Origin of the sequence: Pontibacter amylolyticus, from assembly GCF_014638845.1 — a bacterium.
In the GTDB taxonomy this organism is placed as follows: Bacteria; Bacteroidota; Bacteroidia; order Cytophagales; family Hymenobacteraceae; genus Pontibacter; species Pontibacter amylolyticus.
In genome coordinates this window covers 770,909-886,251 of the sequence record NZ_BMFP01000001.1, presented here as the reverse complement: position 1 = coordinate 886,251, position 115,343 = coordinate 770,909, and the positions used below count along the sequence as shown (strand labels likewise).

General features: G+C 53.3%; 95 protein-coding genes (1 of these 95 cut by a window edge). 46 read left to right on the top strand and 49 right to left on the bottom strand.

Going from position 1 to position 115,343, the window contains the following annotated elements; translation table 11 throughout:
• Positions 1-344: 344 nt before the first annotated feature.
• Positions 345-1,709: an NAD-dependent succinate-semialdehyde dehydrogenase gene (locus tag IEV97_RS03885; RefSeq protein WP_188500168.1), complete on the bottom strand. Its 1,365-nt coding sequence runs from the start codon at positions 1,707-1,709 to the stop codon at positions 345-347.
• Between the two features lie 249 nt (positions 1,710-1,958).
• On the opposite strand from IEV97_RS03885, the gene IEV97_RS03880 reads away from it, so the two are divergent.
• From IEV97_RS03880 to IEV97_RS03860, 5 genes are read left to right on the top strand one after another with little or no spacing between them, the layout of a single operon-like run.
• Positions 1,959-2,579, top strand: coding sequence for a TIGR04282 family arsenosugar biosynthesis glycosyltransferase (locus IEV97_RS03880; RefSeq protein ID WP_188500167.1), 621 nt, complete (start codon positions 1,959-1,961; stop codon positions 2,577-2,579).
• A 59-nt stretch (positions 2,580-2,638) separates the two neighbouring features.
• The gene (locus IEV97_RS03875) at positions 2,639-2,974 is read left to right on the top strand and encodes an arsenosugar biosynthesis-associated peroxidase-like protein (protein ID WP_188500166.1); all 336 of its coding nucleotides are present in this window, start codon (positions 2,639-2,641) and stop codon (positions 2,972-2,974) included.
• A 3-nt stretch (positions 2,975-2,977) separates the two neighbouring features.
• The gene (gene arsS / locus IEV97_RS03870; protein WP_188500165.1) at positions 2,978-4,042 is read left to right on the top strand and encodes an arsenosugar biosynthesis radical SAM (seleno)protein ArsS; all 1,065 of its coding nucleotides are present in this window, start codon (positions 2,978-2,980) and stop codon (positions 4,040-4,042) included.
• A gap of 7 nt (positions 4,043-4,049) precedes the next feature.
• Positions 4,050-4,568, top strand: a complete 519-nt coding sequence (locus IEV97_RS03865; protein WP_229733783.1) for a rhodanese-like domain-containing protein — start codon at positions 4,050-4,052, stop codon at positions 4,566-4,568.
• Positions 4,561-5,166: a TIGR04282 family arsenosugar biosynthesis glycosyltransferase gene (locus tag IEV97_RS03860; RefSeq protein ID WP_188500164.1), complete on the top strand. Its 606-nt coding sequence runs from the start codon at positions 4,561-4,563 to the stop codon at positions 5,164-5,166. The genes IEV97_RS03865 and IEV97_RS03860 overlap by 8 nt, the downstream gene beginning before the upstream one ends.
• 11 nt (positions 5,167-5,177) lie before the next feature.
• Here IEV97_RS03860 and IEV97_RS03855 read toward each other — a convergent pair whose 3' ends face one another.
• Entirely contained in the window at positions 5,178-6,335 is a 1,158-nt protein-coding gene (locus IEV97_RS03855; protein WP_188500163.1) for a L,D-transpeptidase family protein, read from the bottom strand.
• A gap of 202 nt (positions 6,336-6,537) precedes the next feature.
• On the opposite strand from IEV97_RS03855, the gene IEV97_RS03850 reads away from it, so the two are divergent.
• Entirely contained in the window at positions 6,538-7,221 is a 684-nt protein-coding gene (locus tag IEV97_RS03850) for a DUF2461 domain-containing protein (RefSeq protein ID WP_188500162.1), read from the top strand.
• 77 nt (positions 7,222-7,298) lie between these two features.
• On the opposite strand, the gene IEV97_RS03845 is transcribed toward IEV97_RS03850, so the two are convergent.
• From IEV97_RS03845 to IEV97_RS03825, 5 genes are all read right to left on the bottom strand, one after another.
• Positions 7,299-7,709, bottom strand: coding sequence for a PH domain-containing protein (locus tag IEV97_RS03845; protein WP_188500161.1), 411 nt, complete (start codon positions 7,707-7,709; stop codon positions 7,299-7,301).
• A gap of 63 nt (positions 7,710-7,772) precedes the next feature.
• Positions 7,773-8,417, bottom strand: a complete 645-nt coding sequence (gene bla, locus IEV97_RS03840; protein ID WP_229733782.1) for a subclass B1 metallo-beta-lactamase — start codon at positions 8,415-8,417, stop codon at positions 7,773-7,775.
• Positions 8,418-8,666: 249 nt separating this feature from the next.
• Positions 8,667-10,019, bottom strand: coding sequence for an MptA/MptB family glycosyltransferase (locus IEV97_RS03835; protein WP_188500160.1), 1,353 nt, complete (start codon positions 10,017-10,019; stop codon positions 8,667-8,669).
• Positions 10,016-11,491 carry a cellulose synthase family protein gene (locus tag IEV97_RS03830; RefSeq protein WP_188500159.1) on the bottom strand — a complete coding sequence of 492 codons (1,476 nt, stop codon included), beginning with the start codon at positions 11,489-11,491 and terminating at the stop codon, positions 10,016-10,018. The genes IEV97_RS03835 and IEV97_RS03830 overlap by 4 nt, the downstream gene beginning before the upstream one ends.
• Before the next feature lie 19 nt (positions 11,492-11,510).
• Positions 11,511-12,203, bottom strand: coding sequence for a glycosyltransferase family 2 protein (locus tag IEV97_RS03825; RefSeq protein ID WP_188500158.1), 693 nt, complete (start codon positions 12,201-12,203; stop codon positions 11,511-11,513).
• 137 nt (positions 12,204-12,340) lie between these two features.
• Here IEV97_RS03825 and IEV97_RS03820 point away from each other — a divergent pair, with 137 nt between their 5' ends.
• Positions 12,341-12,829, top strand: coding sequence for a peroxiredoxin (locus IEV97_RS03820; protein WP_188500157.1), 489 nt, complete (start codon positions 12,341-12,343; stop codon positions 12,827-12,829).
• A gap of 73 nt (positions 12,830-12,902) precedes the next feature.
• On the opposite strand, the gene IEV97_RS03815 is transcribed toward IEV97_RS03820, so the two are convergent.
• From IEV97_RS03815 to IEV97_RS03795, 5 genes are all read right to left on the bottom strand, one after another.
• Positions 12,903-13,484 (bottom strand): hypothetical protein, encoded by a 582-nt coding sequence (locus IEV97_RS03815; protein ID WP_229733781.1) that lies wholly within the window; start codon positions 13,482-13,484, stop codon positions 12,903-12,905.
• A gap of 129 nt (positions 13,485-13,613) precedes the next feature.
• Positions 13,614-14,210 (bottom strand): hypothetical protein, encoded by a 597-nt coding sequence (locus IEV97_RS03810; protein ID WP_229733780.1) that lies wholly within the window; start codon positions 14,208-14,210, stop codon positions 13,614-13,616.
• A gap of 145 nt (positions 14,211-14,355) precedes the next feature.
• Entirely contained in the window at positions 14,356-14,547 is a 192-nt protein-coding gene (locus IEV97_RS03805) for a hypothetical protein (protein ID WP_229733779.1), read from the bottom strand.
• Positions 14,548-14,806: 259 nt separating this feature from the next.
• Complete coding sequence (locus IEV97_RS03800; protein WP_188500155.1) at positions 14,807-18,433, bottom strand: T9SS-dependent M36 family metallopeptidase; 3,627 nt, start codon at positions 18,431-18,433, stop codon at positions 14,807-14,809.
• Between the two features lie 516 nt (positions 18,434-18,949).
• Positions 18,950-20,308, bottom strand: coding sequence for a neutral/alkaline non-lysosomal ceramidase N-terminal domain-containing protein (locus tag IEV97_RS03795; protein WP_188500154.1), 1,359 nt, complete (start codon positions 20,306-20,308; stop codon positions 18,950-18,952).
• Between the two features lie 237 nt (positions 20,309-20,545).
• Here IEV97_RS03795 and IEV97_RS03790 point away from each other — a divergent pair, with 237 nt between their 5' ends.
• The 11 genes from IEV97_RS03790 to IEV97_RS03740 all read left to right on the top strand — a co-directional run bounded on the left by IEV97_RS03790 (position 20,546) and on the right by IEV97_RS03740 (position 31,059).
• Positions 20,546-22,798 (top strand): Tex family protein, encoded by a 2,253-nt coding sequence (locus IEV97_RS03790; RefSeq protein ID WP_188500153.1) that lies wholly within the window; start codon positions 20,546-20,548, stop codon positions 22,796-22,798.
• A gap of 162 nt (positions 22,799-22,960) precedes the next feature.
• Positions 22,961-23,710: a YgaP-like transmembrane domain gene (locus IEV97_RS03785; RefSeq protein WP_188500152.1), complete on the top strand. Its 750-nt coding sequence runs from the start codon at positions 22,961-22,963 to the stop codon at positions 23,708-23,710.
• Positions 23,711-23,855: 145 nt separating this feature from the next.
• On the top strand, positions 23,856-24,467 hold the full coding sequence (locus IEV97_RS03780) for a hypothetical protein (protein ID WP_229733778.1): 612 nt from the start codon (positions 23,856-23,858) through the stop codon (positions 24,465-24,467).
• A 134-nt stretch (positions 24,468-24,601) separates the two neighbouring features.
• Positions 24,602-25,513, top strand: a complete 912-nt coding sequence (locus IEV97_RS03775) for a membrane-binding protein (RefSeq protein WP_229733777.1) — start codon at positions 24,602-24,604, stop codon at positions 25,511-25,513.
• Between the two features lie 103 nt (positions 25,514-25,616).
• Positions 25,617-26,336, top strand: a complete 720-nt coding sequence (locus IEV97_RS03770; protein ID WP_188500151.1) for a head GIN domain-containing protein — start codon at positions 25,617-25,619, stop codon at positions 26,334-26,336.
• A gap of 14 nt (positions 26,337-26,350) precedes the next feature.
• Entirely contained in the window at positions 26,351-26,944 is a 594-nt protein-coding gene (locus IEV97_RS03765; RefSeq protein ID WP_188500150.1) for a hypothetical protein, read from the top strand.
• A gap of 221 nt (positions 26,945-27,165) precedes the next feature.
• On the top strand, positions 27,166-27,375 hold the full coding sequence (locus IEV97_RS03760) for a DUF1737 domain-containing protein (protein WP_188500149.1): 210 nt from the start codon (positions 27,166-27,168) through the stop codon (positions 27,373-27,375).
• A 55-nt stretch (positions 27,376-27,430) separates the two neighbouring features.
• On the top strand, positions 27,431-28,366 hold the full coding sequence (locus IEV97_RS03755; RefSeq protein WP_188500148.1) for a M28 family peptidase: 936 nt from the start codon (positions 27,431-27,433) through the stop codon (positions 28,364-28,366).
• Positions 28,367-28,569: 203 nt separating this feature from the next.
• A complete protein-coding gene (locus tag IEV97_RS03750; RefSeq protein WP_229733776.1) occupies positions 28,570-29,343 on the top strand; it encodes a putative outer membrane beta-barrel protein in 774 nt (257 codons plus the stop codon).
• A 121-nt stretch (positions 29,344-29,464) separates the two neighbouring features.
• Complete coding sequence (locus tag IEV97_RS03745) at positions 29,465-30,484, top strand: SDR family NAD(P)-dependent oxidoreductase (RefSeq protein ID WP_188500147.1); 1,020 nt, start codon at positions 29,465-29,467, stop codon at positions 30,482-30,484.
• Positions 30,485-30,540: 56 nt separating this feature from the next.
• Positions 30,541-31,059, top strand: a complete 519-nt coding sequence (locus IEV97_RS03740) for an NUDIX domain-containing protein (RefSeq protein WP_188500146.1) — start codon at positions 30,541-30,543, stop codon at positions 31,057-31,059.
• 68 nt (positions 31,060-31,127) lie between these two features.
• Here IEV97_RS03740 and msrA read toward each other — a convergent pair whose 3' ends face one another.
• The 3 genes from msrA to IEV97_RS03725 form a co-directional block, all read right to left on the bottom strand.
• On the bottom strand, positions 31,128-31,670 hold the full coding sequence (msrA, locus tag IEV97_RS03735; RefSeq protein ID WP_188500145.1) for a peptide-methionine (S)-S-oxide reductase MsrA: 543 nt from the start codon (positions 31,668-31,670) through the stop codon (positions 31,128-31,130).
• Positions 31,671-31,768: 98 nt separating this feature from the next.
• On the bottom strand, positions 31,769-32,419 hold the full coding sequence (locus tag IEV97_RS03730) for a DUF6565 domain-containing protein (RefSeq protein ID WP_229733775.1): 651 nt from the start codon (positions 32,417-32,419) through the stop codon (positions 31,769-31,771).
• 133 nt (positions 32,420-32,552) lie between these two features.
• On the bottom strand, positions 32,553-34,409 hold the full coding sequence (locus IEV97_RS03725) for a glycoside hydrolase family 3 protein (RefSeq protein WP_188500143.1): 1,857 nt from the start codon (positions 34,407-34,409) through the stop codon (positions 32,553-32,555).
• Positions 34,410-34,674: 265 nt separating this feature from the next.
• On the opposite strand from IEV97_RS03725, the gene IEV97_RS03720 reads away from it, so the two are divergent.
• The 4 genes from IEV97_RS03720 (at position 34,675) to IEV97_RS03705 (ending at position 37,765) form a co-directional block, all read left to right on the top strand.
• Complete coding sequence (locus tag IEV97_RS03720) at positions 34,675-35,460, top strand: rhomboid family intramembrane serine protease (protein WP_188500142.1); 786 nt, start codon at positions 34,675-34,677, stop codon at positions 35,458-35,460.
• A 43-nt stretch (positions 35,461-35,503) separates the two neighbouring features.
• On the top strand, positions 35,504-36,226 hold the full coding sequence (locus IEV97_RS03715; protein WP_188500141.1) for a TVP38/TMEM64 family protein: 723 nt from the start codon (positions 35,504-35,506) through the stop codon (positions 36,224-36,226).
• Positions 36,227-36,624: 398 nt separating this feature from the next.
• Positions 36,625-37,137, top strand: a complete 513-nt coding sequence (locus tag IEV97_RS03710; protein WP_188500140.1) for an RlpA-like double-psi beta-barrel domain-containing protein — start codon at positions 36,625-36,627, stop codon at positions 37,135-37,137.
• Between the two features lie 64 nt (positions 37,138-37,201).
• The gene (locus IEV97_RS03705) at positions 37,202-37,765 is read left to right on the top strand and encodes an HD domain-containing protein (protein WP_188500139.1); all 564 of its coding nucleotides are present in this window, start codon (positions 37,202-37,204) and stop codon (positions 37,763-37,765) included.
• A 60-nt stretch (positions 37,766-37,825) separates the two neighbouring features.
• On the opposite strand, the gene IEV97_RS03700 is transcribed toward IEV97_RS03705, so the two are convergent.
• Complete coding sequence (locus IEV97_RS03700) at positions 37,826-38,017, bottom strand: hypothetical protein (RefSeq protein ID WP_188500138.1); 192 nt, start codon at positions 38,015-38,017, stop codon at positions 37,826-37,828.
• Between the two features lie 197 nt (positions 38,018-38,214).
• On the opposite strand from IEV97_RS03700, the gene IEV97_RS03695 reads away from it, so the two are divergent.
• A complete protein-coding gene (locus IEV97_RS03695; protein ID WP_188500137.1) occupies positions 38,215-39,216 on the top strand; it encodes a sterol desaturase family protein in 1,002 nt (333 codons plus the stop codon).
• A gap of 56 nt (positions 39,217-39,272) precedes the next feature.
• On the opposite strand, the gene IEV97_RS03690 is transcribed toward IEV97_RS03695, so the two are convergent.
• Both IEV97_RS03690 and IEV97_RS03685 read right to left on the bottom strand, forming a co-directional pair.
• A complete protein-coding gene (locus tag IEV97_RS03690) occupies positions 39,273-39,707 on the bottom strand; it encodes a DUF4890 domain-containing protein (RefSeq protein WP_229733774.1) in 435 nt (144 codons plus the stop codon).
• A gap of 130 nt (positions 39,708-39,837) precedes the next feature.
• Entirely contained in the window at positions 39,838-40,887 is a 1,050-nt protein-coding gene (locus IEV97_RS03685) for a nucleoid-associated protein (protein WP_188500135.1), read from the bottom strand.
• A 285-nt stretch (positions 40,888-41,172) separates the two neighbouring features.
• Here IEV97_RS03685 and IEV97_RS03680 point away from each other — a divergent pair, with 285 nt between their 5' ends.
• Positions 41,173-41,853: a porin family protein gene (locus IEV97_RS03680; protein WP_188500134.1), complete on the top strand. Its 681-nt coding sequence runs from the start codon at positions 41,173-41,175 to the stop codon at positions 41,851-41,853.
• A 77-nt stretch (positions 41,854-41,930) separates the two neighbouring features.
• On the opposite strand, the gene IEV97_RS03675 is transcribed toward IEV97_RS03680, so the two are convergent.
• Both IEV97_RS03675 and IEV97_RS03670 read right to left on the bottom strand, forming a co-directional pair.
• Entirely contained in the window at positions 41,931-42,647 is a 717-nt protein-coding gene (locus IEV97_RS03675) for a response regulator transcription factor (protein ID WP_188500133.1), read from the bottom strand.
• A gap of 74 nt (positions 42,648-42,721) precedes the next feature.
• Positions 42,722-44,908, bottom strand: coding sequence for an ATP-binding protein (locus IEV97_RS03670; protein WP_188500132.1), 2,187 nt, complete (start codon positions 44,906-44,908; stop codon positions 42,722-42,724).
• Between the two features lie 141 nt (positions 44,909-45,049).
• Here IEV97_RS03670 and IEV97_RS03665 point away from each other — a divergent pair, with 141 nt between their 5' ends.
• Both IEV97_RS03665 and IEV97_RS03660 read left to right on the top strand, forming a co-directional pair.
• Positions 45,050-46,144, top strand: coding sequence for a T9SS type A sorting domain-containing protein (locus IEV97_RS03665; protein WP_188500131.1), 1,095 nt, complete (start codon positions 45,050-45,052; stop codon positions 46,142-46,144).
• Between the two features lie 131 nt (positions 46,145-46,275).
• Positions 46,276-47,271: an alpha/beta fold hydrolase gene (locus IEV97_RS03660; protein ID WP_188500130.1), complete on the top strand. Its 996-nt coding sequence runs from the start codon at positions 46,276-46,278 to the stop codon at positions 47,269-47,271.
• An 84-nt stretch (positions 47,272-47,355) separates the two neighbouring features.
• Here IEV97_RS03660 and IEV97_RS03655 read toward each other — a convergent pair whose 3' ends face one another.
• Positions 47,356-47,583, bottom strand: a complete 228-nt coding sequence (locus IEV97_RS03655) for a hypothetical protein (protein WP_188500129.1) — start codon at positions 47,581-47,583, stop codon at positions 47,356-47,358.
• A 203-nt stretch (positions 47,584-47,786) separates the two neighbouring features.
• Here IEV97_RS03655 and IEV97_RS03650 point away from each other — a divergent pair, with 203 nt between their 5' ends.
• Positions 47,787-48,158, top strand: coding sequence for a hypothetical protein (locus tag IEV97_RS03650; protein ID WP_188500128.1), 372 nt, complete (start codon positions 47,787-47,789; stop codon positions 48,156-48,158).
• An 80-nt stretch (positions 48,159-48,238) separates the two neighbouring features.
• On the opposite strand, the gene IEV97_RS03645 is transcribed toward IEV97_RS03650, so the two are convergent.
• On the bottom strand, positions 48,239-49,654 hold the full coding sequence (locus IEV97_RS03645) for a DEAD/DEAH box helicase (RefSeq protein WP_188500127.1): 1,416 nt from the start codon (positions 49,652-49,654) through the stop codon (positions 48,239-48,241).
• Between the two features lie 297 nt (positions 49,655-49,951).
• Here IEV97_RS03645 and IEV97_RS03640 point away from each other — a divergent pair, with 297 nt between their 5' ends.
• Positions 49,952-50,530 (top strand): helix-turn-helix domain-containing protein, encoded by a 579-nt coding sequence (locus IEV97_RS03640; protein ID WP_188500126.1) that lies wholly within the window; start codon positions 49,952-49,954, stop codon positions 50,528-50,530.
• Between the two features lie 11 nt (positions 50,531-50,541).
• Positions 50,542-50,991, top strand: coding sequence for a DUF305 domain-containing protein (locus IEV97_RS03635; protein WP_188500125.1), 450 nt, complete (start codon positions 50,542-50,544; stop codon positions 50,989-50,991).
• An 84-nt stretch (positions 50,992-51,075) separates the two neighbouring features.
• Here the strand turns inward: IEV97_RS03635 and IEV97_RS03630 are convergent, their stop codons facing one another.
• Together IEV97_RS03630 and IEV97_RS03625 are read right to left on the bottom strand one after the other, a co-directional pair.
• Positions 51,076-51,492, bottom strand: a complete 417-nt coding sequence (locus IEV97_RS03630) for a response regulator (RefSeq protein ID WP_188500124.1) — start codon at positions 51,490-51,492, stop codon at positions 51,076-51,078.
• A gap of 2 nt (positions 51,493-51,494) precedes the next feature.
• Complete coding sequence (locus IEV97_RS03625; protein ID WP_188500123.1) at positions 51,495-54,842, bottom strand: PAS domain S-box protein; 3,348 nt, start codon at positions 54,840-54,842, stop codon at positions 51,495-51,497.
• Positions 54,843-55,141: 299 nt separating this feature from the next.
• Here IEV97_RS03625 and IEV97_RS03620 point away from each other — a divergent pair, with 299 nt between their 5' ends.
• Both IEV97_RS03620 and IEV97_RS03615 read left to right on the top strand, forming a co-directional pair.
• Entirely contained in the window at positions 55,142-57,376 is a 2,235-nt protein-coding gene (locus tag IEV97_RS03620; protein WP_188500122.1) for a heavy metal translocating P-type ATPase, read from the top strand.
• A 37-nt stretch (positions 57,377-57,413) separates the two neighbouring features.
• A complete protein-coding gene (locus IEV97_RS03615) occupies positions 57,414-57,623 on the top strand; it encodes a heavy-metal-associated domain-containing protein (protein WP_188500121.1) in 210 nt (69 codons plus the stop codon).
• A 70-nt stretch (positions 57,624-57,693) separates the two neighbouring features.
• On the opposite strand, the gene IEV97_RS03610 is transcribed toward IEV97_RS03615, so the two are convergent.
• The 3 genes from IEV97_RS03610 to IEV97_RS03600 all read right to left on the bottom strand — a co-directional run bounded on the left by IEV97_RS03610 (position 57,694) and on the right by IEV97_RS03600 (position 65,768).
• Positions 57,694-58,086, bottom strand: a complete 393-nt coding sequence (locus IEV97_RS03610; RefSeq protein ID WP_188500120.1) for a hypothetical protein — start codon at positions 58,084-58,086, stop codon at positions 57,694-57,696.
• Positions 58,087-58,220: 134 nt separating this feature from the next.
• Complete coding sequence (locus IEV97_RS03605) at positions 58,221-59,225, bottom strand: PorP/SprF family type IX secretion system membrane protein (protein WP_188500119.1); 1,005 nt, start codon at positions 59,223-59,225, stop codon at positions 58,221-58,223.
• A gap of 6 nt (positions 59,226-59,231) precedes the next feature.
• A complete protein-coding gene (locus IEV97_RS03600) occupies positions 59,232-65,768 on the bottom strand; it encodes a T9SS type B sorting domain-containing protein (protein WP_188500118.1) in 6,537 nt (2,178 codons plus the stop codon).
• Between the two features lie 986 nt (positions 65,769-66,754).
• Between IEV97_RS03600 and IEV97_RS03595 the strand changes: the two genes are divergently transcribed.
• The 7 genes from IEV97_RS03595 to IEV97_RS03565 all read left to right on the top strand — a co-directional run bounded on the left by IEV97_RS03595 (position 66,755) and on the right by IEV97_RS03565 (position 74,673).
• Positions 66,755-68,149: an undecaprenyl-phosphate glucose phosphotransferase gene (locus IEV97_RS03595; RefSeq protein ID WP_229733773.1), complete on the top strand. Its 1,395-nt coding sequence runs from the start codon at positions 66,755-66,757 to the stop codon at positions 68,147-68,149.
• 7 nt (positions 68,150-68,156) lie between these two features.
• Positions 68,157-68,975 carry a WecB/TagA/CpsF family glycosyltransferase gene (locus IEV97_RS03590; RefSeq protein ID WP_229733772.1) on the top strand — a complete coding sequence of 273 codons (819 nt, stop codon included), beginning with the start codon at positions 68,157-68,159 and terminating at the stop codon, positions 68,973-68,975.
• Positions 68,976-69,274: 299 nt separating this feature from the next.
• Entirely contained in the window at positions 69,275-70,075 is an 801-nt protein-coding gene (gene rfbF / locus IEV97_RS03585; RefSeq protein WP_188500116.1) for a glucose-1-phosphate cytidylyltransferase, read from the top strand.
• A gap of 78 nt (positions 70,076-70,153) precedes the next feature.
• Complete coding sequence (gene rfbG / locus IEV97_RS03580) at positions 70,154-71,260, top strand: CDP-glucose 4,6-dehydratase (RefSeq protein ID WP_188500115.1); 1,107 nt, start codon at positions 70,154-70,156, stop codon at positions 71,258-71,260.
• A gap of 61 nt (positions 71,261-71,321) precedes the next feature.
• Positions 71,322-71,873 (top strand): dTDP-4-dehydrorhamnose 3,5-epimerase, encoded by a 552-nt coding sequence (gene rfbC / locus IEV97_RS03575; protein ID WP_188500114.1) that lies wholly within the window; start codon positions 71,322-71,324, stop codon positions 71,871-71,873.
• 144 nt (positions 71,874-72,017) lie between these two features.
• Positions 72,018-73,364, top strand: coding sequence for an NAD(P)H-dependent oxidoreductase (locus IEV97_RS03570; RefSeq protein WP_188500113.1), 1,347 nt, complete (start codon positions 72,018-72,020; stop codon positions 73,362-73,364).
• Between the two features lie 94 nt (positions 73,365-73,458).
• Entirely contained in the window at positions 73,459-74,673 is a 1,215-nt protein-coding gene (locus IEV97_RS03565) for a glycosyltransferase family 4 protein (protein ID WP_188500112.1), read from the top strand.
• A gap of 9 nt (positions 74,674-74,682) precedes the next feature.
• On the opposite strand, the gene IEV97_RS03560 is transcribed toward IEV97_RS03565, so the two are convergent.
• The 3 genes from IEV97_RS03560 to IEV97_RS03550 form a co-directional block, all read right to left on the bottom strand.
• A complete protein-coding gene (locus IEV97_RS03560; RefSeq protein WP_188500111.1) occupies positions 74,683-75,924 on the bottom strand; it encodes a glycosyltransferase family 61 protein in 1,242 nt (413 codons plus the stop codon).
• Positions 75,925-75,985: 61 nt separating this feature from the next.
• On the bottom strand, positions 75,986-77,110 hold the full coding sequence (locus IEV97_RS03555; protein ID WP_188500110.1) for an alginate O-acetyltransferase AlgX-related protein: 1,125 nt from the start codon (positions 77,108-77,110) through the stop codon (positions 75,986-75,988).
• Positions 77,111-78,589: an MBOAT family O-acyltransferase gene (locus IEV97_RS03550; protein WP_188500109.1), complete on the bottom strand. Its 1,479-nt coding sequence runs from the start codon at positions 78,587-78,589 to the stop codon at positions 77,111-77,113. It lies immediately after the preceding gene.
• A gap of 571 nt (positions 78,590-79,160) precedes the next feature.
• On the opposite strand from IEV97_RS03550, the gene IEV97_RS03545 reads away from it, so the two are divergent.
• Positions 79,161-81,509: a LamG-like jellyroll fold domain-containing protein gene (locus tag IEV97_RS03545; RefSeq protein ID WP_229733771.1), complete on the top strand. Its 2,349-nt coding sequence runs from the start codon at positions 79,161-79,163 to the stop codon at positions 81,507-81,509.
• Between the two features lie 341 nt (positions 81,510-81,850).
• On the top strand, positions 81,851-82,327 hold the full coding sequence (locus tag IEV97_RS03540; protein WP_188500108.1) for a hypothetical protein: 477 nt from the start codon (positions 81,851-81,853) through the stop codon (positions 82,325-82,327).
• Between the two features lie 333 nt (positions 82,328-82,660).
• Here the strand turns inward: IEV97_RS03540 and IEV97_RS03535 are convergent, their stop codons facing one another.
• From IEV97_RS03535 to IEV97_RS03450, 18 genes are all read right to left on the bottom strand, one after another.
• Positions 82,661-85,276, bottom strand: coding sequence for a PA14 domain-containing protein (locus IEV97_RS03535; RefSeq protein WP_188500107.1), 2,616 nt, complete (start codon positions 85,274-85,276; stop codon positions 82,661-82,663).
• Between the two features lie 643 nt (positions 85,277-85,919).
• On the bottom strand, positions 85,920-87,122 hold the full coding sequence (locus tag IEV97_RS03530; protein ID WP_188500106.1) for a glycosyl hydrolase: 1,203 nt from the start codon (positions 87,120-87,122) through the stop codon (positions 85,920-85,922).
• Positions 87,123-87,212: 90 nt separating this feature from the next.
• Positions 87,213-88,052: a glycosyltransferase family 2 protein gene (locus tag IEV97_RS03525; RefSeq protein ID WP_188500105.1), complete on the bottom strand. Its 840-nt coding sequence runs from the start codon at positions 88,050-88,052 to the stop codon at positions 87,213-87,215.
• Between the two features lie 111 nt (positions 88,053-88,163).
• Positions 88,164-89,060: a nucleotide-diphospho-sugar transferase gene (locus tag IEV97_RS03520; protein WP_229733770.1), complete on the bottom strand. Its 897-nt coding sequence runs from the start codon at positions 89,058-89,060 to the stop codon at positions 88,164-88,166.
• 102 nt (positions 89,061-89,162) lie between these two features.
• Complete coding sequence (locus IEV97_RS03515) at positions 89,163-90,464, bottom strand: O-antigen ligase family protein (protein ID WP_188500103.1); 1,302 nt, start codon at positions 90,462-90,464, stop codon at positions 89,163-89,165.
• Positions 90,465-90,518: 54 nt separating this feature from the next.
• Positions 90,519-91,709, bottom strand: a complete 1,191-nt coding sequence (locus IEV97_RS03510) for a glycosyltransferase family 4 protein (protein WP_188500102.1) — start codon at positions 91,707-91,709, stop codon at positions 90,519-90,521.
• An 86-nt stretch (positions 91,710-91,795) separates the two neighbouring features.
• Positions 91,796-93,331 (bottom strand): lipopolysaccharide biosynthesis protein, encoded by a 1,536-nt coding sequence (locus IEV97_RS03505; RefSeq protein ID WP_188500101.1) that lies wholly within the window; start codon positions 93,329-93,331, stop codon positions 91,796-91,798.
• Positions 93,332-93,435: 104 nt separating this feature from the next.
• Positions 93,436-95,808 (bottom strand): GumC family protein, encoded by a 2,373-nt coding sequence (locus IEV97_RS03500; protein ID WP_188500100.1) that lies wholly within the window; start codon positions 95,806-95,808, stop codon positions 93,436-93,438.
• 5 nt (positions 95,809-95,813) lie between these two features.
• Positions 95,814-96,512 carry a polysaccharide biosynthesis/export family protein gene (locus IEV97_RS03495; protein WP_229733769.1) on the bottom strand — a complete coding sequence of 233 codons (699 nt, stop codon included), beginning with the start codon at positions 96,510-96,512 and terminating at the stop codon, positions 95,814-95,816.
• Positions 96,513-96,803: 291 nt separating this feature from the next.
• Positions 96,804-97,019: a CRISPR-associated protein Cas5 gene (gene cas5 / locus IEV97_RS20210; protein WP_188500098.1), complete on the bottom strand. Its 216-nt coding sequence runs from the start codon at positions 97,017-97,019 to the stop codon at positions 96,804-96,806.
• Positions 97,020-97,065: 46 nt separating this feature from the next.
• Positions 97,066-97,278, bottom strand: coding sequence for a hypothetical protein (locus tag IEV97_RS03485; protein WP_188500097.1), 213 nt, complete (start codon positions 97,276-97,278; stop codon positions 97,066-97,068).
• Positions 97,279-97,450: 172 nt separating this feature from the next.
• Positions 97,451-98,767 carry a sensor histidine kinase gene (locus IEV97_RS03480; protein WP_188500096.1) on the bottom strand — a complete coding sequence of 439 codons (1,317 nt, stop codon included), beginning with the start codon at positions 98,765-98,767 and terminating at the stop codon, positions 97,451-97,453.
• A complete protein-coding gene (locus IEV97_RS03475) occupies positions 98,751-100,130 on the bottom strand; it encodes a sigma-54-dependent transcriptional regulator (protein WP_188500095.1) in 1,380 nt (459 codons plus the stop codon). Before IEV97_RS03475 ends, IEV97_RS03480 begins: the two co-directional genes overlap by 17 nt.
• A 55-nt stretch (positions 100,131-100,185) precedes the next feature.
• Complete coding sequence (locus IEV97_RS03470; RefSeq protein WP_188500094.1) at positions 100,186-101,364, bottom strand: ABC transporter permease; 1,179 nt, start codon at positions 101,362-101,364, stop codon at positions 100,186-100,188.
• A complete protein-coding gene (locus IEV97_RS03465) occupies positions 101,361-102,602 on the bottom strand; it encodes an ABC transporter permease (RefSeq protein WP_188500093.1) in 1,242 nt (413 codons plus the stop codon). The genes IEV97_RS03470 and IEV97_RS03465 overlap by 4 nt, the downstream gene beginning before the upstream one ends.
• 2 nt (positions 102,603-102,604) lie before the next feature.
• Positions 102,605-103,309 carry an ABC transporter ATP-binding protein gene (locus IEV97_RS03460; RefSeq protein WP_188500092.1) on the bottom strand — a complete coding sequence of 235 codons (705 nt, stop codon included), beginning with the start codon at positions 103,307-103,309 and terminating at the stop codon, positions 102,605-102,607.
• A 393-nt stretch (positions 103,310-103,702) separates the two neighbouring features.
• The gene (locus tag IEV97_RS03455) at positions 103,703-105,169 is read right to left on the bottom strand and encodes a TolC family protein (RefSeq protein WP_229733768.1); all 1,467 of its coding nucleotides are present in this window, start codon (positions 105,167-105,169) and stop codon (positions 103,703-103,705) included.
• A 196-nt stretch (positions 105,170-105,365) separates the two neighbouring features.
• A complete protein-coding gene (locus tag IEV97_RS03450) occupies positions 105,366-106,610 on the bottom strand; it encodes an efflux RND transporter periplasmic adaptor subunit (RefSeq protein ID WP_188500091.1) in 1,245 nt (414 codons plus the stop codon).
• Between the two features lie 263 nt (positions 106,611-106,873).
• On the opposite strand from IEV97_RS03450, the gene IEV97_RS03445 reads away from it, so the two are divergent.
• The 6 genes from IEV97_RS03445 to rluF all read left to right on the top strand — a co-directional run bounded on the left by IEV97_RS03445 (position 106,874) and on the right by rluF (position 114,796).
• Complete coding sequence (locus IEV97_RS03445) at positions 106,874-107,836, top strand: hypothetical protein (RefSeq protein WP_188500090.1); 963 nt, start codon at positions 106,874-106,876, stop codon at positions 107,834-107,836.
• Positions 107,837-107,921: 85 nt separating this feature from the next.
• Complete coding sequence (locus IEV97_RS03440; RefSeq protein WP_188500089.1) at positions 107,922-109,061, top strand: OmpA family protein; 1,140 nt, start codon at positions 107,922-107,924, stop codon at positions 109,059-109,061.
• A 160-nt stretch (positions 109,062-109,221) separates the two neighbouring features.
• The gene (locus IEV97_RS03435; protein ID WP_188500088.1) at positions 109,222-111,000 is read left to right on the top strand and encodes an aminopeptidase P family protein; all 1,779 of its coding nucleotides are present in this window, start codon (positions 109,222-109,224) and stop codon (positions 110,998-111,000) included.
• A 781-nt stretch (positions 111,001-111,781) separates the two neighbouring features.
• Entirely contained in the window at positions 111,782-112,711 is a 930-nt protein-coding gene (gene ctlX / locus IEV97_RS03430; RefSeq protein WP_188500087.1) for a citrulline utilization hydrolase CtlX, read from the top strand.
• Between the two features lie 74 nt (positions 112,712-112,785).
• Positions 112,786-113,697: an AEC family transporter gene (locus IEV97_RS03425; protein ID WP_188500086.1), complete on the top strand. Its 912-nt coding sequence runs from the start codon at positions 112,786-112,788 to the stop codon at positions 113,695-113,697.
• 88 nt (positions 113,698-113,785) lie between these two features.
• Positions 113,786-114,796 (top strand): 23S rRNA pseudouridine(2604) synthase RluF, encoded by a 1,011-nt coding sequence (rluF, locus tag IEV97_RS03420; protein ID WP_188500085.1) that lies wholly within the window; start codon positions 113,786-113,788, stop codon positions 114,794-114,796.
• A gap of 534 nt (positions 114,797-115,330) precedes the next feature.
• On the opposite strand, the gene IEV97_RS03415 is transcribed toward rluF, so the two are convergent.
• Positions 115,331-115,343, bottom strand: partial view of a hypothetical protein gene (locus IEV97_RS03415; protein ID WP_188500084.1) — the final stretch only. Its footprint extends 647 nt past the window's final position; only the last 13 of its 660 coding nucleotides appear in the window; its start codon lies beyond the right edge, outside the window; its stop codon occupies positions 115,331-115,333.

Genomic DNA, 115,343 nt, shown 5'->3' with positions numbered 1-115,343 from the left:
GAGAATTTAGCGATTACTCAGTTTAATTGGCTTACCAAGTTTTTACAGTAATAGTTAGAAATTAACAACTCTACTACCCCTAGGGGGGAATTTCTGTGCACGATTCGGACAGGTTGCGATTCAGTCCAACATCATAAGAATCAATTAGCATAATCTGTCATTTCGAATACAATGAGAGATCTGAGTTATTTCGGGGGCTGCACTATTTCAGATTTCTCACTGCGTTCGAAATGAGAATAAGAATCCTGTCTCACAGTTTTGGCTCCCAACTTGCCCCTCCAGCCCCAAACTCCCAAACTCACCAAATCACTCCATCACTCAACCACTCATTCACTCAATCCCACTTACCCCACCCAAATACTCTTCTGGTTGGTAAACTCCCGGATGCCGATGTAAGAGAGCTCACGGCCATAGCCTGACTTTTTGATGCCGCCGAAGGGCATTTCGGGAGAGGAAGCGACCATGGCGTTGACGAACATGGCGCCGGTTTCTACCTGCCGGGCGATGCGCAGGCCGCGTTCCTTGTTGCCGGTGAAAACGGTGCCGGCCAGGCCGTAGCGGTGGTCGTTGGCTATCCGGATGGCTTCTGTTTCGTCTTTCACCACAAACACGATGGCAACAGGGCCGAATAGCTCGTCTTCGTAGGCGGGCGATCCCGGTTTGGGGTCTTGGATGATCATCGGTTTGAAGTAGGCACTGTCCTTGCCTTCACGGCCGCCTTCCAGCACTACTTTAGCGCCTTTTTTGACGGACTGCTGCACCTGTTCTTCTAGTTCCTCGGCCAGGTCTTTGCGGGCCAACGGACCGTAATCGCAGTTGTCGGTAAGCGGGTTGCCGGTTTTGAGGGCCTGCATCTTTTCTTTCATCTTCTCCAGAAAAGCATTGGCTATACCTTCCACCACGATAAAGCGTTTGGCGGCAATGCAGCTCTGGCCGGTGTTCACCATGCGGGACTTGACCGCCACGGTTGAAGCCTCTTCCAGGTCAGCGTCCTCCAAAATGATAAAAGGATCGCTGCCGCCCAGTTCGAGCACGGTCTTCTTGATCTCACTGCCCGCTTTTTCGGCCACTTTGGACCCGGCGCCTTCGCTGCCTGTCAGAGTTACGGCTTTTACAATCGGGTTCTCGATGATGGCGTCTACTGCTTTGGACTCTACCAGCAGGGTATGGAAAACGTCTTTCGGGAAGCCGGCTTTGTGAATGATCTCTTCAATAGCCAGCGCGCATTGCGGCACGTTGGAAGCATGTTTGAGTACACCCACGTTACCCGCCATCAGGGCAGGGGCCAGGAAACGGAACACCTGCCAGAACGGAAAATTCCAGGGCATGACGGCCAGCACCACACCCAATGGCTCGTAAGCGATCAGGCTGCGGCTGGCCCCGGACTCCACTTCCTCATCTTTGAGGAATTCGGCAGCATGCTCGGCGTAGTAGCGGCATACCTTGGCGCACTTCTGTACTTCGGCTATCGAGTCCTTGATGGGCTTGCCCATCTCCAGGGTAATAATGCGCCCATACTTCTCAGCATCCTGCTCCAGAATCTCGGCGCAGCGGTTCATCAGGCGCGCCCTTTCCCCGAAGCTGGTTTTTTTCCATTGCCGGAAGGCTTCGTCTGCTGCCTTCAGCTTTTCTTCTACCTGTTCAGCTGTGTGCGCCTCAAAGGTCTTGATGATTTCGTTGGTTGCGGGGTTTATAGTTTGTATAGCCATTTTTCAAATCTGGGATATGCTGTAAATATACGGAAGCCGGGCCGTTTGTGCCGCCCCCGGAAACGATCTTATAAATAGATGGTTAAATAAAGTGTCGATAAAGTTCTATTTGCGGGATTTTGCGGATATTGTTACTTCTTTCGCAAATATTCCCTTTTATATAGCGGCTTTCTTATTAAATTGCCTCTCATTAGAGCAACGAAAGGATTTTACGCTGATCGGAAAACGCTCTGATTTAACTCTTCCTCCTTGGATACGCCTCAACACGATACCGTCATTTTGCTGTTTGCCCAGACGCCTGAGCAACAGGTCCGCTATAAAACGTTCACAGAGGAGCAGGGCCCCGAACTGAACCAGCAAGCGGCCGACCTGCTGTTGCAGCATACCCTGTTTGTGGCCAAAGGATCCGGTATACCGCTGGTGGTCATTTACCCGGAACGGCAGGAGGGAAGCAATTTTGGAGAACGCCTGGCCAATGCCTTTCAGGAAGTTTATTCCATGGGCTATCAGCGCGTTATCTGCATCGGAGCTGACTGCGTGGACCTGACTTCAACCGAACTCGTGCTGGCACAGGAGGCGCTCAGCACCGGCCGCATGGTGGTGGGACCGGGCACAAAAGGCGGCGCTTACCTGGTAGGCCTGCACATCGACAGCTTCGACCCCGAGGCGCTGGCCATGCTCAACTGGCAAACCGACGAACTGCTGAACGAACTGGTGCTCTACGGCTACCGCATGCAGGCCAGCATGGGCAGCCTGACGGTGCTTGACGAAAAGACCGAAGCAGGAAGCGGAGCCGACCTTTCACTCCAATTAAACATCCTCCCCGTTTACCATCATCTGCACAGGCAGCTCAGCGCTATTCTGGACTAACGCAACAGGAGTCACTGGTTTCTTGTTACCTTTAAGGGTAAATAAGACTTTATACTTCTATGGAAAATACGTATTACAATCCGGCGGACCTGAAGAAATTCGGGAACATAAGCGAGCTGCAGCCCGAGATGGGCCGCAAGTTTTTCGATTACTATGGTGAGGTTTTCAAAGAGGGTGCCCTGACCGAGCGCGAAAAAGCCCTGATCGCCCTGGCCGTGTCGCACGCCGTGCAATGCCCTTACTGCATCGACGCCTATACCTCTGACTGCCTCGAAAAAGGTGCCGACGAAAACCAGATGATGGAAGCCGTGCACGTGGCCGCCGCCATAAAGGGCGGCGCTGCGCTGGTGCACGGCGTGCAGATGATGAACAAGATCAAGGACCTGACCATGTAGCCCATGCCTATACCTGTTAAATCGCTGAAGGCGCAGCAGCACCAGTTTGCCAACCCGGCTTTCCAGCTGGAGGTGCTGCAGCATGCGGGAACGGAAGAAGGCGATTTCCCACTCTTCGGAGCCAAATTGCAACAGCACCAGCTATACCCTTTACGGCCCACCGGTACCACCATTCTGCAGGTGAACGTGGGCAAGATGTGCAACCAGACCTGTCGCCACTGCCACGTTGACGCCGGCCCGGACCGCAAGGAGATCATGACCCGCGACACGATGCAACTCTGCCTCGATGCCCTGGCCAAATCACCGCAGCTTACAACGGTGGACCTGACGGGCGGTGCCCCAGAGATGAACCCGGATTTCCGTTGGTTTGTGGAGCAACTCTCAGCTATGGGGCGGCAGGTGATCGTGCGCTGCAACCTCACCATCATCCTGGCCAATCCCAAATACCACGACCTGCCGGAGTTTTTCAAAGCGCACCAGGTGCAGGTGGTGTCTTCGCTGCCCTATTTTTCAGCTTCCCGCACCGATGCCCAGCGCGGCGATGGCGTGTTCGAAAAATCCATCAAAGCGCTCCAGATGCTCAACCAGGTGGGGTACGGACAGGAGGGGAGTGGCCTGGAACTGAACCTGGTCTACAATCCGTCGGGTGCTTTTTTGCCTGCGGGTCAGAAATCGCTGGAAGGGGAGTTTAAACGCCGGTTAAAGAGCGGGTACGACATCGAATTCAACAACCTGTTCTGCATCACCAATCTGCCCATCAGCCGCTACCTCGACTACCTGGTGGAAAGCGGTAACTACAGCAGCTACATGGAAAAGCTGGTGACGGCCTTCAACCCCGTGGCGGCGGTCAATGTGATGTGCCGCAACACCATTTCGGTGGGTTGGGACGGCGCCCTCTATGACTGCGACTTTAACCAGATGCTGGAGCTGAAGGTACAGCCCGGCACGCCGCAGCACATCCGCGACTTTGACCTGGACCAGCTTGACAGGCGACAGATCGTGCTGGATCAGCATTGTTACGGTTGCACCGCCGGGGCTGGCTCCAGTTGCGGCGGCTCCACCACCTGATCTGCTTATGCGCTCTACCCGGCACCATCGGCTATACCTGGCTTTATCGTTTTTCATGCTGCTGTCAGCTTGCAAACAGCCTTCCGATGCAGCATATCACCTGATGCTCCGGCAGCTGTACAGCCACAGCGTGGACACCATTTCGACGGCGCAAGTGCAGCAACAGCTAAACCAAGGTATAGCCCTGCTGCTCCTCGACACCCGCAGCGAAGCCGAGTACCGGGTAAGTCACCTGCCCGGTGCCAGGTATGTAGGCTATACAGACTTTGACCTTTCTGACCTGAAAGACGTACCCCCAAATACGCCCCTTGTGGTATACTGCGCTGTTGGTTACCGCAGCGAAAAAATAGGCGAGCGGCTGCAGAAAGCTGGCTATACCAAGGTGCGAAACCTGCACGGCGGCCTGTTTGAATGGATAAATCAAGGGCTGCCTGTGCACGACGCGCAGGGCCAAACTACAAAAGTGCATGCCTATACCCGCGTCTGGGGCATTTGGCTGCGCAAAGGAGAAAAAGTGTATGACTGAGAAAAACCTGTTGATGCTCTTTGTCCGCAATCCGGAGCTGGGCAAGGTGAAAACCCGGCTGGCGGCCAGTGTGGGGCCTGAAATGGCGCTCGACATTTACCTGCACCTGCTCCGCCATACCCGGGACATCACCCGGCACCTGCCCATGGACAAAGTGCTGTACTATTCTGAAAAAGTGGAAGAGGACGACCTCTGGCCCGCGCAGCATTACATCAAAAAGTTACAGCACCCCGAAGGCGATCTGGGCGAGAAGATGAAACGGGCTTTTGAAGCGGCTTTTGCCGAGGGCTATACCTCCGTGGTGATCATTGGCAGCGACTGTCCGCAGCTTACTTCCGAGATCATTAGCCAAGCGGTTGAGGAATTGAAAACGCACGAGGTAGTGATCGGTCCTGCCCTGGATGGTGGTTACTATTTGCTGGGTATGACGCAGCTTTACCGTGATTTATTTCAGAACAAACGCTGGAGCACCGAGCACGTTTTTCCGGATACCATTGCGGACATCGAGCGCCTGCACCTGCGCCATACCTTGCTGCCCTACCTCTCGGATGTGGACGAGCTGGAGGACCTGCAGGAAAACTGGCCGGAACTCAGCTAAACTTACTGCTCCTACTGCACCGTTTCTGGTTTGTCATATCCATAGATATCCTCCCGAAACTGAATGACGGAAGACTCATCGGCCCAGGCCGTCAGGTATACGATGACCAGGGGCACGGGCTTTTTGAGTCGGATGAACTGCTCGTCTTTGTCAGATGTCAGCACCTTTTCAATGCGCTTGTCCGATAGGCCGCTCCGCTCCTGCAACAGGTATAGCGCCAGGTCACCGGGATTTTGCAAGCGGATGCAGCCGTGGCTGAGCGCCCGCCGCTCCAACGCGAACAGGTGCCTGTCTTTGGTGTCGTGCAGGTACTGGCTCACACGGGTGTCGAACAGGAACTTCACAAGACCGAGCTCATTGTGCTGCCCCGTCACCTGCACGATCCGGTAATTGAAACCAGCAGCCGTAACGGTACTCCAATCCACGCTCCAGGGGCTTATTTTTTGCCACCCTCCCAAAGCAGCCGGTTTAAACAGCTCCATGTCGCGCTTGGCCAGGTAGCCGGGGTTCCGTTTCAGAATAGGCAGAATTTCTTTGGAGGCGATGGAGTTGGGGATGTACCAGTACGGGTTAAAAACGATGGTATGCAGCTTGGTATGGTTGACGATGGTAGGTACGTTGGGTTTGCCCACAATGGTGCGCATGTGCAGCAGGACACTGTTCTTGTCGATCAGCCGCAAGGTATAGTCGGGTATGTTGACGATGAGGTAGGGCTGGGGCAGGTCGCGGCTAAAGGCCTCCCAGCGTTGCAGGCTATGCTGCAACTGCCGCAGCCGCTGCTGAGGCGACACGTTGAGTGCGGCGACGGTGCGCGGCCCTACAATGCTGTCGGCTTTGAGCGCATGCCTCGCCTGGAAACGCACGACGGCCGCTGCCAGTTGACGGGTGTAATAGGTTGCATTTTCTGTAGTATCGGCACTGGCCAGGTCGCCGGTCAGGAGTAGATTGGTGCGCAGATCCGGGGTATAGCGGCTGGTGTCGCCCGGGCGGAGCAGCAGGTTGCCCGGGAAGGTGTGCCAGACGCTGTCTTTCAATCCTTCGTACTGCGCAATGGCCAGCCGGAGTTGTTGTTTCTGATTCGGCACGAGCAACCATACCTCCGTAGAGTCGCTGGCTATACCTGGCAGAGCGTATAGAAACAGCAGGATCGGAATAAGCAGGCGTGCCATGGGCAGTAGCTAAGCGTTGGTTGTTGGATGTACGCATTCAGTTCAAAGAAGGCGCAATCTTATAAATAAAACATCTTGCCCTGGCAATTGGTTTGCTCAGCGCAAAGGTATAAATTGGCTTCCCTGGCAAGGTTACAAACAAAGCTGCCCATCAGGCAGTACAATAGCCAAGGCACCGCTAAAAGCACGACAAGATCAGCCCATGGCAACAACAATAGACAAAAGCACACTGGCCTTTCTGGCCGATCTGACACAGAACAACAACCGCGAGTGGTTTCAGGAAAACAAGAAGCGCTACGATGCCGCCCGCAAGAACTACCTGGATTTTCTGGATGAAATGCTCGAGGAGATGGCGCTGTTTGAACCCGTGGCGATCGGGCAGAAGGGCAAGGACCTGGTGTTTCGCATTTACCGCGACGTGCGCTTCTCTAACGACAAACGCCCGTACAAAGACCACTTCGGGGCTTATGTTGCCGAAGGGGGCCGCAAGTCTATTCTGCCGGGCTACTACCTGCACCTGGCCGCCAACAACAATTCCTTCCTGGCCGGCGGGCTCTGGATGCCACCCGCAGACTACCTGAAAGCCGTGCGCCAGGAAATAGATTACAACCTCGACGGATTGGAACGCATTATCCAGGCGCCTGATTTCAAAAACCGTTTCGGCAGCATACAGGGCGAGCAGCTCAAGACCACCCCAAAGGGCTACGACAAAGACAATCCCGCTATCGAGTACCTCCGCTTCAAGAGCTGGAACGCCACCATGCCGCTACCCGACAAAGTCGTGCTCAGCAAAGACTTTATGAGTACCCTGTTGGAGGGCTTTAAAGCCGTGAAGCCCTTCAATGACTTTCTGACGGAGCCCTTAAGGGATATTGGGGAGGAGTAAGGGGAAGACAATAGCTGAGGCTGAACCGAATCTACAGGTTAAACTTTGGTAGGTTCAGTGATTTTCATCCGCATGACTCACCGTTCTGTTTGGTCCAAAAGCAGGTGGTAAAGCTTTTTCCTTCTGAAAACAATCGTTTTGAGCTTTAGACTTGAGCCATCCTGGAGTTGCAGCACAAGACCATTCGGCACGATCCCAAAGGTATTTGTTCTCTTCACCGCTGTTATTTCGTTTAACGGAATCTCTGTGATGCTGACATGCTGGCGAAGGAGTGTCTTGATGGGCGTGAAAATGAGTTTGGAGTTAGTCGCGGTGATGATTCCACCGGGAGCTAAAAACTCGCTCTTCTCAATAAAGGCCCCGTACCTGGACAGCAGTATGCTCTCTGCCCGCTTTTCACCTTCTTTCGCATCCATGATCGTCGGCTGACAATTAACTGTGTGGACCAGGAGCAAGGCGGTTGCTGAGATTAAGCTTAATGTTTTCATCTGCATTTGGCAGTATCAAAGAAAGGTATAGCTACGAGCAAAAGGGTTCTCTCTATCTATACCTTATTTTTGCTCAAACAGACGCATAGTATAGTCAAGTATTTCAGAGCCGCCCACTTTGCCGTGTCCCGGAATAACATGCTTCACATGTGGGTATGCTGCTTTCAGCTCTGCCACTGTCTTGGGCCAGGCGACCGTGTCAGCATCGGCCAGGTTGCCTTTGCCAGCGCCCATCTCCTTGATCAGGCAGCCGCCAAACATGGCATCTGCCTTCGGAAAGTAGCCTACCACATTGTCATGCGTGTGCCCTTTGCCCGGGTATAGGACCTGCACTTTTTCGCTTCCGATTTCAAAGGTCAGCTCTTGATCAAAACCATTTTCCGGAACGGCACTCTGGTTGGCTTTGGCGAGGGCAATGGTCCTGTGGCTGGCGTAGGTCGGGATGCCGTGCTGCTGGAAAGCCTGCAGTCCGCCGAGGCAGTCTTCGTGAAAGTGCGTGGCGACAACCGCTTTTACCTGGCATCCCAGTTTTTGCTCTACCCAATGGATCAGCTCCAGAGAGGCCTGGTCTGTTGTTGGCGTGTCAAAGATGATGGCTTCCTGCTGATCGATCACTACCATGCCGTTGCACGGTACTTTTCCGAAGCTTTGGGTTTCCAAGAAGGAGAGGTGCTGGTATACCTGATCAGCTATTTTATGAACTTCCAACGTGTTGGAGGTATAACCCTCGCTGTAATTGGCGCCGACATCAGACCTACTTTTGTCAACTGTTAAAGCAGTTTTTTCTTTAGCATCTGTATTTTTTACGACGTTATTGGAAGACTGACAGGAAGGAAGGCTGGTGGCAAGCAGCACAATTGCTAACAGCAAAATGCTGGGTTTACTGCGGGATTTGTCTTGTAGGTAATGATAGGGCCTTTCCATGCTGGTGATTAGTTTCAGGTTTAAAGTTCTTGTCTATTGCGCCACACTCTGCCGGGGCAGGTTCGCGTGCTTTTTCTGCTGGCGGTATAGGTATAGCTCAGCCACCAGCCAGAGCCCCACCAGGGTATACTCCAGCGCCACCAGCCACAGGTTTTCGGTATAGGCGCTAGTGCGGTACGCGGAGTAGCTGAAAATAGCCAGGCAACTCCAAGCTATCGCATAGCGGAAGTGGCTCAGGGTGGTGAGCGCCACCAGCGTGGTGATGTACCAGGGATGCACCGTGGTGGCCAGCAGCAAGTATACCGTAAGGGCAGCCGCCATGTAGCCGGCCAGTCGGCGCACCGAGCCCAGCTTCTTCACCGCCGCCATCGACAGAATAACGACAAGAGTTGCCAGCGAGAGCAGCGGCCCGATCACGGCAATCTGGTTGTAGCCCGTTAAGCGAAAGCCCAGCCAGCGGAGCAGGTAATAGACACTGGCATTGAACTCAAATCGCTGGAAATACAGGTCGATGCTTTGCCAGATATTGCGCAGCACCTCCAGCGAAAGCAGCGGCAGAAAGAACAGTAACAAGACAACGGTCACTACTGCTCCAAAGCCAAGAAAGCGCTTCAAGCCCAGCTTGCGCCACACAACGGGCAGGAACATCAACGGCAACAGCTTGCTGCCAACCGCCAAAGCAAAAGGCACCGCTGCGATGAGATAGCGCTGAAAGTGCAGTTGGTAGAGGAAAAGCAGGAGGAAAAAGATCAGCAGCGCCTCCATGTGCAGATTACCCGTCAGTTCGAGGATGACCAGTGGATTGAGCGCGTAAATATGCACGTAGCGGTCGGGTAGGGCCATGCGGCGCAGGAGACGCAGCAAAAGCAGAATAGAACCCGCCTCGGCAGCCAGAATGACCACCCGCATCACCAAAATACTGCCCGTCAGGCTTTCTGGAGAGAGGGCCGCCGCCAGCCAGAAAACGCCCTGCAGTACCGGTGGGTATACCGAAAAGTAATGCTGGGAATTGAGCTGCAAAAACAGTTCTGCCGTGAGACCAGGTATAGCTTTCGCTTCTTCGCCCACAAAATGTGCCGGCAGGTAGAGGTAAGGGTTTTCACCAGCCAGCAGCAGGCGCCCGTCCCACACAAAACGGAAATAATCGTCGGACAGCGCAGGTATAGCAAACAAAAACAGCAGCCTGAAAAACAAGCCAGCCCCGATGCCGTGCCATACATTCATTTTTTGGTTCGTAACGTAGGCGTAGATGCCGAATGCCAGCAACGTGAGCAGGAGCAACTGCGTGAAGTTCTCGCGTGGCGTCGCGTAACCCAGCGCCAGGTATACGAGGGCCGATATCCCCAGCAGGGTATAGGTTGCTATGTGCTTTCGGGCAAGGGTCATGCGCGGCGGCTATGGTTGAGCGAGTATACGAAAACGGAGCCAAAACCGAGTGTCAGCATCACATGAAAAGGTAGCAAGCCGTAATCCTGCAGTTGAAAGCCCACTACGATGCCGTACCCGAAATAGACAGTCAGCAGCCCCTCCAGCATGGTAAGCGGCTGGAGGCTTGTGATGGCATAGGCGTGCTGGCGCCAGGAATCGCGGCGGTGCTGCAGGTTGTGCTTGGGCGTGCGGATAAAGGGCGTCTTACGGCCCAGGTAGCCCTCCAGCACCGCTACCGTGTTATGCAGCGACATTCCCATCGAAAGCGACAGGAACAGGAAAAACTCAGGTATAAAGCGCCATGCAGTCTGTTTGAAAGAGCCTGTTTGCTGATAAAGCGAAGTCCAGTAAAAAACCACCAAAGCCAGCAGACTGACGATCAGCAGCGAGCCCATTGCAAACAGCAGTTCGAGCCCCGGCACGCTGTGTTTCAGGTATAGCATGGGCAGGCTGAGCAGGGCTGTGAACAGCACGCAGACGAAAATACCGCTGTTGAGCAGGTGAAAAACCGCGTGCAGGCGGGTAGAAAAAGACATGGGCGAGTACAGTACTTTGCCCAAATGTTTGCGAGCGGTCTCGGCAGCGCCTTTGGTCCAGCGATACTGCTGTGACTTGAGCGCCCCCATGGCGGCAGGCAGTTCGGCCGGAGCTTTGACATCCTGCAGGTAGCTGAAATGCCAGCCCCGCAGCTGTGCGCGGTAGCTCAGGTCCAGGTCTTCGGTCAGCGTATCGGACTGCCAGCCGCCAGCGTCCACGATGCAGCTTTTGCGCCACACCCCAGCAGTACCGTTGAAGTTGATAAAGTGCCCGCCGCTGTTGCGCCCGGCCTGCTCCACGGTAAAATGCGCATCCAGCCCGAAGGCCTGCAGCCGGGTGAGGAGCGAATAATCCTGGTTCAGGTGGTCCCAGCGGGTTTGCACCACGCCAATCCGGTCGTGATCGAAAGCAGGTATGGTACGCTTCAGGAAGTCGGGTCGGGGCACGAAGTCAGCGTCGAAGATGACGATAAACTCCCCGGTAGCTTGCTGCAGGCCATACTGCAGGGCACCAGCCTTGTAGCCACTGCGGTCGGGGCGCCGCACGTGCTCCAGGCGCAGGTCGGTGCCAGCGTAGCGGGCGATCTTTTGCCGGATCAGTTCGCTGGTGTCGTCGGTGGAGTCATCGAGTAGTTGGATCTGCAGCAGCTGGCGGGGGTAGTCAAGGGTAGCCACGGCATCGATCAGCCGCTCTACCACATAGCGTTCGTTATAGAGCGGGAGTTGCACCGTTACGGTAGGCCAGGTATAGCTTTCATCAGGTATAGCCTCCGGCACCGTTTTCCGTCGGGTCCAGTAGAGGTAGGTCAGGTGGAGTTGCACCAGGCTGTAGCAAAAGATGAAGGCCAGGCAAAGACCATATACGGCAACAAGAAGAAGCTGGGGAATCGTCATGCGGCGGCGCTGGTTAAGGCTACAGGAGCTTAAATATAGTTAATATAATCTTATACCCTGCCAGCACCGAGCCCTTCACCGTACCCGAGACTTTCGACACGCCGATGCGTCTGCGGTAGTTGACGGGCACTTCCGCATAGCGGATCTTTTGCTTCGCTGCCCGGGCCTGCATCTCCACCGTCCACCCGTAGTTGCGGTCGCGCATGCCCAACTGCTGCAAGGTGCTGAAGCGGATAGCCCGGAAAGGCCCCAGATCGGTATACCGGACGCCATAGAGCCAGCGCAGCAGCGTAGTGGCCAGCCAGTTACCGAAGATCTGCTGCGGCATCAGGGCGCCTGCTTCCCGCTTTCCCAATACCCGCGAACCGATCACCAGGTCCGCCTTCCCCTCCAGAATGGGTTGCACCACCTGCGGCAGTTCGCCGGGGTAGTCCGAGTAGTCGCCGTCGAGGAACACGATGATGTCAGGCAGCTCGTCTGCAGGCTTGTCGGCGACATAGGCTATACCTTTCAGGCAGGCGTTTCCATACCCGGGCCGGGGCTCGTCGAGCACCGTGGCACCGGCTGCCCGGGCTGCTTCGGGGGTGTTGTCCGAGGAATTGTTGTTCACCACGATCACTTCCTGCACCAGGTCGGCAGGTATGTCGCTGATAACGTGTGCGATGGACTTCTCTTCGTTGTAGGCGGGTATGATAACGCTGATTCGGGGCATGCTGCAAATTTGGGCAAAAATATTCTGCTAAGCTATTGAGAGTCAGGTATAGCTTTTGTGGTAATAAGTGTATTACCTTTGCCAATTGAACCTTTCAATACACGAAGGACTTATAGAGGATAGCACTTTTTTTTATTATGGGTAAAGATGTAGTTAAGATTGGAGATAAAGCCCCTGATTTTGAATTGCAGCGATTGGATGGTGGTTTTTTCCGACTTTACGAGTTGTTGAAGAAGAAGAATGTGGTGCTGTACTTCTACCCGAAGGACAGTTCAACGGATTGCACCAAACAAGCCTGCGAGTTCAGGGATCACTACGATACGTTCCAGGACCTGGAGACCGAGATCGTGTGCATCAGCTACGACAAGGCCGACGCCCACAAACGCTTCGAGCGGATGTACCGTCTGCCTTTTACGCTGTTGAGCGATTGCGACGCCCAGATCCGGAATCTGTACGGGGTGCCGCGCAAGTTCGGTATCATGCCGGGCCGTTCCATCTATGTGATCGACAAGAAAGGGGAGGTGCAGTATGTGTTCAACTCGCTGTCCAAGCCGGCTGAGCACGTACAGCAGGTGCTGGAGGTGCTGTATGACATCAACCACGACAGCATAGCGCAGTACGCTTAAGATTTGTAAAACCTTATAAATGAAAAGGCCCGGTGTTGTTCGCACCGGGCCTTTGCTATGCTGTACCTGTTGGTTAAAAGATCAATTCCAGCTTTTTGTCATTGTAAAACTCCACGCTCAGGAAGCCGCGCTGCTTGTTGTACAGAATACGCTTCACGTTTGTCACCTTGCTGGCATCGTTGTTTATCACTTCGTACACATCCGTATAAAGCACATCGTTTACCTCGACAGAAGGGTAGGTAGGCTGGGTAAGGTTTAGTTTGTATTCCCCACGCTTATCCACTGCTAACGCTACTTCTAGGCTGTTTTCACGCTTGAGAAAATAGGTCATGATGCCAGGGTTTTTATCGGTGCTGGTGCTGTTTCTGGCAACATCTTCCATCACACTGTAAGCCTGTATATCAAAGTGGCCGATGCAATTATCCGAAACGTTATAGCCTTCGCCCGGTACCTGCTCCGCTATCAGCGCCGTGTTGGTATACGCTACGGTGTCACCTACCTCGTTCAGAAAGCGGACAGTGTCTCCCCGGTCGTAAACAAGCCATTCCACATCTTTTTCGTCAAATTGGGTAGTGGTGGTGTCGCAATCTTTGCAGGAGGTAAAAAGCAGGGTTGCCAGCATAAATGCGCCTGCCAGTTTAATACGGTGTGTCATTGGGGTGAAATTTGAATGTAATGGTGAATTGTTCCTTTGTTGTAGGTATAGTATACCTACTGGTAAGAGTCGTTTTGGAGGCAAAGCGTTGCAAGCAGGTATAAAAATAAATGTCGCAACTTATTTTAGCTAATTGGAGTCTGCTGGTAGCTCACGGGTAGTTAGCGTAAGGGTACGCTTATTTAAATAGGCAACCTGCAGAAAGCCATGCTCGCGGTTGAACAGGATACGACTCACGCCAGTTGCACTACTATCCGTGTTGACAATATCAAACACATCCTGATAAGTTACACCTCCAACAGGAAGGGAGGCATGGTCAGGCCTATTGATGTCAGGAATGGGAAGCTCGACTCTATCGGCCACTACCAGGCTCACACGGATGGAGTCGGGCATGCGCACGGCAACTACCGTTAGGGCCGGGTAGCGTCGGGCATTATGCTGCATCACGCTGGTGCGGCGGGTGTAGTACTGCTCAATGCAGACATCGGCCGGACCAAAGCCTTCGCCAGGTATAGGATCAGAGTTAATACGAGTATTCGAAAACACGCGAACGGTGTCTGGTCTGTTGCTGTCTACCATGCGGATTTTGTCGCCGGAGTTGTACACGGTCCAGCTGCTGTCGCCGTTTTCAAACTGGGCCACCGTGGTTTCACAGTCGTTGCAGGAGCTCAGCCACAGGGAGGCACCGAACAAAGACAGGTATAGGAATAAGCGAATTGACTTCATACGTTCATCAGGCTATACTGCAAATTAACGAACTTAATTTGGTTGATAGTCTAAAAAACGCAGATTAGCGACTTGGGGTAGATATAAAATAAGAACAGCCGGATAAAAATCCGGCTGTTCTGTTTAACTATTATCGTCACATTACTTACTCACGCACCCTGACCAAAACCGGCACTGGCTTCAGCTCCGGTCTGAACACCAGCCAGAGAATGACCCCCAGGATCGTTCCGGTCATGAACGTCGGAATAACAACCAGTAAGCCCCGCACACCGCGACTTTCTGCGTCGTGGTAAGTCCACACCAGCATAAATACTACCAGTAAAGAATAAATGGCCAAGGTTAGAAAAAAGAGTAAACTTGCTATATCTGGCAAAAACGTTTCCATTATCGAATATTTAAGTAACACAAAATAAGGTATAGATGCCCTACACTTGTTAAACACGTATGTCTGGCCTTTTGTTTATAACTATTTCAATACAATCATAGGAATATAGGTGATATGGAAATGGTATATTGTATTTATTGGGTTGAGTAGGTATAAAAAGACAAAAGCCACCCCGAAAGGGAGTGGCTTTTGCTCTTAGTTTATAGTTAGGCTATTTCCGAATGATCACTTTGTGGGTACTGCTCTGGTCGCCATTCCGCACCGTGAAGTAGTAGATACCGTTGGTCAGATCCTCCAGCGAAAGGCTGGCGCCGCTGCCTGCATCCTCTGCTGAAATTTCGTGCTGTGCCACCTGCTGTCCAAGGGCATTGGCAATGGTTATCAGCACAGGGCCCTTCGCTTTCTCCGCCAGCTTCAGACTGATTCTGTTCTGAGCTGGGTTCGGGAACAGGATTTCACGCGTTTCGGCGGCTTTGGCCGTGAGCACACTGCTCTGCGACAGGCTGCCTGCTTTCAGCACGAGCGTTTCGGTGGTCGCATTGGCATCACCGCCAAATCGGGAGGTAACGTAGGCGGTGCTGCTCACCACAGTCGGGTTCGACACGATGTCCACGTCATCCACATGCCAACCGGTAGCACCTGTGAGAACGTCAGAGCCCATACGGAAACGAATCAGTACGTTCTGCCCTTTGTAGCTGCTCAGGTCCGCAATGGTCTGGATGTAGCCGTTGCTGCCGCCTGTGAAGGCTGGTCCACTGATAGTAGAAGCATTGAGCAGCGGGATTTCGCCGTTGTAGCCGTTCTGGATCATTTTGCTGCCCAGGTTGCTCCAGGTGAGGCCACGGTTGGTGCTGATCTCGACTACACCGCCGTCAAATCCATCTTCGGTGGCGTAGCTGTGCCAGAAGCGAAGTAGCGCATTTTCTCCAACGGCCACAGGCTGCGCCGTGATCAGGTATTGATCGCTGAAGGCGTCCGGATCTACCGCAAACCAAGAGCTTGTACCGCTATGTGGGTTTTTGGTGCTCAGCTGCCAGTCACTCAGCCCAACGCCGCGGGCTGTCTTCCACTTGCCGCCACCGCTCTCCATGTCATCGTGGAAGAACACGGTCGTGCCGGTCCCTTTATTCACACGTACCTTGAAAGTACGCTCAAACGTCTCGCCCTGAGCCATCTTCACTGATTTGAAGGTCACCACACCTTTGGTCAGCCTTGGCGCGTCTGTAGTCGATTCTTGTACGAACACCGTTCCTTCGGGCAGTGGGTTGGTGATCGATACATTGTTCACGGAACCAGCCGTTTCATTTGTCACCGTGATCTTATAAGTCAGTTCTGCCCCGTCAGTTACCGGAGAAGGAGTGGCTTGCAGTTTTATAGCGAACTGTGGCTCGCAGGAAGGTGGCATGTCAAAGGCTTCGGTGCCGTCTGTCAGGTCGTTGTTGCTGCCCTGAGTGGAGCTGTAGCCGAGGCCGCGCTTGGCAAAGGCGCGCCAGATGTGGCACTGGTTGGCACCGCCATTGTTAATGCGGTCGGCAGCCAGGATGGCGTCGCGGGCATCGATGAAGCCGGGGCTGCAAGGCTGCAGTTTCAAGCCGTCCATCACCAGCTGCAGGGCAATGTTGTTGCCGCCTTTGCCATTGTGCAGGTCCGGGTCATAGCCATATTCCTCGATCAGGTTCCAGGTCATATCCCACAGCATGGTAGCCCAGATGAAACCCACCCCGTGCGGCACGGAGATCTCCGGATTGGCGATCATCTTGTAGGTATAAGGGTTGATGCCCATGTCGGTGCTGTAGGGCGCTGGTCGTATACCGTTACCGTCAGTGCCTTCAGACATTACATAAGTGCCGATGCCACGGCGTTGCGCACCCGTGTCACCGTCGCGCATGGTCATCATTAAACCGAAGAAATCGCTCCAGCCCTCGCCGCCCTGCTCAGCGCCTGACAGACACTGCGTGCTTGGGCCACCGGTAAGGCGGGTGGAGATGCCATGGCCGTACTCGTGGGCGATGATGCCGTTGTCAAGGTCACCATCGCGCATCGGAGGTACACCGCCTTCCAGACGCAGCGCGCCGGTCAGACCCTGGTTTAGGGCAGTCTTCAGTTTATCGCCATCGGCCTTGCTGATCATAATGGCCGGAATCAGTACAAGTGCTCCTGTTTCGTCACCGCCCATCGACATGGCCGGACCGTCTATGTTGTTCACGACAATAACCGCCGTGGCACCCGAGGCTTGCGCATTGAGCGCCTTGGAGATGAAAGAGCAATCGCCGCGGTCTATCAGGGCAATATTGCCTGTAATCTCCGACTGATTGTTGAAAGGCAGCGGTACGGAACCAGCCGGTAGCTCAGGAGCGCCGTTGCAACCGTTGGCCGGATCAGCCATCACGATCTTACCGGATACGCCTGTTTCGTCAACTGCCGGACCAAAAGCTGCCTGCACACCGGTATAGGAACCCGCCACTGCGGAAGGAGCTGTGATGTGGAGCAGTTTGGCTGGCACCGAAGAAGTCCAGAGATACATCTGCATGCGACCGGGTACACCGTCCTGCAGCGTCAGGAAATTGGCATTGTTGGTGCCGCCGCCATCTTGTGCCTCCGCCATCACAGCGTCTAGTCCCATGCCTTCACCCGTAAAGTTCTTCTGCTGAAAGTTGCCGCTGGCTTCATCAAAACCATAGAGGTAAAAAAGGTCGTGGATGATGTTGTTCCAGTAAAAGAGGTTGGTAGTGGCCGCCTTTACATAGGTGTCGGGCTCCTTGGAGAGGTCAAGCGGGAAGTCGAAGTTGAGGTTGAAGCCACCATCCGGGCTGGTGCCGGCATTGGCGCCAAGGCGGTCTTCGTAGGCGTGCACGTTGTTGCCCTTTGTGATCGTGTAAGACAGCAGGCCGTCGTTGTGCCAACCCAGTGGCGAGGCAAGCGGGTTCTCTTTGCCCGTCACCAGGGTACGGTCGCCGTGGGTTGGTGTCTCGAAGGGCGCATCGTATACGCGGTATGTTCCGCTGGAGGCAACGGCAGCAGCTGCCACGCTACGCGGTGCGAAAGCCTGGGTATAGAAGTCCTGCTGTGCTTTCAGGCGCTCCGCTTTCGTCGCTACGCGACCTTGTCTGTTCTGCTGCACGATGGCCATTTTCTGGTGCGGGTCGTCCGTCACCACAGGCAGCCCCCAATTGTCATGAATGACCAGGTCCTGCTGCTTGAGCACTTGCCCGGTGGCAGCGTCAATGCGCATGTTCCAGTAGTGCTGGGCATCCGTGTTGTAGATGTCTACTTCCCATGCCAGGCGCACTTCACCATTCGGCATGGGCTGGTAAACCAGTTTGGCAGGTATAGGCTGCAGTGAAATACCGCCATCTGTCAGCACCACAGCCTTGGCGGCGGCAGGCAGTTTGGCGGTAGGAGCTTTGCGTTCTTTTAGTTTGATGGGCTGCTTCGGGGTGAGCTTAAGTGCCATAGCCGCTGCGTTAGCGGCGCGCTCAGGGGAGAGGGCGGCCGCATTGCCCTTGATGGCACCGCGCAGGTTAGGTATGAACCGGTTGCCCATGTTGATCACATTGCCATCACGATCGAGGTTGATGTTGATGTTGGCGTCCACGACTTCAATGCCCTGGTGGCGCTGCCGGAGGTAGATGTGTGTGATGCCGTTGTGCCTGGAAGTATACTGGTCAGTGACCACGTAGTCGGAGAGGTCAGCGGCGTTCAGCTTGTATTCCGCTTTGGTCTGGTCGATGTGCCGCAGGGCTGCGTCGAGGGCAAACTGGGCGTTTACATTACCCGATACGAACAGGAGAATCAATCCAAGTAAAAACAATGGATTGCACGGTAATTTTAGTTTCATAGAGGAGAGTTTAGAATTAGAAATGTTACATATGGTATTCTTTGATGGGGTTTCAAATCAGGTTTTGGTTTGCTTCTTTGTACTATATAAGTATGAGTTACTTTGCATGTACAACATGTTAAAAGAGCGTCATCTACCAGTTTTTGACTGATAATGATGCATTTACGAGGCTTGTTGACTGATGGATTTGTGCGTCACAACATCATTATATAGGCGATTGTATACCTTTTTGCATCTTTGGAAGAATGGGAGGCGGTGTTTTGCGGCAACGGAGATAAGGGTTGCTTTAGCTACCCGTTCTATCTGCCAAGTAGCGGCCCTGAGCGCAGACGGGGAAGGCAGGAAAGGTAATAGGGGAATATAAGCGGACTTGCCTGGGCGAAATCTTGTACTTTTTTAACGCGCAGGATTGGGTATTTAGGATGAGAAACAGGATTAAATTTACTGGTTTGAGGAATGTGCGGAATTAGAATATTGCACCGAAATTGCACAAAAAAACTTAAACATTTTTAAAGCCTAATTGTTGCGACGATCCTTTAGCCGGTAGCTGTGCATTATCTTTCTTAAAATATCCGTCAGATAGCTTCCGCTCTGCGGCCCGTAAAAGTTCATGGACCGGGTTTCATACTTCTTCAATGCATAGTGCCGGTCGGGTGTGATATACCCGATGTAGCCGCCATTGAACCCGGTCATAACCACAGGCTGGCCTTGTTGCTCGAGCAGGGGCAGGAGCTCACCGGAGTAGTCGGCCGGCACGCCCAGCAGCACGGCCTCGCCTAATTGCATGCTATTAATATAGGTGGGGTATTTGCCAAAGAGCCGGTTAAAAAGGAAGGGAGCAAAACGATGGTTGGTGTTCAGGCGCCACTGTGGCTCGGGCAGTTGTAGAGAATGCTTGGCATAACCGAGTTGGGCTGTGTGCTGCAGTTCAACCGTCGGAAGCTTTTCCAGTATGGCTGCTGCCAACGCCTGGCCCACAGCAGCCGTACTCTCAAAGGTGTCGCCATGCGGTGCCACCACAGCCTGACTCCCGACAGCACCTGCCGCAAAAGCAGCAAAGTCCAGGCTTTTTTCCAGCTGGTCCACCAACTCTCCCGGGTAGTCGCGCGAAAGCACCGGATCCATGGACGGCAAAATAGTGGGGTGGGCTGCGAAGGTCGCCAACACGGCTGTTTTACCGGAAGCCTGTTCTATTTTGAAGAACCGAACCGTCGTATCTCTACCCGATAATGAGCCTGTCAGGCGGTTGCGAACCAGCTGAGGCACATAAGCCGTACCGTAGCCGATTCGGGAAACCTGCTTGTTTTGCCGGGCCAACTGGATGCTGTGCTCAATCTGGGCGGTCGTCTGCTGTACCAGTTGCTTGCTATACCTGCCTGCCATTAATCTCCCCACCAGTTTCTGCCCCCATCCCCCGAAACTGCTATGCGTATGGGTGGCGCTGAGGTATACCTGTGCCGGGCGAAGCCCCATTGCAGCGTACTCCTTCTCCAGCGCAGCTGCCACTGTCATAGGGGTAATGAGCATGTCCAGCGCCACGAAAATGACCTCGGTCTGCCCGTTGTCAAACGCGAACGTGCGCACCCACACCGAGTCGTGTACGGTGCTATACCTGAGTCCCCTGCGCTTGCCATAACCAGCTAGCGGCGAACCTATAGGAGGGGTAATGTTCACTTTGGCCCAGCCAACCTGCAGCGAATCAGCCTTACTGGTAACAGGGGGCTGTGCTTCAAGCGCCTGCAGGGTATGGCGGTAATAGTCGGTTTGGGCGTAGGGCGTATGGTCGATGCGCTGCACCGCACAGCTCTGCATGGCGCAAAGCAGCAGGCTGAGCAGCGCCCACAGGCCGATTGTATCGTGTTTCCGGAATCTCAAGCCTGCGAAGGTATAAAAATAATTAGCAAACAGTCCGACAGTCTCTTAGGGGCCTGGGGCAATTTACAGGCCTCAGATGTTTCGCTTTCTGGCAATATCGGTTAAATTTGACGTTCCTTAGACGAGCAGGTATACCTCAAGATAGGGGAAATGTGCGGGCAAATCAGGCAGGGCTGTGTTTATGTCTCCTGCTGCGCGTTTTCCCGCCTTACTTTAGATTACTCTTTACCCAAATACATGGAATTAAACGTTGACCACCTAATCAAGATCGCCACCGAGCTTTCCATCACCATCAAGCAGGTGGAGGCCACGGCAACCTTGCTGGACGAAGGCGCTACCGTGCCTTTCATCTCCCGTTACCGAAAAGAAGCGACCGGTTCGCTCGACGAAGTGCAGGTTGCCGCCGTGCGCGACCGCCTGGAGCAACTGCGCGAACTCGACAAGCGCCGCGAGAGCATCCTGAAATCCATCCGCGACCAGGAAAAGCTGACGCCGGAGCTGGAGGCGCGCATTATGGCCGCAGAGACCATGGCCGTGCTCGAAGACATTTACCTGCCTTACAAACCGAAGCGCCGCACCCGTGCCACCATCGCCCGCGAGAAAGGACTGGAGCCGCTGGCGCAGCGCCTGTTTGAACAGGAAAACTTTGATGTGGCTGCTGAGGCCGCCAACTTTATCTCCGAAGAGAAAGAGGTAAAAGACGCCGAAGAGGCCCTGGCAGGCGCCCGCGACATCATGGCCGAATGGATGAACGAGAATGCCGAGGCGCGTGCCACCATGCGTCAGCTTTTCGAGAAGAAGGGCACGTTCAAGAGCCGCGTGATGATGGGCAAGGAGGAAGAAGGCCAGAAATTCAAGGACTACTTTGACTGGGAAGAACCGATCGAGAAAGCGCCCTCGCACCGCATCCTGGCCATGCGCCGCGGCGAAACTGAAATGGTGCTGCTGCTCAGCGCCCAGCCGGACGAGGAAGAAGCCCTTGAGCGACTGGAACGCATGTTCGTGAAGGGCAACAACGCCGCTGCGCAACAGGTGAAGCTGGCCGCCAAGGATTGCTACAAGCGCATGCTTAAACTCAGCATGGAAACCGAAGTACGCCTGTCATCGAAGAAACGCGCTGACGAAGAAGCCATACGCGTATTCGCCGATAACCTGCGCCAGTTACTACTTTCTTCGCCGCTCGGCCAAATGACAGTGTTGGCTCTCGACCCCGGCTTCAGAACCGGTGTGAAGTCGGTGGTGCTCGACAAGCAGGGTAAGCTGCTGCACAACGAAACGATCTACCCGCACACCGGTCAGCACAAAGAAAGCGAGGCCGCGCAGGCTGTGAGGTATATGGTCACCCGCTTTGAGGTGGAGGCCATTGCCATCGGCAACGGTACCGCCAGTCGCGAAACGGAAGCCTTTGTGAAGAGCCTGAAACTGCCGGCTTCAGTGCAGGTGGTGATGGTGAATGAAAGCGGTGCTTCCATCTACTCCGCTTCGGACGTAGCCCGCGAGGAATTCCCGGATCAGGATGTGACGGTGCGTGGCGCCGTTTCCATCGGCCGCCGCCTGATGGACCCACTGGCCGAACTCGTGAAGATCGATCCGAAGAGCATCGGTGTGGGCCAGTACCAGCACGACGTGGACCAGACCGCCCTGAAGCACTCGCTGGATGACGTGGTGATGAGCTGTGTGAACGCAGTGGGTGTGGAAGTGAACACGGCCAGTAAGCAGTTGCTGACGTACGTGTCAGGTTTAGGCCCATCGCTCGCGCAGAACATTGTAGAGTACCGCAACCAGAACGGACCGTTCCGTACGCGCACCGAACTCAAGAAAGTACCGCGATTAGGCGATAAGGCTTTTGAACAGGCGGCAGGTTTCCTTAGAATCCGCGATGCCAAGAACCCCCTCGACGCCTCGGCCGTGCACCCGGAAAGCTACCCGATCGTGGAGCAGATGGCCAAAGACCTGGGCGTGACCGTGCAGGACCTGATGCAGAATGAAGAGCTGCGCAAGCAGATCAACCTCAAAAACTACGTGACTGATACCGTAGGTTTGCCAACCCTGCAGGACATCATCAGCGAACTGGCCAAACCGGGTCGTGACCCACGCCAGACCTTCGAGGCCTTCAGCTTCACGGAAGGCGTGAACGAGATCAAAGATCTGCGAGAGGGCATGAAACTGCCGGGCCTCGTGACCAATATCACCGCCTTCGGTGCCTTCGTGGACATTGGGGTGCACCAGGACGGACTGGTGCATGTGAGCCATCTGTCAGACCGGTTCGTGACGAACCCGCATGATGTGGTGAAGGTAGGGCAGAAGGTCGACGTGACGGTGCTGGAAGTGGATGTGCCGCGCAAGCGCATCTCCCTGAGCATGAAAGGCGATCCCGCCGCAGCCAGACCGGCAGGAGGTGGCGGCAAGAAAGCCGGCGCCAAACGCGAAGAGGAGCCAGCCAACGATTTTGCGGCGAAACTGGCTATGTTGAAAGGAAAGTTTAAGTAAGCTGTACCTAGAGCAGGTATAGAAAAGCCCCGGCGAACAGCTGGGGCTTTTTGCTTGTATGCCCGGCCACCTGATGGCAGGGAGATATAAACCGCCCGCAGCAACTATAATAGCCCCAACGCACGTATCCATTAAAACGAAATAGAACAAAACCAATAAGCTATGGATACATACAACTCCAATTACTCCAAAATGCTCCAGACAGAGCATATATTCCCACCGGCCTCCGGGTCGAGCCACATCAATGTAAGTCGTCCGGAACGGGTGCTCTCCGCTGTGGGAGGCGCAGCCATGGTCTTGGTAGGGCTTCGCCAATCCGGTACTTCCGGCATCCTCACGGCCTTGGCCGGCGGCGCCCTGCTTTTTAGGGGCTTTACCGGATTTTGCCCAGTCAATCAGATGATCGGTCGCGATACGGCCGAGAACGAGGACATTTCGGTGGACATCATCAAGACCATAACGGTAGAGCGGCCCCGCACGGAGGTATACCAGTTCTGGCGCATGCTTGAGAACCTGCCTAAGTTTATGGAGCACCTCGAAAGCGTGCAGTCCAACGGGCCGCAGCGCTCGCACTGGGTAGCCAAAATTCCGGGAGGTATAGGTACCGTTTCCTGGGATGCGGACATTATCCACGAAAAAGAAAACGAGCTGATTGCCTGGCGCTCGCTGCCCAACTCCGACATAGACAACGCCGGCGAGGTGCGCTTCTCCGATTCACCGGACGGGCACGGCACCATAGTACAGGCTGTTATCTCCTACAGTCCCCCAGCGGGTTCTGTCGGAGGACTAGCTGCCAAAATGCTTAACCCGATGCTCAAAAGTATGGTGGAAAAAGACCTGAAATACTTCAAACGCTACATGGAAACCGGCGAGGAAAAGCACAAACACCACCAGCCGCTCGGCGCTACATGATCGGGCGATAGGTATACAGAATCGATGAAGTTGAAAATAAGCAGGTATGGCTTAGGCTATACCTGCTTTTTTGTGCTATACCTGAATTACTTATTGCTAACTATTGCTTTATTTGCATATCAGAATGTATGATAATGCCCTGAAGATGAATAAAGTATGGAACATTGCTTTGTCGCTGGCTCTGTTGCTGGCCGGTCTGTCCTGCAAGCAGGCACAGGATATCAAGGCGTTTACAGAAGCAAGGTATAGTCTGCAAAGCGTAAAGGAGATCAAGCTCAACGGAATCGACGTAGAGGAGCGCATACAGCAGCGCCGCGGCTTCACGCATGAGGAGGGCGACAGCCTGTTGGCATCTGTCACCAGCAACTCGCTGGAGCTAAGCGCCACCCTGGCACTGCACGTGGCCCTGGAGGAGCAAAGCGAGGAAAAACGAAACCTAACCATCACGCGCCTGAAATGGCTGCTGGAAGTGGAAGGAGAGGATGCGCTGACCGGCACCATCGAGGAGACCCTGGTGCTGCACGAGGGGCTGAACCGGCTGTCGATTGCCACACCTGTGGGGCTGGCCACGGACGGCAACGTGCCCAATTATACAGGCCTCTCGAGGCTGATCACCCTGCTGGGACAGCGGGTGGACATACGCCAACACCTCACCCTCAAGATCAAGCCCACGGTCAAAACGCCAGTCGGCAATATTGAGTCTCCCGCCTTTATCACGGTCAGTAAACCAAGCAGTCTGGTGGCTTTCTTCAGGTAGGCCATAGGTACCCGCCCTGGAAGAACGAAGAGTACAAGTCTGGCAAAGTACTTGCATAGCAAGCCATACCAGCCTCCACTTATTTTTCGTTTTGGATATAGCTGTGTTTATCCACTTACAGAAAGGGACATCCTATGAATCGATTGAACATCATTTGCCTGGCCCTGCTGCTGGCCCTGACTCCGCTTTTTGTGGCCAAGGCAGCAGCAGTTCCTGGCCCGGCACCCTATACAGCCGCCAAAGCCGCCCCCCGCGACGTGATCAGTGAGATCATTGACGTGATCGGGCTGAAGCCGCGCTTTGAGGTGCGCTCTGCCAACATCGAAAATGCCGCCGCCGTGATCTACAACGGCAAGCGCTACATCCTTTACAACGAACATTTCCTGGACGCCATCAACAACGCGGTGCACACCGACTGGGCTGGTGTGAGTATCCTGGCGCATGAGATCGGGCATCACCTAAATGGTCATACCTTGTCGAGCCAGGGCAGCAACCACGCCGATGAACTGGAGGCCGATGAGTTTTCGGGCTTTGTGCTCCGCAAGATGGGGGCCAGTCTGGAGGAGGCACAGGCTGCCATGCAGGTGCTCTCCGATGAAAGGAGCTCTGCCACGCATCCGGGGCGCAGTTACCGGTTGGCGGCAATCAGCAAAGGGTGGGGCAACGCCGACGCCCAGCTAATGGCCAGCGCGAACGGACAGCAGCAACAATCGATGGCAACCAGGAGCCGGTCGCCACAGCAGGCAAGGGAGCAGATGCAGCAGCAGCCAACCAGAGCTAACACCGTCGCGCAGGGACTGGACAGCCGGCTGGTGCTTCGCAAGGTAGTGTTCAACAATGCGCCCGACGAGCAGTTCTTCCTGACCACGCGACTGCAACTCGTGCACATGACCGAAAGGGGCGCCCGCATCATCGGCAAGTTGGCCCGCACCAACAACCGCGATTACCCTTTCTACTTCGAGAGCGACTACCTGCAGGGCTTGTTTGTGACAGACAGCGGCGTGCTCGTTAACCAGCGCGGGCAACGGGTAGGGCACTTCAGCTAAAAATTAGTGGTGGTATCAAATTATTGAGTAGACGGGGCAGGCCGATTTATGCATATGCAGCAGGTTTATCTAACTTGCAACTCTAATTAAGCTGCATAAAACTATGAAATCTACTAATTTTGGGCGCCGGATGCTCCTGCTAATCTTGCCCGTGTTGCTGCTCACCTCCTGCGACGATGAGGATTGTATCCGGGGAAGGGGCGACGTGGAAACCCGGGAGTTTAACCTGGATGCGGTCAGCGGACTGCGCGTGAACGGGGATACCCGCATTTTTGTTAGACGGGGGGCTACGCAGCGGATCGAGGTGCGAGCGCAGCCGAATGTGCTGGATGCGATCAATACCAATGTGTCAAACGGCGTATGGGATCTCAGTTTTGACAGGTGCCTGCGCAGCCACAAGACAGTGGAGGTGCAGATGACGGTAACAGAGCTGAGCAGCGCCGAATTGATCGGCTCGGGGCGCATAGAGCTGCTGGATGAATTTGAAGCAAATGACTTCCGCGCCGTGCTCGATGGCTCCGGCTATCTCCGGATAAATGCCTCGGCTGACAGGGTAACCAGCAGGCTGACCGGTTCGGGCAACATCGACCTGATAGGGGAGGCTGGCGCTCAGGATATCAGCCTGTCCGGCTCGGGCAACGTAAAGTCCTTTGGGATGCGCAGCGAAAGTGCCGGTGTGGCGCTGAGCGGCTCCGGAAATGTGGAAGTAAATGCTGCCAATGAACTGGCCGTTACGATCTCCGGTAGCGGAAACGTGTACTACCAGGGAAACCCAACTATTAACTCAACTATTTCAGGCTCAGGCAAAGTAATCAAGCGCTGAGCAGTATAAAGCATATGATCAAAAAAACAAATTTCCTCCCTTTCGCCCTGTTGCTAGGTATAGCCTTGTTCGCTATTTCGTGCGGCACCAAGAGCGACGTTGATGCTTTTAAGGAAGCGAAGTACAGCCTGTCAGGTATAAATGAAGTGAAGCTGAACGGCGTGAATGTGCTGAACAAAAAGCGGCCCGAGGATTTCTCTTTCAGCGAGGCGGCACTGCTGCTTTCGGCCTTTTCTGACAATGACCTGTCCGCCTACTCCAGCCTGGGGCTGAACGTGGAACTGGACGAGGGCAGCCAGGATCGCAGCATGACCGTGACCAAGCTTAAGTGGCAGCTGCTGCTGGATGGCAAGCAAACGCTGAGCGGCATCGTGGACGAGCCGGTGGAGTTGCGCCACGGATTGAACACCATTAACGTGCGTACCCCTATCAAACTGGCGGAGGAAAACGGCGGTTCCGGACTTAATAACCTGTTGCGACTTGTGGCGATGCTTTCCGAGAAAGAAGGAGGCAGCCGACCGGATATTTTACTACAGATCAAACCCACTATTCAAACCTCGATGGGGCCGATAGAACTGCCTGCCTTTATTGATGTCAAGAAAATGTAAAAAACTAGAATACAATTAGTTGCTATACCTGAACGGGCCGGTCTGCAGATCGGCCCGTTCAGTTTTCAGGGCTTTGAATAGCATCCGGAGGCATCTGGGAGGGGTTCTGTAATTTGTTTTAAAATAATTGTAACATTTACAGTCGTTGAACGTAAGTGGCACGCTCCTTGTTTAAATCACATCTGACAACCATTTGTAAGACCACTAAAACAGGAACGAACATGGAATTCGACGTAATCGAAGCAAAAGACCTACAGGCACTTGTAAGCAGAGTACAGGACTACGTAAAAACAGGATGGGTGCTGAAAGGCGAGGTTTTTGAGAAAGACGGGAGCTATACCCAGGAAGTAGAGCGCCGCGTGGCGGAGCAGCAGAAAAAAACTTCAACACGCCAGAAAAGCTGGATAGCCTGGCCTGTTCTGAACAACTAATCTTTTATAAGGACGTGCTGGCGATTTTACAGTAAATTCGCTCAAAATGTAACCTATGAAACGCCACCTCTCCTTTGTTTTCTTACTTATCTGTGCACTGCAGCTCTCTGCACTCGCCCAGAAAACGGTACTCGATCCGCAGGCGCTGCTGCGCGACGTGCAGGTGCTGTCCGCCGACTCGATGGCAGGCAGGCTGAGCGGCACAGAGGGTAACAGGATGGCGCAGGAGTACATCGAAAAGCGTTTCAGCGAGATCGGGCTGCAGCCCTATAACAACAGCTACCGCCATACCTTCCGCCTGGAGAGCAGGGGCGTTGTAGTGGAGGAAGCCGTGAACCTGATCGGCTTTATACCGGGCAAAACCGATAAAGCCATCGTCCTGACGGCGCACTACGACCACGTGGGCGAGCGCAAGGGCGAGATCTACAACGGAGCCGACGACAATGCCTCCGGCGTGGGCGCGTTGTTGGCCGCTGCCGCCTATTTCAAGAAAAACAAGCCCTACTATACCTTGATTTTTGCTGCGCTCGACGGCGAAGAGCTGGGTCTGCAGGGCGCTAATGCCTTTCTGGAGAATCCGCCGATTGCCCTGGACCTGATCCAACTGAACGTGAACATGGACATGCTCAGCCTCAACGAAAAGGGCGAGCTTTACGCCAGCGGGGCTTACCACTATCCGGCCCTGTTGCCGCTGCTGCAACAGGTGAAGCCAAGGCCGCAGGCCAGGTTGCTAACAGGCCACGACCGGCCAGAGCAGGGCAAAAATGACTGGACCCGGCAGTCAGATCATTACCAGTTCCACAAGCGCCAGATTCCGTTCATCTACTTCGGTGTGGAGGACCATCCGCACTATCACAAACCGACGGATATTTACGAAAATATCAACCCCACTTTTTATCCGGATGCAGCCGCACTCGTCATTGATTTTGTTCAGCTGCTGAACAAGAAACGCCCATCACTCCGTGCAACTGATTCAGTAACTGAATCTTAATAACAAAGGCTAACAACTGCCAAACCAGGCTTGCAGTAAAGGAAGGAATAGCACTGATTATATTATCATGGCTATATTATAATGTATTCATAAATTTTAATGATCCTTTCTTTTGGCCTTGCGTAGATAAGGGGAAGCAGGCCCACCACAGCCAATACCTGGTCTGCGGCCACACAAACCTTAAAGAGAAACCTGTCTGAAGCATGAACAGGAGCAGCTACTTCCTTCTATCACTATTTTTGATCGCCCTTACCGTTTGCACGACCGCCCAGGCGCAGGATAATGTCATTCGCCGCATGGGGGTGAGTAAGATTCCCGAGCGTGGTCTGGTTATACAGGCCGGCGCAGGTCTGGCCGCCGTGAAAAGCGATATCTGCGGCAGCTTTGATTGCAATGACATCGGCCCTGCTTTCAGCATAGGCGCCCTGTTCAAGTACAATTCCTTCTGGTCCCTCAGCGGTGAGGTGGAGTACATCAAGCTGGGCGCGTCCGAGAAAACCTTTCAGGATAACATCACCTTTGAGTCGAGGGTGATCGAGGTGTCCGGGATGCTGGTGTACAACCTGCTGGACAGCTACGCCGGGTCCAACAACTATCGCTCGTTGCGCAAGCGCTTTGCCGTTCCTTTTATAAAGGGCGGGGCAGGCTTTGTGTATTACACGCCCAGCTCTTACCCCACCAACCGAACGCCTAACTCTGACATCACCTACGATCGCCTGCGGTCCTATCCAGCCATCGCCGGCGTCATTCCTTTTGGCGGCGGTATACGCTTCCGTTTTTCCGATCAGTTCAGCGTGGCGCCTGAGGTTGTCTATCACATCACTACCACAGACTACCTCGACAACGTTACCCGCGTGGAGAACACCAAAGACCACTACGGTGTGGTATTGGTGAAGCTGCTCTATACCCCAATGCCAAAAAATGAGGTGTTTACCAGCAAGCGACAAGGTATAAAGCCATTCAAGAAGAAAAAGTAAGCCGCGCCATACCTGCCCGTTTCCGGTTCACGAACCTACATCACCTGCCTTCCCGTAGACAAAAAGCCGGATCAGCTGACAGTATGCTGCGTCCGGCTATACCTGTTATACCTATACTTCTATGAAAACTGAACAGAAAAGAAACCTGTGGTGGCTGGCAGCTGGGGCAGGCGCCTTGCTGGCAGCCCATGCCATCAACCGCAAACTCAATGCCTACAGCTTCCGAAACAAGACCGTGCTGATAACGGGCGGTGCCCGCGGACTGGGCTTCGTGATGGCGCGGCAACTGGCCCAGGAGGGTGCCCGGCTGGTGCTGTGCTCCCGCGACGAAAGGCAACTGGAGGACGCCCGCATGGAGCTGGCAGGCAACGGGGCCGATGTGATGATCATTCCCTGCGACGTTACCCAGCAGACGCAGGTTGAGCAGATGATCGAACGGGTGCAGCAGGAATTTGGTCAGATCGACGTGCTCATCAACAACGCAGGCATCATCACGGCGGGGCCGCTGGAGGAGATGACCGTGAAGGATTTTGAGGAGGCGATGCAGACACATTTCTGGGGACCGCTTTATACCACCCTGGCCGTGCTGCCTTCCATGAAAGCCCGCGGCGGCGGACGTATCCTGAACATTGCATCGATTGGCGGAAAACTTGGCGTACCACACCTGGTGCCTTACAGTGCCAGCAAGTTCGCTCTGGTAGGGCTATCCGAAGGCTTGCGTGCCGAGTTAAAGCAGTATAATATTATTGTTACCTGCGCCTCGCCGGGGCTGATGCAGACCGGCAGTCCGCGGCACGCCAACGTCAAGGGACAGCACGAAGAAGAGTACACGCTGTTTAAGATCATGGACTCGAGTCCGCTCACCTCCATCAGTGCGGAGGATTCGGCCAAATCGATTCTGGAAGCCTGCCGCAACGGAGATGCCGAAGTGGTGACGTCTATACCTGCCAAGATCGGCGCTTTCATTCACGGGCTCTCACCGGAAACCACAACCGATGTATTTGCATTGCTCAACCGCCTGCTGCCCGGACCAACCGGAGAGCAACGGGCCAAGAAAGGATACGAGAGTGAAACGCCGCTTTCCATGTCCGGCCTGACGGAGCGCACCCAGAAAGCGGCCTTCCGCAACAACGAATTGTAATACCTAACCTATACCTGATGGCAGGCTATACCCTGGCTTTGCCTATATTCGCCCTTATGGAAATCAAAAAGAGAGAAACAGCCTACGACGGTTACTTCAAGATCTATAAACTGACCGTTGCCCAAAATGGCCATACCTTTACGCGGGAGCAATTTGACCGGGGCACGGCTGTAGCTGCCATGGTTTACGACACAGAAATGCAGCGCTACATCCTGACCCGGCAGTTTCGGGTAGGCTCTGAGTCGGAGTTGGTGGAAGTAGTGGCCGGCATGGTGGACGAAGGCGAAAATCCCGAAACCAGCATCGCCCGCGAAATAGAGGAAGAGATCGGCTACAGCGTGGACAGCCTGCAGCACCTGCATACCTTTTACTCCTCGCCGGGCGGCACGACCGAAAAAGTGCTGTTGTACTACGCTGAGGTGTCGCACCAGCATGCCGAAGGTGGTGGCAAGGACGACGAGCACGAGCACATTGAACTGGTAAGCTATACCCGGGAAGAACTGCTGAAAGAAAGCTTTGCCGATGCCAAGACCATCATCGCCCAGCAGTGGGTGCAGCTGCAGGGCCAGGTATAAGTTATACTGACATAGAAAAAGCCTCAGTCACCGTTTCCGGTAGCTGAGGCCTTCTGCTTTTTACAGGCTTACTTTACCGCTCCGGGCTTCAGTTTGTCTGCAAACACTTTTCTGAACTTCTCCACTTTGGGGCGGATCACAAAGCTGCAGTAAGGCTCATGGCCGTGCGTGTTGAAGTAATTCTTATGATAGTCTTCGGCCGGGTAGAATTCCTGCAGAGGCTCGATCGTGGTCACGATGGGGGCATCGAAGGCACCAGACGCATCGAGCTCTTTCAGGTATTTCTCGGCTTTATCACGCTGCTCGTCGTTGTGATAGAGCACGATGGAGCGGTACTGTGGCCCAATGTCGTTGCCCTGCCTGTTCAGTGTGGTCGGGTCATGGGTTTTCCAAAAGACCTCCAAGAGTTCATCGTAACTGATAGTATCTGGGTCGTAGGTGATCTGCAGCACTTCGGCATGTCCGGTGGTGCCGGAGGTAACCTGCTTATAGGTTGGGTTTTCCATGTGCCCGCCTGCGTAGCCCGACTCCACTTTCTGTACGCCGGCCAGATCCTGAAACACGGCCTCCGTACACCAGAAGCATCCTCCTCCAAATGTCGCTTTTTCCATTTTTTTCGCTTTAATGTAGGTATAGGCAAGCAGCCAAAAGCCGTTGGCTATACCTGTGCAAAGGTATAGGGACTAAACCAGAAAGCCTTTAAATAGTTTTAATTACGCATGTTGCGCATCGTGCTTTGGGCGTCGGCGGCACCTTCCAGGGTTAGGTATTCGGCCTGTAAGGCCCTGATCTTGAGCTTGTCGCTGTTGGAGATCTGGTTCTCTACCTGGCCACGGCGCTGGTTCAGCTGCCCGTACACATTGTCCACGTAGTCCCAATCGTGTTGCGTCCAGTTGCGGCGCTTGGCCCGGATCACGCCCATAAAGGTGAGGTAGGCCTCGCGCATGTCCTGCGGCGCTATGTTCTCAATATCCTTGAATTCGCGGAGCAGCTGCTCTTCCCACTGGTCCAGCTCTGCGCGGTCGAGGGGCGTGTTCAGTCGCCTTTCCTGTCGGTTCTCCCATCGTTCGTAGCGCTCCTTCAGGCGGGCATACTCTGCTTTGGATTCGGCGGAAAGGCTGTCCAGGTTCTGCTCAATTTCAGCGGATCGTACCCGGAAGTCTTCTTTGATCCCCGGCATCTCACGCTGTATGGCCGTGTCGCCACGCTCCACTTTCTCGTTCATCCAGCCACGCAGTGACTCCAGCCGCTCGCCTACGGTGCGGCCCGTGCGCTCTACGCGGGCGGTGTCGGCGGGTACGTCGACGGTTATCTCTTCTGTTTCCTGGGCTGTGCGGTTGCCTTCGCAGCTCCAGAGCATCAGGGCTGTGAGTAAGCCAACTATGTATATTGTTCTAGTATTAAGCATTTATTTTTCAAAGTTTTAGGGTTGGTGTTTTCAGGCAGTGCCTCTACTTGCCATCATACGCAAAGCAATCTTACAAGATACTTATTTAGGGTCTTACAGCCAGTAGTGGTTTGTCTTTGCTGATGCCATGGCCGTACTGGTAGTGCCCGTTTACAGAAACGGGCAGCTTGCCGCGGGCAGGAATCTTGCCGAACAGGAGTTTGGCCGCCGCCACCTGCGCGTGCATGTGGGCCTGGTAGGCCATTATGAGCACGCGGCTCTTGTGGATGTCCGGAAACTGATTCAAGGTATAGGGGTTGTCAAACAGCGTCATGATGGACCTGTCCGATCGTGCCAGTTCCGTTACCAACCCGACTGCCTCTTTGGAGTAGCCCAATCGGTTGCTTGGCGTGACAGTCGGCCCGTAAAGTCCTACCACCACCAGGTCGTAGCCTCTGAGCTTCTGTTTCATTTGCTTTACCTCTTTGGCATTGGCTTTCCGGGATAGCACGAAATTGGCTTCGATGCGGGCGTACTTGTTCACTTCGCGCTGGAAAATGCTGGGGCGCACCACACCAAAAGAGAGGGTGGCAATGCGCTTGCGCTTTTTCGGGCGGATGGGCAGAAAGTTCTTTTTGTTGTTGAGCAGGGTCATGGCGGCTTCGGCCAGCGCATGGTTGGTGCTGTCGGCTATACCTGGGTTCAGGTCTTCGTACAGGTTCTCCAGCTCAATGGGCTTATACCTGTCCAGCCCCACCCAGGCTTTGGCGGCCAGCATCTTTTTACAGCGGTGGTCAATCTCTTCCTGCGTGATGTACCCCAGGGCAATGGCCTGCTTGATGGCCTGGATGGCCTTTGGTACACTGTTGAGGCGCTCCAGTACATCGTTGCCTGCAATCAGGGCGCGTGCCTCCGCCTCACCGGGAGGGAAGTACTTGGTAACGCCCTTCATGACCATGGCATCGGTAAAGACCAGTCCCTTGAACTCCAGCTTTTTCTTGAGCAGGTTGGTCACAATGGGTTTGGAGAGGGTAGAGGGCAGGTTCATGGTCGTGTCGAGCTCAGGCATGTGCATGTGCGCCACCATGATGCCCCCGATGCCGTGCTTGATCAGTTCGCGGAAGGGGTACAGCTCCAGCGAGTCGAGCCGGGCGCGGTCATGCGGAATGATGGGGAGGTCGTAGTGGGAGTCCACATCCGTGTCGCCGTGACCGGGAAAATGCTTGGCTACCGCAATGATGCCGTTCTCCTGCATGCCGCGCATATAGGCCAGGCTTTTGGCCGTCACGTCCAGTTTGTCTTCCCCAAAGGCGCGGTAGCTGATAATGGGGTTCTGCGGGTTGTTGTTGATGTCGGCCACCGGGGCGAAGTTAACGTGCATGCCCAGCCGCTTGAACTCCTCAGCCACTTCGGCTCCCATTCGGTAAATCAGGCCGTTGTCCTCTATGGCGCCCATCATCATCTGGAAAGGATACTGCACGGTGCTGTCCAGTCGCATGCCCACCCCGGTTTCAGCGTCCATCGAGATCAGCAGCGGCACTTTGGAGGCCGCCTGTAGCCGGTTATTCAGGACGGCCTGCCGCACGGGTCCTCCCTGAAAGTAGATGATGCCGCCCACCTTATACCTTTTGACCAGGTTCATCACGTCGGCTTCGTACTTCGGTCCTTTGTTCGAAAACGCCTCAATGATGATCAGCTGCGCGATACGCTCTTCCGGGCTCAGCGTCCGGAAGACAGAGTCCACCCAAGGCGAAGGGTTTTCGATTGCCTCAATCAGGGAGCCAGGCCGTGTGTAGGCGACTTCTTCCGGGAAAAACTCACGCTGCCCCTCCTCATCACGGGCGTAGGCCGCCCCGCTCGTGTCGGTGCTCTCGCAAGAGCTCGACAGCAACAGGCAGCACAGGAGACCAAGGTATAGGGCTGGCAGGCGGATGGCAATCGGGTGAAGAGTTTTGGCTTGCATGCTACGCGTGATGAAATCACCTTTATTGTTTATCAATATTGGATTTGGTTTGTGGCTATAGGCCTTATACGCTTCAGGGCGTGGCCGAAATGGAACTGATACGGTATAAAACGTTAAAAGTACGGATAACGCATACGATTTTTGGCTGACAGCCCGTATCTTGCTGCAGTGCAGGTAAGATGAGTGCATGCCTGGGCGGCACTCCCGTACGTATAGCCTGACCACACCACAAGGAGAAATTCACACCTTCTCCAGACCCTTACCTATGATGCAAGCAACACCTATACTGGGTCCCCAGGACCTGAAAGCCGAACATGAGCGCTTCGCTTACAGTTTTCTGCCGGGTACGCTGTTTGTAGGGCTCATCTGGCTGGTGGCGCTGCTCTCATACCTTAATGAAGTGAACCTAGCCTGGCTCGGCATCCATCCGCGCGACTTTCTGGGCCTGGTTGGCGTTTTCCTGGGCCCGCTCATCCATTCAGGGCTCATCCACCTGCTATCCAATTCCTTCCCGTTGGTGCTGCTCTCGGGTTTTATTCTGTTTCTGCACCGCCCGGTTGCGCTGCGGGTTTTTGTGCTGGTCTATTTGCTGAGTGGCTTGTGCACCTGGTTTATCGGCCGGGAAGCCTATCATGTGGGGGCAAGCGGCGTGGTGTATGGCCTGGCCGGCTATCTGCTGTTCAACGGGATCATGCGTCGTGACAGGGCTGGTCTGGCGATCTCTCTGGCCATTTTGTTTCTGTACAGCGGCTTGTTCTATGGCTTGTTCCCTTCTGAGGAGCGCATTTCATGGGAGGGCCACCTGGGCGGACTGCTGGCGGGCCTTGTTGCGGCCGTTCTATACGGTGAGCATGTCGACAAAAGGCATCCAGCTATATCTGCAGAGCCGCCGCTAAGCCAGCGGGAGCTGTCGGTGCAGCAAAGCCATCAGAGCAGCACGCTCACCGGGCCGCCGTATACCTGGCGCTATACCCTGGCCGACGACAAGCCAACAAAAAAATATGAGCAGAAAGCCCGGCTTAACGTCAAAACAGGTATGCTGGAAACCTAACCTGAGCAGTGCAAACTGCGTCTAATCAGAGAAACAAAAACTTATGTCGCAAAACACTGCCGCAGCCCAGGAAGATATAAAACAGAGCAAATGGCCTTTGGTCATAACGGCAGGAATCATCTCGCTGCTGATCCTCTCTTATTTCATCTTCCCTGGTTTTCAGGCCAATATCAAAGAAGGCTGGGACGTGCTGACAAGCGGGGACAAGGGGCGCATTTCGAATTGGGTGGAGCAGTTTGGCTTTTGGGGACCCTTCTTTATCATACTGGCCATGGTCGCGCAGATGTTCCTGGTGGTGGTGAATGTAGTGGCCCTGATGCTAGTGGCCATCATCGCTTACGGGGCCTTTTGGGGTTCACTGATCGCCATAGCTGCTGTACTGGTGGCTTCTACGGTTGGTTATTTTATTGGCAGGGGGTTGGGTGAAGCTGGCGTCAGCAAGCTCATTGGGCGCAAAGCCGAAGAGAAGGTCCACGGCTTCGTAGCAGACTATGGGATATGGGCTGTGATCGTCGCCCGTATCTCTCCTTTTTTGTCTAACGATGCGGTCAGCTTTGTGGCCGGCATCACGAAGATGGGGTATTTCAAATTTATTGGTGCCACGATAGCAGGTATTGCACCCCTCACCATATTGCTGGCCTGGCTCGGCGAAGATAATGACCGCCTCATGAACGGGTTGATCTGGGTAGGAGGGGTGAGTTTGGTACTCTTTATCGCTTATGTGGTCTATGACAGATACCAAAAGAAACGGAAGCACCAGAACTAGGCAATTCCCGTTAAAATGGAGCCCGTAAACCAGCTTTGTAAATTACAATTTATTGGAAATTAGACAGCTAAAAACCCGTAGTTTATAGGTAGCTACAATGCAATATTTTCAATTTATACTATGAATTTTTAGTGATAATTCTAATTTTAAAGCTCAACCAATTTCACCGCTTAGAACTTTGATTTTCGAATCTGTTGCCTCTATATAGGGCTCTTTAGGATTAAAAGTACCATACTTAAACTGTCCTAAACTTATCCGTGCCATAAAACTTAATTTCTAAACCCGCCGTTTAAGCGGTTTATTATTATAGAAATGATGTTTCACGAAATGGACTGAATATGTTTAGGGTCAAAATACTCGCAGTAGTGATTTCCATTTTTGTAACTTTTTCTGATGAAATGGCCATCCTGGAATCTGAAGATTCAAACCCTCCGAGTGAGGTAAAGGAGCAAGAACTGATATCACCCCGACTTATAGAAAAAGTACAAGAATACCCCAATTATCCCGAGTACCCGGAAACTTTTACCGTAACGGCCACCGTCTACTACCCCGAAAAAGGCCAGACCGACGGAAACCCCCTCATCACCGCCGACGGCTCCCGCATCAACCCCAAAAATCCAAAAAAACACCGCTGGATTGCCCTCTCACGCGACATGCTGACACGCTGGGGCGGCGATATTCATTATGGCGATACCGTTTGGGTGCGCGGTGTTTCAGACGAACTGGACGGGCAGTATATTGTCCGGGATACCATGAACCGTCGCTTCCGCAACCGCATCGATATTCTGGTAGGCCGCAAAGACAACATTTACGGCAGGTGGGAAAATGTCAAAATTGCCAAAGCCGAATTTCCTGATGACAGCGAGCTGGACTTTAAGCCAAGCTACTACGGCTTTGCGATGAAGGATTAAGCTTGTCTGATGTGCAGGTATAGACTGAATTTACTACATTCGGTTCGTAAAACCCGCACGACCTATGACAAGACAAGAAGCCCGCACCATACTGGAGCAAATGACTACCAGCGAGAGCCTGCTGCGCCATGCCCGCACCGTAGAACTGGTAATGGAGGCCTACGCCAACAAACTGGGGGAGAACGCCGATGAGTGGGCCATAGCCGGCCTGCTGCACGACGCCGACTATCAGGCCTATCCGGACAAGCACCCGAACGTGATCGTAGACCTGCTGCGCGGGAAAGGGGAGGAGCGCATCGCCCACGCTATCTCGGCACATTATACCCACTGGGGCGTGCCCTACGACACCACCCTCGACAAAGCCCTGATTGCCTGCGACGAAATAACCGGCTTTATCGTAGCCTGCGCGCAGGTGCGGCCGCAGCGGCTGGAAGGGCTGGAGGCCAAGTCGGTGATGAAAAAGCTGAAGACCAGCGGGTTTGCCGCCTCCGTGGACCGGGAAGAAGTGCGCAAGGGTGCCGAGCTTTTCGGTGTGGACCTCAAAGAGCACATCAACTTCATCATCAGCGTGCTGCAAAAGCATCAGGCTGAGCTGCAGCTCGAGCCTACGGAGCAAAACGAAGCCTGAAATTACTGGAGATATGCTCTAAGCCGTGCCGATGCAATTGCTGCGCCGGCACGGCTTTTTTTACGCCAGGTAGTACTGTAGTGCCTCCATGCCTTTGGCATTGTCTTCTGCCTCTACCACCTCGTCGATCACAAACTGAATCTCCTGTTCGCTCCAGTTCTCCTTCTCTGCGGCTTTCACAAACAGGTCGAGGGCGGCATAGCGGTCGACACCGGCAGGTAGGTTCATTCTTACTTTCTTACGGATGTTCATGTAGCTTAACCTTTTGACAAGATTACGCAGGGTTTTCCATAAAATCAATGCTGGAGGTGGTCTTTAGGTACATGTTGAGAGTAGAATAGCTAACCAACAAAGATCAGTAAATAGGATCATGCTAATAATTTTTTGGTTAACCCTTTGTGAAAGCCGCCGTTACTAAAGGCTATACCTCTGCCCTAACCTGATAGCTTATGGAGAAGGAAATCTTTACAATGGAGCAGATCGCTGAGCTGGATAACCTGACCATCATGCACCTGGCGGCCCCTATTATTGTGGCTTCCGTCCTGCTGGAGTGGTATGTGGGCGTCAGGAAGAAGCGGCACTATTATGAAAAGAGGGACTTTATGGCTGCCCTTTGGATCGGTGCGGGTAGCGCCGTCGTGGGTGCCAGTATAAAGATCGTGCTTTTCACGGCCTCGATCATGCTATACAACGCCGTGCCCTGGGCTATACCCAGGTCGTGGTGGGGCTTTCTGGTCGGCTTTGTGGCAGTTGACTTTTTCAGGTACTGGGCACACCGCATTTCGCACGAGCAGCGCCTGTGGTGGGCGACGCATGTGACGCACCACTCGTCTGAGAAGATGAATTTTGCGATTTCCCTGCGCACCAGCTGGACATCCCCTCTCAAGTTCCTGTTTTTTCTGCCAGTGCCTTTTCTGGGTTTCGATCCCTTCACATTCTTTGTGTGCCATCAGCTGGCGGTGCTTTATCAGTTTTGGGTGCACACCGAGCTGATCCGAAAGTTGCCCGCGCCGGTCGAGTACTTTTTCGTGACCCCCTCGCATCATCGCGTTCACCACGGCTCCAACCCCAAGTACATCGACAAGAACTACGGCTCCACCTTCATTATCTGGGACAGGATGTTCGGCACTTTTCAGAAAGAAGAAGAGAAACCAACCTACGGTCTCACGACGCCGGTCGGCTCCTACAATCCCTTCTACCTGGTATTTCACGAGTGGGTGGATATCTGGAAAGACCTGCGGCATGCCCGGTCATTCAGGGAAGGGTGGGATGTCCTGTTCAAACCACCGGGAGCCGTCGTAACGGCTTACCAGCGGGAGCAGGAAGCACTGGCTATACAAGATGCAGCGTCGCTCGAAGCGGCGCCCGCCCTGCAGGTGGCCTCCGCTATACCTGACGACTTGGAGCTGGAAGAGCAAGTAAGCTTGTCCGCAGACCGACAGGTGGGTTAAAATAAAAAAGCATGGCAGCTGCCATGCTTTTCGGACTATGTATTTTCCTGTAATGCCTAGTAGTTGTTGTTGTACTGTTGCCCCTGACCCTGGCTGGGGTTGCTTCTGGCCTCACGCGGTACACCCATCTTCTCTTCGCGGCGCGACTGGTACTGGGCAAACTGCTGCTCCGTCAGGATGTCTTTGATCTGCGAAAGTCTAGTCTGGCTGATCATGTCCATCTGCTGGGCCAGTTTGGGCGGGTTGTCGCGGTGCTTTTTGCGGGCTTCTTCTGCAAACTTCATGCTGCTGCGGTTGACGTCTTTCAGCTCAGCAGCTTGCTTCGGGCTAAGGCGCAGGTTTTTTACCATGCCGGCCGTTATCTCGTCAGCACGCTGTTCCAGTGTTGTCGGGGCGCTTTGCGTAGTGGCGGCCTTTTGGGCGGGCGCCTGCGCAAACACAGCGGTTGCGGCAAAGGCAAAGAGTAAAGTGGCAAGAACTGGTTTTTTCATATCTCTTTTAAAGCTGATCATAAGTGCTTTCTTCTCTATCAAATACTGTTCCGGTATTTCAAGTACACGCTTCTTTGCAACAAGGCCCGTTCAGGTATAGTTTCTATACCTGCGTGCCGGGCAGATAACGCTATGACTCCGAGTGGAAGTATACCTTGTAGAAATGCATGCCGCGCTCCTGATCGAAGCCGCGCTCCACGTACTGCTCACTCTGCTCCGGGTTATACCCGCTGAACTTGATCTCGATCTGGGTATCGAGCTTGATGAAATTGCGAAACTTGCGCTTCATGTTCTTCACCGTGTTCTTGTTGATGGCAAAATCGGTGAAGCCTTCGATGTCGCGCTCCTCGGCGAAAGCCTGTGTATAGTTCTTGAAGCGCTCTGCTGTCTCGGGCTCATCGATCACGCTGCTCGTGAACTCCTCCAGGTCAAAGGTCTCGCTCTTGGAGAAATAGTCCACGGAGCGACTGATGAAGTCCACCTGGGCTTTTTTGCTGTCGGTCTGGGCAAACACCTCCTCCGAAAAATCCTTGCAGAGGTTGAGCGCCGTTTTGGTGTTGAAGTTGGTGTCCTTGAGCTCGGTCACGTGCAGGAAATCCTCTTTCCAGAACACGGCGTCGGTACTGTTGGCATCCACGAGCTTCACCCGGAAACCGTCTTCGGCCTCGGTGTTGAATATCAGGCAGCCTTTGTCCACGCTCTTGATGTTCACCCCGAAATGGTAGTTCATGCTCAGGTCACCGTCCTCTTCCTGAAAGGTCAGGAAGGTGTCCTTGTTCTCGGACTTGAAGATGCCGATCGCGTCCACAATGTCGTCTTCCATCACGCAGCCTGAAAGATGCACCACGTACAGCTCGCCGCTTTTCACTTTGGGGTGGTCCGATTGTTCGTAGAGGTGATTAAGCACGTGCACCGAGTATTCCAGAAATTTCTGCGGCTCCGTGAACATCAGGGCCGAGTAGGCGAACATCTCGTTCAGGGCCAGGTCGGAGGTATGGTGGAAGCGGAAAAACTCCTCCTGCTTAAAGGGAGCCAGAAAATAATTGGTCAGCAGATCCGAGAGTTGTTCATCCCGCAAATCGACCAGTTCTTTCGAAACGATCACGCCTTCTTCCTTCGCCTTGTTGCCTACCCGGTGCACGGCCAGCCTGTTGAGCCGTACCTGTCTTTTGTCATTCATCTTCCTATACCTTATACCTGGCTCCGCTGTGGGCCGGGGGGCTGCAAAGGTAAGGTGCAACCGGGCCTATAGCCAAATGTATAGCATGATTTAGCTTGACCCGTTTTAGGCTGTTTTTTGCTTGTGAAATTAATTTTAAATCTTAATCAGTTGATTTTTAATTATTTATACCTGTAAGTGAACTTTTTTCAACTTGCCTGATCACAATTTGGCACGGTTCTTTCATTCCACCCATCAAGCAGCGCAGCTTAGGGCTTTAGTTTTCAAAATTTAAGGATAGGTGAGATGAAAAAGGTATTTCTACTACTGGCCGTCGTTCTGGGAATGGCGGTAACTCAGGCAAATGCGCAGCAAAAAAGTCCCGTGCGCATCGGTATTAAAGCGGGTGTGAACATGGCCGAATGGCAGGGGCAAACCATCAACAGTGCCCAGGATCTGATGGATATGACCAACGGCTCCCTGAAACGCCAGATGCGTGAGGGATTCCATGTGGGTGGGGTGGTGTCTATACCTGTTGCACCGGGTTTCGAGATCGAGCCGGGCCTCCTGTACTCTCAGAAAGGGATGCGACTGGTAGGTAAGATCCCGATGGAGCAGTTTGATTTCCTGAACGCCGGCGTCACCGTGACCAACAAGGCGGAATACATTGATCTGCCGATTCTGGCGAAGATATTCATTGGGGATGGCTTTCACATTTTTGCAGGTCCCCAGTTCTCATACCTGCTCTCAAACAAGGTGCAGGTGCAGGCCGGCGCGTTGGGCTTCAACGCCCTGAACCAGGAGTGGGACGTGAACAACGGCTTCCGTGAGCTGGACGTGGCGGCAACCGGAGGTATAGGCTACCGCTTTGCCAGTGGGCTTAACCTAAGCGCCGGCTACGACTACGGCCTGACCACTGTGGATGCCAACCGCAACTTCGACACCTTCAACCGGGTGATCAAAGCCTCTGTCGGATTCACTTTCTAAGAAAAGAGTTTAAACTGTTTGTATAGTGTTTTGGTGAAACACACAGGCCGCTACTTCTGGTAGCGGCCTGTTTCATTTCAGAGCATCACTCCGTTGTGAGCACATAGTCTGTAACCCTGCCCGTGTATGTTGATGATCTCCACGGCGGGATCGTGGCGGAGGTATTTGCGGAGCTTGGCGATGTAGACATCCATGCTACGGCCGGTAAAGTAGCTGTCTTCGTGCCAGATGCGCAGCAGGGCTTCATCACGCGGCATCACGTCGTTCAGGTGCTGGCAGAGCAGGCGCAGCAGTTCCGTCTCTTTAGGCGAAAGCTTCTGGATGTCGCCATTGTAGTGCAACAGGCGCAGTTTGTACTGGAAACGATAATGGCCGATGTTGTACTCCGTCGCTTCCGGCTTCTCCGTTGCTGCGCTACCACCCTTGCGGTGCATGATCGCCTTTATTTTATAAAGCAGCACCTCTGAGTCAAAAGGCTTGGTGATGTAGTCGTCGGCCCCGATCTTGAATCCCTCGAGCATGTCTTCGCGCATGGTTTTGGCCGTCAGGAAAATCAGGGGCATGTCTGGCTGCAGCTTTTTGATTTCACGGGCCAGTGTGAAGCCGTCCTTTTCTGGCATCATGACATCAAGTATGCAGAGATCGAAGCTTCCTTTTCGAAAGGCCGTGATAGCCTGGCAGCCGTCGGGACAGAGCGTCACCTCGTAGTCATGCAGCTCCAGGTAGTCTTTCAGCACGATACCGAAATTGGGGTCGTCCTCGGCAAGCAGTATGTTCAGTCCTTTGTCGCTCATGTAGTGGCGGATTAGGTATAGACGTTTAGTAAAAGATGCCGGGCCGGGCGCTTTGGTTGCATGGCACGGTGCTTTCAGGCACTGGCCGGAATAAAAACTTCGAAACGACTTCCTTTGCCCGGCTCGCTTTGCAGTTTTATGGTGCCGTTATGGGCTTTTACGATGGCTTTGACGTAGCTAAGGCCCAGCCCAAAGCCTTTCACATTGTGCAGGTTGCCTGTGGGCACCCGGTAAAACTTGTCAAAAACCCGCAGTTGCGTGTCCCGTGTCATGCCTATGCCTTTGTCCTCCACGGCCAGCAGGATGCCACCGGCCGTGTCGTAGGTCAGGATGCGGATAGCCGGGTGATCCGGGGAGTATTTGTTCGCATTGTCCAGCAGGTTGCAGATCACATTGTAGAAGTGCACTTCGTCCAGTTCAATGTCAGGAGCAGTGGCGTTCAGGTCGCATGTGATAGTGCCTTGTCGCTCCGCTACCTGCAGGTATACGCTCTCGACGGCTTTGAGCACCAGGGCGTGCAGGTCCGTCCGTGCCAGGTTCATCTCGTAATCCTCTTTTTCGAGTCGGGCGATCTGCAGCACGTTCTCCACCTGGGCGTTCATGCGCTTGTTTTCCTGCCGGATGATGCCGGTGTAGTACTGCACTTTCTCAGGTTGGGCGTATACCTTGGGGTTGGAGATAGCGTCGGTGGCAAGTGAGATGGTGGCGATCGGCGTCTTGAACTCGTGCGTCATGTTGTTGATGAAGTCGTTCTTCATGTCGGAGAGCTTCTTCTGCCGGAAAATAATATGGATCGTCGTGCCAAAGGTGGCCACCATGATCAGGGTGAAGAGCGCCGAGAAGGCCAGCATCATCCAAAGCGACCTGATGGCATAGGCCTGGCTATCCGGGAAGTACACGGCCAGGTAATCGGACTTGTCAAAGATGTCGTTAGGGAACAGGCTGGCTTTGTAGGTGGCAAAGTTGCGTGTGCTGTTGGTTGGCAGGTGGGCCGCTGTTATAGTGTCCTGCTGATCGGAAAGCACCCAGTAACCGAAGTCCAGGCAAATACCCTTGTCCTGCAGCTCGCTCTGCAGCAAAGGCTTTATTTCCTCCAGATTCAGTCGCTGCTCTAGTGGCTTATCGTTGGCTACATACTCCACCACCATCTTTTCCACCACTTCGTTCAGACGCTCTTTGCGGGCCTCCACGCGAACTGGGTCAGGCTGCGTGGGTGCCACTGTGGGTTTGGCTGCTGCAAGCTGTGCTTTAGAGGCTTGTTCGGGTATAGAAGTAGTACCGGCAACCTTAGTAGAGGGAGACTGACCCACGGTCTCCGTTGCGCGGACATAGAAACGGGCAGCTGGCTTTGGCTCTTCCGTGCGCTTCTCCCGTGGCCTGTCTATACTCCTGAAAATGACCCGGCCACCTGAGTGATTTTGTAGTTCGTGGACGTTCTCCTGCTGTCTCTTGCCGTTTTTAAAGATAAAGATGCTATCCATCTGCACGTTTATAGCGGAGATCGCGGCAGGGTCGATCATGTGGTTCAGGTAGCCGTAACGGCGCAGGCTATCCAGGTGCAGGGCAATGTGCCGGAGCGTATCCACCGAAACGCGGAAGTTGCGGCCGTTCAATTGTTGGGTATGGGTGATGGCATTTTCTGCCACCTTTCGGAGCCGTTCACGGTCCAGTTTGCTCATACGGATAGCATGGGCTTCCACAGTATCGGTGTGTGCTTTCAATAGCCTGAGCATGGCAGCATGTTCAGCCGGGAAATTGTATACCCGCATGGTGGGAGAAAGCAACCGTTGCATCAACGAATCGGCAGGGAAGAGCTGCCCTGGCGCCATGCCCTGGCTTTCCGTCGTATAGCTACCCTGCCAGGCTATGCTGGTGCCAGCGCCTACACCCGATTTAGAAGGTTTCTTTTTTTTGGCTATACCTGTGTTGGCTGGTGTAGTCATAGCAGGAGGTTCTGGTCTTGGTTCCGACTTCACACTCACGGCCTGTGCAACGGGCTGCGGTGCCGGCTGCGCTTGCATCGGTTCTTCCACCTCAACAGGCGCTGCTTGAAGGGTGGCCATCCCACTAGCCACCGCCGAAACGGCTTCCTGCGTCTCCAGTTTTTCGACCACACGGGCCAGCGCCTCGTGCACGCTGCGGTCGAACTGCTCCTGCTTCACCTGTATGGCATCCGATATCCAATACAGCTGAAGTCCGACCATACCGAGTAACGATATGCTCATCAGCACGATAACCCCTATGATTGTCAGCTTGCTCACATAACAAATTTACGTATTTCGCCGGGCTTGTCCATTACTTTAACTTTTCCTTAACAGACTTTAACCTGGCTTTAACGCTTCGGCCTTCAGTGGTAGCGTACATTTGTAGAAACGATTCCCTAACCTCTATACCTTATCACTATGAACCTCTTCCTCAACCTTCAGACCCTGCTCAGACTGGCCCTGGCCTTGCTGATGGGACTTCTTCCCCTGTACGGCGCCCTGGCGCAGGAATCAGGCAAGCAGAAGCACAAAGCGCACATCAAAATGATTCGCACCGTGGATGGCAAGACGGTGGTGGTTGATACCACGTTTTCAGCCGAAACCGAAGAGGCCATCGCCAAAGCCCTAAAAGCCGCTAAGCTGGACACCGGCCAGTTGCGTCTGCTGGATGAGAGAATAAGAGCCTTTACCCTGGATAAGGAAGGCGAAGCAATGCTTAAGGCAAGGGTACACAGCCTGAAGGCCGACAGCGCCATGCGGCGTGCCATGAAAGAAATGCGTGTGCTAAGCCTGCAGTCCGACAGCCTGGGCAAACAAATGATGAAGCGTTTCAAGGTCATACAGGGCGACTTGCTGCTGATGGGTGATGGACCCCGGGTATTTGTGCGCACACTCGTTGACTCTTCCATCGTCCATATCGGCGATCTTGGAGAGGCCATCACCATCAATCCAAAAGAAATAGAGCGCATCGTCGTAAGAGCTATGCCTAGCCCCGAACGCATCGACTCACTGATGCGACTGCACGAGCAGATGAACATAAAAGTAATCGTAAAAGACGGCCAAAAGAAGGTATACCGCATACACGAAGACGGCAGGGAAGAAGAAGTGCCGCACACCGATTTTAGTTTCGACGGAGGGAAAAGGGGCCGTGCAGTATTCATTATGCGCAAGGCCAAAGTGGAGGACGTGACAAAAGCCGATAAAGAACAGCTGAAAGCCACCGGCGCTCCCGTGGAGATGAAGTCGCGCGAAGAGCTGAAAGTAGAGGAGATCACTTTCTCGCCAAACCCCAATAACGGACGCTTCAACCTGAAGTTCTCGCTCAAAAACAAGGGCACCACCGTCGTGCGGGTAATGGATGACAAAGGGCAGGAGGTGTTTGTGGACACCGTGGAGAAACTGACCGGCGTATATGAGCGGGAGATCGACCTGACGCCTTTCGGTCGGGGGTTATACTTCCTGCAGGTAGCGCAGGGCGACCGCTACCATACCAAGAAGGTCTTGGTACAATAATTCAGCGGATTAACGTTTAAAAGAAATATGGTTCAGTAAAGAAAAGCCCGGTGCCTGCAGTGCCGGGCTTTCTGCATTATAACTCTTGGCGCCTGCTGTAAGTAAAAAGAGCTATACCTATACCTGACACAATGAAAATATTCCTGTACCCTGCACTGCTTCTTTTGCTATTTCATGTTTCTGCCGTGGCGCAGTCGCAGCGGATTTACAATGCCACCTTGAGCGACTATGCCTACCGCTACCCGGTAAACTACCTGGAGGTGGAACAGGAGGGGCAGAAGTATAAGATGGCCTACATGGATGTATCCCCACCCGCCAGTTTCAAAGATCCACAGACGGTGCTGCTGCTGCATGGGAAGAACTTTCTGGGTGCTTACTGGCAGCAGACCATGCACTTCCTGGCAGGGCAGGGCTATCGGGTTGTGGTGCCCGATCAGCTGGGCTTCGGCAAGTCAGACAAGGCGGAAGTGCATTACAGCTTCCATCAACTGGCGCAGCACACGCGAAAGCTGCTGGATCACCTCAAGATAAACCAGGCCGTGGTAGTAGGGCACTCCATGGGCGGCATGCTGGCCACACGCTTTGCACTCATGTACCCGGAAACCACCGTAAAGCTGGTGCTCGAAAATCCGATCGGGCTGGAGGACTACCGCCGCATGGTGCCCTACAAGAGCCTGGAGGAGCTGTACCAGGAAGAGCTGAAACGCACAGAGGCGGGCATTCGGGATTACCACAAGACGTACTATACCTCCTGGAAGCCGGCCTATGACGAGTGGGTGCGTATACCTGCCGCGCAGTTGCGCAGCCCGGATTACCCGCAGGTGGCGCTCGTTTCGGCGCATACCTATGCCATGATCTACGAGCAGCCGGTGGTGTATGAGTTCAGTGACTTGAAGATGCCTGTGCTGGTAGTCATCGGGCTGGAGGACCGCACGGTCGTGGGCAAGGCCTACATCAAAAGTGAGGAGGAACGCAAAAAATACGGACAGTATCCGCTGTTGGGGCAGCAGACAGCAGGTGCTATACCTGATGCAAAATTGCTGGAGTTAACCGGAGTAGGGCATATCCCGCATATCGAAGCGCCGGACCAGTTTCACAAAGCCCTGCTGGAGTTCCTGAAACAATAGGCTATATCTGATGCAGACTGATCACAAGTGCCGGGGCGGCACCTGCACTTTCCTGAGACAGTAGGCTATACCTACTGTCTGAGTCTAATGATGGTGGTGATGATCGTGGTCTTCGGGTTTGCTGTTGAAATTGGCGATGGTGCCTGCCCCAAAGAAAACAAACCAGCAGAGGTAGAGCGCATTAAAGTTCTCCACGGTCTTCCCGATGAACAGCAGGATCACGTTGGCCAGAATAGTCATCACCAAACCCGTCATGGCCACAAACTGGTAGGAGTTCATCTCCCGCGGGTCGTATATTTTTGATAGTTTCATAAGCTTTTTCACTGCCGGTTCTCTCTGTAACGCAATCGGGGGGGCATACGTGCCATCGGCTGGTTTTATTTCGCGCAAAGATAATTGAAAGAATCGGGAGAAATATAAAAGTGTTGGGTTGTGAAATTATGTTAAGTAGTGAAGGCTATACCTAACTGAACCTCTGGTGAAGCGTATACACAGCTAAACAAATGAATTGAATTATGGCAACCAGAGACGAAGATATACAGAACACGCCCAACAGGCCGAAGAATATAAACGAAGAGCACCGCAAGGGCCAGACCATGGGCAACAAACCCGACCCAAGCGCTAAGCGCAATGTAGGCCAGGGGGGAGCACTGGAGCGCGGCGACCAGAAAGACAGCCTCGAAAACCTGCATATTCAGGGAAACGAAACGACCGGCTACGGTGCCAACAACCCCAAGAGCACAGAGGAATTCGCACAAGGACCCGGCTTTGAGTACGAGGGCAGCGATACTGCCATGGACGACGATGTTAACGGCATTCGCAGCCGTCAGCAACCTTTTGGCGGAGACGACACCGAGCCGAACGAAAGCGACCAAAGCCGGATATAAGGTATAGTCTATACCAGACGGAAAGCAAAAAGCCCTGCCACTTAACGAAGTGGCAGGGCTTTTTTAGGTATAGCTACATGCTAAGATCCGCGCTTCACGGATGGCCTGCTTTGGCCGGTTCCCTTTTTATCGCGCCAGTTTCTGTTGTTCCCGCCCGTCGAGCGGCTGGAAGTGCCGGCGCTTGCTGCAGCACGGTTACCGCCTTCGCCTCCGCCTGAGCGGCTATTGCCGCCGCGGTTTCCGGATGGTCTGTTGCCGCCTGCCGCTGCACGGCCGCCGTTGTTGGAGGCACCGCCGTTGCGGGGCTCTCTTCCGGCCGGGCCTTTTGGCTTTTTGGCATTCTCCAGGTTCACTGACAGGTGCTCTGGCAAAGCGAACGGATGGTTGGCATCCACCTTAATCTGCTTGTTGATCAGCTTCTGGATATCGTGCAGGTAATAGCGTTCTTCCTCATCGCAAAACGACAGGGCTATACCTGCGTTGCCGGCACGGCCCGTACGACCGATGCGGTGCACATACGTTTCAGGCTCATTTGGCAGCTCATAGTTAATCACATGCGACAGCTCTTCCACATCGATGCCGCGGGCGGCAATGTCGGTGGCCACCAGCACGCGGGTGCTACCATCCTTGAAATTGCTCAAGGCACGCTGACGTGCATTCTGTGACTTGTTACCGTGGATGGCTTCCGCCTGTATGTTCGCCTTGTTCAGGTCTTTTGCCACGCGGTCGGCACCATGCTTGGTTCTGGTGAACACCAATACACGGTCGATCTCAGAATCAGTGAGCAGGTGGCGCAACAGGTCACGCTTGTCGTTTTTCTCCACAAAGTAAACGGCCTGTCCCACCTTCTCGGCGGTAGACGAAGCCGGCGTTACTTCCACTTTCACCGGATTGATCAAAATGGTATCGGCCAGTGCCTGAATAACAGGCGGCATGGTGGCTGAGAAGAACAGTGACTGGCGTTGCTTGGGCAGCATCGGGATGATGCGCTTGATGTCATGGATAAAGCCCATGTCCAGCATGCGGTCCGCTTCATCCAGCACGAAAAACTCTACGTGCTTCAGGGAGATAAAACCCTGTCCGATCAGGTCCAGCAGTCGTCCCGGCGTAGCGATCAGCACGTCTACACCGCGCTTTATAGTCTGTACCTGCGCATGCTGCGACACGCCACCGAATATAACGGTATGGCGTACGCCTGTGTTTTTGCCGTAAGAGGCAAAGCTTTCGTTGATCTGTATAGCCAGCTCCCGGGTAGGAGTCAGGATAAGCGTTTTGATGGTGTTGGATGCTCTGTTCTTCTGGTTGTGCAGCATTTGGAGCACAGGTATGGCGAAAGCAGCTGTCTTGCCTGTGCCTGTCTGAGCGCAGCCAAGCACGTCTCTGCCAGCCAAAAGATGTGGAATAGCCTGTTCCTGTATTGGCGTAGGCTGCGTATAGCCCTCCGCCTGAAGCGCCTTCAGGATAGGATCTATTAAATTTAATTCGCTAAATGTCATGTATGATTGATTATTGCAAGCTGCAAAGGTAAGTCTATTATTCCGGCTTGCTCTTATTTATTTATATCTCCCGCACTGCCTTGCAGCAGGTATAGGAAAGGTTGAATAAGGGTACAACAGGAAGTGTATCGTAATAATTCAAAGCAGGCGCCGCAGGGCGCGATGCTCAGTAAAAAGGTGCGGGAGCATTTGGGAGAAATGTTTTGTTAGATTTGCAGAGGTATAGGCAGGTAGGCGCTCCGGATAAAATCATGTTTTGGTGCGCTACCGCCCTGTACAAACTTCAATATAGCCACAATGACACAGCCACATACCTTACACATCCGCAACATGGTGTGCCCCCGCTGCCTGAAAGTAGTGAACCAGGAACTTGACAAACTGGATCTGCAGCCACTGGCCATTCAACTCGGCGAAGTGAAGCTCGAGCAGGAGCCTACCTCCGAGCAACTGCAAAAACTACGGGAATCTTTGAAGGAGAATGGATTCGAGCTGATAGAAGACAAGAAGGCAGAGCTTGTCGAGAAGATCAAAATCACCATCATCGAACTGATCCGCTCGGGGGAGGTGGAGCATCTGAGCATCAACCTGTCAGACTACTTGGCGCAGGCACTCGGCCGCGACTACCATTACCTGAGCACGCTCTTTTCGGCGGAGGAGGGGCTTACGATTGCGCGCTACGTGGTGCTGCAGAAAGTGGAGCGGGTAAAGGAGCTGCTGACCTACAACGAGTTGAGCCTGAGCCAGATCAGCTTTCAGCTGGGGTATAGCAGCGTGGCGCACCTGTCGGCACAGTTCAAGCAGGTAACCGGGATGTCGCCATCCGAGTATAAGAAAGCAGCGGCTCCGTCGCGGAAGCCGCTCGATAACGTTAACTGAAAAAGGTGCTTATGGAGAAGGGGAACTATGGAAAGTTTATGCTGATGTTAGGCCTTTCCTTTGTGGTGATGTATGCCGTCATGTTCAGCAACATAGCCGAAATAAGCCACTTTGACTTCAACCTTAACCGCCTGTACATGACCATCCTGATGGTAGCGCCCATGGCTTTGATCATGCTGCTGGTAATGCGGCCGATGTACAGGGATAAAAAGCTCAACACCATTATCACCGTCATGAGTATTATCGCAATCGTCGGCTCGTTTATTACGCTGCGCAACCAGTCCTTTGTCGGCGACAAAGCTTTCATCAACTCCATGATCCCACACCACTCGTCGGCTATACTGGTAAGCGAAGAAGCCAGAATCCATGATCCGGAGCTGAAGAAACTGGCAGAGGAGATCATCCGGTCGCAGAAAGAAGAGATAGCGGAGATGGAGAAGATACGCCAGCGTATAGACTAGGTAACCAAGGCCTCTAAAAACCAGGAGCGCATGCTACGTCGGTACAGACGGGGCATGCGCTCCTGGTTTTTTGGGGAAGGAGGATTATTCTACCCGCACCAAAAACTCTTCTTTGATGAATTCGAGGATCTCCGGAGAAAGCGGCTTGGAGAAAAACTCTTTTACTTCTTTGTGGCTGCGGGCGCACTGAATGTCTTTGCGGTCCACGGCCGAAGACAGCATAAACAGGCTGCACTTCTGGGTAGCATGTTCCGGTAGTTTGCGGTACTCCTCAATAAAATTCCAGCCGTCCATTCCGGGCATGTTGATATCCAGGAAGATCAGGTCAGGGAATTTCTCACCAGATGGCTCAACGGAAGACTTCAGAAACTCAAGCGCCTCTTCAGCTCCTTGAAAACTGAAGACGTCTTCTGCAAAGTTCTCATTCCGGATGATGCTTTCGCAAACGAAGTTATTCACTTCATCATCATCAATCAAAACGACTCTTTTCAATGTATTCATTACTACAGGGTGTGTCTAAAATAAATATTAAAGGTAGTGCCTACATTCACCTGGCTTTCCACTTCCACTTTGCCGCCAAGCAGCTCAGTCTGGGTTTTGACAAGATGCAGCCCCAAACCCCGGCCTTCTCCATGGGAATGGAATCGCTTGTATAATCCAAAGATTTTTTCTTTCTCCTTACCCAGGTCGATCCCGAGACCATTGTCTGATACACTGAGACAAATATAATTAGGAATAGTGAAAGTTTTAAGCCGCAGATGCAAATTTCTATCCGGCGATCTATATTTCAACGCATTTGTAATAAGATTATGCATAATGCTATGCACGTAACTCCGAACGCCTGTTACCACAGGTGCCTCATCAAAGTCATGGTCAATCCTGGTACGCTCGCCCAGCCACTCTGATGGCAGGCTGTCGTATATTTCCTTGAACTCATCCTCGAACTTAATCTGTTCCCGCACATTGCTAAGCTCGCTCCGGATCGTGAGAAGATCGTTCAGGTCGCGGATCGTCGCGTCGAGGAGTTTTGCGGATTTGAACAGGTTCTCAATCACCCGCGGGTTCATGGGCGAGTCGGGCTTGTGCTTGTTGTAAATGGTGGTCAGGCCCAGTATGTTCGCAATAGGCGCCCTGAGGTTGTGCGACACAATGTAGGCGAACTGCTGCAGGTTCTGGTTTTGCCGCAGCAGCTGATCGGTAAGCTCGTCGCGTTTCTGCTGTGCCTCTTTGTAAGATGTCATGTCGGAGCCGGAGCCATCGATGTGGTACACGAATCCGTTTTCATCTTTTCTGGGCGAAACGCGGAACATCAGCCATCTGCACTGCCCGTCTTTTGTTATGATGCGCAATTCGTAGTGCTGTCGCTCCCCTCTTTTCAGGGCAGGCAGAATATGCTGCCGGAGGTATTCCTGGTCTTCCGGGTGAATGATGTTGAACCAAAGCTCAGTCTGGCCTGTAAACTCCTCTTCGGTATAGCCTGTCAGTTCGCGGCACTGCGGACTCACGTAGAGCATCTTCAGAGACGAGTCGGCGGAGAAGATCATTTCCGGAATGTTATCCAGCGTGGACTGCAGCAGGTTTTTCGCCTTCAGGGCCTCCTGCTCTGTTCTTTTACGGTCTGTAATATCCTGAACCGAGCCGTGGAAGCGCACCAGCCTGCCCTTCGCATCATACTCCGGCTCTCCTATTTCATACACGGTACGCTTCTGACCATCTTGCCGCACAATGGTGTGCTCTAACGATAGGATCTGGTGATCTTTGGAAGCCGCTTCGATCGCTTCCACTATGTACGCCTGTTCCTCCTCTGGCACAAAATGCATGAAGTTGTGGCGTGACGGAATAAAGGACATCTTGCTAACCCCATAGATGTCATATACGCTATCAGACCAGATAATCTGATCGTGCTCCATGTCAAGCTCCCAGTTGCCAAGCTGCGCCAGCTTCTGCGCCCGGGCCAGTTGCTCTTCGTTGCGCTTGATGGTCTCCAGGGCCCGCTTGCGCTCCGAAATATTGAGTACGCTCAGGGCAACTGCCAGCACGCGGTTGTCTGGCCCCAGAACAGGGCGTAGGGATACTTCATGCCAGTAATCGCCGTGGCCGTCTTCGCACAGGATCGTTTCGCCATTCATGGCCCGTTTATGCTGCTCCCGGAATTTCTCTTCTTTGTCTTTGCTTATCAGGTCCAGAAAGTTCATGCCTGCCTTCAGCTCCGTGATCAGCGTGTTTCGCACGTCTTTCCGCGCTACAGCGTTGCACATCACCAGGCGCATTGATTTGTCGAGCAGGTATATGGCCTGGGGAGAACTGTCGAGCAGGGCCTTCAGGTTGGCCTCACTGGCCATCAGTTTGTCCTGTGCTGTGATCTGTTCTGTGATATCGATGAGGGTACCGTTCCAGATCACGTGGCCTGCCTCTTTGCAGGTAGGGAGCCCATGGGTCTGCACCCACTTCCACCTGCCTTCCTGCGGCTGCCTGATGCGGAAGCTCACCACCAGGGGAGACAGGCTTTGGTAGGAGTCGCTGATGGCCTGTAGCACCTGCGCTACATCGTCCGGCTCAATGTGCCGGTACAGCGCGGCGGTGCTGTTGTAAACCTCTTCGGGGCTTATATGGAAAAGGTCCCGGATGCCGTCGCTAACGAAATTGAAGGCGTATTGGGACAGGCTCTTCATCTCCAGTTGGAAAACGGCGCCTGGGATACTGGAGCTTATTTCGCGCAGCTGTTGTTCGCTGGTCTGTAGCTTTTCAATCATTGCCAGGCGCTCGTCCACGTTTATGGCAACCACCAGGCGCGGCATACTTTCCCCGATGCGGGGCAGGGCATGGGAGATCACTTCGACCTCAAACGTACTGCCATCGCTGCGTTTGTGGCGCACGCGGCTTTGCTGCGACTGTAGCTTGTCTACCTGGTCCAGCTGCTGTTTCAGGAGCGGCACATCTTCTTCCGGCCTGATGTCAAATATATTAAGTGCCAAAAAGGCCTCTCTGTTGTAGCCGTACTCCAGCTGGGCAGCCTCGTTCACGTCCAGAAACCGCATGGTGAGCCGGTCATACACCCACATAGGCATCGGGTTCAGGTCAAACAGCATCTTGTACTGGATCTGACTGTCGAGCAGGGCTTTTTGCAGTTCCTGCCGTTGCTGCATTTCAGCATCGAGCAACTTATTGTCATGCCGGAGCCGCTGTATGATGTTGCGTAACAGGAGCAGGGCCGCAATGCTGACCAATACGATAAGCGCGAGTGTAAGCTTGTGGCTGTCTATAAACGAAGAAATAGACCGGGTCGCCCGATCGCCGCTTTGGCGCGTGGCCTGGCGTATGCTCTCGCTTAGCTCTTTAAGGTGATTTTGATGTTGCAGATACTCCGGCGTTATCACCTTGCGGTTATAGGCCAGCGCCTCCGCTATCTTCCCGCTGCGGCTTAGCTGCAGGAGGTGCGCGATCAGGCTGTCGTGCGAAGCTGTCTCATCTTCGAAGTTGCGGAGTATGCGTTTGCGCTGATCATTCAAGATCATGGCCATTAACTGGCGGGTGATCGTGGCACTCTGCGCCTGTGTAGCCTGAATTTCCTGTTCGTATCCGGCCTTTTCGGCCTTGCTGTCTGTGGTGAGGTGCAGGAGCACTGCTTTGTGTACGGCATCGTCATTGGCCTGCAGCTCATCGATCAGCTCAAGCTCCTGCAGCGCCAGCACAACATAGGCGTCGTGACTAAGCTGCACCTGGCGGGCCTGCCAGAAGGTATAGGAAGTCAGGACAAGCAGGGTGACCAGCAGGCCCGCGAACGCAAACAGCACAAGGTAGGTCGTGCGCGATGCTGCAAGCAGATGCGAGGGCTGGTTTGTTTTCAACATTGGTAAGGTATAGGTGCTTACTGAATGGAGCAGCACAAATAATTGGGTAGCGAATTTTGCACTGATTTTAATCAGTGTTTATCCCCGAACATAAACAATTGTTATATTAAAAACAAAATTCATGGCTCCAATAACTTTCATGCTATTGATTCACAGCTCCAATTTATACGGCCCAAAAGGGATAGCTATTGATCAGGCTGCCCAAAATATGTAAACCTTTTCGGGGAAACTGTAACACCTGGGGTATGCGATGGGCGTACCTTTGTGTAGTTAATTGGAAGATAAACCAGCAACGCAACATGGAAACGATAGAAAAAACAGCCTATAAAAAAGATACTTTCCCGGTGGAGGGGATGACCTGCGCCTCCTGTGCTTCCAGCATCGAGAGCATGCTGCGCACGGTGGATGGCGTGCAGGAGGCCAACGTGAATTTCGCCGGCAAGACGGTGCAGGTAGCCTATGCCCCGAACCAGGTAAAGCCCGACCAGCTGCGCGACACCCTGCACGAGATCGGCTTCGAACTGTTGATCGGCCAGCACACGGAGGAGGAGCTGGAGGAACGGCAGGAAAAGGCGCTGGCCGTGCTCAGGACCAAAACCATTGTGGCAGCCGTGCTGGCTTTCCCGGTTTTTGTGCTGGGCATGTTCTTTCATAATACTTTTAGTTGGGGCAATTGGGCCATGCTGGCCTTTACCACCCCGATCCTGTTCTGGGCCGGTCGTCACTTTTTCGTGAACGCCTGGGGCCAGGCCAAACACCTGCGTGCCAACATGGATACGCTGGTGGCTCTGAGTACAGGTATAGCTTTCGCTTTCAGTTTGTTCAACACGGTATACCCGCAATTCTTTTTGAGCCGGGGCCTGGAGCCGCACGTGTACTACGAAGCCGTGGCTGTGATCATTGCCTTTATCTTGCTGGGTAAATACCTGGAGGAGGGCGCCAAAAGTCGCAGCTCCGAGGCCATCAAAAAACTGATGGGACTGCAGCCGAAAACAGTGCGCGTACTGCGCGACGGCGTGGAAGCCGAGATCCGCATTGAGGAGGTCCGGATAGGGGACGCTGTCCTGCTGTTGCCCGGCGACCGGGTGCCGGTGGATGGTGAAGTGCTGTCGGGTGGTTCTTATGTGGACGAGAGTATGCTGAGTGGGGAGCCCCTGCCAGTGCAGAAGCAGGTGGGCGACATGCTCTTTGCCGGTACGATCAACCAGAAAGGCAGTCTGCAGCTTGTTGCCCGCAAAACCGGCGGGGAAACGATGCTGGCCCATATCATCAAAATGGTGCAGGAGGCGCAGGGTAGCAAAGCCCCTGTACAGAAGCTGGTGGACAAGATCGCAGGTATCTTCGTGCCCGTCGTGCTGCTGATCGCGGTCCTGACCTTCGTAGCCTGGGTCGTGTTTGGCGGTGAGGCGTACTTGTCGCAGGCGCTGGTGTCGATGATCTCGGTACTGGTAATCGCCTGTCCTTGTGCGCTGGGTCTGGCGACGCCTACTGCCATTATGGTGGGCGTGGGCAAAGGTGCTGAAAACGGCATCCTGATCAAAGACGCGCAGAGCCTGGAGGATGCCTACAAAGCGAACGTTATCCTGTTGGATAAGACGGGCACCATCACACTGGGCAAGCCCTCTGTTACTGATGTGGTGTGGGCCAAGGGCGTAGAAGGACAGGAGCGACTGGAGCAGCTTTTCTTTTCGATCGAGGCCAAGTCAGAGCACCCGATCGCGCAGGCCATCTATACCTATTACAGAGAGCAAGGTATAGCCAGCCTGGAGCCGGACTACTTTAACAGCGTCACCGGTATGGGAGTGGAAGCGGCCTTTGGAGGGGAGAAATTCTTTGCCGGTAACAAGAAGCTGCTGCGCCAGGAAGGTATCCACATTGAAGGCCAGCTGGAAGATGCTGCCCGACAGTTGCAGGAAAACGCGAAGACAGCCGTATACTTTGCCGATAGACAAAAGGCGCTGGGCGTCTTTGCGGTGAGTGACCCGATAAAGCCTGCCGCCGCCCAAGGTATAGCCCGCATGAAAGCAGCTGGTCTGGAGGTATACATGCTCACCGGCGACAATGCCCAGACAGCGGCCGCCGTGTCCCGACAGGTAGGTATAACCCATTTTGAGGCTGAGCTACTACCGGGTGACAAGGCCGATTTTGTGAAAAAGCTGCAGGACCAGGGCAAGGTCGTAGCGATGGTGGGAGACGGTATAAACGATGCGCAGGCGCTGGCCACAGCTGATGTCAGTATCGCGATGGGACACGGTACCGACGTGGCCATGGACGTGGCCGGCATTACGCTGATGCGCTCGGACCTGGTGCAGGTGGCGGCGGCCATCAACCTTTCGCGGGCTACAGTGCGCACGATTCGCCAGAACCTGTTCTGGGCCTTTATCTACAACGTGATCTGTATACCTGTGGCAGCCGGCCTGCTGTTCCCGTTCACCGGCTTCCTGCTCAACCCGATGGTGGCAGGCGCTGCGATGGCCCTCAGCTCGGTTTCGGTGGTAAGCAACAGCCTGCGCTTGCGTGGAAAGAAATTATAAGGAGTTATTTTTAATCAGTTTATAAATTATGTTAAATATGAAGACCTATAAATTTAAAACGACTATTAATTGTGGAAGCTGCGTGAGAGCCGTAACGCCTCATCTCAACAAACTGGAAGGGGTGCAGGACTGGAAAGTGGATACGGATAATCCGGATAAGATTCTGGAAGTGAACACTGACAGCCTGGATGCGCAGGTTATTAAGAGCACAGTAGAGAAAGCCGGCTTTAAGGCAGAACAGGTATAGCCAGAAGCTAAGGATTAGTCTGCATAATAGGCTGAGACCTCTACTATAAGAGAATGGGCAGGCTGGGCAATCAGTTTGCCCATTTCTTTATTTTGGTTGTTACATGGCCCGGCACGTGGGGCGGGTGCAAACTGGCGTTTCGCTTACTTGAGACGGCTAAGAGCAGCATGACAAGGGATGCGAAAACCAGTGCAAAGAACCGGAGTGTCCCATTCACGATCGTTATACCTTGCGACAAGGCAGTTTCGCCTGGCCAAAAATAATAAGCTGCCACCGCATAAGCGACAAAAGCCATCCACAGTATAACACGATTAATGCGTTCCAAGGCTGTCGTAAAACTAAATACAGCAGCAGCCAGGAATATAGCGATCCAGATAGCGGCATCAGGCCCCTGGTATTGTAAAGCTGCCAACACCACGAAACACAAGCCAGACACAAATGCAGTCAGCTGTTTAAAAGACATCTCAGTAATTTCTATTGTCTAATAAGATACTGCAATAAATTATAAAAGTTTTGCAAAAATTACAAGTGTTTTAACAATAATAGCGGCTTTTGGCCGCTATTATTTTCAGATGTATCATGTAAGGTATAACCCAATTACCAGGCCCACTGCGGGCAGATAATCTTGGCGGTGTTGCGCAGTTTTAATCCCAGTACCACTTCATGGCTACCCGAGTTGGTGCTGCCCAACGGCGAAACGCTGGCATCGTAGGAATAGCTTAGGTCCATCAGGTAACTGATGTTAACACCGGCCATCACGGCTACAGACTCGTTGTGACGGTACGAGGCTGCCGCCCAGATGCGGTCGCTGTACATGGCCTTGAGCGTCGCATCCACCGACACCGGGCTTGGCTGGGCCATTTTCACCATCACCGAAGGTATAAGCGCCAGGTCAGGCGATACGTCCAACCGGTAGCCACCTGTAAAGAAGTAGTGCTTCTGCAGGCGTCCGCTGTTATCGGTGGCGGTGCCCGTGGTCAGGTGTTCGCGCTTGCTGGGCACGAGCTGGGCACCGGCTATACCTACATAATAATTATAAGAGTACAGCCACAGGCCCATGTTCAAGTCAAACTTCATTTCGTTGATCCGCCCATCGTTGATGGCCTTGTCGTTCGGATTGATCACACGCACGGCCGAGGGGTCCAGGTTGTACTGGATCAAACCCGGCGCTACTCCGGCTGCCACCCGCAAGGTACGGGAGAGGGGCTGGTGGTAAGCGTAGCTCACGTTAAAACTGCTGCGCTTGAGCGGACCCGTGGCCGTCGTCATGGCCATGGCACCCAAACCGTGGTGCGGCCGGATGCGACGGTAAGAAGTCGTGGCCTCTTTGGCAGGCGAACTGTTGCGCTGCGCCGCTGTCACGGGAGTTGTCTCCTTCATGATCGGCGCATGAATCGTGGCATAGTACGACACGGGAGCGCCCTCCAGTCCGGACCACTGCTGGCGGGTCCCGATCTTCACGTCGGCATAGTCCTCTATACCTGCGATGGCCGGGTTGAGCAGGTAGTTGTTGAGGGTGTACTGCGAGTACTGCGGCTTTTGCTGCGCCATGGCCTGGGTAGCCAGCAAAAGCACAAATCCTAAAGCTAAAAGTTTGTTCATAGACGGTTATTTAACAATTGTCACACTTCCTGAAAGCGGTTTTTCCTGGTTGTCTAGCTGAATGAGGTAGTAATAAGTGGCGATGGGCAGTTCCTTGCCGTTCTGGCGCCCGTCCCACGGTAGCTTGTAGCCCTCTGAGCTGAACACCGTGTTACCCCACTGGTTGAACACCTGCACCTTGCAGTTCGGGTACTGCTCAATGTTAAGAATCTCCCACACATCGTTCACACCGTCCTGGTTGGGCGTAAAGGTGTTCGGTACATACACCAGCTGCTGCACCGTAACGGTCACCTCGTCTGTAGACACGCAGCCTGACTCGTTGGTCACGGTCACGGTATAGGTCGTGGTTTTCTCCGGCTTCGCGTAGGGGTTGGCGATGTTCGGGTTGCTTAGGCCTTCAGCAGGAGACCAACTGTAGGTCGCACCGCCGCTTGCCTGTAGCTGTACCGTCCTGCCCAGCATCAGGGTCTGGTCTATACCTGCATTGGCACCCGGAGCGGGCACCGTTACGGTAACCGGACGGCGCTCACTGGCGCAGGACGAGGCTACTTCCTGTACATAATAAGTAGTGGTACTGGTCAGTACTGGTGTAGTGAAGCTGTTGCCGACGTGAATCGGATTGCCGCCTTTTGCCTGGCTAAACCATTCCAGTCTGCCGCTCTTGCCTGTAGCTGTCAGCGTCGTTTTGGAGCTGTGGCAGATGGTCTGGCTACTCGCAACCGGCATGTCCGGCAGCTGGGTCACGGTTATTTTTATCGCCTCGCTCACCAGGCGCTCGCACGATTCTGAGGTCACGATTCGTCTGAACCAGGTAGTCTGGGTAAGCGCATTCGACTGGAAGTCCTTGCCATTGTTACCACCGGCTGCCGTTGTGTAGCCATTGTCCGGACCACTGGTGCTGCTTTCCCAGCTATAGTTATAGTTGCCGCTTCCGCCCGTTGGCAGGTTGCCCACCAACAGAGATGGCGCAGTGCCGTAGCAGATGGTCTGGCCCGTGCTGATGCGGTTGTTGGCCATAGGCGGACGCACGTTGATGAACACAGCAGCACTGGTGTCTGGCTTAGGGCCGGAAAGCACCACACGGCGGAACCAGGTAGACTGCGTGAGCGCTGCCGGGCTGTAATCCTTGCCTGTGCTCTGGCCGGTCGCCGTCATAAAGCCGGATTTGGCACCTTTCGTGCTGGCCAGCCACAGGTATAGGAACTGTCCGTCGCCACCCACCGGCACCGAGCCGTTGAGCGCGGCCGGTTTGTTGCCTGCGCAGATCACCTGATCGCTGTAGATGTTGTTGTTTGTCACGCCTTTGTGCACTTCGATCAGTACCGGATCGGATGTTGTCTCGCAACCACCCGAGAGCACACGGCGACGGAACCAGGTGGACTCGTGGAGCGCCTCCGGGGTATAGTGACGCCCGTTGTTGATGCCTGCGGCCGGTTGGTAGCCACCCTGCTGGGTATGGCTGCTTTCCCACAGATAGGTATAGGTCCCTGCTCCGGCACCACCGCTCGGGTTCGTGCCTGAAAGCGGCGCCGGTGTCTGACCACGGAAAATGCTCTGGTTCAGACCGATGGTGTTGTTGCTGATGACAGGTGAAACCGTAATGGTCACCACATTCGACACGTGCTGGCACGGGCCCGACTCCACCACACGGCGGAAAGACGTGGTCGTGGTCAGGATGCCTACCGTCAGGTCGGCTGATGCGCTGTTGTTCACTTTGCGGAACACGCCGTCGTTGCCTGCGGCTTCCCAGTAATAGGTATAGCTGCCGGTGCCGCCGCCTGGCTGCGAACCTGTGAGTTTAGCCGGAGCAGTACCCGTACAGATCACCTGATCCGCAGAGATCGTGTTGTTTGCGATCACCGCGTTCACCAGGATGCGCACTTCTGCTGAGGTGTTGAAACACTCGCCGGCCACCACTTTGCGGCGGAACCAGGTTGTCTCAGACAGTTGACCCGGCTGGTAGTTCATGCCAGTGTTGGTGCCTGCGGCAGGGGCGAACTTAGTGCTCTCGGTGCGGCTCTCCCACAGGTATACCGGCTGCTCGTTGCCACCTGTTGGACGCGTGCCTTTGAGTTCGCCTGGCCTGTCGCCGGCACACACGGCATGCGATTGCGTCGTGATGGTGTTATTCGAGATTACCGGCTGCACGTTGATTTCCAACACAGGACTCAACGATTGCTGGCAAGGGGCCGAGTACACGACTCTTCTATACCACGTGCGCTCATTCAGTGGGGCAGGAGCCTGGTAATCAGGTTGATTGTTAGTGCCTGCTGCGGCGGTAAAATGCTGCCCATCGCGGCTGCTTTCCCACAGATAGGTATAGCTGCCATTGCCACCGGCTGGGGCTGTGCCCTTTAGCTGCTGTAGTATATCGCCTGCGCAAATGGTGCTCTTTTCTACTGTGATGATGTTGTTGCTGATAGCCGGCAGCACGTCTACTTTTACGGCAGGGCTGGTATGCGCCTCGCAAGGGCCGGACAATACCACTCTTCTGAACCAGGTTGTCTTCTCCAGCGCTTCTGGCTGATAAGTGGCACCCGTAGCACCTGCTACCGCGCTGAAGCCTGCCTCAGCGCCTGTCACGCTGGTTTCCCACCGGTAGGTATAGCTGCCATTGCCGCCTATTGGGGTAGTGCCTGTTAGTGCATTCGGACGCTGGCCGGAGCAAATAGGAGCGCTTGGGGCGGTCAGGCTGTTGTTTGCGATTCGCTTATTCACTGTTACCCTCACAGGGTGGCGCTCGCTGCTGCCGCAGCCGTTCACGTTTACAGCCTCTACAAAGAAGGTGGTTGTTTCCTGCAGTGCCTCTGTCTCAAAGCTGTAGCCTTCGTACAGGTGGCTTTGAGCTGTTTCGCTGGCGTACCAGCGGAAAGTGTTGGTGGTGTGGCTGTTTACGGTGAGTGTTGCGGTGCTGCCTTCGCAAACCGTAACCGGGGCTACTTCCGGTGCTGCCGGCAAGCCCACAACCGTTACCTCGACTACTTCTGAGTTGCTTATACACTCACCTGACACAACTTCGCGCATGTACCAGGTGGTTTGGGTGAGGTTGGCCGGGCTGGTGTAATGTAGGCCGGTGTTGTTACCGGGCGCCGGACTGAAGGTAGCATTTGGACCCGTTATGTTCTGCAACCAGCGGTAGGTATAGCTGCCGTTTCCACCAGTAGGTTGCGCGCCTGTGAGCGTGGTGGCGGCAGTGCCTTGACATATAACCGGCTGTCCGGCGATCTGGATAGTGTTCTGTTCGATGGCCGGCTGCACCAGTATCTGGATCTCGTTGCTGAAATTCTCACTGCAAGGGCCACCAGCTACCACACGGCGGTAGAACATGGTTTTGTCTTTGATCTGCGGGGTATAATTCAGACCGGTGTTGCTGCCAAGCGCCGGCTCGAACGTTCCATCTCCAGTACGCATCTCCCAGCGGTAAGTCTTCTGGTCGGTGCCACCCTGCGGCATGCTGCCGATGATAATGGATGGTGTGCTGCCGCTGCAAATGGTGTTTTGCTGTACCGATACAAAGTTCATGGTGATCGGCTTCACCACCGTCACTTTCACGGCCTCGCTCACGTGCTCCTGGCAGGTGCCGGATGTTACTTTGCGGCGGAAAAAGGTCGTTTCGTTCAGCACACCCGGATTGTAGTGCTGCTCGCGGTTACTGCCCTTAGCTGCTCTAAAGCTGCCATTGGTGCCTGTCGTGCTGGACTCCCAGGTATAGGTATAGCTGCCCGTGCCGCCTGACGGGTCGCTGCCTCTCAGGGCAGGCGCTTCCGCACCTTCACAAATAGGAGCGATGGAAGTAAGCGAGTTCTGCTCTATAACAGGTGTAACAGTAACAGCAATAGGAGCGGAGGTATGGGAGCAACCCGCCGACATCACCGTTCTTCTAAACCAGGTGGTACGGTTGAGGGCGCCGGGCTGGAAGGTAGCACTCGTAGCGCCAGCCAGCACTTCAAATCCGCCGTCATCGCTTGTGACGCTGGCTTCCCAGCGGTAGGTATAGCTGCCGTTGCCGCCGATAGGGGTAGAGCCTGTGAGCAGGGCAGGGGATTGCCCGGCGCAGATCACGGCTACTTCATGCAGCGTGTTGCGGTCGAGCGCTGGCAGAATGGTGACAGTTGCCGCTACCACAGGGCTGTAGCAGTCGTTGGTCACACCGCGCACATAAAAGGTGCTGGTGCCCTCCGGCAGGTTATGGGCTGTGAAGGTTCTGCCGGTTTCCAGTTGCTGAGTAGCCGCTGCATCCGCAAACCATTCGTAGGTGCCCGCATTGCCTTCTGCAATCAGGGTGGCGCTGCTGCCGGCACCGCACAGGGTAACAGGGGCTACCACAGGAGCCGGGGTGGCCGGGTATACCTCCACTTTAACAGGAGTGCGCACACTGGAGCAGCCGCCTTCCACAGTCGTCTGGGCGTAGAGTGTCGTTGTCTTGTCAAGAGCAGCTGTCTGGAAAGTGTTTCCTTCGTGCAACAGGTTGCCGCCTGTTGGCTGGTCGTACCACTGCACACTGCCTTCAGCCTGCAACACCTGGAGCAGGGCTGGGTTGCCTGGACATAGCGTTGCCACCGACTGCAGGGTTGGGGCGACTGGCAGGTCGTTCACGGTTACTGTGAGCGTTTCAACTACCTCACACACACCGGAGCGGTAGGTATAGGTCAGGGTATAGGTGCCAACCGCAGCGGGGTTGAACCGGCCGTCAGCTGATACATATTCGGAGCCACTCCATTTGCCGCCTTCGTGCGATGCCTGCAGTTGCATGATGCCGCTGTTGAGGCAGACTACCTCTTTCGGAGCTGTTAACTCCAACTCAGGTATAGCGTCGATGGTAATTTGCTGCGTAGCTGTTTCTGAGTCGCCGCACTCGTTGGTGGCGGTCAATTTCACTTCGTAAGCACCCGGCTCTGTGAAACGTATGGTCGGGTAGGCTGAACCGGCGTTGGTATTTTCTTCGAAACTTACGCCGGCAGGGCCGCTCACTTCCCAGCGGTAGGCGCTGATGGTGCCGGACTGAGCATCGTACACCGGCCTGTGGGCTGCATTGTTTTCTAAAAAGGCAATGGTCTGTGGACCGCAGTAGGTCTGTGCCGCCGGAAGCGTGGCAATCGGTTTGTGAATGACGGTGATCTTAGTTTCCTGCTTGCTCACAGCAGAACAGAAGCTGCTGGCCAACAGGGAAACGGTATAGGAGCCTGATTTGTCGAAACTGATCACCGGGTTTTCGGAGTTGGCATCGGTGCCCTCGGCAAAGCTCCAGCCTTCCGTAGCCGAAACTGTCCAGGTATACTTCAGATCTGCGCCGGTAGAGTGGTTTTTGGCTCTGTAAATAGCAGGGGCGCACACGCCGCCGTCTGGAGTCAGGTCGAAAGCGGCCTTGGGCACATCGTTCACCACGATCATCTGCTCCATCACCGTCGGCAAACAAGTGGAGTTGGGGTCAAGCGGGTAGGCGGTCAGGCGCACCAGGTACTCGCCCAGTTCGTTGAAGACCACGTTTGGCGAGAGCGTCGTGCCGTTGCCGGAAGAGAATTGCCAACCGGTTTCCGGGAAGATCTCCCATTTCACTCTGTAGCGGTCGTTTCTGGCAGAGGCGTCGTAGCCGTTCTTGGTCTTGTCCTGGAAGCGGACAGGCTCGTTGAGACACACATTGCCGATGGCAAAATCAGCGATAGGACCTTTCGAGATTCGGATACCGGTAAACGTGGCGATCGACACGTTACACTGGTTGGTGGCGGTGCCTTTCAGGGTGAAGCCGTTGGGCTTGTCTTTGGAAGACTCCAGGAATTCGTGGCGCAGGATGCGGTCGGCGGGCAGTTCGCTGTGCTTGAAAACATAGGCTGGCGTGCCATCGTCGAACTGGAAGGTATAGACGGTGTGCGGCGAGTTGCCCTCCACACCCGTGATCCGGAAGCCATAGGATACCGGAGCGCAGTCGATGTTGTTGCCATCGCTGGTGATGCCCAGGCCGGGGTTGCTGCCGATAAAGAGCTTTTCGGTGAAGGTGCCCTCACAGCCGCTGGCGTCGGTGGCCGTTACGGTAATGGTGTACAGACCGGCGGCCGTGTAGGTATGGCTTGCTTTCTCAAACTCAGCACCGAAGGTATTGCTTTTGCCGTCGCCCCAGCTAATGGTATAGCCCGTGTTAGTGGCTGCTGTTTTAGAGGCATTCTCTATTTCGAGCTTAAAGGAATTGGCACTGCCGGTATAGCTGCAATAGGTAAAGTCATACAGCGGGTCTTTGATCGTAGCATCTGGCCTATCGGTGATCTGGACAGGTGTGGAGGTTGCCGTACAGCCGTCTCCAGAGGCGGTGGTTACCGTGTAAGTGCCTGCTGTTGTGACGGTAATGCTCCGGGTAGTGGCGCCATTCGACCATTTGTAACTGGCTGCCTGCGTGGCAGTAAGTGTGGTTTCACCCTCAGCGCACAATGAAGAAGAGCCAGAAATAGTTATAATAGGAGTGCAACTTTGCGCTACGGTTTTTGCACCAAAACAAAGCACAGAAAGCAGGGTGAGCACGACTATCGCGAGGCTCTTTTGTACCAGTTGCATAGAGGGTTCTGTATAAGTTTGCTATAGATGAATGCTTTTATAGGAAAATGGCTATGGCCGGAAAATTCAATTCAGTTTTAGGGGATAACTCGAGAGAAAGGGAGCACTGCCGGCTCTTTCCCATGTCGTTCAAACAGTTATCAGATCATCAGAAAAATGAATTTCGAAACCCTAAAACTTTTATCACCTTTTACCGAACATTTTCGTGGTCTGTCCGTATTGTGCAAAATGTTTTTTAAAGTTACTTGGTTCAAATAATTGTAAATTTTTTATGAACTGGTCTTTCAGACTTTTTATGTGATACCTCCCTCCAGCAGATAATCTTGCCCTGGAGACCCGCCAGAACCATCTTTCTATTCAATTCATGCCTTATAACACGCCCTGCAGTAAAACAATTAGCTATCATATTGTATTATTTTGATATGATTTTACAGTATACTTGGGTGTGTTCAAGCGGTGTATTCTCGTGTATCTTCTAATAAAAGAAATCCACTTTTGGGTGTCGGGTTTTAAAAAAAACCCTTTGATTTTTTTGAGTGGGTACAAATATTTTTTTTACAGAATAAATAGCCTTCTGAATGTAACCTTTTGAGAAATGACAGACCTAAAAGGGGTGTATTATGAGAATAGTTATATAACAAAGTTGTAAGTTATTATTTTAACCTATGACTATTTAAAAATATAAATATGTTAATATTGTCGCTTTAAATTTTATTCCTGATTTAGCGATAAATTAATAAACCTTAATATAAATGCAGTCGTATTTCAGTCTAAATTCTGATAGCTAACTCAAAGCCAAATCTGATCTGGCAGAGGAGGATCCAAAACAGAAGTAAAACTTAAAATACAAAGGTGAATACAGACATTGAGATTGTCATTGCTCCCAGAGCAACGTGGGGATTGACAAAGTGATTGAAGGTGAGAGGCGTTAGAAGGTCAATTTAGGGAAAAAGGGAATTATGATTCAATAAGTACAATTACAGGTTATGCACAAATACAGACACTATAATAGTTTTAATAGAATAATCTTATTAATACTAGACATTACGCTGATAGCTTTCGCTTTTAAGCTTTCAAACCTTTTCAGATACGGCGATCTGGAACTCACCCACCAATACAGTATCTTCTTTGTGCTTTTCGCGCTGGTATGGTGGATCGTATCAGGGTTCAAGAACTTCGTTTTCAGAGTAGACGCTTTCCTGCCAGTGGGCAGAAGGACAGGTAACCTGTTGAATGCCTTTGCGATACACGCTGTGATTTTGACCAGCTGTATCGTAATCTTCAACCTGGAGCATCTGTCCCGCCTGTTGCTGCTGTATACCTATCTGTTTACAGCCCTGCTGATCGGTGTTAGCCGCGTGGTTCTTTTCCTAACGCAGCGCTACTTCTCGAAGTCAGATATGGCGTACAGCCGTTACGTGATCGTAGGGATGGGGCCTGCCGCCATCAACCTGCACCAGACCTTCAGCAACGACGAAGCGCCAGGTCGTAAGTTCATGGGCTTCTTCACAGACAAGGCCGATGAACTAAGCAAGCACAGTAGCATGGTGAAAGGCAATGTGTCTGACCTGCAGGAGTTTTGCCTCCAGAACAACATCGACGAGGTATACTATACCTTGCCTGTAAATGACAAGGAGCACATCGACGAGCTGACAGAGTTTGCTGACGAGAACTTCATCTACTTCCGCATTGTGCCAGATTTCAGCGCCATTGTGCAGCGTGAGGTGAACATGTACTTCTACCAGAACATCCCGATGATCAGTGTGCGCAAAGAGCCACTGGAACAAGTGACCAACCGTGTTGCGAAGCGTGTGTTTGACATTGCCTTCTCTTCTGCCGTTATCCTGCTGCTGTTCCCGATCGTGATGCCGATCATTGCGCTGGCGATCAAAATCAGCTCGCCGGGGCCGATCTTCTTCAAGCAGCTGCGTCCTGGTAAAAAGAACCGCCTGTTTGTGTGCTACAAGTTCAGAACCATGCGTGTGAACAACAACACAGAGCTGCAGGCCACCAAAGACGATCCGCGTGTAACCAGAGTGGGTGCCTTCCTGCGCAAGACGAACCTGGACGAACTGCCACAGTTTTTCAACGTGCTGCTTGGCGATATGTCCGTAGTAGGGCCGCGTCCGAACCTGGTGTCGCAGCTGGACCACTACTCTAAAGTGATCAACAAGTACAAGATGCGCCACTTCGTAACACCGGGTATCACAGGGTATGCACAGGTGAGCGGCTACCGCGGCGAAACCAAAGAAGTGCACCTCATGGAGAAGCGTGTGGAGTACGATGTGAAATACATGGAGAACTGGAGCTTCATGATGGACATGAAAATCATCTTCCTGACAGTATGGAACATGGTGAGAGGCGAGAAAAATGCATACTAACGATATAATGGAACCAAGCACCCTACGCAGAACAGCGGCACCCCTGCAGCAGAAGCGTCGCTTACTGAATTCCTACATTACCACGGGTCGCTTCGATGAATTTGTGGAGCAGGTCTTCTGGATGACCGAAAACAAAGATTCTTCTTATGTGTGCTTTGCCAATGTGCACATGCTGGTAGAGGCCTCTCAGGATCCGGGATTCAATAAAATTTTAAACGAGGCGGATGTGGCCTCGCCCGACGGCGGTCCATTGTCGAAACTGATGAAGCTGAAGTACGGCCATAAGCAGGACCGCGTGCCGGGTATGGACCTGATGCCACGCCTGATCGAGGAGGCCGCTGCCAGAGGCAAGTCGGTTTTCTTCTACGGCTCTACAGACGATGTGCTGGAGGCCGTGGTTGCTACCGCAAAGGCGAAGCACCCTGCCATAAAGATAGCAGGCTATTACTCACCGCCTTTCCGCCAACTGACAGAGGCCGAGGACCAGTCGATCGTGGATATGATCAACGACGCAGGAGCCGACCTGGTGTTTGTGGCCCTGGGTTGTCCGAAGCAGGAGCGCTGGATGGCCGAGCACAAGGGCCGCGTGAAAGCGTGCATGCTGGGCGTTGGCCAGGCTTACATGACCTATGCCGGACTGGAGAAACGCTTGCCGAAGTGGGCGCGTGACCTGTCGCTGGAGTGGACCTACCGGTTGTACCAGGAGCCGAAGCGCCTCTGGAAGCGCTACCTGGTTACTAACAGCACGTTCGTATACCTGACGTTAAAAGATATGCTCTGGCCCAAAGATAAACATAGCAAAGCTACCACCGTTACGGTAGGCTAAGCCAATAAAAATGCGCTGTCCAGGTATAGAAGCCCGCAGCGCATTTTTTTCATCCGATCTTTTCGATTTTAATAATGAGCCTTTTTAGAGGATGACTGGCAAAGACCCAACCTATCTGTCAAATACAGGTATAAGAACTGATAGTTACCGGTTGAGGCGTGTTATAACATGCTAAGTCTTGATTATCAGGCAGCTAATTTGCCGCCTTCAGAAAATCCGCATTATCAAAATCAAAATATAGTAATTGTCGTATAGATGACAGATTTAAATAGAAATTCAACCCAAACCCTTAGAAATTAATGAAAGCTGTAATACTGGCAGGCGGATACGGAACCCGCATCAGTGAGGAAAGTGGTATCAGGCCGAAACCCATGGTGGAAATCGGCGGAAAACCAATCCTCTGGCATATCATGAAAATATACTCGGCCCACGGTATCAACGATTTTGTGATCTGCTGCGGCTACAAAGGCCACATGATCAAAGAGTATTTCGCCAACTACTTCCTCTATAACTCCGATGTGACCTTCGACATGAGCACCAACAGCATGGAGGTGCACCGGAACAAAACGGAATCCTGGAAGGTGACGCTCGTTGACACCGGCGAGGGCACTTTGACAGGTGGCCGCCTGAAGCGCGTGCGCGACTACATTGGCGACGAGACATTCTGCCTGACCTACGGCGACGGCGTGAGTGACGTGGACATCAGCGCCTCCATTGAATTCCACAGACAGCAGGGCACTAAGGCCACGCTTACCGCCGTGCAGCAGCCTGGCCGATTTGGTGTGTTCACGCTCTCGGGAGAGGACACACATGTGCGCCACTTTCAGGAAAAGCCGGAAGGTGGTGAACAGCCTTGGATCAACGGTGGCTTCTTTGTGCTGGAGCCTTCCGTGATTGACTACATCGACGGCGACCACACCACCTGGGAGCGCGAGCCGATGGAGCGACTGGCCCGCGAAGGTGAGATGTCGGCTTTCAAGCACACCGGCTTCTGGCAGCCCATGGACACCCTGCGCGACAAGAACTACCTGGAGGAATTAATTCAGGCGGGCAATGCGCCATGGTATAATGTAATCAAAAACCAACCCGTAAATGCCTAAAAGGTGCCAGGTATACCAGAATGTTTGCCCCTGCGTATAACATATCCTATACCTGACCTTTTAGCGAAACATAAGCTGATGAAGAGAGAATTTCTGCAGCAAACCTATCAAAACAAAAAAGTATTTCTGACGGGCCACACTGGCTTCAAAGGCTCCTGGATGCTGCAAATGCTGCACTCCCTGGGTGCCGAAGTGATGGGCTACGCCCTGGCCCCTGAAACCGACGAAGACCTGTACCACCTGATGGACGGCGACAGCCTGTGCGAATCGGTCATTGCCGACATTCGTGACAAGGAGGCTGTAGAAGAGGCCGTGCTGCGTTTCCAACCGGACTTTATTTTCCATCTGGCCGCCCAGCCGCTGGTGCGTCTTTCCTACGAGTTTCCATCGGAGACTTTTGCCGTAAATGCCATCGGCACAGCCCATGTGCTGGATGCGGTGCGCAAACTGGAGAAGCCCTGCACGGTGGTATTGATCACGACAGACAAGGTATACGAGAACAAGGAATGGGTATATCCGTACCGCGAAAGCGACCAACTGGGCGGTTATGATCCGTACAGCGCCAGCAAAGCCTGTGCGGAACTGGTGATTTCGTCCTATACCCGCTCTTTCTTCCACCCGGAGGCCTACGAGGGGCACCAGAAAGCGATTGCCAGCACCCGAGCCGGTAACGTGATTGGCGGCGGCGACTGGGCCAAGGACCGCATTATACCGGATATTGTGCGGGCCCTGCGGGTAGGGGAGCCGGTGACGGTGCGCAACCCGAATGCGGTGCGTCCGTGGCAGCACGTATTGGAACCGCTGGGCGGATACCTCTTGCTCGGCGCCAAACTGGCTCAGGACCCGAAAGCCTTTGGCGGCGCCTGGAACTTTGGTCCGCAGGCCGGCGATAACAGTCCGGTGGAGGATTTGGTGCAGAAAGCCCTTCAGGTTTGGGGCTCAGGAAGTTACGACAAGCCGGAGCTCAAGAACCAGCCACACGAAGCCGGTCTGCTCAAGCTCGACATCAGCAAGGCGCTGGTAGAATTGGGCTGGACACCGAAGTACAACTCAGCCCAGGCCATCGAGCGCACCATCGGTTGGTACAAAACGTACCACGAAGGTATAACTGACATCAAAGAATTTACGATGAGGCAGATCGCGGAATATCTGGGAGAAGAACAACCCGTATACCTGCCCTCCTAATCTGAACGACAGACACCTGCAAAGCAGCCCTTTGCAGGTGTTTTCAAATACAACAACGCACATGATTTTTACAGAAACCAAACTAAAAGGCGCCTACATCATCGACATTAAAAAGCTGGAAGACGAGCGCGGCTTTTTCGGCCGGGCCTATTGCCAGCAAGAGTTTGAGCAGTACAGGCTGAACACCAAACTGGTGCAGGCCAATGTGAGCTACAATTACAAGAAAGGTACCCTGCGCGGCATGCACATGCAGCAGGCCCCGCACGCCGAAACCAAACTGGTGCGCTGCACCCGCGGCGCCATCTACGATGTGATCGTGGATCTGCGCCCGGACTCTGAAACGTACAAGCAATGGATCGGTGTGGAGCTGACTGCTGACAACTACCGCATGCTCTACGTACCGGAAGGCTTCGCACACGGCTACCTGACACTGGAGGACAACTCCGACGTGATGTACCAGGTGACGGCCTTTTATGCGGCGGGAGCAGAGCGCGGCCACCGCTGGAACGATCCGGCTTTCAACATACAGTGGCCAATCGAGCCGCAGATCATCTCGGAGAAAGACCAGAACCACCCGCTGCTGGAAGCTATACCTGAACAGTCGGCTTTGTAGAAAAGAAATTGATAAAAGACTGATTGACAAAGGACAAAATACTTTCGAAATGCGATTACAGCTGATTACAATGAGGCCTATATAGTAGTCCTTTGTCCTATGTCAAGAAACTCCTTTGTCTAAATTTTACTTAACAAGAAGAAAATGATCATTATAGATACCGCATTAGCCAAACGCCAAGCCGAAGGCAGACCTGTCCGCGTCGGGATGGTAGGAGCTGGATTTATGGCCAAGGGCGTGGCGCTGCAGGTTAAAAACCATGTGCCGGGAATGGAGATTGTGGCCATTTCGAACCGTACCATCGACCGTGCCCGCGAAACCTACAACGAGGCAGGTATAGCCGAAGTGGACGAAGTGGACTCTGTAGAGGCCCTGCAGGGAAACATCCGAAACGGCAGGTATAGCATAACCAACGACCCGATGCTTTTGTGCCGTGCCGAAGGGATCGATGCGATTCTGGAAGTGACCGGTGCTGTGGAGTTCGGGGCGCAAGTGGCCTTGGAGGCGATCCGTAACGGTAAGCACACCATCATGATGGATGCCGAGGTGGACGGTACGGTGGGTCCCATCCTGAAGGTACACGCCGACAAAGCGGGCGTCGTGTTCACGAACGTGGACGGCGACCAGCCCGGCGTGATCATGAACCTGTACCGCTACGTGAAGTCCATCGGTATGAAGCCCGTGCTTTGCGGCAACATCAAAGGCCTGCACGACCCTTACCGCAACCCGACTACGCAGGAAGGTTTTGCCAAACGTTGGGGACAGAACCCCGCTATGGTCACTTCCTTTGCCGACGGCACCAAGATCTCTTTTGAACAGGCCATCGTGGCCAACGGAACTGGTATGCGTGTGGCCAAGCGCGGCATGCTGGGGCCATACGCACCGCAGGGAGCCAATATCCGGGAGTCAGTGAACCTGTTCCCGCTGGAAGAACTCACCAACGGTCCCGGTATTGTGGACTACGTGGTAGGTATAGCCGAACCGGCCGGCGGCGTGTTTGTGCTCGCTACCCAGGATAATCCGAGGCAGCAGCACTACCTCAACTATTATAAGATGGGCGAGGGGCCGCTCTACTGTTTCTATACCCCGTACCACCTGTGCCACCTCGAAGTGCCGCTCACCATTGCCAGAGCCGTACTTTTCAACGATGCCGCCCTCACGCCGCTTGACCGTCCGTATGTAGAAGTAGTAACTGCCGCTAAAAAGGATTTGAAAGCCGGGGAGACCATCGACGGCATCGGGCATTACATGACCTACGGCCTGTGCGAGAACGCCGACGTGACCGAGCGCGAGACCCTGCTTCCGATGGGTATAGCCGAAGGCTGTGTGCTGAAGCGTGACATTCCGAAAGACCAGGTGCTCACCTACGATGATGTGATTTTGCCGGAAGGCCGTACCATCGACAGGCTGCGTGAAGAACAGCGCCAGTATTTCGCTTCGGCTTTTGCTGAAAAGAAAGAACAGGCACCCAATACAACCGCGATCGCCTAAACCCTCAGGCTGTGAAATACAGCAGCACGCGAATTCCCGCTCAAGTCAGGTATGGCCCGGGCGGGAATTCGCATGCCTGACATCTAAACAACACATGCGCATTCTGATTATACACAACTATTACAAACAGGCCGGAGGCGAAGACACCGTTTTTCATGCCGAGGCCGCCTTGCTGGAGGAGCACGGCCATCAGGTGGAGAAGCTTACCTTTTCGAACAGAGAGGTGAACAGTATGTCTGAGAAGCTACAGGCTGCTTTGGGCGTTGTGTATAATCCGGGTAGCGCGAAGTTAGTGGAGGAGCGGATAAAGGCCTTTCAGCCTGATGTGATTCATGTGCACAATTTCTTTCCCCTGCTTTCGCCGGCCGTTTTTTATGTGGCAAGCCGCATGCAGGTGCCCATCGTGATGACGCTGCACAATTACCGCCTGGTATGCCCAAGCGCCCTTCTTTACTATAACGGAAAGGTACAGTTGGATAATCTGCGCAAGACATTCCCGCTGGGAGCCATTCGCCAGAAGGTATACCGTGACTCTGCGGTGCAAACAGCCTCCGTAGTGCTCACCACCGGTATGCACAAGGTGCTGGGTACCTGGCAGCGTAAAGTCGACAAGTTTATTGCCCTCACCACCGAGGCCGCTGACCTGTTCCGAAAATCATCTCTTAAACTCAAACCAGGGCAGGTAGCTGTTAAACCCAACTTTACCCAGGACATAGGTATAAGCCGTATCGAACGGGAGGATTATTTCCTGTACGTAGGTCGCCTGACGCCTGAGAAAGGGATAGAGACGCTCCTGAAAGCACATGAACTGAGCCCTTTCCCGTTGAAAGTGGTGGGTGACGGTCCGCTGCGGGAGCGAGTAGAGGCGTATGCAGCGACGCATGCAGGTATAGACTACCTGGGCTTTCAGAACCGGGAGCAGGTGCTGGAGCACCTGAAGCGCGCCAAAGGGCTGATCTTTTCCTCGGAGTGGCTGGAGACTTTTGGCATGACCATTATCGAGGCCTTCTCGACGGGAACGCCTGTTATTGCCGCCAACATAGGGGGAGCTGCACAGATCGTGCAGGACGGTGTGAATGGCTTGCTCTATAGCCCTGGCAATGCGGAGGAACTGGCTGAGCGCGTGCAAACCCTGATCCAGCACCCCCGAATGGTACGGCAGCTGGGTACCGCAGCCCGCCAAAGCTACGAGGTGAGGTATACGCCGGAGGCCAATTACCGTATGCTGCTCTCCATCTACGAAGACGCTATCCGGGCTAAAAAGAAAATTGCCCCTGCAACCGGGGTCACAGAGGCAAATATCTCTTAGTAGCAGGCGCTAAACTGTCTCCACACTACTTTCCTTTTTCGAACTCTTTGGCATTTTCTCAAGGATTTCCACTACCTGATTGGTGTCTACCAGCAAATGCTGGCGCTGGCCTTCATCGGCATTGTGCACCGGCTTGTCACCTTTGCAGATGATGTAGTCGTAGTCCAGGTCAATCTTGGTGGCGATGTCATAGAACGGCTCTATCACGAACCCTTCGTGGAAGATCTCGATGATCTTGGTGCCCGGCTTGCAGAAGAACATGCTGATCAGGCCGGCACCTGTAGCCGACACCACCACCTTTGCCTGCGAAAACATCCGGATCTTCTCCAGAATACTGTACTTGCTCGATACGATCGACTTGAAGTTATACGGTTCCAAGGCTTCCAGCAGTTCTTTCTCGTTCAGTACGTTGCGTATGGCCGAGTCGCTACGACTGATGTACAGGTAAGGTACCCGCTCCGAATCGGGCAGGACTTCGTGCTGCACCAGCGGAAGAAAGGAATTACGGATGTACTGACCCATCCAGCGGGGCACCAGGGTATGGTTGCCGCGCGGCGCCGTGGAGGCGATTACGCGGTCTGCGGTCAGGTGATGGTACTCAACTGAGGTGATGATTTTTTCGGTAGGTATACCCAGCAACTCCAGTGTTTCGGTCTGGTAGCCATAGCGTGTGCTGGGCACCAGGAACCAGTCTATTTCGTCGTAAAGCCCACTCTCGCGGAGCAGGTGCAGGCGCGGCAGCACATCCATGAACCAGTGACCGATGTTGTTGAGGCCTGCGCCGCCTGTCAGCATGCTGAATACCGTGCCCTTAAAGCGTGTAGGCGCCTGGAAATAGCTTTGGGTAAAGATGTTGTTCTGAGCTGCGCTTACCACTTTACCGTTCACCAGACTAAGCGATACGTTCTCAATAATGCGGTTTTGCTGCGACACGATGGCCACACTGCTCTCATTGTCTGTGTAGATGCGTCCGTTCGGAACCTCCGCCACCACATAGTCGGTGGTGACGCTGCGCATCGGCTTCCAGTAGTCGGAGCAGGCCTTGTAGAGGTCCTCTGATATTTCGAGTGGGGTGGTCAGGTTCGGGTAGATGCTATGCACCTTCACCTCGGACGGAGGGCAGTCAGTCTGGCCGCCTTTGTTAATCTGGCAAACGCCAATAGGTCTGAAACGGGTGTTGTGGGGAATGATACGTCCAAGAATCTTTTTCAGACGTTTGGTGGATTTATCGTAAAATACCTTTGGTTTCATATATATACGGTGAGTAATAATTGCTATACGTTTGTAATTCAAATTTGGCTGTGTTGCACCATCAATCCAGCTGATTTACCAGGTGTCGGCTGTTGAGCTGGGTGCTGTCTGCTGCTTGTTGCAAATGCTGCGCCAGCAGTTCGGCGGCAGCCACTACCGCCGTGTTGTTCCAGTGTCCGTCATCGGCCGGATACAGCTTTTTCTTTTCATTCAGGTATAAGTGTTCGAACGTGCTTTGCATGTCCACTACCTTTACGTTCCGGCGCTGGAGTTCAGCCACCAGGCGGGGCAGAAAGTCCGGCTTTTGCCCCGATGGCAGCAATTGGTGGTAGATGTTCTCTTTGTTGGGTATGGGCATGAACACGAAAGGTATACCGCGCTCTGCCAGCGCCTGTTTGTAGCCTTCCAGCACATCGGCAATTTGTTTTATCTCTTCGTCACGGAAGGTGCGGTTGGCGTGCCCGCCTTCCATGAAAAATTCGTTTTGGTACTGGATGTACTTCTTTCTACCAAACTTCCGCTCGATGTTGGCCAGGGTACGGTGGTAGAGCGCCAGCTTCGAAATGCGGTCAGCCGTCACGGCCAGCCAGGTCAGCACCCCCGACGAATTGACAACGGAGCCTGTGCGGTCGCGGAGCTTGTTGCCTATACCTGTGGCACCCACGGCGGGCAGTTCCGGTATGCGGCGCTCGATGCTCGACACCACCACCACCTCAGGCGGATTTTCCTCGAAACGTTTAGTACCCAGAAAACGGTTGATCGTGGCAGGGGCGAAGGAGTATACCTCCTTCCCTAGTTCCCTTTCCAGCACTTCGGACAGTGTTTCCTCCTGCGAGAGTTTGGCACCGGTGATGTTGGAGTCCCCGATCAGCAGTACCTCGGCTTTGGTGTCGCGGTTACGGTAGCCGTAAGAATCCGTGAACCATTCCACCTGCTTTTTCTCGGCGTATGGCGTGCGTGGTGCCAGTTCGCCCTCTTCCTCCATACGCATATGCATGTTCGGGTAAAAGGGGCCTGACAGCAGGCGCACACTGTTCACTGAAATGGTTTCCCATACCCGGAAGGTGAAAGCGTCCATCGGCAGCACGATGGCTTCGATCAGGGGCCACAGCACAAAAGGCAATACCAATAGCGTCAGTTTCCTGAGCAGCCTTCTCACTTCGTTATTTTTGGTTTCCTGCGCCATTTAGAACTGAAAATAAATGAATTCCTGGTGCCCGAATTGTCCGAAAAGCAGTACCGCCACGATGGCGGCATAATACAGCCCCCAGCGCACGACGGCCGGCCGTTGACTGATCAGCTGTGATACACTGCCTCGGCGCTGGATCAGGTGCACCGTCTCCATGATCAGGATCGAAATGACAGACACGGCAAATACCCTAAAGCCCTGGTCCATGAACAGGAGGTGTTGCAACTCTATACCTGCCAGCACTTGCCTTATATTGCCTATACCTGTCGCGCTGCTTTGCAGGATATAGAGCGCGTCCGCCAGCGAATTGGCCCGGAAAAACACCCACGAGAAGAGAACCAGCACGAACACACTTAGCACCTGCACCCACTTGTAGAGCAGCGGACTTTCCGCAAGGCCCAGCGATCGGGCCAGGGCATCACGCTGTTTGGCCGTCACGATGGCGAACACCAGGTAAAAGCCATGCAGGGCACCCCACACCACAAAGGTCCAGTTAGCGCCGTGCCACAGCCCGCTTACCAGAAACGTGATGAACAGGTTGTAGTACCAGCGCCACTTTACCACCCGGTTGCCACCCAGCGGGATGTAGAGGTAGTCGCGGAACCAGGACGAGAGCGATATGTGCCAGCGGCTCCAGAACTCAGAGATGCTCTTCGAAAAGTAGGGCCGGCGGAAGTTCTTCATTAGCCGGAAGCCCATCACCTGCGCCGCTCCAATGGCGATATCTGAATAGCCGGAGAAGTCGCAGTAAATCTGGAATGCGAAAAAGACGGTAGCGATGATGAGCGTGATGCCTTCGTAGTCAGTCGGGTTATTGTATACCTGGTTCACCATCAAAGCCAGGTTGTCCGCGATCATGATCTTTTTGAAGAAACCCCAGCCCATGCGCCGCAGGCCGCCCACCACGCGTTCGTAGCTGAATTCGTGGTGGGATTTGAGCTGCCCCAGTAAATTGCCTGCCCGCTCGATCGGGCCGGCCACCAGTTGCGGAAAAAAGGTGACGAACAGCGCGAACACTCCCAGATGGCGCTCCGGTTTGATGCGCCCATGGTACACATCAATTGAGTAGCTCATCGTCTGGAAGGTATAGAAGGAGATGCCCATCGGCAGCAGCAGCTCGAAAGCAGGCACGGCATATTCCATGCTCAATGCCGAGGCCACCTCCCGTGCACTGTCGTTAAAGAAATTGTAATACTTGAATAGGCCGAGTATGCTCAGGTTGGAGAACAGCGAAAACCAGAGGTATGGCTTGCGTTTGTATTTTTCCTCGTCGCTATACCTGCCCATGGCATGGCCGCAGAAATAATCTACCAAGGTAGACCCAACAAGTATCAGGGTATAGGCGGGGCGCCACGAGGCGTAGAAGTAATAACTGGCCAGCAGCAGAATAAGCCACCTGCGGTTGGGTGGCGTCAGGAAGTAGAGCGTAACGACTACCGGAAAGAATATGAAGAATTCAATGGAGTTGAATAACATATGCAGACGCCGTTATGAATCAAGAGAAGCGTGTGAATGCTGGTTTAGTGGCAACTTCCCCTGTCCGATCGCCCTTCTACAGACTTGCTGCCAGCAGGAGCAAAGTCAAGAGCCATGAAGTTATCCGGCTGTGACGGAAGCACCGTTATAATTGTATTGCCCTCTATACGTAACAGATTTCAAATGGCTGTTTTCGAAACAAAAAAATTGCATTGGCAGGTATACAGGCGCTGCCTTTACAAAAGGAGAGGGCAGAGATGTTGTGTTACCAGGATGTTAGTAGCCCGTTTTTTGCCACCATAGCACCCTTCAGGGCTTTCTTTTAACATCTCGGTTTTATGGACAATTTAAGTACGTCACAAAGCCGAACATCTGGGCCGGTTAGGCGTAATATTATTGTACTCTTATACAACAGTAAATCTATACTCTCCGTACAGGACATGCAGTGTTGCGAACCAGCGTTGTGCCTGGCACAGCATCTGTTCGACTCTGACAATTTACCTAAAAGCAACCCGATATAACGTAGCGTGCATCGAACAGGTGCCGTGATACAGATACATAGTGAGCTTATATGATAGCATCTTCCTTCAGGTATATTCAGCAATACCTTTTTTCATACACATGGGGCTTTAAGCGCAAACTGGCCTTCACGACTATATTTATCGTGTTCTTGGGCTTTGTATTTTCGGGTATGGCGCTGGCTCAAACTGCCTGCCCTTCTGGCTTGGTGCACCACTTCGGGTTTGACGAGAAGATCGCCAGCAACTACACCGATTATGTAACGAACACCATCGCCACCTGTACGGCTTGTCCCGAGCCTGCCGTTGGCCGATTCGCCGGCGGACAGCGATTCAACGGTTCTGGCGCCGGGCTGCAGTTCAGCCAGATCAACAACTTTCAGTGGGGACCCAACAGCAGCTTCTCAATGGAGGTATGGGTGCAGGTAAACCGCAAATCGTCTAACCAGGTGATCATCGGCCGCAAATCAGGTGACGGCTTGAGTGCGTGGTGGCTGGGTATTAACCCCGAAGGGTATGCCGTGTTCGATATGCAGGATAACTACGGAGAGCCCCATACCCTGACGGATTACCTCAAAGCGGTTAACCTGTTCGACGGCAAATGGCACCACATTGCGGTGGTGCGCGAAGGTGGCCCCCAGATTACGAAGCTGTACGTAGACGGCTTTCGGGTAGATGACAGAAGGATAGAAACAAAGGTATACCGTGGCAGCATGGAGTCTTCCAGCCCCGTTACGTTCGGGTATATCGACATCGATTCTAAATATTACTTTAACGGTATACTGGATGAGTTCCTGGTTTACAACCGAAACCTTTCGGAGCAGGAGATGCGCAACCGCTACAACCAGGGAGCGGGCAGTTACTGCGGTCCCGAGGCGGTAAGGCCTGAAGTCGTGTCACAGCCGATCACCTTCGGTACTGTCAATCAGCAGTACCGGTATGATGTGAATGCGGCCGGTAAGCCTGCCCCGAGTTATCTCCTGATCTCAGGCCCCAATGGTATGACAATCAACGCGAGCACAGGTCTTATCTCATGGGTGCCACAAGCTGCCGGAAATTTTTCGGTAGAGGTGAGAGCCAGTAACAGCCAGGGGGAAAGCACACCGCAACGCTTTCAGATAGAGGTAAGGCCTGCTACGGAAGAAAAGATCGGCATGCTCCACCACTGGATGCTGAACGAAACATCCGGCCCTAACTACCGGGACGTGTACACGCCCATCGATGCGGTGGCCGGGGAAAGGAGCCGTCCTGCCTCGGTGAAAGGCGTGGAAGGCGGGGCGCAGCGATTTAACGGACGCGATACTGGGCTTGATGTTATCGGCAGTCCGAACTTCGACTGGAAAGCCAACGAGACGTTCACCATCGAGCTATGGCTGCGCACCGAAACCAAGGAGGGGACGAGCGAGGCCCAGAACCAGGTGCTGCTTGGGCGCCATGCCACCGACTCACCGTCGCAGTGGTGGCTGGGTCTCGACAAAGACCGAAGAGCGGGTTTTTATTTGCCTGATATTGAGTTTAAAGGCAGTTTCGTTGGCGGCGGGCCTAAATTGAATGACGGCGCCTGGCACCAGTTGGTCGTGGTTCGGGACGGAAGCTCTGGCGCTACGAGACTGTACGTAGACGGTGAGCAGGTTGCCTCAGGCAGTTTTGGCCATGATTTCGGTTTCAGCAGCCGTTCGCCTGTTACCATCGGCTACTTTAATGCGAGCCTGCTCAACAGTTACCACTACGATGGCGACCTTGATGAAGTGAAGCTTTTTGGCAGAGCACTTTCGCCTGACGAGATCAGGGAGCGCTTCATGGATGTATACAACAGTCTGACCCAGATTCTGACATTTGAGGGACGCTACGTGGATGGCGAGAGCTTCAACCAGAAAAAAGTAGTGCTGGACTGGCGCACCCTTTACGAGCTTGAGATGGACTTCTTTGACATAGAGCGATCTCAGGATGGCGAGAATTTTACGTCCATCGGTCAGGTAAAAGCCTCTGGTACCACAACCGCCACAATCGACTATACCTATACCGACGAGACCCCGCTGAAGGACCAGGGCTATTACAGGCTCCGGTTGGTACGCCTGGACGGAAGTGCCACTTACTCCAACATCATCCTGGTGCAGGATCGCTCGCTTGCCGCCTCCTCATTCAGGGTATATCCGAACCCGGCAGCGGTGCGTGATGAGATAACGATAGAGGTTGCCAATCTGAAGGAAAACGAGGAAGTCACCTTTATGATAACCGATGGCGCTGGCCGACAGGTTCACAGCCGGCAAGTGCGTACGAATGAACTCGGGGAGCTATACCTGGTCATGCTGGTCGAGTCATCACTGAAGCCCGGCATTTATAACCTGACAGTGGCAGGCAGTAACAAAACCCTTAACCGTAAACTCGTGGTAGCCCGTTAGTGCAATTGAACTGAAAACTTGAAGAACAATGCCTGTACGATGCTACATGACGGATACCGGGCGAGGATGAAGTACAGACAGGTGAAGCCGGCAATAACTATCCGGCGGCGGCAGGTGACCTGCTCGGATCCAGGTATACGATCAGTCTAAAATTTTAAATTTTTTTAATAATGCATTGATTATCATGTGATTGCATGTAAAACTTTGTAGATGTGAGATTTTTGATAAACCATACTAAATGTAGTTCGTACTATGCTTGAAAAACATCCAATACTCTGCGCCAGCCAAACACCCTAACATCAAATTTAAGATTCCTTTACTAAATTTAATTGTATTATTTTATGAAAAAATTATTTATAATTCCAATACTGTTCGCCCTCTTTCTTACCTCGTGCGACAAGGATAAAGATGAAAAATTAGAGCCACCAGTTTCAGAAATTGATGCAAAGATGCGTGGCGACTGGACAAACACGATGATCAAGCGAGTGTACTACTCCATGGATGATGAGGTGATGTTCACAGACTCAGTGCAGTATCAGACGAACTTTAGCTTTAACGGCAAACAATTAACCGTTACCGTGCCCGGAGGTCAGCCAGAAGTAATGAACTACAGTTTCCCGGACCCGAACGACTCTACTGTAATTGAGCTGCAGCGCGGTAGCGATAGAGGAAAGTATACCGTTTCATCTGTTTCAGAATCACAAATGACCTGGACAGAAGAAAAGGCCTGGGCCGGTTTCCCGGAAGAAGCCGCTGAGTCGGAAAAAACGACTTCTAAAGTAGGCGTGTATACCTGGAGATTCACCCGTAAAAAGTAGTAGCGTATGAAGCATCCCGATCTTTAGGGCTGCTATGTAAAAGGAAAACCTCCTGCTGAAAGGGGTACAGTCAATGTATCTCCGAAGGCGGGAGGTTTTTTAATGAGTTATACTCCGGTAAGGCATTTGCACAGTATAGCGGTCTTCTGCTGTGCCGGCCGCAGAAAAGAGCTCTGAGGGAACGTACCCAATCCTCGCTTCAGGATGATAAAGAAAAGAGGGGTGCAGGTTTTCCTGCACCCCTCTTTCTATCCGGCTAGCTTTGGCCAAGCCAGGTTTCTATTGTTTCTGTCCCTTGATCAACTCAGGGAAGATCCGTTTGGTAAGAAATGCTTACTCTTTGATCAGCTTGATCGTAGCGCTTTTGCCGGCGTTGTCAGTATACTTCAGGAAGTACAGACCTGCTCTTAGTCCGGTAGCAGCCAGGTTCATCACCAGCTTGTTGTTCTCTACCTTCAGGTTTTCCTCCTTGTATACCACTGTACCAGCCTGGTCCAGGATTACAACTTCCTGCAGTTTGATCTCCTCTTTGCCCAGGTCGAGTGTTACCACATCGTTGAATGGGTTAGGGTAGGCGCTTACTTTTTCGAAGCTGATGTTTGTATCAGTTGTCTCAGCAGTAAGTGCTGAAGAAGAGGAAGCAATCAGTGTCTCGATTGGAGACAGTCTGTTTGCAGCGATCGGGCGCTCCATGGCGCCGTTCGGCAGCTGCCAGCCCACGGCCAGGTTGTCGCCGCCGCCGCCCTGCAGCATCAGCGCCTCGATGTAGTAGCGCTTGCCGGCCTCCAGGGTGATCTTGGCGGACTGCTGTCCTGCCGTCTTGGTCCACTCGCGCGGGTTGGTCCAGGTGCTGGAAAGGGCGATGCGCGTCTTCTTGGTCGGGTCCTCTGACGTGCTCAGGTACAGCTCGGCCACGTCGTCGGCGGCGATCCAGAAGGTGTACTGGCCTGAAGCAGGGGCCGTCACGTAGCCGCGGATGCGCTGGCCGTAGTTGTTGCCCTGGCCGCCCGGCGCTTCAAATGAAGTCAGCTCAGTGGTGGAGGCAGGCTTGGTGTTCACCGGGATCACGCTCACGGTTGAACCGTGCACGTTGCTCCAGAAGTCACGGGTGATCTTGCCTACAGGTGTTATCGTTGCAATAGGAGCGGTAGCCACAGGTGCAGCGCTTCCCATTTCAGACAGTCTGTTGCTGGCGATCGGCCGCTCCATGGCGCCGTTCGGCAGCTGCCAGCCCACGGCCAGGTTGTCGCCGCCGCCGCCCTGCAGCATCAGCGCCTCGATGTAGTAGCGCTTGCCGGCCTCCAGGGTGATCTTGGCGGACTGCTGTCCTGCCGTCTTGGTCCACTCGCGCGGGTTGGTCCAGGTGCTGGAAAGGGCGATGCGCGTCTTCTTGGTCGGGTCCTCTGACGTGCTCAGGTACAGCTCGGCCACGTCGTCGGCGGCGATCCAGAAGGTGTACTGGCCTGAAGCAGGGGCCGTCACGTAGCCGCGGATGCGCTGGCCGTAGTTGTTGCCCTGGCCGCCCGGCGCCTCAAAAGAGGTCAGTGTGCTTGAAGAAGTTGGGTTGGTGTTCACCGGGATCACGCTTACGGTTGACCCGTGTACGTTGCTCCAGAAGTCGCGGGTGATCTTGCCAGTACCAGTAGTACCTGTTGCCGTACCAGTGGTTCCTGAAGTTGGTGCCTCGTCAACGGGAGCCGTAGCTATCGGATCCTGCGTTGGTTGTGTAGGTGAAGTAACTGGAGCTGAACCGTTTGGACCCAGTATGATGCCGTTGCTGCTAAGCTTGTTCAACCAGGCAGCGTATTCGTTCTTTTCGTGCTGCTTTGTGATGATAACACCAACATATGGGTTGTTCTCGTTTTTAACAAGACCGTCCGGGAAGTAGTTTTTGTCGAACAGGCTGCCCTGGCTCATAACACCCGTCACGTTATTGCGCATTACGGCATTGAAAGTAGCGCCTTTCTTGTAGTAGTCATAGCCGTAGAGGCCTACGTTGTGCGTGTTCACGCGAGTGCCGTCGTCAAACAAGCCAGAGTTCACACCACGGTTGTTGTATACCTCGATGTTGTTACCGCCTGCAATAGCGTAGTTGTAGTTGCCGATGTTCACGGTCTGGTTGTCGTATACCTTCACGTAAGCAGTAGCTACAGCAGCCGGATCACCCATACCATCCTGGTACCATGAGTCCGCGATGATACCGCCTCCTGAGAATTTGGTTTCTGTAGCAGGTATCGGGTAAGCACCCTGGATGTAGTTGTTATGAACTCGGATTGGAGAAGCGGAAGTACCGCGTGAGTTTGACAGGTTGATGTTGTCTTCTACCAGCGAATTGTTTGGCTCGTTGATGATTTCGTTCCAGGCAATTTCGGCGTGTGGCAGGTTGCCACGGTAGTTGAACTGAGCGAACTGCGAGTGCTCGCGCTGACCGCCGTATACACGTCCGTCAATGTTCTTGGCCTTGTTGTAGCGTATTTTTACCGTATTGTTAGCAGATCCGTCACCTTCATAACGCGTGCCTACATAAATGCCGGCCGTGCCCTCCAGGTAGCAGTTCTCTACAATAACGTTCTTGAAGTTGTTTACAGTTAAGAAACGACGTGGTTTCTTGTAATCCCTGAAAGGAGTAGGGGTGAGGCCGTAGCCTTTTGTGTTTTTGACGGTGATGTTGGCGGCATAGCCCCAGCTTTTGATCAGATAACCGGCACCACGGATGTTTGAGTTAACGATGGTTACAGGTTCGGATGTACGAACATCAACAGCAGCTACCTCAGAATCTCTTGATTCCCAGTTGCCTGTGTAAGTACCTCCTTTTGTGATTACTAATGGCCCGCTGTAAGTCTGGGCGTTAACGAAACCTGTCGAGAATAGAAAGGCTACGAGTGTGAGAATAAGAGCAGACAGAGTTGTCCCCGTCCACTTAGTCTCCTGAGTGGAAAATGTATTCATCTTTTTGGCTAAAAGTTGAAAAATTAAAAAATGTACTCCTTATAAGGCACCAGGCTTGTTCCCGTTTTCTGTTGCAGAAGCAGATGTGCCGCCTGTTGCTTTTTATGAAAATATTAAGCTTGGCGAACCGAAGCGTGTATGTTCATATATAAGTTGTTGCAAATATAAGTCGGAATTTTTTAGAAAAACCAGTCTTTTTTGATTTATTCTTGAATAAATCATAAGTACTTGAAATATTTAAATTGTCAACATAAGTGAATAGTGTGTTTAGTTCGTTTTAAAGGGGTTTGTGTGCTTAATGAGTAATTAAAAAAGGTTACATAAATTTAAAAAATACAATATTAATAATAATATAATATCAATACAAATTATAAATAAATTAGTAATTACTGATTATGAATATAGAATACTAGCTTAGGGAAAGAGACCAAAGTATACAAAACTGGTAAATATATTAAATATAATATATTTAATAATGTGACTTGTGTACTTTAGTTTTTTAAAGGTGTTATAACGCTGAATTGACAGCTTTCTAAAATGCTTCGGGCTTTAGTAGAGAGGGTGATTGGGATTGCTTACGTTAGTAATGACGGGGATGACCCCTCGTTGAAATGCATCAGACGCCTGTTGGCAGATTTACCCGCTATTGGATAGCTGTCGGTGCAACAGGCCTTTTAAGTTGAGCCGGAGCGGGACCAAGCTGGATGTTATTATCCGCAAGCTTCGACTTCCACATCTGGTACTCGGCCCGCTCGTTTTGCTTCGTAATCTCGCCTTTCAGGAAGGTGTTGCTGTGTTCGCGCACGGTCCCGTCCGGAAAATAATGCTTGTCGTTCCTGCTATCCTGTCCCATGATTCCGATCACGTTGCTATGGAAGGTATTGTTGAAGGTGGAATTCTTTTTGTAGAAGTCGTAGCCGTACAGCCCCTGGGTCCACATCTTAAACTTGTCTCCATTCTCAAAGCGGGCAGATGTAACAGCCCGGTTGTTAAACACCTCGATGTTATTGCCGCCCGCGATGGCGTAGTTGTAGTTGCCCAGGTTCACCGTCTGGTTGTCGTATACCTTCACATAGGCAGTGGCCACCTTTTTCGGGTCGCCCATGCCATCCTCGTACCAGGAGTCTGCAATAATGCCGCCGCCTGAGAACTCCTTGCTGTGGGCCGGGTAGGGATAGGCTCCCTGGATGTAGTTGTTATGGATGCGGATGGGAGAGGCCGGTGTACCGCGTGAGTTAGACAGGTTGATATTATCCTCCACCAGCGATTTGTTCGGCTCGTTGATCACCTCGTTCCAGGCGATCTCAGCATGCTGGATCGGGTTCCGGAAATTGAACTGCACAAACTGTGACCGGTACCAACCCTCATAAATGCGCCCGTCGATGTTCTTTGCCACGTTGTAACGGATCTTGATGGTGTTGTCCGGACTGCCATTGCCCTTGTAGGCGTCTCCGATGTAAATGCCGGCCGTGTTCTCCAGGTAGCAGTTCTCTACCACCACATGTTTGAAATCGTTCACGATCAGAAAGCGCCGGGGCTTCTCATACAGAATCCAAGGGGTGGGGGGAAGGCCGTAACCCCTGGTGTTTCTGACAGTGATGTTGGCCGCATGTCCCCAGCTTTTGATCAGGTAGCCGGCGCCCCGTATGTTGGAGTTCTCGATGATGACGGGCTCCGATGTCCTGATTTCCACAGCCGGCACCTCAGAGTCCCTTGATTCCCAGTTGCCGGAATAAGTGCCCCTCTTTGTGATCACGATCGGGTCGTCGTAGCCGACTGTTGTGGCTTTGGCACTTCTTTTTGCACCAGGCAGGTGCCCCTGGGTATAATAATAAGCAAAAAGCATTGCTACTACCGCCAGGGGAATAGCAATGCTTAGTATTATGAGGTATGGAAATCCTTTCTTCAAATCAACGGCCTGGTGCATCAGGGAGTGTTATTTCAAAAAATACCCGAACAGCCTGCGCGTATAGCCGTTTGCCAGGTGAAACGGGATGTAAGGAGCAGGGCAGTTCTTCAGGGTAAACCTTGTGAAGTCCCGCAGGTTGCCGCCGCCCTTCAGGTCGAACAGGTGCTTGTAGTAATTCTTAAAGTTCTTGTCGCTCCTGATCTGGCGTTCTCCGCTTTCTTCCGGGTAGGTGAGCAGTCGGGCGTCATAGTTCACATACAGCTCAAATCCTGCTCTTCTGGCCGTGTGGGTATAGTCGTAGTCGGCAATGTAATGCGGGAAGCGGTCCTGGTCGAAGAGCCCTATCTTTTCGATCACCACCCGGGGTATAAGCAAGCCTCTGCCAGGCAGGTGGGTGACAGCATGCAGTCCTTTTTGCTCATCTTTCGGCAGGGTAGGCAGTACTTCTTCAATGGTGTTCAGCAGCCAGTTCAAGCGCTCGCCTCCAAAGATAGGCTGTTGCGTATTCGCGTCCAGTTCGAGCGCTCCCAAAAGGGCCTCGGGCTTTTGCTCATGCCAGTAGTACATTTTCTCTATCAGGTGCTCATCCGTGACCACATCGTTGTTCATGGTCATGATAAGCTGAGCGCCTTGCTTCAGGGCGTGCCGGATGCCCATGTTCACGCCGGCCGTCCAGAACAGGCTGCCACTGCCCTTGAGTACTTCCACTTCCGGAAATTCCTGCCGCAGCATGTCTTCCGTGCCATCTGTGGAGCCATCGTCCACAATAACCACCTTAAAACGCTGGTCTGTTTGCTTGCCTAAAGAAAGGAGGCACTCCCGGGTATATTCTTTTCTGTTAAATACAGGTATGATGATGCTGATCATATAGTTCAAATGTGAATCTGATAATAGGTGCAGATAGTGTAGTCAGCCTTTCAGTTGGGCTGTGTCGACTGCACTATGTACGAAAATCAGGAAAGTTGTTATTGGATTGTTTTACAAATTAAAACTCAGAATGCTTTTGAGCTTTGAACTTACCTTGCCCTTGATCAGGTGATTGAAGTTCTTCGTGTCTGACTCAATGTCGCGTACCACAAAACGAGGGTGGCGCAGCGGGAAGGCGATCTCATTCTCCTTGATCTGTGCCTTGTTATCGTGGGTGTTGAACGTGTGCGTGGCGTCTTCTCCGAAGCCGATGTTGCGCACGAGGTTTACCTCCGGCACAATGCAGAGTCCTGAGTTGCTGTATACCGTAAACTCCCACTGGTAGTCCCAGATGTCGCCGTTCGAAATGCTGGCGAACGCCTCCTCGAGCTTGCTCAAACGGTAAGTTTCTTCAAACTTGTTCAGGAACAGCCCTTTCAGGTAACCTTTTTCCTTCAATTCCGGGTAGGCTTTCAGGTTAAAGTCGAAGAGCTGCCAGGCCCTGCGCCAGGTGGCCCAGCCCCAGGCGTTCACTTTGTTCGAGAAGTAGTACGAGTAGTCATTGTCCCGGCGCCAGCCATTCAGGTAGTTGTTGCCGCTGATGTGCATGATGCGCGTATCATGCTTGTACTTCTCGAGTAGCTCCTGGCAGAACCAGAAGAAGCTTTTGGAAGGAACGCAGTCGTCTTCCAGGATAATGCCGGACTCTTCATGCTCAAAGAACCAGCTGATCGCCGTAGCAGGAGCTACACCACACTTCAGGTTTTTCTCCTGGAAAAGCGTTTTCACTTCGCAGTCCCAGTCCACTTGTTCTACAATGCGGCGGGTCTCGGCGCATTTGGCTATATCTGTCTCCACGCCAGGTCGCGGGCCGTCGGCGGCTACATAGAGTCGCGCTGGCTTTACCTGGCGGATACGGTCGAATACTTGTTGTGTGGTATGAGCTCTATTGAATATGATTAACAGCACGGGTGTGTGCAAAGGGGTAGTAGGAATAGAATTACTCATAATATTAAGGTATAACGATATGTCTGTTTTGTATACTGAAAATGCCGTCAGAAGTTACTGTAATCAGGCGGCTGTTAGCTTTCTATACTGACCGACTGCTTTCGCTTTCCAGCGGGAACCGAAATCGCGCAGGTAACTGGTTCGCTCCACGCCGTCCTCCTCCATGTAAACGATCGTCCAGCCCAGTATGGCATAATAAAACACGGGCAACACATACGAGAAACCGTAGGCAAAGCCTGTGCTGATAAAGGCGATCAGGATAATCTGGTTCACGGTCATGGCCTTCGAACTCAGGCCCTTCACGATCGCATAAATAGGCATGATGCAGTAAATGGCGAGTCCGACAAAGCCGGTGTAGAAAAGAATGTCTACATAGAAGCTGTGGAAGTGGTGCCCCTGGCCGTCATCGAACACGGGCTCGTTGGTATCGTCGCGCCAGAACTGGATAGGCAGCTCAAAACCTTCGAAGCGCATGCCGACCAGCCAGTTGTCCTGGATAAAGGGCAGGTACGACATCCACTGGATATAGCGCCAGCCGCCCGTGCCCTGCGAGTCAAAGTTCTCTATGTCGGAGAAACTGTCCTGTATCTTGGTAATAATCTCCGGGTTGGTCGAGAACAGGAAAGCACTGCTGGTTATACCTGCGATTAACAGTACGATGCCGATGGGCATGAATTTCGCAGCGAAGTTGATCGATAGGCCGGACTTAAACCTGATCAGCAGGTAATATATGATCAGTATGATGGCAGTCGATATCCACACGGTCCGGTGCTGGAAGAAAACGATCGAGACCAGGATAAAGAAAGCCATAAACAGGCTCATCAGCTTGCCGTGGAAAATGTACTTGCTCAGGAAATACATGAACGGTATCACCAGCATGTACACGGAAGAGGCATACACCCCTCGCTCATGCGAGGTAAAGGCGCCCAGGCTGAGCTTATCAGGGTGCACCACGATAACGCTGACCCAAAAGCCGCCCAGTATAAACCAGACTACGTGCGAGAACTTCAGGTGGAAATTGCCTTTGTAAAAGGTATAGACAAAGAAAATGAAGTAAAACAAAAACAGCTTCTGGAATACGTGTGGGTACACCATGGGGGTACCATAGAAGTAGTAGGACTCGAACACCATGGCGAATACATACAGCGTTGTGAGCACGTAGGCTACCCGCATGACGGGCGACATGCGCTTAAAGTAAAAGGCGCTATAGCCAAACGAAACAGCCGCCATGCCTTTCAGCAAAAGGTTCAGCATGTTGCCCTGCGCTTCCAGGTTGTGCGGGAATGCCAACTCCGTAAACGCGTTATCCATGATGAGGATCATGGCAAGCGGGATAATGAATATAAAGCTGTAGTTAAATTTCATACGGTTCTTTCATTCTAAAGCCATTTTTCCGGGAAGTGGCTGGCGGCGACCCGCTTAGGCAACCTGCTTTGGCTTACCGGACTGTACCGCAGGTTGCAGGGGCTTGCCCAAGATCTCGCTGTAGTACTTTAAATGCCGGTCAACGATGACGTTCTCGGAGAAGTTCTCCTCCGCGTAGGTATAGCCTTCGTCTACGAGCGTCTGGTATAACTCCCTGTCTGACAGAAGGCGGCCTACTTCGGTCGCCATCGAGTCAGGTGACTCCACGTCGCAGAGCAGACCTGCTTTGCCATAGTCGAGCAAATGCGGAATGTAGCCACTGTTTTTGCCTCCCACCGTCGGCGTGCGGGCCACCATCGCCTCAAGCAGCACCATGCCAAACGATTCCTCCCTGGAAGGATGCAGGAGCACCTGGGCATTCTGGATCAGCCTGAATACCTCGTCATAAGGCATCGGGCCCATAAACCGTACGCCATCTGTTAAGTTTTGTTTCTGAGCGTACTGTTGTGCCAGGCCCCCTTCTTCCGAGTCGACCCCCACCAGGTAGTACTCCAGGTCCGGAAACTGCCTGCGCAGCAAGCCAAAAGCCTGCAATCCGGTCTCGATATTTTTTCGGTGCGTGAATCCCTGGGCTACCGTAATGATATAATTTCCTTTCTGGGCGGTAGCCGCCAGGCGTTGATGCAATGTGCTCGGGTAAAAATTGTCTATGACCCTGGTCTTGGATTTGGTCTGGCGGTCGAGCTGGTTGTAGGTATAGGCGGAGTTGGCCAGCAGGAAATCCGCCTTGCTCACGACGATGTAGTTGATCATCCAGCGCACCAGACGGAACATATCCGGTATTTTGCGCAGGATCTGGAATGCCACATCGTGCAGGCTCACCACGGTGGGTTTCCCTGTTTTCAGGGCCGCCCAGGCAAACTCATAGCTCCAGAAAGCACTGATGAAATCAGCCGGATGGGCTACCATCATCTTCCGAAGGTCCTCTACCTCAAACAGAAAAAAACGGCGGCCCGGTTGCGGCTTCTGGCGGCTGATACAAACCTTGAGGTTGCCGCTCTCCAGCACCATCGGCTCCGATATCTCTGTCGAGTTGGTATAGGCGATTACTTTAAAGCCTCTTTTAAGCAAAGCGTTGATGAAGTGCGAGGTGAGGGGGAACGCATTGGTCGGGGGTAAGTTCGTATCTTTCAGGTCCCAGTCAAGTATTCGCAATTCAACGGGCCCAGCTACTCCTATAGTCATTTGGTTTTCTTCTAAAGTAAATTAGTATGCATTAGACGAGCCAAGGCTGGCTAACTACTGTTGTCATTGTTGTGTGTATACCCTGTTTATACCTGCTCAGTTTCTTTTATCAGGCTCTTTCTGTACCGCATCAGCATCCGGCCAGAATAGGAGCTTGGGTTGTCCTGCACTCCCAGTTTGGAAAAGATCATGTGCAGCTGCTCCTTGAGGGCGCTGTGCGGGAAGAGCAGGATCATCGCCAGAAACACGAAGCCGCCTACAATCATCTGTGAGATCAGAATCACCAGATGCGGCAGTTCCATGTTGCGCAGCAAGGTGCTCACAAGGTATACCACCATGGCCACCACGGCTCCGTTCAGGATGCCGGGCAGGTAGACTCTTATCTGTTTCAAGTAAGAGAGAAACAATATCTTCTTCATCAGGGTCTGGTACATGCCGATGCGGACCAGCTCGCTGATCAGCAGCGCAAAGCCGAAGCCCACCAGGCCATAGTCACGGAGCAGGAAAAACAGGCCACTGATTACGACAATCAGCGTGATGGTGATCACGATCTTCCAGTTAAGCACGGCCTTGGCATCGCACACGATGCCGGCAAACATGGTGACAAAGCTCAGCGGAATGGCCAGGCTCAGCACCTGCAGCACAGGTATAGCCTCCAGCCACTGGTCGCCCAGCACCACATGCACAATCTCCGGAGCGGCCACCATGATGCCCAGGCAGACAGGTATGATCAGGGTCGCCAGCAGGGTGGTGCTCGAAAGGTATACCCTGGCCAGCTTCTCTGTTTCAGTTTGTAATTTGCTGAAGGAGGGAAAGACTACACGCGACACCGTGCGCGTCAGGTTATACATGGGCAGGTTCACGAGCATAAAAGCGCGGTTGTAGATACCCAGTTTGTAAGCGCCGAACACACGGCCGATCAGTAGCGTAGCCAGCTCGGTATAGATGAACTCGAAAAAACTGATCACGGACATTTTGCTGCCATAGGCCAGCAGCGCCCTGTACGCTTCCCAACGCACAACCGGCAGCACGTTGTGGCGGGCCATGGCATGGGCACCGATCGCCACCAGCGCCTGCTGCACCAGCGAGGCATACACCAAGCTCCACACCCCAAAATCCAGCCAGGCCAGCAGGATGCCGACGCCCAGGTAAGAGATCACGTAAGAAGCCGTCTCCACAATGCTCAGCTCCTTGAAGCGCATGTTGCGCTGCAACAGGCTGGTAGCCGTGGCAGAAACGCCACCCACCACAAAGGCCAGCGACATGACGCGCACAATCGGCACCACTTCAGGCATATCGAAGATCAGGGTGGCATAAGGCGCCAGCACCCAAGCCAGCACCGTGAACACGGCACCGAGCAAGGCCGATGAGGTGAAGGCCGCCCGGATGTTTTCGGAGGTAAGCTCTTCTTTCTGGATGATGGCCTGGTTAAGGCCCAGATTCGCGAAATAGTACCCGAAGCGCAGGATAACGGCCGAAAGGGCTACCAGACCAAAGGCCTCGGGAGCCAGCAGACGGGCCATGGCGGAGGTATAGCCGATCTGCATCACGGCATTGGCGATGGTGCCCGCCGAGCTCCATTTCAACCCGCTAACCGCCTTCGAAGCTAAATTTTTACTCATGTAGAAGTTCTGGTAATCGTGCTTCCCCTAAAAAAAGGTGCTGCAGGAATCTGCTTCCTACAGCACCTCCTGGTTCAAGCGTGCATTTATCTATTGCTTAGGCGCTACACGTAGTAGTAGCTGCCTTTTTTCTTGTATCCGTACTCGTAGGTGCTGCTGTAGTTCAGGTCGTTGATCACCATATAGATGTTCTTCAACTTGCGGGCTGCGTACAGATCGTTCACCTGGGTGAGCATGTCTTTGCTGGTGTACTTGTGCTTTACCACATACAGGTTTACATCCATGTGCTTCATCAGGATAAAGTACTCGGCTACGAAGCCGATTGGCGGTGTATCGATCACCACGTACTCATACTGCTCCTTCAGCTTGGCGATCAGTTCGGCCATGCGCTTGTGCTCCAGCAATTTGATCGCATTGTCAGGTATAGGGCCGCACGAGATGATGTCCAGGTTCTCGATATCGGTCTTCTGGATCACTTCCTCCAGCGGCAGCCCCTGGCTCAGGTATGAGGACAAGCCGGCCGCATTGTGCGTGTTGAAGTACTTGCTGAAGGTAGGCTTGCGCATATCCGACTCAATCAGGATGGTGCGTTTTCCGGCCATGGCCATCTCGCTGCTCAGGTTGACAGAGGTAAAGGTTTTGCCCTCACCTGACACCGATGAAGTTACGCCTACTACTTTAAAGTCAGTTTCGGACATCAGGTACTGCAGGTTGATGCGGATTGACCGGAAGGACTCGGCAATGGCGGAGCGCGGGTTGTTTTTCACCGCCAGCTTGTCAGCCTTCGTGCCATGCGCAATCACGCCCAGGAACGGGATGTTGGTCACGTTGTTGAGGTCGTTTTTGCCCTGTATGGTGTTGTCCACGTTGTCGAGCAGCACGATGAGCGCCGCAGGGATGATCAGGCCCAGGATTAAGGCCAGCATGAAGATCATCTTCGGCTTCACGTTCACCGGGCCGGAACCCCACATGGCGGCTTTGTCCACTATCTTTTTATCAGTAGTGTTGGTGGCCAGTGCAATGGCAGCCTCGGCGCGTTTCTCGAGCAGGAAGTCGTACTTCTTGTTCACGAAATCGGCCTGGTTCTGCAGGTCCATCAAACGGCGCTCGTGCTCCGGTACTTTCGCTATACCTGTTTCAAGCTGGTTGATGCGCTTGTCGGCGTTGGCGATAGAGATGTCCGTAGAGCGGATCAGGTTTTTGATGTTCGCTATAATGGCATTGCGCGTGCTCTTTATCTCACTGTCAATCACCTTAATTCTCGGGTTATCCGCTGTGGCGCTCACACTGTATGAGGCACGCTGTTGGTTCAGGCGCGACAACTCGGTAAAGAGATTGGCCAGGTTGGGGTTCTGCACACCCGCCACCGCCGGCGATACCGCCTGTGTGAAGCTCTCGTCGTCCTCAATCTGGTCGAGCACCGTCACGTAGTACTGCTTCTCGGTGCTTAGCTTCGACTTCTCCATTTCCAGCTGCGCCAGTTTCTCGTAGCTGATGTTGGACTGCACATCGATGTTGGCAATGCGGTTAGCCGAACGGAAAGACGATAGCGCCTGCTTGCTCTGGCGGAGCGAATCCGTCAGGCTGCCGATCTGTTCGTCGATAAACTCGAGCGTTTTCTGGCCGTTCATGTTTTTCTCATCCAGGTCACGGGCCACGTAGGTGCTCATCAGTGTGTTCAGGAAGAGCATTTCCTTTTCAGGTATGGTGCCTTTGGTGCTCAGCTCCAGCACCCGCGCCTCACGCTCGATCGGCTTGATGTGCAGGCTGCCAGCGTACTGGGCCACCAGGCTTTCCAGGCTGTTGAGCACGAAGTAGTGCTTTTTGGCGTCTATCTTATCCTCAGGATTGGCGCGCTCTATCGTAAAGCTGAAGTTTTTGTCCTTGTACGGCTTGCCGAACTCCAGCACTTTGGTAATGTTCACCTCCGGCACGATTTGCTTCACGGTATGCGTCGTGTAATCGTACAGGGGAGGGGTCTGGGCTTTCACCGTCAGTTCGTATTCCTTGTCATTGAGCACGCGCACCTCCAGCGGAATGTCCACAATCTGGAGCGAGCTGGTGTCGAGGTGTACGATGAACGGAGCGTTTTCGTACTGCTCCTCCTTAATAAGGTCCAGTCCGGTGTTCAGCCAGTGGTCGGGTACTTTGTAGTAAGACACCGAAAAGTCGAGCTGCTTTAAGGTGCTGCGAATCATATCGGCCGAGGTCAGAATGCCGATCTCATCCTCCACCTTAATGCCCTTGTTCTGCACATCGAGCAGGTTGAGGAGTTCCTGTGCTTTTTTAGAGCCGGTATGCTGATCACCCAACAAAAGGGTGGATTTAAACGCGTAGATACGGGTAGAGCTTTTGACATAGACGTAAGCCCCTGCCATGGCTATCATCACAAAAGCCAGGAACAGATACCATCTGGTCCGGAACTTGAACAGCCAGCTTCTTAAGTCTATTTCGTGCGCTGTGTTTTTTCGTTTCATGGGTACTATTTAAAGTAATTCAGGATAACTGCCGCCGTCGAGATAACGCCCAGGGCAATGGTAACCACATTAAGTGACACCAGGTTGTCGCGCTTCACCTGCGCAACGGACGGCTCTACGTACAGCACATCGTTAGGCTGCATAAAGTAGTATTTGGATTGTACGATATTTGGGTCTTTCAGGTCGAGAAGGACCACTTCGGAACCACCGGGCGTCTGGCGCACCAGCTTCACGTTTTCGCGTGCCGCGCTGCGTGTCAGGTCGCCCGCCATACCCAGCGCATCGAAGAGGGTTGCGCGCTCGTTGTACACAAAGTACTGGCCTGGGCGGTTCACTTCACCCAGCACGCTTACCCGGAAGTTGATGAGCTTTACGACCACGGTCGCGTTGGTGATGTAGCGGTCCACGTTGCGCTGAATCAGCTCCTGTGTCTGCTGCAGAGTGAGGCCCGATACTTTCACTTTGCCCACGTTCGGCAGGTTCACGTTGCCCTCGTCGTCCACGGAGTAGCCGCTCAGGAACATGGTGCCCGGGTCAGCAAAGCCGAAGGCGCTGGAGGGAGGTACGATGTTGTAGATATTGGAAATTTCTGGTTCCAGACTCTGCACCTTGATAGAGAGCACATCGGCAGGCTGCAGTTGGTAAGGCTTGTAGGTGGTCTGCATGGGCGTGGCCACTGTCTCCTTCAGGTTTTCATTTTGCATGTATACAAGCTCTTTTTTACTTAGGCACGATGTCGCGCTTATCATTAGGAGCAGGAGGTATACGACTCTTCTCATGTGTTTTGTTTAAGGGTGTTGTGGATGATGGTACTCGTACGTTTATTTCGATTTTATGATAGTGGGCGTGCATGCCTTTTGTGTTCCGGCATGAAGTACCCAAAAAATTGTATCAGCCATATATACTATAGGAGCCACAAAAAGATGCTTGTTTTCAAAAATATTATGTGAATTTAATGTTGGTGGGCAGCGTTTTGAATTGCAAGTTTCTTTAAATCAGAATGTTACTATTTTGCAGAGACAGTAATTATTAACACAGGATAGCACTGCATTTGCACAGCGGGTGTATTCCTGTATAAATGATTTATTGGAATAATTATATAAGTAACAGCGAGGCAGGAGTTGCCGCGGCGGGAAGGGTAACGTGAGACGGCTGCTGTTATAAACAGAAACCGCCCTAAAGCAGTACCACCTTCCCCATGCGCCTGGCACGAAGAAGGTGGCTTACCAACTGATAGGAAGGTATATCGTCTGCTAATTATTCAATCCATTTGGTACGGCGCTGCTTGGCACGGGGCGCCGGCATCTGGCTCTGTTTCAGTTTGTCTGATGCCTTGCGGATCAGCTGTTGCGAGAATCCGTCAGCGTGCTCAATAATTCCACCTTTCAGCTTCCAGCCTTGCGGAAATAATACGGCAACCTCTGTTGCCAGTGTCTCGAGATTAGGGGCTACTATAATATTGTATTCCATCTTAATGTGTAAATAAACAAACGGTAGAACCAATATAGGGGGTTGTAACATAGGTTGTATGCGTGCGGCTACGAAATTTAGTAAATGAAGTTACATTCAAAATAAAATTTAGATGATTATTAAAATGGTTCAATAAAAGTAGCGGCTTGGGTAGCTTTTTGATGAATTAGTTCTATTTGGTCTGCTCTGCCGTGAGGCGTATCCTGAACGAGGTCAGTTTATCTTCATTCGATTCGAGCGAAAACTGGAAGCCGTGGCTCAGTAAAATCTCCCGGATCATGGTCAGGCCAATGCCCTGGCCGGTTTCTTTGGTGCTGAAGAAGGGGGTAAAGAGCATGGGGCGGACGTGTTCGGGTATACCTTCGCCATTGTCGGTAATGGTCAGGTAGGGCGGCTGTTTCTGCAGCTCCACCCAAATGTTTCCTTCCGATTTTACGGCTTCCATGGCATTTTTGAGGATGTTGAGCAGAGCCTGTTCCATCTGCTGCTCGTCCATGGGGATGCAAAGCGGGTTGGCGGGGAGTTTCATGCTCAGGTTAATGTGCCGATGCTCCAGCTGCGGCAGCATCAATCGCTCGAGCCGTTTGAGCAGAGCCTGCAGCTGCACCGGCTTTTTGGAGGGAGCGGGGAGACGCACCACATCCGCAAAGTTGGCCATGAAACGGCTCAGGTTCGCGTTCCGGTCGATGGCTACCTGCAGGGCGTAGGTGAAGTCCTCGCGGTGCTCCTCATCAATCTGCGGGGTATAGTACTGCACTGAGTCCAGAATGGAGTTGATGGCGCCCGTTGAGTTATTCACTTCGTGCGACATCATCCGGATGACTTTTTCATACGCCTGGCGCTCGTTTTTAATGATGGCCTCTGTGAGTTCTTCCAGTAGAATGAAGGCACGCTGAAACCCGCGGTCGATGAAGTGCGCCCGGTGCGCCCGAAAAGTACGGATGCCGTTGAGGCGGAAGGTATAGGGCTGACCTGCCTGTACCTGCGTCAGCTCCCGAGCCCAGGTGTTGGGCAGTGCCGCCAGTTGGCTGCCCTGCAGCGACTGGCCTGACAGGTATAGGAATCGCTCCGCGGCGGGGTTGATGCTCTCAATGCGGTTGTCAAAGTCGAGCAGGATAATGCCGGCAGGAGAGGCCTGAATGATTTTCTCGAGCAGGAAATGCTTTTCGGCTTGCGCTATACGTTCCTGTCGCAATTGCTCGATCATGCGGTTGTACACGTCCACCAGTTCATCCAGTTCCGGCTGCCCCACCTGCACAAACTTCGTCGAGAAGTCCTTGTCGCGGATGGTCTCTATACCTGCCCTTATCAGATTGAGCGGCTTAAAAAAGGCATTATAGAGATTCGCGGTTAGCACAACTGAAAGCAACACCAGCACCTCCATCCCAATAAAGAGCAACTTGTTCTCGCGCAGCAGGAAATAAGCCATGGCTGCCAGGAGGCTGTGCACGACAACCGCAAAAATGATAAACTTAGTCCTGAGCTTCATACGGGATGCCGAACTTTTCGAGGCGACGGTAAAGGGCGGCCCGGCTCAGGCCCAGCGCACGCGCCACCTTGCTGATGTTGTTGTGGTAATAGGCCATGGACTTGCGGATCATGGAAGCTTCCATCTCGTCGAGCGTCATGGTACCGACAGCGGGCAGGGCCTTGTCACCGGCTTTTACGGGTCCCTGCTGCGCCTGCGCCTGGAAATCCTCGGCTCGCAAGACATCGTCTTCGGCCACCAGCACGGTGCGTTCCACCAGGTTTTTCAGCTCGCGTATATTGCCCGGAAAAGGCAGCTCCTTCAGCCACTGCAGGGCTTTGGGGCTCAGCGCCAGCCCCGGACGGTGGTAGGTCTTCTTCATGTTCTCCACAAAAAACTGCACCAGCAGCGGAATATCATCGGGACGCTCCCGCAGCGAAGGTATACGCACCTTGATCAGGTTGATACGGTAGAAAAGGTCCTCACGGAACTTGCCTTCTTCCACCATCTGTTCCAGGTTGCGGTTGGTGGCACACACCACCCGGATGTCGAGCTTGCGGGAGCGGCTGTCACCGAGCACCTCGTAGGTGCGGTCCTGGAGTACGCGCAGCAGTTTCACCTGGCTGTTCATGTCCAGTTCCCCGATCTCGTCGAGGAAGATGGTGCCTTTGTTGGCCAGCTCGAAGCGGCCCACCCGGTCGGCTTTGGCATCGGTGAAAGCGCCGCGCTTGTGGCCGAACATCTCACTTTCAAACAGACTGGCTGAGATACCGCCCAGGTTAACCTTCACGAAAGGCTGGGACTTGCGGAGACTGTTGCGATGCACTGCCTCCGCTATCAGCTCCTTGCCGGTGCCGCTTTCGCCCTCGATCAGCACCGAGGCGTCGGTCGGCGCGATCTGTCCGATGCGCTTCAGGATCTGCAGCAGCTGCGGATCCTGCCCTACAATGTTGCTGAAATCGTACTGCTGGTCCAGCTTTTTGCGGGTCAGGGCTTCGTCTTTAACGGGTGCCTGCTGTGACAGGCTGAGCGCCGTGCGCACCGCCTGCAGCAGGTAGTCGTTGCTCCAGGGTTTGGTGATAAAGTCTGCTGCTCCCAGGCGCATCCCCTCCACGGCCAGACTGATGGAGCCCCAGCCCGTGATCAGGATGACGGGCAGTTGGGGCATGCGCTGCTTGAACGTCTCCAGCAGCTGAAGCCCATCATGGCCCGAGGTCTCAATGGAGAAGTTCATGTCCATGATCACAAGTTGCAAAGGATGTGCCTGCGCCACTTCCAGCGCCTCCTTCGGAGAGGCCGCCTCTTTTGTCTTAAAGCCGTGTTGCTTGAGCAGAATGCTCAACGAAGCGCGAACGGCCACATCATCGTCTATTATCAGGATCATGCTCAGCGTGCTGTTTTGTCTGCTCTAAATTAAGTTTTTTGTCAATTACTTTTGATTATTCTTCGTGCAAAGCCATGGCCGGATGGATGGCAGCGGCCTGTCGGCTGGGGTAGAAGGCGCAGCCAATGGCTAAAAGGTAAATAAGCCCAACCGCTATACCTAGCGCGATGAAGTAGACTACCGACTCGACCTCAAACACCTGCAGCAGCGGAAACTGGATGGCAAAAGCCACGCCCAGCACCAATCCGAAAGTTGCCAGCACGAGCACCTCGCCAATAAACTGCCTGTATACCTGGGACGAGGCGGCACCCACAGCCCTGCGCAGGCCAATTTCACTGTTGCGGCGGCTGATGTTATACCAGAGCACTCCAAACAGGCCAAGCGCCACATTGAGAATCAGGAAACCACAGATGATGGTCAAGGCTATCATCGGAACTTTGGCCATCTTAGCTTTATTCTGGCGCATCTTTTCCAGTGTGGCGACCTCCATGGTCCAGCCCTTGCTTATACCTGATAATTCTTTTACCATTTTCTCCTCAAACTCCACGCCCATGCCCGGTTTCACTCTTAGCAGAAGTTCTCCATAAAACTCGTTTTCATTTTTAGGCAGATGGATACGGTTAAAAAAACCTGGCTCTTCGGCCGTATACTCACTGCTCGGCCTGTAATGCTCCACTACACCCACCACCTGGTAGCTGGACGAGTCATTCCGAGGTATCAGCTTACCCAACGGGTCTTCTCCTTCAAACAGTTTCTGCTGCAATGCCCTGTTGATCACGATAGGGTAGTGGTGGGAGGCATTGTCCTGTTGCCCAAACCAGCGGCCGTGGCTCACCTGCATCCGCATCACCTTGTCAAAGTCGTCCTGGACCAGATACTCGTTAGCCATCATCTTTTTCTCCCCATAAGAAAGTTCATTGTTCATCTGGCTGAAGGCAAAAGGGGCGTTGCTGTTGGTCAGCGCCACGCTCTCAACTTCCTGAAAGCCTTTGGCACGCTGCATGATCTGCTCAAGGGTCTGGCGATTGAGGGCGGTCGAGTCAGTGTCAGGCCGCATGGTCAGCATCCAGACGTTTTCGTGCTCGAAACCCAGCGGTTTGTAGTAGTTGCGCACATTATATACGATCAGACTCAGCACTGCGAACAGCACCAGGAAGCAAAAGAAAATCTCGGTTATGAGCAGAAAGTTGCTTCTCTTCCTGTTCCAGATTAGTTTAAACAGATGGCGTATCATTTGGAGCCTCCTTTCAGTGCCTCAACGGCTTTTAAGCGTGACATTTTATAGGCTGGGTACACTCCAGCAATCAATCCGAATATCAAACTTAGCAACAGTCCCCAGGCAAACACTCGCAGGTTCAGTCCCAGGTCGGCATAAACAATCACGCCGCTGTCGTTGATGAGCTTCAGTACTGCAGCCGAAAGCGCAAAACCAAGTATACCCCCCAGCAGTGTCAGGAAGACGTTCTCGACAATGAACTGCCCGATGATAGTGGATGAGGTGGCGCCAAAGGCCTTCCGGACCCCGATCTCGGAGGAGCGCTCCATGATGCGGCTGATGTTGATGCTGACCAGGTTGATGGCGGGTAGCAGCATGAACAGGAATGTAACACCAGCCAGTATACTGTAAAGGATACCCAGGCCAGGCTCTGTGCCTCTTCCCAGGAAGGTCCGGGCAAATGCCTCCAGAATCGTGTCAGGGAAGGAGGAAAGTTTGGTGCCCTTCACGGCATGCTGATTCTCCAGCTTCTTAAGCATGGCAGCGTACTCCTCTTTTATCTTAGGTATATCACCAGGGCTTTTTGCTTTAATAGTGGCAAAATACAAGCCCCTTAGCCCAGGTTTGTTGAAGTCCTGGCTTCTGAGTGTAATAGGCACCCAAATGTCAGCATAGGAGTTCACGCGGAGTACGGGCACATCTTTTACCACACCCACTACTTTGTATTTGACCTGGTCTACTTCTATGGTTTTACCTAAAGCCTCACCTTCGCCAAAATACTGGTTTCGGGTGTTCTCGTTGATGACGGCCACCCGGCTGGCTCCTGCTACTTCCTGTTGTCCGAAGGGGCCTCCCTCCAGGAACTCAAACTCCAGGATGTCCCAGAACTCCCGGTCGGTGTATTTGATGTCCAGGGCAAGTTTGCGGTTATTGATGTAACTGTTCACCTGGAAGAACACGGAGCTAACCGACACCTTTTCGGGCGTTTGCAGGGTGCGAACGTTGCGATCAAGGAAATAATAACTTGCTGGTCCACTGCTTGAGTAACCCTCTGAATGCTCTTCGCGCATCATATTGACGAACAAAAGATTATCCATGTCGCGCTCCGGTACCTGTGGCCCAAACGTGTGATCAAAGAGGGAAGTGGCCACCATGAGCACCATGAGGGTGAAGCTGATGCCGAAGAGGCTGATGAAGGTGAAGAACTTGCGTCGCAAGAGCACCTTCCAGGCTATTTTGAGGTAATTCTTCAGCATGGCTATACCTTTTGATAGTCGTAGGCGGTGGTTTTGGCATCGGACACCTGCTGGCCATCGAAGAAGCGGATGAGGCGCTCGGTCTTCTGGGCCATGTTCTCGTCATGGGTCACCATCACGATGGTGGTGCCGTCCTGGCGGTTGAGCGTGAGCAGGATGTTCATGATCTCCTCACCCATCACCGAGTCCAGGTTACCGGTCGGTTCGTCGGCCAGAATAAGTTCGGGCTGCCCGATCAGGGCACGGGCAATGGCTACCCGCTGGCGCTGTCCGCCCGAAAGCTGGGTAGGGTAGTGCTTGGTGCGGGCGCTGAGGCCTACTTTCTCAAGCGCCGTAAGAGCCAGGTGGCGGGTTTCGGCAGCCGAGGTGCCGCTTCGGTACAGCAGCGGAAGCTCCACATTGTCGAGCACGCTCAGGTCGTTGATCAGGTGATAGCTCTGGAATACAAACCCGATCTTCTGATTGCGGATGTGGGCCAGTTCCTTGTCTCTATACCTGCTGATGGGCTGGCCGTCTATCTCCACAATGCCATTGGTCGGCTCGTCAAGCAGGCCCATGATGTTGAGGAGCGTGGACTTGCCGCAACCCGAAGGTCCCATCACCGACACAAACTCCCCCTTCGGGATGTGCAGGTTGACGTTGTGCAACGCTACCGTCTCAATGGTCTTGGTCTGGTAGACTTTCTCGATGTTCTTTAACGTGATCATAGTTTTATGTCTTGATGGTTGAATTGCTAAATTGTTGATGGTTAAATTGTTGATTGCTAATTGTTGATTGTTGGGTGCACGATTAATCCACCCCTGGCCCCTCTTGGGAGGTAGGGCCGTTAAGTTCTGCCGAGAACTATCCCCTTAAGGGGATTATAGGGGTGTCAATTCGGTGCTGAAAAGCTGTTGGTTGACTAATTCCTAATTCAAGCGCAGTTGCAAACACCCCTCTGCGCTCCCCTCAAGGGGAGAATTCCCTAGAACTTAACGGCCCTACCTCCAAGGAGGGGAATCTCTTACATGAATCGGACAAGTAAGCGACCTGTCCTTACAGCTATACCTATCACATTTTCAAATCTTAAAATCTCCAAATCTCCAAATTTCAAAAAACACTCATTCACTCACTTCTAGCACTCGTCCCTGCTCAAAATCATACAGCGTGAGCTGCCGGAGGGTGTAGTAGGCCGTCCAGAAGGCACTGAGGGAGGCGATGTGGGCGCGGCGGGCCTGGTCTTTTTCAGCCAGGGCAATATTGAGGTCGGTGATGCTGATGCGGCCGATCAGGAAAGTGTTGCGGGCGATCTCGTAACGTTCCTGGGCGATGGCGTCGGCCTCGGCGGTGGTGGCGATGCGGGCTTTCAGGGTGTTGTACTGGTTCACCTGCGTGAGCACGGCCTGCTCGAAGTTGGCGTCTTCCTGGTCCACGGTGTACTGCACTAGCTGCTTGTTCAGCTCGGCTACTTTATAGATAGACCGCTGCCTGCCCCAATCCATGATCGGCATGTTGAAGCCGATGCGGGCCCGCTGCTGGTTTTCGGGGCGGGTATAGATGTCGGTGAAGGAGGCCCCACGATTGGTAAGACCGAAAGTGGCAAAAAGACTGGCATTGAATCCGTTGTCACCCTGCGCTTTGGCCATCAGAGCTTCGGCCTCCAAAAGCCTTCTGCTAAAGTTGATGCCCTCTTTCCGATTTTTGCGGGCTTCAGCCAGTGCCACTTCGGCCAGCACAGTCGTGGCAGGTATACCTTCCGGCGTTGTCAGCTCCAACTGGTCTATCTCTTTCATGCCGATGTAGGTTTTGAGGGCGAGGGCTGCGGTCTGCTGATCCAGGTCGGCCTGCGCCATAGCCAGCTCGGCGTTCAGCACCGCCAGTCGCAGTTGCAGCAGGTCGTTTTTGGAAAGGCGACCGAGCTTATACTTTTCCTGGGCGATCTGGTAGAGCGTGTCGTTACTCGACTGGTTCTGGCTCGCGATGCGCTGGTTTGTTTGGGCCAACAGCAGGTCGAAGTACAACCGGGTGGCGTTCACGGCTATTTTTTCACGCTCCTCCAGGTATAGCTTCTGGGACTCCTGGTAGCGGAGCGGCTCTATCTTTCTGGCCCAGGACAGCTCGTTGTAGGCAAACAGCGGCTGCTCTATTCCTATAATGGCGGGGTTCCCATTGTAGCGGGTCTCGTCTCGGTCAAAGTCGTCGAAGCGCTGCATCAGCGACGTCACAAACACGCGGCCCCCGGTTGGACTTACCACCTGGCTCAGGCTCAGTCCCAGTTCGGAGTTGTTGATGGACACCGGTTTGAAATCGGTGGTGCCGTCGGGTTGTGTTACGGGCATAATGGTGCGGCTGAAGTCGGGGAGGGTACCGGTGAGGCTGAGCTGCGGTTTGTAATCCGACTTAAAGCTGCGCCACTGCCAGTAGCTGTTCTCGCGGCTTGTCTCGGCCTGCCGCGCTGTTGCTGACTGCTCCTGCGCCAGGGCGATCACCTCCTGCAAACGCAGTGTGCGCGTTGCAGGCTGGGCTATACCTGACAGGCAGGGCAGCAGCGTCACAAACAGCAATAAGATCAGGTATAGCTTTTTCATGGTTTCAATTTCCGTATCACGTAGCACGTATCACGTATCACGACACACGTATCAAGTAGCACGACTTCTTTTTTCGACAAAAGACCATTTGATAATAGACATAGGACTATTCTTTTTTTACATCTTTTGTCCTTTGTCACAACGTCCTATGTCATTTTTTTAACTTTCTAACTTCCAACCTTTCTAACTCCCCAACTCACTTCACTTTCACTTTGTCGAGGTGCTGGTAATCGGCCAGGTCAGAGATCACTACTTGCTCACCGGCTTGCACGCCATTTTCCAGCTCCACGTAGTCCACATTGCTCACGCCGAGTTTGGCTTCTCTCCGGATCAGTTCGCCGTCGCGAAGCACGTATACCTGGGGCTTGCTGACCGTTTTGAAATAAGGACCGTTTTGCACGCGCAAGGTGTTCGGTTTGGCGGCAGTCTGCACGTACACATCCACACGCAGGCTGGGGCGCAGCAACTCGTGGGCTTTCTCTTCTAGAGCGACAAAAAAGGTCACAATGCCGTTTTCGACGGTCGGCTTGATGGAGGCCACGCTGCCTTTTAGATCGGCGTTGTTGATGCGCACCACCACACTGCTTCCGACGCTGATCTGGCTGGCAAAGGCATCCGAAATAGTAGCCTGCACGCGGTAGCTGCTCAGGTCCGCAAGCCGGGCGATGATATCGCCGGCATTCACGTTGCTGCCGATCTCGTTTTTTACCCAGGTGATGACACCGGGCTGTGTGGCGCGCACCTCGGCCTGCTCCATTTTGCGCTGCAGTTCCTCGATGGAGCGGCTTTGCATGGCCAAGGTATAGCGCAGTTCCTGCTCGTCGGCTTTCAGCAATTGACGCTCCGTTACAATGTCGCGCTCTATCTGGGCGAGTTCCTGCTGCGCGATCTTCAGGTTGAGTTCGGCCTGCTTCACGCTCTCCTGCGTGCCGCCCCCGATCTTGAGGAGGTATAGCTCGTCCTCGAACTGGGCCTGCAGACTCTTCACGTGCATGCGTTTTATTTCCAGTTGCGAGGCGAGGGCGTTCAGTTTCTTTTCGAGGTTGAGGTTGAGCTGCACTGTTTTGTGTCGGCTCTGTTCCTGCTCGTCTTTCAGTTTGTCGTAGGCCAGTTGGGTATAGGCTCTGTCAAGCAACAGGATCTGGTCGCCGGGCTGCACCTGCTCGCCTGTGGCGTGCACCACCTGCTCGATGCGCGCCTGAATGGGGCTGGTAATGACCTGCTCGTGCTCCGGCACCACTGTGCCCGATGCCGTGATGGTGGCTTCCACCGCACCTTCTTCAACTGTCGCCGTCCTGATTTCGGCTTGCGGAATACTCGGGGTGATCAGGCTTCTAAAACCAAGGATAGCTACCACCACCAGGGCAGCGGCTATACCTATTTGCCAGATGCGTTTTCGCTTCCGGGCTTGTCTGGTGCTGGCTGATAATTCACGGTCCATCGTCTTGTGTTGGGATTTACTCGTGGGGGTATAGCCAATTTAAATGCCAGATATTCATTATACTGATTTACAGGTATTTACATAAAATATAGTGAACTTTTCATGCTATATACCTGTCCGGAAATGAACAGTTTGTGCGGTTTTGAAAGTGGGATTTACCCAAGCGAACAATTAAATATAGTATTCTGCTGATTTTTAGTAGATTTAGGTGTGGGTAAGTCTCAAGCTACACTCAATGCTACAGTAAATCCTTTCCAGAAAAGATGAAGACGAACTATGTGCTATACCTGGCTGCGGTGCTTCTGATGGCATGCGGTGAAAAACAGCTGAAAGATCCAGCAGCAGCTGCGGAACAACCGTCTGAGACTTCCACGCAGCTTACGGAGGAAGAAATGGAGGCCTTGCGGCAAAAGTGTGAAGCTTACTACGCTGGCCTGCATGTGCATGATTCGGTTCGGATAGCCTACCTGGACAAAGTTCTGGCAGACAGGAAAAGCAAGCTCACCGAGAACAATCGCCGGTTTCTGACGCAGCTAAAGCAGGGTTTTACCACAAGCAAGCAGCCCCGCCTGACCATTGAACAGGCGCTGTTCCCGGTTTTCAGGATTCCGAACCAGCCATTGGGTATTATCGGACAAGGCATTCCGGATATGGACAGACCTGACGAGTTTACAGATCTTTCAGCAGAAGCTGCGTTGCTGCAGAAATGGGTTGGTCCCGACTGGTCAAATAGCGATGGAACACACCTGGTGCACTACCCTGAATTGCTTGAATCAATTTATCCTGCCGGCAAACCCCAGGTATACCTGTACACCACCAAAACAACCCACACATCCCGAATAAAGGAGCTGGGCCACTACCAAAACGAATGTTCTGAATACTATCACTACACCTTTGATGAGAAGGCATTGCAAAGTGCAGCTGAGGTGCTTTTTGCCAGCCGCCTGCCACTCGACCTGACCTATGAAAGCAATCCGGCTTTCGACACCTGGTACAAGTCTAACTTACTGCCCGAGTGCGCCGACTGCCCGAGCAGTCACGACAGTGCTCGTTCTGTTGCCAAACTGACGGGCATAGAAGATCTCTATTTCATGTATGCCGACGCCTTCCCGGATAATCAGGAGCTGCACACCCCGCTTCGGGCGCTGGTAGCGAAAGTAGAGGACGGGAAGTGGCTATACCTGTGGTACAGCGATATCGACAATTTCGGTTGTAGCTGTTTGTAGATGCGATTATCTGCCTAAGTAGAAAGAGCATATCAGCTTGTCGTATGCGCTATACCTTCAGTCTTTTCTCCCCGTAAAAACAGAGATGAAAGCGCTGCTGCTATACCTTCTTTTCTGCTTATACCTTAGTCAGGGTATGGCGCAGAACCTGGTGCGGAACCCCAGCCTGGAGCAGCTGAAAGGCGGGGTTGTCGGGTTTAAAGGGGTGAGCGGCACACCCGATATTGCCTCTGTGGAAGGGAAAGTCGTGCAGTTCCCGCCTTACTTCAATGCCTATCAGTCCAACACACCCTCCAGACAGGTTTCCACGATTGAATTCGGGGAGGTTTGCCTGTGTCAGTGGTTCAGCTTCGAAGCGAGTGAGCTGACGCAGGTGGAATTTTTGAAACCGTTGCGGAAGAACCAGGAGTATGTGGTCTCACTGTACACGATCAAGGCTTCCACCATTGAGCCGCCGATCAGTGAGATCACAGCACACTTTATAAACAGGCCCCTGCCGTCCACCAGACAGGTATACGGGCTCAAAGATCATCCTCTGACACCAGTAACGATACCTTATACTTCCCTGAAGCCTGCTGCTGCCGGGCCTTTAGTTTCCCGAACGTCCTGGACAATAGTGAGCGGTGTGTACAAAGCTAAAGGTGGCGAACGCTACCTGCTGCTCGGGAATTTTCTGGGCGCAAACGCCGCTGCGCTGGAAGTGATGAACCCGGAAACAGAGGAAGTGGAGGAGGAGCTTAAGAGCAGTAAGAAAAAAGGCACGTATTACTGCTACGACAACATCAGTGTGGTGCCAAAGCCTAAGGCAGACAAGGAGGCAGACGCCATACCCGATGCCGCTCCACCACTTGCGTCAGCAGCTGATGCGCCTATTGCCATAGGCAGTACCATTACCCTCAGTGATGTAAACTTTGCTACCGGTGACCACACCATCAAGCCTGTAGCTTTTCCACTGCTTGATTCTCTGGCTGTTTTTATGACCTCGAACCAACAGGTGGCTGTTCATATTGAGGGACATACCGATGATGTAGGTACCGAAGCAGATAACCTCGCACTTTCGCAAAGGAGAGCAGCCGCTGTGAAAGCCTACCTGGAAGCCAAAGGTATAACTGGCAACCGCATTTCGGTCAAAGGTTTAGGGGAAGCCTCTCCGAAAACAGATAACCTCACCCAGGAAAACAGAGCCTTGAACAGGCGGGTGGAAATCGAGATTTACCAAGAGTGAATGCACCATCCAGCTAACCAGGTATAGCCGCGCATTCGCAATCCGATATTTCGCGGCCAGGCAAAAATTAACCTGCCGATGTGTCGCCAATCTGGGTGCGGGAATGCGCATTTCTCCCCATCTTTCTTTAATTTGCCTCTTTCACAAAGCGACAAGAACTATGAGTCATACAGAAAGGCTGGCCGCCATACGCCAGCAGATGAAAGAGCAGGGGCTGAGCGCCTATATCATTCCTTCCGCAGACCCGCATATCAGCGAGTATCTGCCCGACCGCTACAAATGCATCTATTTCGCCTCGGGCTTTACGGGCTCAGCCGGTACGCTGGTCATTACCCAGGACTTTGCCGGTCTGTGGACCGATGCCCGCTATTTTGAGCAGGCCGTGGAACAACTGGCTGGCAGTGGCTTTGAGTTGGTGAAACTGCAGGTACAGCACGCCCCGGAGTACATCGGCTGGCTGGCTGACCGGCTGAACCAGGGCGAGGTAGTAGGCTACGATGCGAAGCTGATTTCAGTGGGACTGGCGGAAATGCTGGAGCAGGAGCTGTCGCCGCTAGGTATAGCACTAGCCTCTGACCGCGACCTGCTGGATCCGATCTGGGAAGGCCGCCCGGAATTGCCAACTGCCCAGGCACACTTGCTGGGAGAGGAGCTAACCGGACAAGCCACCACCACCAAACTGGAGAATCTGCGTGCCGCACTCCAAAAGCAAAGAGCCGACTACCACCTGATCTCCTCCCTTGACGACATGGCCTGGATCTTCAACATGCGCGGTGCCGATGTGAAGTGCAACCCGGTAGTGCTGAGCTTTGCGCTGATCAGTCAGGAGAATGCCGTGCTGTTTATTGACCAGGCCAAACTGAGCGAAACTGACAAGAAAAAGCTGATGGCCGACGGCGTGGAGCTGCAGCCTTACGAAATGGTGGAGCGCCTGCTGGGTGAGCTTCCTGCCGATTCTTCTATCCTGATCGACCCGAAACGCAACTGCTTCGCTCTGTACAAGCAGCTGTCAGAAGGGGTGCGTGTACTCCAGAACACCAACCCGACGACTTTCTTTAAGGCCGTTAAAAACGAGGTAGAGGTAGGGAACACCCGCCAGACCATGGTGAAAGACGGCGTGGCGCTGACCCGCTTCTTCAAATGGCTGGAGGAGAACCTGGGCAAAACCACCATCACCGAAATGTCCGTGGCGGATACCTTGCGTGAGTTCCGGGCCGAGCAGGAGGGTTTCATTGGCGAGAGCTTCGACACCATTGCCGGTTACAAAGCGCACGGTGCCCTGCCGCATTACAAAGCTACGCCGGAAAGCGACGCAGAATTGAAGGCTGACGGCTTGTTCCTGCTCGACTCCGGCGGACAGTACACCACTGGCACCACCGACATCACCCGTGTGGTATCGCTGGGCAACCTCACCGAAGACGAAAAGACCGACTATACCCTGGTGCTGAAAGGCATGATCGACGGGGCCACCGCCCGTTTCCCGAAAGGCACCCGCGGCTACCAGATCGACGCCATCACCCGCAAACCGCTCTGGGACCACGCCCGCAACTACGGCCACGGCACCGGCCACGGCGTTGGCTTCGCCCTGAACGTGCACGAAGGGCCGCAAGTGTTCAACCCGTCGCCCACACCGGTGGACATTGAACTAGGTATGATCACGTCCGTGGAGCCGGGCATCTACAGACCAAATCAGTACGGTATTCGCATCGAAAACCTCGTGCTGACTATACCAGACGAGTCGAACGCCTTCGGCGAGTTCTATACCTTCGAGCACCTGACTTTGGCCCTGATCGACACGACCCCGGTGAAAAGAGAGTTGCTCGACGAGCGCCAGATCAAGTGGCTGAACGACTACAACCAGCTGGTAGTGGAGAAGTTAGGTCCGAACCTAAAAGAAGAGGAACTGAAGTGGCTGCAGGAGAAGGCGAAGGCTATTTAATTGTTAATTGATAATTGTTAATTGTTGACCGGCTATACCTGCGTAAGGTATAGCCGGTTTTTTGTCAGAATCAGGATTTACAGGATTAAAGAGGGCCCCTACCCCCACGGATTTACAGGATTTTCGTTCACGATTGTCATCCCCGTTCCCCCTTCTTTGTCGATGGCCCCGACCCCCAAGGGGGACTTTGCTAAACCGGTCTCTATCTGTCATCCTGAAAGGATCTTGGTTGGAGGGAGGTTAAGCAGTTGCTATAACACACCCCTGCCCCTCTCAAGAGGGGAATCTCTGCCACTGCCACTTCACAGGTATAGGCCTCTTAGTTATAGCAGTTCCTTTAGCTATACCGGGTCCAACCACCCCTAACCCCTCCTTGTCCAAGGAGGGGAGTTTCCGCCGCTGCCAGTTCGTAAGTATAGGCATTGTCACCTCAATTACCCGTGCACGATTAACATCCCCCTGCCCCCTTCGAAGGGGGACTTTCCCGCCATAGCCAGTGTCAGGTATAAGATTCGTCGTTTCTGTCACAGAACACTGGCAGGTATAGCAAGGCTAACTTGCACGCCTACTACGAAGTAATAAGCTGTGCACGGTGCACCGATTGACTACCCACTGTCTGAGCGTTCAGCGAGTTTGGGGAGTCTTGACTTTTTTGCCTACTTTTTTTGTCAAGAAAAAAAGTAGGTGCCCGCCGCACAGGCGAAGCTATACTTGAAGCGCCAGTTGCAACACCTCTTTACCTTTCCCGAAAACAAACTATATTTGAAACATATAACTTACCATGAAACAAACCACCCCCACCATCCTGATGATCGAGCCGACAGGCTTTGGCTTTAACCCCGAAGCGGCTGCGACCAACAGTTTCCAGCGGGAGCTGCAGGATTTTACACCCGGTCAGGTGCAGGATATCGCGCTGCTCGAGTTCAGGAATGCGGTGGCCGAATTGCGTAACCTGGGGGTGGAAGTGATCACCATGCGTGACCCTGAAAATGCAGGTACACCCGATTCTGTGTTTCCGAATAACTGGTTCTCTACCCATGCCGAGGGACAACTGGTAACGTACCCGATGGCCTCTCCCAGCAGACGTAATGAGCGTCGCCAGCAAGTGCTGGAGCAGATCAAAGAGGCCTGCCGCTGCGGGGAGCACGTTAGGCTGGAGTTCTTTGAAGATCAGGAAACACCTGTTTTCCTGGAAGGGACGGGCAGTATGGTACTCGATAGGGTCAACAAGATTGCCTACGCCGCAGTGTCTCCACGCACCAATGCGGACGTACTGCAGCAGTTTTGCGACAAACTGGGCTACCAGGCGGTTACATTCAAGGCCTATGGTGCGGCAGGAGAACTGATCTACCACACCAACGTGATGATGTGCGTGGGCGATACCTTTGCCGTGGTGGCCCTGGACACAGTGGACGAACAGGACCGTGAAAAGCTACGGACTAGCCTGACTGATAACGGAAAGGAGATCATTGAGATCAGCAAAGAGCAGACCTACCAGCACTTTGCCGGCAACATGCTGCAGGTCGAAAATCAGCAGGGGGAACGCATCCTGGTCATGTCAAAAGCGGCCTACGAAAGCCTGACGCCGCAGCAGTTGGAGCAGATGCAGGCCCATAATGAGCACATCCTATACCTGCCCATTCACATGATTGAAAAAGCCGGTGGTGGCAGTATCCGGTGCATGATCGCAGAACTGTTCAGGAAGCGATAATTTTTCCGGCGCGCTATACCTGATACCTGCCACCGTATACCTAGCTTTGCGGTTTCATCTAGACCTGAGCCTGCATGAGCAGTATCATCTTACTTTTTCTGTGCCTGATTATAGGAGTGCTGCTGCGGCGGGTACCGGCCTTTCCGAGTTCTTCGCCGGTCGTGCTCAACCAGTTCATCATCTATATTTCGCTGCCTGCGCTGGCGCTCTATGCTATACCTGAGGTAGAACTCGATAGCACCGTCCTGTTGCCGGTGGGTGTGGCCTGGATCTGTTTTGCAGCGGCGGCGGTGTTTTTCTATACCTTAGGCCGCATCTACGGCTGGTCCAAAAAGCTGATCGGCTGCCTGATCCTGACAGCCGGCCTGGGCAATACGTCTTTCGTTGGCTTCCCGATCATTGAAGCCCTGTATGGCAAGGAAGGGCTGCAGACGGCCATCCTCGTCGATCTGCCCGGCACTTTTGTGGTCGTGTCGACGCTGGGTATAGCCTTGGCCGCTTACTTCTCCAAAGGACAACCGGACTTTAAAGCCATCGGACTCAAAATTCTTACTTTTCCGCCTTTCATCGTGTTTGTGATCGCTTTCGCCATGAACGTGGCTAACCTTCATTTTACGGACGATCTGAAGGATGTCTTCAACCGACTGGGAAGCACTGTGACGCCCCTGGCGCTGGTGAGCGTGGGTATGCAGCTGCGCATCGAGCGTAAGAGCAAGCATTGGCGCTTCCTGTTCCTGGGGCTTGCTTTTCAACTGATTCTGGCCCCATTGCTGATCTATGTGCTCTATGTGCTGGTGCTGGGTATGCGCGGGCCAGTGGTGCAGGTTAGCGTCCTCGAGGCAGGTATGGCACCCATGATCACGGCCTCCATCGTGGCCATTTCCTACGGACTTAAACCCCGGTTGGCCTCCATGATGGTAGGCTTCGGTATACCGCTCTCCTTCATCACGCTGGCGGTCTGGTACCTGCTGGTGCAGGGGCTGTAGGCAGACAAGGTTAGCTATTCCTGAAGATTTCTCGTTATTTTACAAGGTATACATACAGGGTCCGGCTATACCTGGACCCATCAATATTATGACACAACACACAGCTGAGGGCATTCGCCTGAATAAATTCATCAGCGACGCAGGCATTTGCTCGCGCCGCGAAGCCGACAAACTGATAGAGCAGGGAAGGGTGCTGGTGAATGGCAAATTGCCTGAGGTCGGGGCCAGGATTAAGGGCAATGACAAAATACAGGTGGATGGGAAGACGCTGCAATGGAACCAGGTGGCGCCCGTATACCTGGCGCTCAACAAACCGGCTGGCATCGAAACCACCACCGACCTTTCGCAGCGCGACAACATCATCCGGTTCGTCAATTACCCGGAGCGCATCTTCCCGATCGGTCGCCTCGACAAAGACTCCGAGGGGCTGATCTTCCTGACCAACGACGGCGACATCGTGAACAAGATCCTTCGTGCCGGCAACAAGCACGAGAAGGAATACATCGTGACGGTGGACAAGCCGATAAACGAGGATTTTGTGCGGAAGATGAGCAGTGGCGTCTCGATTCTGGGGGTGAACACGAAAAAGTGCTTTGTAGAGCAGTTGGGGCCGAACAAGTTCCGAATTATCCTCACGCAGGGCATGAACCGCCAGATCCGCCGCATGACCGAGACGCTGGGCTACGAAGTGCAGACCCTGCAGCGCATCCGCATCATGAACATCACCCTGGCCAAACTCCCGCTCGGCCAGTGGCGCGAACTCACCGACGAAGAAATTGCTGAAATCCAAAGCCAGGTGGCCGACTCTGCGAAAACCGAAGAAGGGTCCGTGAGCAAAAAGAAGGCAGCAACTAGTCAATCGCAATCCTCACCACCAACCCGCAAGAAATCACCAACAGGCAACCGACCACCCCGCAAAGAGGGTGGTGCAGGCAAAAAAAGCGGTTTCGGAGCAAGTGATGCCAAAGGCGGCAGAGGCCAACGCGGTGCTTCGAAAGGGCCTGGCGCCAAAAAAGCTGGAGGGAAGAGCAGTGCAGGTTCCAGGGGAGCCAGCCGAAACGCCCCGGCAGCTAAAGGCGGCGGACGAAAGAGACGCTAAACAATAAGCTAATAGCGAAAAATCCGGTGCAACAGGTATAGGAATTGCCTGCCGCACCGGATTTTCTATTTTAACCTACCTGGTTTACGAGTAATAAACCCTTCAAACAGGTATAGATTCACTTGTGGTTTTTACGATAACTAAGAAGAGCTCCTACCCCGAGTACTGTCATATTAAGCAGTTGCTCTTTCGGATTTATCAATCCGAAAGTGGGCTGATGGGGATTTCCTAATCCCCGTATACCGGCACACGCGGGTCTGGAGACCCGCAGCAGTTGGGGGTAGAGGCCCTCTAAAGTCGATTCGGATAAATATATCCAAATCAACTTTAGTGACATTTTCCTGTCTTTCCGAACAGCGTGAGAAATCTGACTTATTGCCATCTTGCTTACAGAATCCAGATATCTTCATCCTGTCGAGATAACAAAAAAGGAGTTGATTCCTTAAGTTGACGGCATTTGTATAGCGAATGCTACTATACCTGATTTTGCGATTTTGAACTCGCTATACCTTTGAAATTCTTTAATCGAAGATCTTATTGATTATCT

Coding starts and splice junctions, on each gene's coding strand:
- IEV97_RS03650 (WP_188500128.1), top strand. CDS start 47,787: ATGGCAACCAGAGACGAAGATATACAGAACACGCCCAACAGGCCGAAG.
- IEV97_RS03810 (WP_229733780.1), bottom strand. CDS start 14,210: ATGAAGTCAATTCGCTTATTCCTATACCTGTCTTTGTTCGGTGCCTCC.
- IEV97_RS03505 (WP_188500101.1), bottom strand. CDS start 93,331: ATGAGTAAAAATTTAGCTTCGAAGGCGGTTAGCGGGTTGAAATGGAGC.
- IEV97_RS03715 (WP_188500141.1), top strand. CDS start 35,504: ATGTCGCAAAACACTGCCGCAGCCCAGGAAGATATAAAACAGAGCAAA.
- IEV97_RS03645 (WP_188500127.1), bottom strand. CDS start 49,654: ATGACATTTAGCGAATTAAATTTAATAGATCCTATCCTGAAGGCGCTT.
- IEV97_RS03630 (WP_188500124.1), bottom strand. CDS start 51,492: ATGAATACATTGAAAAGAGTCGTTTTGATTGATGATGATGAAGTGAAT.
- IEV97_RS03775 (WP_229733777.1), top strand. CDS start 24,602: ATGAATCGATTGAACATCATTTGCCTGGCCCTGCTGCTGGCCCTGACT.
- IEV97_RS03850 (WP_188500162.1), top strand. CDS start 6,538: ATGGCAACAACAATAGACAAAAGCACACTGGCCTTTCTGGCCGATCTG.
- IEV97_RS03570 (WP_188500113.1), top strand. CDS start 72,018: ATGATCATTATAGATACCGCATTAGCCAAACGCCAAGCCGAAGGCAGA.
- rluF (WP_188500085.1), top strand. CDS start 113,786: ATGACACAACACACAGCTGAGGGCATTCGCCTGAATAAATTCATCAGC.
- IEV97_RS03565 (WP_188500112.1), top strand. CDS start 73,459: ATGCGCATTCTGATTATACACAACTATTACAAACAGGCCGGAGGCGAA.
- IEV97_RS03655 (WP_188500129.1), bottom strand. CDS start 47,583: ATGAAACTATCAAAAATATACGACCCGCGGGAGATGAACTCCTACCAG.
- IEV97_RS03780 (WP_229733778.1), top strand. CDS start 23,856: ATGAATAAAGTATGGAACATTGCTTTGTCGCTGGCTCTGTTGCTGGCC.
- IEV97_RS03450 (WP_188500091.1), bottom strand. CDS start 106,610: ATGGACCGTGAATTATCAGCCAGCACCAGACAAGCCCGGAAGCGAAAA.
- IEV97_RS03595 (WP_229733773.1), top strand. CDS start 66,755: ATGCACAAATACAGACACTATAATAGTTTTAATAGAATAATCTTATTA.
- IEV97_RS03675 (WP_188500133.1), bottom strand. CDS start 42,647: ATGAGCGACAAAGGACTGAACATACTGCTTGCCGAGGACGACCCCAAT.
- IEV97_RS03435 (WP_188500088.1), top strand. CDS start 109,222: ATGAGTCATACAGAAAGGCTGGCCGCCATACGCCAGCAGATGAAAGAG.
- IEV97_RS03590 (WP_229733772.1), top strand. CDS start 68,157: ATGGAACCAAGCACCCTACGCAGAACAGCGGCACCCCTGCAGCAGAAG.
- IEV97_RS03485 (WP_188500097.1), bottom strand. CDS start 97,278: ATGGAATACAATATTATAGTAGCCCCTAATCTCGAGACACTGGCAACA.
- IEV97_RS03785 (WP_188500152.1), top strand. CDS start 22,961: ATGGATACATACAACTCCAATTACTCCAAAATGCTCCAGACAGAGCAT.
- IEV97_RS03725 (WP_188500143.1), bottom strand. CDS start 34,409: ATGCAAGCCAAAACTCTTCACCCGATTGCCATCCGCCTGCCAGCCCTA.
- IEV97_RS03500 (WP_188500100.1), bottom strand. CDS start 95,808: ATGAAACGAAAAAACACAGCGCACGAAATAGACTTAAGAAGCTGGCTG.
- IEV97_RS03845 (WP_188500161.1), bottom strand. CDS start 7,709: ATGAAAACATTAAGCTTAATCTCAGCAACCGCCTTGCTCCTGGTCCAC.
- IEV97_RS03685 (WP_188500135.1), bottom strand. CDS start 40,887: ATGAATGACAAAAGACAGGTACGGCTCAACAGGCTGGCCGTGCACCGG.
- IEV97_RS03835 (WP_188500160.1), bottom strand. CDS start 10,019: ATGACCCTTGCCCGAAAGCACATAGCAACCTATACCCTGCTGGGGATA.
- IEV97_RS03665 (WP_188500131.1), top strand. CDS start 45,050: ATGAACCTCTTCCTCAACCTTCAGACCCTGCTCAGACTGGCCCTGGCC.
- IEV97_RS03740 (WP_188500146.1), top strand. CDS start 30,541: ATGGAAATCAAAAAGAGAGAAACAGCCTACGACGGTTACTTCAAGATC.
- IEV97_RS03745 (WP_188500147.1), top strand. CDS start 29,465: ATGAAAACTGAACAGAAAAGAAACCTGTGGTGGCTGGCAGCTGGGGCA.
- IEV97_RS03525 (WP_188500105.1), bottom strand. CDS start 88,052: ATGATCAGCATCATCATACCTGTATTTAACAGAAAAGAATATACCCGG.
- IEV97_RS03610 (WP_188500120.1), bottom strand. CDS start 58,086: ATGTCTTTTAAACAGCTGACTGCATTTGTGTCTGGCTTGTGTTTCGTG.
- IEV97_RS03475 (WP_188500095.1), bottom strand. CDS start 100,130: ATGATCCTGATAATAGACGATGATGTGGCCGTTCGCGCTTCGTTGAGC.
- IEV97_RS03460 (WP_188500092.1), bottom strand. CDS start 103,309: ATGATCACGTTAAAGAACATCGAGAAAGTCTACCAGACCAAGACCATT.
- IEV97_RS03480 (WP_188500096.1), bottom strand. CDS start 98,767: ATGAAGCTCAGGACTAAGTTTATCATTTTTGCGGTTGTCGTGCACAGC.
- IEV97_RS03875 (WP_188500166.1), top strand. CDS start 2,639: ATGGAAAATACGTATTACAATCCGGCGGACCTGAAGAAATTCGGGAAC.
- IEV97_RS03530 (WP_188500106.1), bottom strand. CDS start 87,122: ATGCTTTTTGCTTATTATTATACCCAGGGGCACCTGCCTGGTGCAAAA.
- IEV97_RS03765 (WP_188500150.1), top strand. CDS start 26,351: ATGATCAAAAAAACAAATTTCCTCCCTTTCGCCCTGTTGCTAGGTATA.
- IEV97_RS03515 (WP_188500103.1), bottom strand. CDS start 90,464: ATGAAATTTAACTACAGCTTTATATTCATTATCCCGCTTGCCATGATC.
- IEV97_RS03470 (WP_188500094.1), bottom strand. CDS start 101,364: ATGATACGCCATCTGTTTAAACTAATCTGGAACAGGAAGAGAAGCAAC.
- IEV97_RS03730 (WP_229733775.1), bottom strand. CDS start 32,419: ATGCTCTGGAGCTGCGAAGGCAACCGCACAGCCCAGGAAACAGAAGAG.
- IEV97_RS03660 (WP_188500130.1), top strand. CDS start 46,276: ATGAAAATATTCCTGTACCCTGCACTGCTTCTTTTGCTATTTCATGTT.
- IEV97_RS03825 (WP_188500158.1), bottom strand. CDS start 12,203: ATGCCCCGAATCAGCGTTATCATACCCGCCTACAACGAAGAGAAGTCC.
- IEV97_RS03790 (WP_188500153.1), top strand. CDS start 20,546: ATGGAATTAAACGTTGACCACCTAATCAAGATCGCCACCGAGCTTTCC.
- IEV97_RS03510 (WP_188500102.1), bottom strand. CDS start 91,709: ATGACTATAGGAGTAGCTGGGCCCGTTGAATTGCGAATACTTGACTGG.
- IEV97_RS03705 (WP_188500139.1), top strand. CDS start 37,202: ATGACAAGACAAGAAGCCCGCACCATACTGGAGCAAATGACTACCAGC.
- rfbF (WP_188500116.1), top strand. CDS start 69,275: ATGAAAGCTGTAATACTGGCAGGCGGATACGGAACCCGCATCAGTGAG.
- IEV97_RS03770 (WP_188500151.1), top strand. CDS start 25,617: ATGAAATCTACTAATTTTGGGCGCCGGATGCTCCTGCTAATCTTGCCC.
- IEV97_RS03815 (WP_229733781.1), bottom strand. CDS start 13,484: ATGACACACCGTATTAAACTGGCAGGCGCATTTATGCTGGCAACCCTG.
- IEV97_RS03440 (WP_188500089.1), top strand. CDS start 107,922: ATGAAAGCGCTGCTGCTATACCTTCTTTTCTGCTTATACCTTAGTCAG.
- IEV97_RS03495 (WP_229733769.1), bottom strand. CDS start 96,512: ATGCAAAATGAAAACCTGAAGGAGACAGTGGCCACGCCCATGCAGACC.
- IEV97_RS03800 (WP_188500155.1), bottom strand. CDS start 18,433: ATGAAACTAAAATTACCGTGCAATCCATTGTTTTTACTTGGATTGATT.
- IEV97_RS03855 (WP_188500163.1), bottom strand. CDS start 6,335: ATGGCACGCCTGCTTATTCCGATCCTGCTGTTTCTATACGCTCTGCCA.
- IEV97_RS03755 (WP_188500148.1), top strand. CDS start 27,431: ATGAAACGCCACCTCTCCTTTGTTTTCTTACTTATCTGTGCACTGCAG.
- IEV97_RS03620 (WP_188500122.1), top strand. CDS start 55,142: ATGGAAACGATAGAAAAAACAGCCTATAAAAAAGATACTTTCCCGGTG.
- IEV97_RS03710 (WP_188500140.1), top strand. CDS start 36,625: ATGGCCATCCTGGAATCTGAAGATTCAAACCCTCCGAGTGAGGTAAAG.
- IEV97_RS03820 (WP_188500157.1), top strand. CDS start 12,341: ATGGGTAAAGATGTAGTTAAGATTGGAGATAAAGCCCCTGATTTTGAA.
- IEV97_RS03445 (WP_188500090.1), top strand. CDS start 106,874: ATGAAGACGAACTATGTGCTATACCTGGCTGCGGTGCTTCTGATGGCA.
- IEV97_RS03465 (WP_188500093.1), bottom strand. CDS start 102,602: ATGCTGAAGAATTACCTCAAAATAGCCTGGAAGGTGCTCTTGCGACGC.
- IEV97_RS03700 (WP_188500138.1), bottom strand. CDS start 38,017: ATGAACATCCGTAAGAAAGTAAGAATGAACCTACCTGCCGGTGTCGAC.
- IEV97_RS03625 (WP_188500123.1), bottom strand. CDS start 54,842: ATGTTGAAAACAAACCAGCCCTCGCATCTGCTTGCAGCATCGCGCACG.
- IEV97_RS03425 (WP_188500086.1), top strand. CDS start 112,786: ATGAGCAGTATCATCTTACTTTTTCTGTGCCTGATTATAGGAGTGCTG.
- IEV97_RS03615 (WP_188500121.1), top strand. CDS start 57,414: ATGAAGACCTATAAATTTAAAACGACTATTAATTGTGGAAGCTGCGTG.
- IEV97_RS03830 (WP_188500159.1), bottom strand. CDS start 11,491: ATGACGATTCCCCAGCTTCTTCTTGTTGCCGTATATGGTCTTTGCCTG.
- rfbG (WP_188500115.1), top strand. CDS start 70,154: ATGAAGAGAGAATTTCTGCAGCAAACCTATCAAAACAAAAAAGTATTT.
- arsS (WP_188500165.1), top strand. CDS start 2,978: ATGCCTATACCTGTTAAATCGCTGAAGGCGCAGCAGCACCAGTTTGCC.
- IEV97_RS03560 (WP_188500111.1), bottom strand. CDS start 75,924: ATGAAACCAAAGGTATTTTACGATAAATCCACCAAACGTCTGAAAAAG.
- IEV97_RS03680 (WP_188500134.1), top strand. CDS start 41,173: ATGAAAAAGGTATTTCTACTACTGGCCGTCGTTCTGGGAATGGCGGTA.
- IEV97_RS03555 (WP_188500110.1), bottom strand. CDS start 77,110: ATGGCGCAGGAAACCAAAAATAACGAAGTGAGAAGGCTGCTCAGGAAA.
- IEV97_RS03760 (WP_188500149.1), top strand. CDS start 27,166: ATGGAATTCGACGTAATCGAAGCAAAAGACCTACAGGCACTTGTAAGC.
- IEV97_RS03860 (WP_188500164.1), top strand. CDS start 4,561: ATGACTGAGAAAAACCTGTTGATGCTCTTTGTCCGCAATCCGGAGCTG.
- IEV97_RS03535 (WP_188500107.1), bottom strand. CDS start 85,276: ATGAATACATTTTCCACTCAGGAGACTAAGTGGACGGGGACAACTCTG.
- IEV97_RS03720 (WP_188500142.1), top strand. CDS start 34,675: ATGATGCAAGCAACACCTATACTGGGTCCCCAGGACCTGAAAGCCGAA.
- IEV97_RS03865 (WP_229733783.1), top strand. CDS start 4,050: ATGCGCTCTACCCGGCACCATCGGCTATACCTGGCTTTATCGTTTTTC.
- IEV97_RS03635 (WP_188500125.1), top strand. CDS start 50,542: ATGGAGAAGGGGAACTATGGAAAGTTTATGCTGATGTTAGGCCTTTCC.
- IEV97_RS03600 (WP_188500118.1), bottom strand. CDS start 65,768: ATGCAACTGGTACAAAAGAGCCTCGCGATAGTCGTGCTCACCCTGCTT.
- ctlX (WP_188500087.1), top strand. CDS start 111,782: ATGAAACAAACCACCCCCACCATCCTGATGATCGAGCCGACAGGCTTT.
- rfbC (WP_188500114.1), top strand. CDS start 71,322: ATGATTTTTACAGAAACCAAACTAAAAGGCGCCTACATCATCGACATT.
- IEV97_RS03695 (WP_188500137.1), top strand. CDS start 38,215: ATGGAGAAGGAAATCTTTACAATGGAGCAGATCGCTGAGCTGGATAAC.
- IEV97_RS03545 (WP_229733771.1), top strand. CDS start 79,161: ATGATAGCATCTTCCTTCAGGTATATTCAGCAATACCTTTTTTCATAC.
- IEV97_RS03885 (WP_188500168.1), bottom strand. CDS start 1,709: ATGGCTATACAAACTATAAACCCCGCAACCAACGAAATCATCAAGACC.
- IEV97_RS03550 (WP_188500109.1), bottom strand. CDS start 78,589: ATGTTATTCAACTCCATTGAATTCTTCATATTCTTTCCGGTAGTCGTT.
- IEV97_RS03540 (WP_188500108.1), top strand. CDS start 81,851: ATGAAAAAATTATTTATAATTCCAATACTGTTCGCCCTCTTTCTTACC.
- IEV97_RS03605 (WP_188500119.1), bottom strand. CDS start 59,225: ATGAACAAACTTTTAGCTTTAGGATTTGTGCTTTTGCTGGCTACCCAG.
- IEV97_RS03690 (WP_229733774.1), bottom strand. CDS start 39,707: ATGAAAAAACCAGTTCTTGCCACTTTACTCTTTGCCTTTGCCGCAACC.
- IEV97_RS03750 (WP_229733776.1), top strand. CDS start 28,570: ATGAACAGGAGCAGCTACTTCCTTCTATCACTATTTTTGATCGCCCTT.
- IEV97_RS03455 (WP_229733768.1), bottom strand. CDS start 105,169: ATGAAAAAGCTATACCTGATCTTATTGCTGTTTGTGACGCTGCTGCCC.
- msrA (WP_188500145.1), bottom strand. CDS start 31,670: ATGGAAAAAGCGACATTTGGAGGAGGATGCTTCTGGTGTACGGAGGCC.
- IEV97_RS03640 (WP_188500126.1), top strand. CDS start 49,952: ATGACACAGCCACATACCTTACACATCCGCAACATGGTGTGCCCCCGC.